We start from the raw sequence: 115,343 nt of genomic DNA on the forward strand, positions 1-115,343 counted from the left end.
TGTGAAAAGTGAAGCTAGCTTCACTTTTCACATACCAAATCATTATAAATTCATACTGGATAAACCAATGTATTGGGCCTTATCAAATTACACAGACTTCTTGACGGAACCAATATATCGAACACAACTTGAAATATATCAACGATTTTTTCAATATATCGACGATTCGACATAGGATATCGACTTACCGACACAAAACGACAATATTAAGAAGCACGGTTATTGTTCGGGAAATTATTATTGGAACATAGCATATAGAATGTACATACTAAATAGCACCATTATAAGCTGTAACGCACAAGTTACACAGCCAACGCAACGACAACTCGCTTTACTCATCATCATGTATTTGCTCATACTAGAAGTAGATAGGTGAGAAACATAGTATGATTTTTAGTGAACGCTTAAAAGAAGAACGAGAAAAATGAAAGAAATCCCCTACACTAGCTGTTCTTTTCACTTAAATTGTGTACTATAAAGGATAGGACGACATAAAGAAGGGGACATATAGAATGGAATTTCATGAACAAAAGATTTTGCCGGCAGTGAGGCAAATTAAAGATTTGGAAAAGCTATTACATAGTTCGTATGAGTATATCGTTATTTTAGATATTCATGTCGGTCAATTGAAGAGTGTTATATCGCTTGCGAAGCAATATTGTAAAAAGGTGTTTTTACATGTGGATTTAATTCATGGTTTGCAGAGTGATGGGCATGCGACGGAATATTTATGTCAGGAGTTTAGACCGTACGGGTTACTTTCAACAAAGGCGAGCGTCATTATGAAGGCGAAGCAAAAAGGTGTTGTGGCAATTCAGCGTATCTTTTTAATCGATTCGAGTGCAATGGAGAAGAGTTGCAATCTTTTAGAAAAGACGAAGCCGGATTATATAGAGGTGCTCCCAGGAGCGTTAACGGACGTGATCGCTGAAGTGAAAGAGCGTACTGGTGTACCGATTTTAGCGGGTGGTTTCATTCGTACTGTTGATGATGTAGAGAGAGCTTTAAATGCTGGTGCGACAGCAATTACGACATCAAAACGCGAACTATGGAAACATTACCAAAAAAAGTGACGAAAATGTGAAATAATTCTGTTGACACCGCTTTCATTAACAGTTAACATTATAGACAAGTTAATAAACGTGACGGAGAAAAGTAGAGATCCACATTTCATTGTTTCTATATAAATTTATATAGAAGCGTGCAAAGCTGTGGGTCTTTTTCTTTTGACAAAAACGAATGGCCATTCATTTTACCTCTATCACATTTGGAAGCGTTTAAATTGATTGTGGAGGGATACTATGTCAGCATTTTTAGGAGAGTTAATAGGGACTGCGTTGTTAATCGTACTTGGTGGCGGCGTTTGTGCTGGTGTAAGTTTAAAGAAGTCGTTTGCGAAAGATTCTGGTTGGATTGTTATTACAATGGGCTGGGGCTTAGCGGTAGCGGTTGCAGCGTATGCGGTTGGATCAATTAGTGGAGCACATTTGAATCCAGCTTTGACGATAGGATTAGCATTTAAGGGAGCGTTCCCATGGAGTGACGTACCTGGTTATATCGCAGCACAAATGATTGGAGCAATTATCGGGGCAGTTATCGTATATTTACATTACTTACCACACTGGAAAGAAACAGAAGATCCAGGAACAAAGTTAGGCGTATTTGCAACAGGTCCAGCAATTCCGAACACATTTGCAAACCTATTAAGTGAAATGATTGGGACATTCGTTTTAGTATTTGGTATATTAGCAATTGGTGCAAATAAATTTGCAGATGGATTAAATCCATTTATCGTAGGTTTCTTAATTGTAAGTATTGGTTTATCATTAGGTGGAACGACAGGATACGCAATCAACCCAGCACGTGATTTAGGTCCGCGTATCGCGCACTTCTTCCTTCCGATTGCAGGAAAAGGTGGTTCAAACTGGAAATATGCATGGATTCCAGTAGTAGGTCCAATTTTAGGTGGATCACTGGCAGGATTATTCCATCAAGTTGTATTTGAAGGAAAACAAAATGCAGCACTTATTTATGTGATTATTGCAACTGTGATTGTACTAGCAATCTCTTATATGACAAGTAAAAAAAGTGGAAGCAATACAAATAGTAGAAAAGTAGCATAAGGGGGAAACCATTATGAAAAAATATATTCTTTCATTAGACCAAGGAACAACTAGCTCACGCGCAATTCTTTTCAATAAAAAAGGTGAAATTGTTCATTCAGCTCAAAAAGAATTTACACAACATTTTCCAAAGCCAGGTTGGGTAGAGCATAACGCGCAAGAAATTTGGGGATCTATTTTAGCAGTTATCGCAACTTGCTTAAGCGAAGCAGATGTAAAACCAGAACAAATCGCTGGTATCGGTATTACGAACCAACGTGAAACAGCGGTTGTATGGGATAAAACAACAGGCAAACCAATTTATAACGCAATCGTATGGCAATCTCGTCAAACAGCTGAAATTTGTGATGAGTTAAAAGAAAAAGGATATAGCGAAATGGTTCGCGAAAAAACAGGTCTTTTAATTGACGCATACTTCTCTGGTACGAAAGTAAAATGGATTTTAGATAACGTTGAAGGTGCAAGAGAGAAAGCAGAAAACGGCGATTTATTATTCGGAACAATTGATACGTGGCTTGTATGGAAACTATCTGGTGGTAAAGCGCACGTAACGGATTACTCAAATGCATCACGTACGTTAATGTTTAACATTCACGACTTACAATGGGATGATGAACTTCTAGACATGTTAACAGTACCAAAGAGCATGCTTCCAGAAGTACGTCCATCATCTGAAGTGTATGGAGAAACAATTGACTATCACTTCTTCGGTCAAAATGTACCGATTGCAGGTGTAGCTGGTGACCAACAAGCGGCATTATTTGGACAAGCTTGTTTCGGTGAAGGTATGGCGAAAAATACTTACGGAACTGGTTGCTTCATGTTAATGAACACTGGTGAAAAAGCAGTAGCTTCTGAGCATGGCCTATTAACAACAATTGCATGGGGAATAGATGGTAAAGTAAACTACGCATTAGAAGGAAGTATTTTCGTAGCAGGTTCTGCAATTCAATGGTTACGTGACGGAATGCGCATGTTTAAAGATGCAAGTGAGAGTGAAGTATATGCGAATCGCGTTGAATCAACTGACGGTGTATACGTTGTACCAGCATTCGTAGGTTTAGGTACACCTTACTGGGATAGTGAAGTACGCGGCGCTATGTTTGGTGTAACGCGCGGTACGACGAAAGAGCACTTCATTCGTGCAACACTAGAATCTTTAGCTTACCAAACAAAAGACGTATTATGCGCAATGGAAGCAGATTCAGGTATTGAACTAAAAACATTACGCGTTGATGGCGGAGCAGTTAAAAATAACTTCTTAATGAAGTTCCAAAGTGATATTTTAGACGTTCCTGTAGAGCGTCCGGTAATCAATGAAACAACAGCTTTAGGTGCAGCGTACTTAGCTGGTCTTGCGGTTGGATATTGGAAAAACCAAGATGAAATTAAAGAACAGTGGCATATGGACAAACGCTTTGAACCAACGATGGAAGCGGAAACAAGCGAAGAGCTATATGCTGGATGGAAAAAAGCAATTGAAGCAACAAAAGCTTTCAAATAATCATAAACAGTGTTATAATGGTGACAAGTTAATAATTCGGTAGGAGATTTGGAGAGACCACAACACGCTATAGAGGCGAAATCTATAGCGGAGTTTGTGGTCTCTTTTTTCGTTATCAAAGGGAGGAATTACCATGAAATTTTCAAGTAAACAACGTAAAGACGTATTAAACGGAGTAAATAAACAAGAATTAGATGTGATCGTAATTGGTGGAGGTATTACTGGTTCTGGTATTGCATTAGATGGAGCAACACGCGGGTTATCAACAATTGTGTTTGAAATGCAGGACTTTGCAGCAGGTACATCAAGTCGTTCAACGAAGCTTGTACACGGTGGTCTACGTTATTTAAAACAACTTGAAGTGAAAATGGTAGCAGAGGTGGGTAAAGAGCGTGCGATCGTATATGAGAACGGTCCCCATGTAACAACACCAGAGTGGATGTTACTTCCGTTCCATACAGGTGGTACGTTCGGATCATTCAGTACATCAATTGGTCTTCGTGTATACGACTTCTTAGCAGGTGTAAAACGAAGCGAGCGCAGAAAAATGTTTAACCGTGAAGAAACGCTGAAGAAAGAGCCTCTTGTAAAACAAGAAGGATTAAAAGGCGGCGGTTACTACGTAGAATATCGCACTGATGATGCGCGTCTTACAATTGAAGTAATGAAAGAAGCAATTGAGCACGGTGCAAAAGCTGTTAACTACGCAAAAGTAGATAGTTTCTTATATAAAGATGGAAAAGTATGTGGTGTACGTGTAATCGATTTACTAGATGGTGAAGTATACGAAGTTTACGGTAAGAAAATTGTAAACGCAGCTGGTCCTTGGGTAGATACACTTCGTGAAAAAGATAACTCGAAAAAAGGAAAAGTACTTCAGTTATCAAAAGGTGTTCACTTAGTAATTGATCAAAAACGTTTCCCATTAGGGCAAGCAATTTACTTCGATACACCAGATAAACGTATGGTATTCGCGATTCCACGCGGCGGGAAAACTTATGTAGGTACAACAGATACGTTCTATGATAAAGACGCAGCTGTACCACAAATGACAACAGAAGATCGCACGTACATCATTAATGCGATTAACTACATGTTCCCAAGCGTAAAAATTACGGAAAAAGACATCGAGTCAAGCTGGGCTGGTGTTCGTCCGTTAATTTACGAAGAAGGTAAGAGTGCATCTGAAATTTCTCGTAAAGACGAAATTTGGACTTCTGAATCTGGTTTAATTACAATCGCAGGTGGTAAATTAACAGGATACCGCAAAATGGCTGAAATGGTAGTAGACTACGTAACGAACTTACTACAAAAAGAAGGCCATAGTGCATATCCGAAGAGCTCAACGAAACATATGCCAATCTCTGGTGGACATGTAGATGGATCTAAAGGATTACCAGCATTTATCGCGAAAAAAGCAGGAGAAGGTACGAAATACGGTTTAACGACAGCACAAGCAGAAGAATTCGCAAAATTCTACGGCTCTAACGTAGACGTACTGTTCGAATTAGCGAAAAAACATAAAGACGAAGCGAAAGAATACAACATGCCGCTAGACGTTCTAATCCCACTTGTATACGCAATGGATTACGAAATGACAGCAAAACCAGTCGACTTCTTCGTACGTCGCAGAGGCGCTGTATTCTTCAACATTCACTGGGTATACGAGTGGAAAGAAGCAGTAATCAACTACATGGCTGCAAAACTAGGCTGGAGCAAAGAAGAGCAAATGAAATACACAGCAGAACTAGAAAAAGCATTAACAGACGCTGTCATTCCTGTAGATCAACAAGAACATGCAGCTGCATTAGCGTAAAATAGAGAAACACCTGAAGAGAACCTCTTCAGGTGTTTTTTTATCTTGACTAAAAATAAATAAAATGTGTTACAATGATGGTAGAGTATATAGTATGAATTTTGCATAAAATAAAGAAGACAGAAGCCTGAGAAACTTCTGCCTTTGTAACCTAACTTGCTATTGTGGTGGTAGTAGGTGCGGTTATAAGAAAATTACATTAACGTTTTAGCCGAGAACCGCCCTTACCTTTTCCACGAAGCAGGGTGGTTCTCGCTTTTTTGTATACAGAAATTAGCCATGGACCGACGTATCTTCTACCGATGACAACGCCAGCTCCGGTTAGGATACCATACATTAATTTCATTACAAACATCGCGATCATATTATCACCTCCCCCTTTTTTCGAAATGGAAGAGATGATTACCACACCTACTAGTTATAGCTTATTAAGTTACATTTTAATTGTATTATGTTTTAAAATAGGGAACAAGACAAATGGATGAAAAGCCCTAGTTTTAAATGGTTGGGTAGTGTGTAAAGCGTGTTTTGTCATATACAACTTATTTGTGACCGCCTACAAGTTAAGGTTTTCATTCAACCTTGTTAAATAAACAAACATAACTAAAAAATAAGGATAATGATAACAACGTTCAGATGAAATAAACAACAGAACTAGAAAAGCAGTAGATCAACAATAGCAAGCAGCTGCGTTATGTATAGAAATTCAAATACTATACTTGTATTTTATAACTCGAAAACCTAATATTTAGTTTATTGAGATAAGTGTAATACAAAAAAATAAGATACCGATATGAGGTGTATCATGAAAAAATTAATTACTTACGACCCTGCAATCCAGATGGCATATCTGTATGTAATTCCATTCACTTCAGAAATTGAGATTGAATCAACTGAAGAATTGGAAGAAAATCCGACATTAAATTTAGATATAGATCAATTCGATCGTATAGTGGGGATAGAGTTTTTTGGAGAAAATGCTCGTAAATTAAAAGAATTAACAAATAAGAGTAAAATATATATAAAGAAAACTTCAAATGATAATACATACATATACTCATTTAGACTTTCTCAGGATACTCATTTGCAAAAAGTGTTATTTCATAATATCGTATTTTATTTTTCGGATAAGAAGTATGAAGAATTTATCGGTTTTGATATTATGAAGCCCTCTTTGTATGGCTATGAGATATTAGATTCTTTAAGTGAGTGTTAGGAAGAAGGGGGACCCATGATTAAATGGGTTCTTTTTTATTTAGCGGTTTTTGAAGAAGAATTTCAAAATGAAAGAGCGCCTTGGGAGAAAGACGCTCTTTAGGTGAATGTAGTGTAATAACTATTCGGTTTATTATATGTAATTTGCTGAGGAAGTGTTTTATAAAAAATGTTATTATCAATTACATTTTTTTATTTAATTTATAAAACTTTTCCATACAGTGCGTCGTCTAATATATGGGAAGGAGGAAATGCTGTGGATGAATTAACGGTAGAAGCGTTTGAAATAGAAGATAAGGAGGACCTTATCGACGAAATCATGAACAAGTATGGACAAGAAGTCTTACAGCTTGTGTATTCATATGTGAATAATAAAGAGGTTGCGGAGGATTTAACGCAAGATATATTTGTGAAATGCTATAAATCTCTTCATACATATAAAGGGAATTCGAACTTAAAAACATGGTTATGGAGAATTGCAATCAATCATTGTAAGGACTATTTAAAAAGTTGGTATAACAAAAAAGTTATCGTGACAGAGTATGACTTTACGTATATGGGGAGTCAAAAAGAAAGTGTGGAACAAACTGTCATTCAAAATGCGGAGGATCGTGAACTGACTTCTGCAGTAATGAATTTACCGATCAAATATCGAGAAGTGATTTATTTATTTTATTATGAGGAATTATCAATTAAAGAGATTGCTACAGTAATAGAAGTAAAGGAAAATACGATAAAAACGAGACTGAAAAAAGCAAAGGAGCTTTTGAAGAAAGGATTGGAGGAATAATCACATGGAAGATCGATTAAAAGGTTTGCGAAAATCAATGGAGAACACAACGTTTAAACATTTGAGTTTTTCTGATCAGCACCAAAAGCGGGTGCGCGAAAAAATCAATCAATCGTCCGAAAAAGAAGAAGATATCCTTTTAGCAGTGTTGCAACTTCTTATGAATGAAAAAACAGGTTATGAATTGATGCAGCTGTTGCGGGGGAGAGGGATTCAAAAATTCGAAGGTGATGAAGGGTCTCTATACACTTTATTACATCGGCTAGAGCAGAATCGCTTTATCCAATCTAGCTGGGACCACGCGGGAGCTAAATATTATCAATTAAATGATAAAGGAAACAAGATGGTACGAAAGGCAGAGAAGAATGCTACGAAGGCACGATTTATATTAAAAGGATTAGTACAGGAGTGAGAACAAATTGAACAAAAAAGGGGAGCATTTTTTAAAAGAGGTTACGAACCATATTAAATCAAAAGAAGCGAAGGACTTGGTGGCAACGGAACTAGACTTTCACTTAAAACAGGCGAAGAATATGTGGATAGAAAAAGGGTTAAGTGAGGAAGTTGCTGAAGATAAGGCCGTTGAACAAATGGGGAGTCCGATTAAACTGGGGCAGGAACTTAACAAACTTCATAAGCCAAAGGTTGATTGGTTTTTAATTGGTTTATTAGTGGCTGCGATGGGGTTAGGGTTTTTGCCGGTTATAGCCTTTGGATACATGAATGATTTACTAATGGATAAGGTGATAGCTGTTGTTCTTGGTATTGCAACAGCGTTAGGGATGATGCTGATTGATTACCGAAAATTAGAAAGACTCGGATGGCTGTTTTATACAATTGGGGTACTGATCTTGTTAATGATATACTGTTTTCCGAACGCTTCGATACTTGGAGAACGGATAATAAAAGTTGGTCCTATTGCAATTGATCGTTTAATGTCAGTACCGTTCTTTTTTCTAGCTTGGGCTTCTTTTTTCAATAAGGGGTACAGTCAGGAAAATGCGGATTTACAACGCTAAGCCCATTTCCCCGACTATTCCCCCAGTTTTAACAACGTTAAGAAAGTTTCAAGGGTCTTAAAGAATCTAACGAGACCATTTTCTCCGAATTAAAATGGTATTCTCCAAGTAAATTAATATGTTCCCAACCTAGAGGTGACATATGGTGCAATAATTCTTCATTAAAACTACCTGACCGTTTTTGATATTCAACTGCCTTTGTTAGATGTAAAGTATTCCAGATACTGATGGCATTGATAATGATGTTTAAGGCACTGGCTCTTTGCAATTGATGCTGTATGGTTCGTTCCCTAAGCTCTCCTTGTTTTCCGAAGAAAATAGCTCTTGCCAGTCCATTCATGGCTTCTCCTTTATTCAATCCTTTTTGTATTTTTCTTCTTAATGATTCATCCGAAATATAATTCAAAATAAAGATCGTTTTTTCTATTCGGCCCATCTCACGTAAGGCTGTAGCCAAGCTGTTTTGTCTTGAATAAGAACCTAATTTCCCCATAATAAGGGATGCTGAAACTGTTCCTTCCCTTATAGAATGAGCTAATCGCAAAACATCCTCATAATTCTCTTTAATGACCTTTGTATTTATTTGTCCACGTAAAATGACTTCTAATTTTGGATACTCACTTGCCTTATCTATTGTAAATAATTTCGAGTCTGATAAATCTCGTATTCTTGGAGCAAATTTAAATCCTAATAAATGGGTCAGTCCGAATATTTGGTCTGTGTAACCAGCCGTGTCTGTATAATGCTCTACTATATTTAGATCCGTCTCATGGTGTAACAAACCATCCAAAACATGAATCGCATCCCTTGAATTAGTATGAATAATCTTTGTGTAATAAGAAGAAAATTGATCACTTGTAAAACGATAGATGGTGGCTCCTTTTCCAGTTCCATAATGTGGGTTTGCATCTGCATGTAGCGATGAAACGCCTATCTGCATTCTCATACCATCGGACGAGGATGTTGTACCGTCTCCCCAATAGGAGGACAATTGCAATTTGTGATGAAAATTTACTAATACGGCTTGGGCTTTATTCATTGCATCTTCATACATGCGCCATTGTGATACATTGGCCAATTGCTTATATGTAAGTCCGGGTGTTGCTTCAGCCATTTTGCTTAAACCAATATTCATTCCCATTCCTAAAAGAGCAGCCATAATCATAATTGTTTCTTCTTTATCCGGTTTTCGATTATTGGAAGCATGAATAAATTGCTCATGAAATCCTGTTATATAAGCAATATCCATCAGTAAATCGGTTAATTTTATTCTTGGTAGCATCTGATACAGGCTTGCACTAAATTTTTTTGCTTCTTCTGGAACATCTTTTTCTAAGCGTTCAATTGACAGCTTTCCTTTTTCAAGAGAAACCCCGTCTAACTTGTTGGAATTGGTAGCTAACCACTTTAACCTTTTGTTAAGGCTGCTGGTTCTCTCCGTCATATAATCCTCGAATGATAAACTAACTGATAATCTTGTATTCTCCTTCGTTTGATTCCATGTATCTTCTGAAAACAAATATTCTTCAAAGTCTCTATATTGTCTGCTGCCAACAATGGAAACATCTCCTGCCCTAACATGCTCCCGAAGTTCTGTTAAAACAGCCATTTCATAGTAATGACGATTGATTGTTGTACCATCATCCTCGTATAAATGCTTTTTCCAACGTTTTGAAATAAAATCCACAGGTGAGTTATCAGGCACTTTTCGCTTTCCGGATTCGTTCATTCCACGGATAATCTCAACAGCTTGTAAAAGTGGCTCATTTGCTTTTGTAGAATGAAATTCCAATACCCTTAATAGCGTTGGCGTATATTTTCTAAGTGAATAAAATCGTTTTTGCAGTAAGTCTAAATAATCATAGTCGTCAGGGCGTGCAAGCTCCTGAGCTTCTTCGACCGAAGAGACAAAAGAATTCCATTCGATAACGGATTCTAAAACCTCAAAAACGTCTAATTTTTCCTTTTTTGCTTTGATTAAAGCTTGTCCGATGTTCGTAAAGTGTATAACTTTCTCATTCAGCTTTTTACCGTTTTGTTTCTGAATTTCCTCTTGAGCCTTACGGCCTTTTGATAACAGACTAAGTATTTGTCTATCATGAATTTCAAAAGCTTTATCCGTTAACTCTTGAGTAAGATGTAATAAATAGACGGTTAATATCGAATATCGCTTATTTTCTTGAAAGTCACGGAATGCATATGGCTCATATCTTGAGCCTAAGCGAGATAGTTGAAACAGGCGATTGCGATGCAAATGACTAATTTGTACCGTTTCTAATTCCATTCCTCGTATGTATTCGAGTCGTTCTATTACTTTTAGAAATGTTTCGGGTGAAGGATGACCCGGCGGTTCCTTTAACCAACCCAATATCGTTTTATTGGATTCGGATGGATGCTGCGAAGTAATGATCTCTTCAAGCTTTCCTTTTTGTTCATTTGTAAGAGATTGACTAACAGTATTAAACAGTTTCTTTTCAGCCATTGCCCTTGCCTCCCACACCATTCTTTCAAGTGTAGTAATAGCAGGCAGTATGATTTTGTTTTTTCTTAGAAAATCTATACATTCATGTAGTAGATGTATGGCATCGCCATTTTCAAAAGCTAATTGATGAAGATGCTTAAATGCTATTCGATATTCTCTTAGAGTAAAAGTTACAAAGTCGTATTCACTTCGAAGTTCTTTCAAATGATCCCAAAGTGTATTTTCTCTTTGAGGATAAAGACTAATCGAAGATGGAGTGGCACCGATTTGTTTCGATATATAATGTATGACTGATTCCGGGATGCTTTTGATATGAGTGTATGGCCAACCGGGATACCGAAGAACAGCTAATTGAACAGCAAACCCTAAACGGTTTTCTTCTCTCCTTCGCTTATTAACTATTTCTAAATCCCGTTTGGAAAAAGTGAAGTAGGTCCCCAATATCCATTCATCTTCAGGGATTTGCATAAAATCCTGCCTCTGTTCCAGTGTAAGCAATTCTCTACCTCTCGCAATTTTCATTCAGTATCATCCCATTTCCATAATTATTCAGTTAATTAGTTCAATTATATATCAATAGAGTGTGCCCTATTGAGAAGAAATTCTTTCCTTGATATTATTAGTCTCAGAGACTCTCAATAACACTTATCAAAAATATATTTGAAATGAGGAGAAAAATGGTCTATGGATACGCTCGTGTAAGTGCACAAGATCAAAATCTAGATACACAGATTGAACAGCTCATGAAATATGGAGTAGATGAAATTATTAAAGAAAAAGTAAGTGGAGTAACAAAACAAAAGCCAGAGTTAGACACTATACTGTCAAAACTAATTACTGGGGATACTTTGGTTGTAACTAGAATGGATCGTTTAGGTCGAAATACCATTCAGCTATTACAATTAGTAGAACAACTTCGGGAAAAGGATGTTCACTTTGCGATTTTAAATTTAGGAATTGATACAAGAACTCCAACGGGCAAGTTCTTCTTAACTGTCATGGCTGCCTTTAGTGAATTAGATCGTGAAATGATTAAAGAAAAACAACATGCGGGAATAAAGCTAGCAAAACAAAAAGGAGTATATAGAGGAAGAGTGAAGAAATACACAGATAAACATCCTGGCATGAACCATGCAATTGAATTACGAAAACATACCAATAAAACAGTAAAGGAAATATGTCAGATTACAGGAGTGAGTCAGGCCGCTCTATATCGTAGATTAAAAGAACTTGAATAAAGTTCTTTTTTATATTTGTAATTAAATCCCAGAGTGGCCCCTCATCTCCCGAATCGTTTCCGTACCCCAATTGTGAAAAAATCAGGAAAATAATACATAAGCGAATAATTTCATGAGAAATGAAGAGAATATGAATGATAAATGAAGGAGGAATGTAACTATGTCATTAACACCTTATGACCCATTTAGACAATTAGTAAATATAAGAAGAGATTTTGACCGTATCTTTTCTGACCTACCGTTTGATTTTAGTGGGGACAAAGAGCACTTTGGAAGTATTAAGGTAGATGTGCATGAAAGTGAAAATGAAGTTGTTGCAACTTGTGATATACCGGGACTTGAGAAAAAAGAAGACGTAAACATTGATATTGAAAATAATGTATTATCGATTAGCGGTTCTATAAACAAAACAAATGAAACAAAAGAAAAAAATATGTATAGAAAAGAACGTTACACAGGTAGTTTTCACCGAGCTATAACACTTCCGAGTCTTGTATCTACCGAGGGAGTATCAGCAACCTATAAAAATGGTGTATTAGAAGTAAAAATGTTAAAGACTACACCAAATAATAAAAAGAAAATTGATGTGGAATTTCATTAAAATGAGCAAATTATATGAAGTTATGAAAGAATTTGATAAGGATTATTTGCAGGAGATATCTAATATGCAACCAGAATTAGTGGATTTGCTTATATTAACTTGTCATTCTTCAAATAATAAGAAGAAAGCTATATTAGATGAACTTGCTCATAACATTAAGTCATCATATATTAAAAACAATATTAACTAATCTTCCGATTAGAACTATCTAAACAAGGGGGTGTCGAATTTGGCATCCCTATTGTTGTAACAAAGTTAAGAGGTAAAAAAAATGCCCTTACTGTATTTTCTTTATTTTTTGTGAGTTTTCACCTAAAGATACATAAGAAACTATGTATAGATTGTTGTAAGAACCAAATCTATTATACTAGAGTAATACAGGGTATCTATTTTGAATAAATTCAAACTTCGTTCAATTAATTACCTCGGTAGATAGTATTTAACATAAGGATAACTTATCCCCCCCATTCCTTGCTTATTATTGCATAGAGGTAATTTCTTTTTCTACTTCTTCTTGAATTACATTGTTGAAAATAAGTATGCAAATAAATGTACTTTAACTAAACTGTTTTAATTCAATAACTACATATAGAAAGCTCAAAAATACATTATTTTACTTATTAAAATGTATTATTGTCTCTTTGTTACTTATCTTTGCCTTATAAAATCAGAAAATGATTAACAGATGTCTTGTTATTAGAGGATGCAATTCACTATAAAATGTGAATGATAACTTCCAGTAATGTGTTTCAGTTATTATAGCAGAAATTGTGTCATTCTACTTGATGTTCACAATTGGCTAAAAGAATGAACCATGCGTTAAACTTCATTGAAAATAAAGAAATAGACTACAAGGGGTCACCATACCCAAAAAAGAAAATTGTACGTTTAGACACAATTTAGACATATTTAAACTGATTCCTGTACGTTAAGGAACCGATTACTTAGTTTACTACTTTTTTTAAAGAATCAAATAGTGAAAATTTCGTGGGAATTTGCTTAACGTAAGTTTTATATCAACTATTACGTTGGGGTACAGCCAAGGTACGAGTATTATCTATACTATGAAAATCAGAAGTATTTAAAGTATTCTAAGAAGAAAAATTGAGTGATAAGATACGTTAAATATTTGATATCTTAACTAAGTAAACAATGTATTTAACGTATTCAAAGTAGTGCAATGAGAAGGTATCGAATAACCTCACTTGGATAAACCGTGTCTCTTAAGAGCTCCTTAAGGCGCGTCCGTTACCTTGAGGGCAACGAACGGTTGTAGACTTCGATGTTGCAAGGATCGTTGTCAAACACATTGTTTACATGTATTTAAATTAAGGTTTTTACTCCTAAGTATAGATAACATGTATATCTCGGCTGTATCCCTTTTTCGCTTGTTCTTGATTGATCAAATAAGTCAAAATATCTTTCTAAATTTTTCACTGATATGCCCCCTATTTTATCTTCTTCAAACTTGCATTCCAATAACTCATTTCTCATACGCCTGTTTCTAAAATAATAATTTAAATTGGGACCTCTCAGAGGTCCCAATTAATTAAAAAGTAATGTCTCCACTTGTTACATCATTTACAATTTTTGTACTAATCCCTCTAACATCTCGAAAACTTCTAAATTATTTTCTTGGTAGTTCAGGGAATAAATAACGTAATATACAGATTGTTAAACGTCTGGATTTGCCTTTATACGGATATATATGCATATACATCGATGGATTAAAGTTTGCCTCAATAATTCCATAAGCATTTTTATTAGCTGCAGGAACTTCTGTATTTTCAATAATCAAATCAATACCACTAATATTAGCTCCAAGTGCCGACACAGCATCTACGGCAATTTTCTTATAATCATCGGGAATTTGATCTGTCACATCAATTGAGTCTCCACCTGTACTGACATTAGAATTTTCTCGCAGGAAAACAATTTCATCACTTGTTGGAATTGAATCTTTTCGATACCCTTGAGCTTTAAGCATTAGGACCTCTAATTCACCTAATTGTATATTTTCTAAAGGTGTTCTATGGTCCATTCCTCTTAATGAATTCAGGTTCTTTTGAGCGACTAACTCTTCAATCGTATGTGAACCGTCTCCTATAACATTGGCAGGAATTCGTAATAAAACGGCAGAAACTTTGTCATCTAGCACAAAAAATCGATATTCTGTTCCATTAATAAATTCTTCTATTAATACTGATGAGTCCTCTTTAAATGCTATTGTGAGTGCTTTTTGATAGTCTTCGTAACTTGCTCCGTCTTCTTTAAAGATAGATATTCCTAAACCATAATTTGTTGTTTTTGGTTTAACGACAAAAGGCTTTCCTGCAAATATATCATAGGAACGTAAAGCTTTTTCTATATCACTAAATTCCTCACCTATTGGTACACGAAATCCATGCTGTTGAAGAATTTTCTTTGTTACTGTTTTATTTTCCATAATTAATGGTGATACATAACTATCTTTACTTGTCATATTCCCATTTTTCACATATTCAACATGATTTCCTAGCTGTAGTTTTAAAAATTGATCTTGTCGATCTAAAACGTCTACTTGTATTCCTTGTTGAATAGCATCAAACATTAAAATTTGTGTAGACAACTCCATGTCAGTAAATCCTGATAGTTGATATGGTTTATCCCATGCTTTTTTATAATTTTCTTTAGCAATACGGTAAGCTACCTGACTTTGACTACTTTTTATAATCTCTTTATAAAGTCTTCCAGCTAAAGTCTTACTTGGATCTGTTAGCATTTCTCTCAAGTTAACAAACAAGGTATTCGAAATCGTTATGTCTAACAGCCCTGTTAAATGTTCCATTTCATCAATAATACGCTCAGCATCTGTCTTAAATTGCGTATGTTCTAACGGATGTTCAAGAGCCACTACATTATTTTGAAAGTCACCGATTTTTACCCATTCATCATTATTATCGTCTTGGTCAATCCATAGTAAATAGATAAGGAAAAGATGTAGAAATTCTGCTTGTTCATGGCTAATTCCATATGTTTCAAAAGGATTTAAATCTAGGTTTCTTAATTCAATATAACGAATACCATGATTTTTTAAATCTGAAACTTGAGGACCGCCCCTTAAACGGACAGAGGCATAAAATTCTTTTTCTTCTAATAAAACCCCTTTATTCACCAGCGAAGAAAGATCAGATATATAGTTCTGTAAACTACTATAGGATACTTGAACATCATTTTCATTACTATAACCATGTTTACTATTTCTAATGCTTCTTACGGCGGCATTTAAAGGATTTATTTCAAAGAAATTCTTTTCACTACTAGGAGAAGCACCAAAGAAATAAGTTATTAACCATCGATAGTGTAAATAATTCCTTGTGACTTTCAGATAAATTTCTGTTTTAAATTGATGATAATCTTTTATTTCTGATTGTAATTCAAATAATGCCTGAATCAAATCATCACTAAATTCAAAATTGTAATGAATACCACTAATCATTTGTTTTCGTCGACCATAAGAATTAGATAAATATCGACGATATAAAACATTTTCATGATTGTTAAGTTTCGCAATAACAATATCTTCTTCTTTTTCGGGCAACTGTGGTGGCATGCTTAATGGCCAAAGCATTTCGTTATCTCCCATAGAACGATAGGCAACATCATGGATAGCTGCTAAGTAATTAAATAAATCTCCTAGTGTCTCGGTAACTGGTGTGATTAATTCCATTTGTGTTTCAGAGAAATCTCGCTGAATATAAGGATGTTCATCTCTTACTGAAATGCTTTTGGGATGTTCCGTTTTAGCTAAACTTCCTGATAGGTCAATTCGTTGACTTTCTTTTTCAACTCCAAAACGTGCTTTTAATAAATATGGTTTAATACGGTCATTGTTTAACATTTTTTTCATTTCCATATAAACTGTACCTCCCATCAACTCAAATATTTGATATAGAAATAGCTAAAATTATAACTACTATTTTTTGAATTTAGCATTTGGATATTAATGGCCAAAGCATTTTATTCTTATCCACGGAAAGAGAAGGGATTTCGCGAATAGCTGCTAAGTAATTAATCATGTCTTCTAATGTTTTAGTATTAGGCTGAATATATGATCTTGTATCTCTTATTGAAACGGGTTTAGACGTTTCAGTTGAACTTTCAAATAAGTCAACTTGTCGATTTTCCTTTTCGATCTCATAACGAGATTTTAATAAGGATGGTTTAACACGGTAATTAAATAACATTTTTTTAATCCACATGAACTCTTCCTCCCAATTTATTTGTTTTTACAAACGATATAATATGACAAAATATAACAATCAAAAGTACCCACATCTCTACATGCGGATACTTTTGTTACTATATTTTGCTGTAAACTTAAATACTTCATATGCCATTGGAAGTGGGTATTGTTGTAAATAAAAATCATCTTAAATACTTCATATGGAAAGAGAAATGCTCATTTAAGAAAGTGGAAATAAAGAAGTAGCTATGATCATAGCCCTCCATTTTTTTATAAGTTACCATTTGACTATTTTTTTGAGCGTTCTCTAAGAAAATATGCTCTTCCAATTGTTTTGGATAAAACTCGTCTTGACTACCTTGCATAATAAGAATAGGTGGAATATTATCTTCTTTAATTAAGTCTGAAGCATCCCATTGTTTCCAAGAATCTTTGTCTTCACCTAAATAAGAGGTGAAAGCATTTATTCCCCATGGAACTTGACTAGGGGTTAAGATTGGAGAAAAAGCAGAAATCGCTTTGAATCTCTTAGCATTTTTCAAACCAATCGCTAAAGCCCCATGTCCTCCCATTGAATGTCCCATTATGCTTTCTTCACCTGAAAAATTAGGTACTATAGTCGAAGCAATGGATGTTAATTCATCTACTATATATGAATACATTTTATAATGCTGCGCCCAAGGCGCCTGGGTAGCATTTAAATAAAAACCTGCCCCTTGTCCAAGGTCCCATGCTGCAACATCTGAAACGTGTTCTCCACGTGGTGAAGTATCTGGCATGATTACTGCAACTTGATGCTTTTCAGCCAAACGTTGAAATCCACTTTTTTGACTAAAATTATCATCTGTACAAGTTAAACCAGATAACCACCATATAAGTGGGATTTTTTTCTTTTCTTTATTTGATGGTAAATAGATACTAAATTTCATATCACATTGCAAGACTTCTGAATAATGGCTATATTTACGTTGCTCTCCTTCGAAAGAACGATGTTGTTCAATACATTTAAGACTCATTATCTCACTCTCCATAAGTTAAAATCGTACGAATGGATTCACCTTTGTGTAGTAAGTCAAATGCCTCATTGATGTTTTTAAATTCTAAATGATGAGTAATAAATGAATCTAAATCAATTTCACCCTTCATATAATCTTCGACCATTTCTGGAAGCTCAGATCTTCCTTTAACTCCACCAAAGGCTGATCCACGCCATACTCGACCCGTTACTAATTGGAATGGACGAGTATGAATCTCTTTACCAGCACCGGCTACACCGATAATAATACTTTCGCCCCAACCTTTATGACATGCTTCAAGAGCGGACTTCATTACTTCAACATTACCAATACATTCGAAACTATAATCCACGCCTCCATCTGTCATTTCGACTATAACTTCTTGAATTGGGCGCTCATAATCTGCAGGATTCACAAAATCAGTCGCTCCCATTTTTTTAGCTAGTTCCCATTTTTTCGGATTTAGGTCAACTGCAATAATTCGGCTTGCTTTCGCTTGAACCAATCCTTGAATAGCTGCTAATCCAATCGCTCCTAAACCAAATACAGCTGTCACAGCTCCTTCTTCAACTTTTGCAGTGTTGTGTACAGCACCAATACCTGTAGTCACACCACATCCTAATAAAGCAACTTTATCTAACGGAGCGTTTTCATCGATTTTCGCTAAGTTAATTTCATTAACAACTGTATATTCACTGAATGTACTAGTTCCCATGTAATGATAAAGGGGCTCTCCATTATAAGAGAAGCGAGTTGTTCCATCAGGCATTAAACCTTTACCTTGTGTTTCTCGTACAGCACTACATAGGTTTGTTTTACCAGAACGACAGAATTTACATTCTCCACATTCAGGTGTATATAGTGGAATAACATGATCCCCAGGTTTTACTGAAGTAACTTCATCACCTACTGAAACGACAACACCAGCACCTTCATGGCCTAATACAGCAGGAAATACTCCTTCTGGGTCGTCACCTGATAATGTAAAAGCATCTGTATGACAGACAGAAGTATATAGTATTTTTACTAATACCTCTTTTGCTTTTGGCTCTTCTACATCGATTTCTACGATTTGAAGTGGCTCCCCTGGCTTAAATGCAACAGCAGCTCTACTTTTCAAATGAATCCCTACTTTCTTTTGTTTATTAATGTTTACACTATTAAGATTACACCTTATAATCTTAATTACAATACTGACATATTTGTCACTATAAACATTTTTAAAGAGAAAGGACTGGAAATTTATGGTTATTCATTATAAGGACAAGGAATTTTTTACTGGAAAAGATTTGGCTTTATCTGTGATTGGCGGTCGTTGGAAAATAGCAATTATATGGTGTTTGTTACAACGTTCCCCATTAAGATTAAGTGAAATACAAAAAAAGCTGCCTGAAGTTAATCAACGTATGTTGATTAGACAGTTGAGAGAATTAGAAGACGATAAAATAATTACTCGATGTGTATACCCCGTAGTGCCTCCTAAGGTTGAGTATGAACTTAGTGAAATTGGTCATCAACTAGAGAATGTTGTAACAGCCATCTGTGATTGGGGAGATGACTTTAGTGATTTTGTAGAAAAAGATTCGGACGAACTTAGTTGAAGAAACAAGTAAATATTGATTCATTAAAAATAGTGCGTAATTGTATGACTTAATCCATAAATTTGCATACAAAAAACCGATAATTTTGCATTGAATGCTGTAAAGTCATACGTAACGACTAGTTAAGATAATTAACGAAAATATACGCTAAGTAAATTTCGACATAAAATGAGCCGAATTTCCTACTCTAAGGAATATTCGGCCCATATGCTTTATTTAGGTTGTAATTTGTTCTCTTCATATTCTTTTAGTATTTTATAAAAAGTATTTTTCTTAAGTCCTAATAGGGGTAGTACCAGCGAAGCTGTCACCGCCCGCAATAAGGAAATGTCAAGATTACAATAAGTTGTTTAAGTTTAATACTTCCAACACGCATACCCCCATCCTGTTTTGGATAGGGCAAAATAAAGTTGTTAAATTTTTTAAAAGGATACCTTAGCAATACAGTCATTTAAAAATATTAATTTTCTTCAATAATCGCCTCATTAGTTTAAGTACAATGCTTCACAAACTTTGTTCTTTTGCATTCTTACAGGAATAAAAAGAACTGCAGATACATGCAGTTCTATCAGAAATTTATTCTATATAGTTCACGCCTTAATTATCCTATAGAGCCGTCTAATGCCCAGCTGGGTTCCCATGCTTTTAACATACTCAGATCCTCTGGCAAGAAGTACAAATAAAATGATAAAGTTTGCTTTATGAATAAGTGTTAAATGTTTTTTTAATATTTAATAATTGTTCTCCCCAAATGCTGGCCATTTTTGATCGATTCAATCTTTTGGGGTAATTCTTCAAGAGAAATCTCACTTATTAGAGTCGTTTGGGAAATATTCCATTTATTCGCTATTTTATCCCAAATATCCCCACGTTTATTGATTGGTACATTTACAGAATCAATTCCTAAAAGGTTGATTCCTCTTAGTATAAACGGCAATACTGTTGATGTTAGTTGGATCCCACCGGCATTCCCACACATACTCATGCTTCCACCATAAGAAATTTGAGGAATCAATACAGAAGCCACGTCCCCACCAACGGTATCTAATACATAATCAAATCTTTGTTTATTTAATGGTTTCTTTAGCTCTCCTAACTCGTTTGCAAAAATAACATTGGTTGCTCCTAAAGATTTTGCCACCTCGGATTGGTGCTCTTTTCGTACTAAAGCAAAAATATTTTTGTATCCGATTTTAGATAAGATTTGTAACGCAATACTACCAACTCCACCAGTTGAGCCAGTAACTAGTATACTTGGATTGTTATTCATGTCCATGCCATTCTCCTCTAGAGCCATGATGGAAAGAGCAGAAGTAAACCCTGCTGTTCCAAAAACCATTGCTTCCTTTAAGGTCAAGTTATTGGGCAAAGGAACAATCCAATCTGCAGGGACTCTAGCATATTCTGCAAAACCTCCAGTATGGCTCATGCCCATAGCAAAACCTGTCACAACAACTTGCTGTCCCTCTATGTAACGATTATCTGTTGTATGAACGATGGTTCCACTTAAATCAATTCCAGGAATCATGGGATAATTTCGAATAACACCTCCATTTTTTTGAACAGCCAGCATATCCTTATAATTGATTGAAGAATATGCCACCTTAATTAAAACTTCTCCATCAGAAAGATTGTCAACACTGACATCTTCCAAACCATAAATTACTTGGTCATGTTTTTCTTTGACTATAATGGCTTTAAATGAATTCATGCTTACCTTCCCCTTCCAGTATTTTTTTGTATTAAAATATTTTTGTAACAAAAATATTTTAATACAAAAACTAACATGATATTATAGATAATGTCAATATGGGGGAGATACTATGGAATTAAAAGAGTGCATAAATTTTTTACTAAGTGTTAGTCAAAATAAAGTGTTTAAATATTTTAGCAAGCTTTTAGAGGAATATGGATTGACACCAGCTCAATATGGTGTGTTGAATTGTTTGTGGAGAGAAGGTCAATTATCTCCTAAACAAATTGGAGAACTTGTATATTTAGAAGCCCCTACAGTCTCTGGGATTTTAGATAAAATGCAAAAAGCTGACTTAATTGAACGTTCAGTAGATCCTAAAAATCGAAGAAATGTTTTAGTAGTGGCTACTCAAAAATCTACCGAAATTAGAGATAAAGTTGAAGCAGCAACAATTAAGTTGAATAATACAGTCCTTCAAAACTTGTCAGATAGCGATAAGGTAGTGCTAAAAAAAGCGTTAGATATAATAATAAAGTCTAATTTTTAATTATTTATATAAATACTGCTATATCAAGGTATATAACATCTAACTCAGTTAAACCCTAATGTTGGGTGAGAAAATTTGTGTCACGTTTTGGATTGGATCTAACCTAATTCTCATAGGTGTTTTAATATTTAACGGAGAAGATAAATAATAGTAGAAAATCCCTTCATTATCGGTTGAAGGGATTTTCTTTTGGCCAATTGAGACTTTATCCTAGTTGAACTAACCCGATTGCGGAATAGAGTAACTGGAGCTTTTAACTTTATTACTTTTTTATAAAGTAGAATTTTTTATGCTATCACCGTAACAAAAACGACCGTTATTGTTACGGTCATTAGTAAGAAACTTTTAGTCTAATTAACTTGCATAATGAGTGTAACAAAAATATGTAACAATATTATTTGTAACAATATCCTCATTTAATTGTTTTTGGTACAATAGTTGGTGAAGGAGATGAGAAATATGAAGTTTGGTTATATGCGTGTTTCTACATTAGATCAAAATTTAGATCGCCAAAAGAAACAGCTTGAAGAATTTGGATGCGACCGTATTTTCTTCGAAAAAATAACCGGTACAAAACGAAACCGGCCGGAATTAAATAGTATGCTGGAATTTCTTCGTCCAGAAGATACAGTCGTTGTAACGGATTTAACTCGATTATCACGTTCTACAAAAGATCTCATTGAAATTACGGAACAAATTTCTCAAAAAGGAGCGCACTTGAAAAGTCTAAAGGAATCATGGCTTGATACAACAACAGCACATGGAAAAATGTTGTTTACTATTTTCGCTGGTATTGCTCAATTTGAACGAGATTTAACTTCTGAACGGACAAAAGAAGGGATTGAGGCTGCAAGGAAACGAGGGAAACATCCTGGAAGACCAAAAACCGATGAGGAAAAGGTTGATTATGCTTTATATCTTATTAATCAAGGTATGAGCCGTACAGATGCCGCTGAGAAAGCTGGTATCTCGAGAATGACTTTGTACCGTAAGATGCAACAGTAAAATACATATAGTTTTGATTTTAGTATAGTAGGAGGAATTACATTGACCTCAATTGAACGTACAGCCTATCCAAGGTTTAAACAAAACTTAACTCGAAAAGAACTGAAAGAGATTTATACCGTCACATATGCGGACAACCAATTTGCCCATAGAGTAGCACGTGGAACTATTCCTGTCTTTAGCCTTTTAGTTATGCTAAAGTCTTTCCAACGACTAGGTTATTTTCCACGTCCAAAAGATATTCCATCTGTGATAATTCATCACATCCGTTCAAGTTTACGTATGTCAAATGAAACCGAACCCAACTTCCGAACAAAGTCCATATATCGACACCAGAAAGCAATTCGTGAGCATTTGCAAGTATTGCCCTTTGGGAAGGATGCTTTACATATTGCTACTAATGCAATATATAAAGCATCTCAAGTGATGGATAACCCCGCTGATCTTATTAATGTTTCTATTGAAGAATTAATTAAGGAACGTTATGAATTACCAGCATTCAGTACACTAGATCGGCTTGCACGTCGAGTGAGAACGCTGGTTAATAATCGTCTTTGTAATACAATTCTCGCGCGTTTGTCTAATATAGAAAAAGATAAACTCGATCAATTACTTCATACGTCAAAAGAAACTCAACATTCTGGTTATAATTATTTTAAAGAAGTTCCCAAAAGCCTTTCTATTACTCATATGAAAGATTTACAAAACAGACTTTCATTTATTACGTCTTTCCTTCCAAACATTCATGATTTATTAGAAGGCATTCCAAATTCTAAATTGTAGCACTTTGCTGCTGAAGCGAATTCTTTAGATGCTTCAGAGATAAAGGACTTCGCTCCTCCCAAAAGATATATGCTGTTGTTATCAACTATTTATCGGTCACAAATTACAACTAGGGATAACCTTGTAGAAATGTTTCTAAAAAGGATGGGAATCATTCATAAAAAAGGAAAAGAAGAACTTTCTCTTTTGAGGGAGCAACATCGTTCCATAAGTGAAAATCTTATTTCTGTACTGAGTGAAGTTTTAGAAACAACAGCTATGCATGATGATAATACACAAATTGGCATCAAAATTACTGAGCTATTTGAAGCTAAAGGTGGTATAGAATTTTTAAAACAGGACTGTACAGCAATATCCTCATACAACGGAAATAATTATCTACCACTTTTAGAAAAATTCTATAAGAATCATAGAAAAACATTATTTCGGCTCATTACATTATTAGAAATTGACTCAACAACTCAAGACGATTTCCTCATAAATGCTCTGAAATTTTTATTAGAGAACGAAAACCGTAAGGTTGAACATCTACCTAGCGATATTGATTTATCATTCGCCAGTGAACAGTGGAAACATACAATTCGCGCTGAAAAAAGCACGAATTTACTTTACCGTAAACGTCTTGAAATCTGTATATTTTCTTATTTAGCCTCTGAATTAAAGACGGGAGACCTTAGTGTAAAAGGTTCTGAGAAATATGCTGATTATAGACAACAATTACTTCCATGGGAAGAATGCCAACCGATGGTTGAAGATTATTGTAATGAACTAGAATTACCTTCCTCACCTACTGATTTTGTTAATCGGTTAAAAAGTTGGCTAACATCCGCTGCAAAAACTGTTGATCGAAACTATCCTAATAATGGACAAGTTATCATAACTGAAGATGGAGAACCAATCCTGAAACGTTTGGTACGAAAAGAGTCTTCCAAGAGTAGTAAAATGTTAGAAAAAGAAATTATACAACGACTACCGGAACGAACGATTCTCGATATACTTTGTAACGTTGAACACTGGACTCATTGTACAAGACATTTCGGCCCATTTTCAGGATCTGAACCTAAATTAGAGCATCCAATTGAACGTTATATTATTACTTCATTTGGATATGGCTGTAATTTAGGGCCAGCCCAAACCGCTAAACATATGAGAAATATAGTAACACCTCATATGATTTCTTTCGTGAATCGTAGACATATCAGTGCCCAAAAATTAGATACCTCAATTCAAGACATTTTAAATCAATACAACCTCTTTAGCCTTCCAAAGCTATGGGGGAGTGGAAAAACAGCCGCCGTTGATGGAACAAAATACGATTTATATGAAGAAAACTTACTGTCAGAATACCACATCAGATATGGGGGCTATGGAGGAATAGCTTATCATCATGTTTCGGATAATTATATTGCGCTATTTAGCCATTTTATCCCCTGTGGGGTTTGGGAAGCTGTTTATATTATTGATGGATTGCTAAAAAACAAGTCAGATATCCAACCCGATACGATTCATGCTGATACACAAGGTCAGTCTACTCCTGTCTTTGCACTTTCTTATCTATTAGGAATCAATTTAATGCCTAGAATTAGGAATTGGAAGGACTTAAAATTTTTTAGACCAAGCAAACATATTCAATATAAACATATAGATCCTTTATTTAGTGATGTAATCGATTGGAAGTTAATTGAGACTCATTGGCAAGATTTATTTCAAGTTGTTTTGTCTATAAAAGTTGGAAAGATACTACCCTCAACTCTTCTCAGAAAACTGAGAAGTAATAGTAAAAAAAATCGACTGTACCAAGCATTTCGAGAGCTAGGCAGAGTCATTCGAACGATATTTCTTCTTAGATATATCTCAGATATGAAATTAAGAGAGCAAATTACAGCTAGTACAAATAAAGTGGAAGCATATAATGGTTTTTCAAAATGGTTATTCTTTGGTGGGGATGGGATTATTACTGAAAATGATCCAGTAGAACAAGAAAAACGTATTAAATATAATGATCTCGTTGCCAATGCAGTCATTTTTCAAAATGTCGTTGATATTACCATGATTTTATGGCAGCTCAAAAGAGAAGGTTATCGATTCTCACGAGAAGATCTGGTGATGTTAAGCCCATATATGACGAAACATATAAAACGTTTTGGCGATTATGTGATTGATTTACAAAACATTCCACAACCAATAGAAGAGAATATACCTGTATAAAAAATAAACGGGTCATAACATGGAAATAAAAACCAGTCTATGACCCATTTTTACACGTATCTCGGCTGAACCCCATATACTGTAACGAAAATATTATATTTTTTACAATGTTTTGTACCTATCATTGTCTTTTGATGAAATTTAGTTTTCGTCAAAAGACAGTTGAAATTTTAAGGGATGATTTAAATATGAATAGATGGCTTGCTTTAGAATTAGAAAAACTTGTAGAAATTAACAAAACTCCTCATTCTGCAAAATGGCAAACTACGCCACCTTTTTGTTTATTTAATTATGATGGAAAATTATTAACCTTAGCAGGTAACACTAAGAAAGGCCAATTTACTACTCCTTTTTTTATAGTCAAAGCAGTAGATACTAAAAAAAATTGTGCCTTGCTGGAATTATTATTTCCATTTCCGATTATAGAAAATAAACACAACCAAAAATTTCCGTTAAATAAATTTTGCTGTGTGAAAAAATTATTCCATACAAAAAGTAAATTATTTGTAAATCTTGCTGACTTTTGTGGTTTGACTTTTGTAGAAATTCCAGTTTTCGATTATTTGACAAAATCAAGAGTGATAAAAGATAGCTTTTGTTTAGCTTTTTGTTTATCACAAAATTGTCCACCTCAAAACATATGGGAAACAAGCAAAAAACATCTAAATAATATTACCACTATAACAAGTTCTTATAACTATGGAACAGATTCAGAATTACAAATGTTTTTATATACTAAAACCAAAACTTATAAAATGTTTATCCCGAAAGGACATTGTCAATCTCTTACTATATCAGATTTGAAATATATTGAAATTCTCACTCCACAAAAATTTGTCGCGGGTACTATACAAATACAACTTAATTATTGTTATAAGGAAAAATACTATTTCTAAAAACATAACAATTACAAATTATTGTAATTGTTATGTTTTTTATTTTATCCATGTCCACAATCTAAAAAAGGACATACACTATTAATAAATTAATTGGACTATTCATTAAAAAGGAGCGTTTATAAATTGGCAAATAGACTAAATTTCACTGGACCACTTGGATGTTGTGGTATTAGTGGGAAAACAGGCCCCACTGGAGTAACGGGTTCCACTGGACCAACAGGTCCTACTGGAGCAACAGGTCCTACCGGAGCAACAGGTCCTACCGGAGCAACAGGCCCTACTGGAGTAACAGGCCCTACTGGAGCAACAGGTCCTACCGGAGTAACAGGCCCTACTGGAGCAACAGGTCCTACCGGAGTAACAGGCCCTACTGGAGCGACAGGTCCTACCGGAGTAACAGGTCCTACCGGAGCAACAGGTCCTACTGGAGCAACAGGTCCTACCGGAGTAACAGGCCCTACTGGAGCAACAGGTCCTACCGGAGCAACAGGCCCTACTGGAGCAACAGGCCCTACTGGAGCAACAGGTCCTACCGGAGTAACAGGCCCTACTGGAGCAACAGGCCCTACCGGAGCAACAGGTCCTACCGGAGCAACAGGTTCCACTGGACCAACAGTAACCACTAACTCCATGTTTGCCTCTAATACAATTGGTAGCGTTATTAATGTCGCTTTAGGTAGCGCTACGAGTATTCCTCTTCCTAATAATCAAAACTTAGATGGTTTTACAGTCAATGGTACAAATACCACTTTTACAGTGCCTCAATCAGGGAGATATTATATTACTTATCAAATTAATACTACAGCTGCAGTAGGTATTGGTGCTGGTTCAAGAATTTTATTAAACAATACTACTCCTATTCCTGCTTCTATATTAAGACCAGCTCTAAGTGTATCCGCTTTTAACAATGATGTTATAGTTAATTTAAATGCTGGAGATACAATCCAATTACAATTATTTAGTAGTATTCTTTTAGTTGCTACACTTCTGTCGATTGGAGGATCGGTTGGAGCTGCCTTAACAATCATTAGGGTTTCGTAATATGTATCTCTAACAAAACTTCTTTTAAACCGTAAATTTAATTGTCCAAACAAAATAGAAAAATCAAACATATAATAGTGTATCTTGTTCATAAATTTAGGAGGGGTTCATGTTGGCGCAAATAGGAAATTGCTGCACTGAACAATTATGCTGTGTAAATGATGCTGTATGTTGCACTATTATTTTAGATGATACTGGCGGTACCGCTTTACCTATTTGGGATGATGCTACTACTTTTGTAATAAATGGGACAATTATGGTGGAAAATAACGGAACAGTTGGAGTTGGACCAACAGCTGCTCTCACTGTAAACGGAACAGCTGTTGGAGGATTTGTAGTTGCACCAGGTGAATGTAGATCCATTACGATGAATGATATAAATTCCATTGCAATTGTGGGAGCCGGAACAGGTACATCTAGTGTTAAAATTTCTTTCTCGATAAATTATAAATTCTAATATAATGAGAGATAAAAGATGATACATGTTAGTCATGACTAACATGTATCATCTTTTAATTTTCGTGACTTTTAACAAATTAGGTCTTGATAACGAATGGTAGATATTCCAGAAGAATATTTACAACATATATCTCCACTCGGCTGGGAACATATTACTTTGACAGGTGATTATGTGTGGAACCTAAATCAAAAAACGAATTTTAATAATTTAAGGCCATTACGAGACAAAAAACCTATAAAAAAGCAGTAAATTGATAAACCGGTTCCTTAACGTACAGGGGACCGGTTAAAATGTGTCCAAATTGTGTCCAAACGTACATTTTTCTTTTTTTGATATGGTGACCCCTACAAAGAAACTGCAAAAGTAGCTAAATTTTCCGAGTTTCACTTTTCAAGAATGTTCTCTTCAATCTCAGATGTATCGCTCTCAAAATATATTAGACGTAGACGGTTAACACTCGCAGCATTTGAAATTCAAAAAAGTGAAATTCGGATCATCGATGTGGCAGTTAAATATGGTTATGTTTCTTCTGATACTTTCTCACGTGCTTTTCAAAAAATGCATGGAGTAACCCCTTCCAATGCTCATAATAGAGGGGTACAGTTAAAAGCCTTTCCCAGAATATCCTTTCAAATTACTATTAAAGGAGATACCGAGATGGATTACAGAATTGAAAACCTTGATTTTGAATTAAGAATTGTAGGAAAAAGTAAGCCAGTAAAAACAAGCAGAGCATTTAAAACAATCCCTACGCTTTGGAACACCGCGAAAAAAGATGGATTTATGCAAGAACTAGTAGCTATGTCATGGAAAAATCCAAAATGCACGCTTGAAAGCCTTCTGGGGGTTTGCGGAAAAGAAGCCGCCATAACAGATGAAGAATTTTCCTATTTCATGGGCGTAAGATACGATGGGGAATCCCCTGAAAATATGGAGACGCTTATTATACCCGCAAGTACATGGGCAGTATTTCCGAACATAGTAGATGCATGGAAACGTTTATATACCGAGTGGGTTCCTAACTCCGAGTATGAACTTGCAAATTTACCTTGTATAGAATGTTATTACGGTCCGAAGCATAAACCAAGACACGAACTCTGGGTCCCTGTTATCCCGAAGTAAATTCATATTCAGTAATAGAATGTGTTTATGGGACTCTGCAGACGAAACGCAAATATTATACGCTATCAGAAATATAATTAAAAAGTCAATTCCATACATAAAGAATTGACTTTTGTGAAATTTAGCTAAATCACTCTAATAATGACCTTCTTGGTATTTCAATTTTCCTGAGTTCACTAAATTAACTTGTATGTTGATATGCTCGATACTATCCTTATTTAAAAAAAAATGGCTTTTCTTTTATCTCTTGATTCCATCTCTGAGGGTTCTCCCGATATAATATTTCACCTAACCTATAAACGTCTGAATTTATCTCCACTCCTTTTTCAAAAGTATTAAAAATCTCAGCTCTTATTATTTTTTCAGTGTTAGCAACTAACTTGTTTTCACTAATTTCTTTTAACTTTTCGTTTATTCCGGCTTGTAAGGATACGTTAATGTTATATCTCACTTGTTCGTTAGTAATAACTGGAGTTATCCTCACCTTTGGTTTTTCTAATACTATAGAAACAACCGGTTGATCATCCTCAACTATCCATAAAGGAGATCGAACAGTTTTTTCATCTATCCATCTTAGACCGTTTAAATCAGATTCAGAAAGCCATCCCTGTAGATGGTTATTTCTTATAAAGACAGCACCGTCATTTCTTAACAATGGTGCTTTTTTATCTTCCTCTTTCCAATTTTCAGTGGATATTTTTATTGAAGGAATGAAAGCTGTTTGCCCAACAGGATTGCTATCTCGAATAAATTGGAAAAATTGAATGGGTTGTATGTAGGATCTTTGCTTATATCCTTCACTTGGTTCATGAAGTATCGTCGAGAGTCCAGATAAAGTGAAAAATGATTTTGTTTTAAGTACATCTTCAATGGATTCATTTGTAGCATAAAATAGGATATTATATCGAATTTCCCTATATCGATTTATAAAATCAATCGAGGATTTGATATCTTGCTCAAGTAATGTATTACTCAAAATCAATGTAGACACATGTCCCCAAAAAAGTCTTTGTTGTGCATCCTTGTATAATTGATTTAACGCTTCTGTCATGGTAATTCCTTCACCTTTCCCAATCCAAACCGGTGGCTGTTTATCAGGTCTGGCGCCTTCTAGTTTAGCCACATTAGAAAAGTCCAGTAATTGAACATATGCTATATATTTTTCATCTTTATAGTCAATTCCAAGTGCTGCAACATAGTAAATATCTTGTATTTCTTTGATATTCCAACATCCCGTTAATACCGAACTAAAGAGAGTTAGTATGCTTATTAAAAAGATCTTACGTAGTTTCAGGATTGTCACTCCCCTTCATCCGTCTTTGTATTATCACGAGTACGGACATAACTTACCCGTTCTCTATAACTTTTCCATGGTAACCGAAACAGTGCCTTGAAAAGATCTGAACTAGACTTTGGAAATACTAAAGCTAAATAAGGGATTCCAAAAGAACGTAACCTTGCCATATAAATAACAATCATAAATCCTCCAATCATAAAACCGTATAAACCCATAACACTTGAACAAAGAAGAACAAATCCTCTGAGAATAGATATTGAACTTGCTAATATTTGGTTCACTAGTGTATACCCTGAGATGGCAGAAAGAGCCGTAATAACGATGACTGAAGGAGAAATAAAACCCGACCGAATTGCAGCGTCTCCAATAATGAGTCCCCCAACGACGGAGAGAGTTTGTCCAAGAGGGGAAGGTAATCTTTGACCAGCTTCACGGAACATTTCAAACAGGAATAAAACAATTATAAGTTCTAATGGTGCAGGAAATGGCAAACCCGATCTTGCAACAGTTACAGTCGCAAGAAGAGGAAAGGGAATCTGATCTTGATGGTATGAAAGCAATGCCATCCAGAACCCGGGTAAGTAGACAGCTAAAAGGAATCCTACCCATCTATAAAATCGAGCTAATGACATGGGTAAATAATTAAAATGTGAATCCTCTGCTGCTTTTATCAAAAAAGTAATGGTTACTGGAGCAATAATGACTAATGGTGAGCCATCTACTACTATGATTATTCTACCTTGTAATAAACATTCAACTGCAAAGTCAGGTCTGGATGTATCAGCAGAAAGTGGGAAAATAGAAAGTGATTGTTTGGACACCATCTCCTGCAATTGAGTTGAACTAATAATTCCATCAATCTCAACATTAGATAATCGTTCCCGAATAGTATCTAGCATCTCCGTATTAACCACATCTTCTAGATATAATAATCCCACCTTAGTTTGAGTTCTTGTTCCTATCGTATAAGTTTGATAAGATAGCGTTGGCGATCTTAGTCTTTTTCGAATTAATGCAATATTTGTTGAGATATCCTCTGTAAAATTATCTCTTGGGCCACGAACAGATACCTCGTAATTGGATTGTTCAGTTGAACGGTTTGGTTTATTGGATGCACTAACAGAAAAAAAAGCACTAAATTCCGGAAAATAAATGACTAAATTACCATCGAAGATCTCTAAAGAGATGGAATTTAACCCTGTTTCCACCTTTAAAGGTGTCCATTCCAGATCATCTTGATTCCATTCCACGCCCTCTTTGAATATTTTATAGTAATTTTTTGTAGTCATTTTTTTTAGTTGTGGAATAATGATTTGATTTATTTGTTTTTTATCAACCAAATTCTCACAATAGATAAATATGGTATTTATTTCTTGTTGTTCATTAGTAAATTTATGGAGTACAACTTTAACATCCTCACTTTTTTGATAAGTTGAACGAATTTTTTCTTCATTTACTTCATCAGTATTCTGAAAGGTAGCATGATAAGAGTTCAGTTCCTTTTGTTTTTTATGTTTATTACATTTCAAGAATTATCTCCCCCTTTCCCTTTTAAAAAGGCTAATAACCCAATGCTTAAAGAAAAGATAATTAAAAATAGAAAAGATAAATAAAAATATATATTTTGCAAAAAGCGAACAAATTGCATATCACTAATAGGTAGAAGCACCATCAACGATGTAATTAATGAGCTAAACCCTATTAATAAATGTCTATTCTTATCGTTCTCAAATGGAAATAGCTGTCCAATTATAAACAAACCTAAACTTATTCTTATAAATCCACCTGACAGCCATTGATAAATAGAAAAAAAATCTACATGTTCAATATATTTACCAATTTTTAATAATCGCCATTCCTCGTATGCCGGATACCTCTGATTAGCAGCCTCTTCTGGACCAAAAATAGCAATTGAACCTAACAAGGGACCTAGGGTTAACCCTATTAAGATAATTCCGAGAAAAAGTAAACTTCGAACCTTAATGTTGGGTTTTAATTTGTGTTGTAAGAAAAGTATAAGTGAAACTTCCATTAGAGAACCTGAACTATAGATTACGCCTTTCAAAACAGGATTCAAACCATGTTCTAATATAGGGAATATTTGAGCGTAATCCTTATGAGGAATATTTAGGCTCATGACAAAAAAACCTAAAGCAACAACAAAAACAAGTAAAAAACCTGAAATAATAGATAGGGTAGCAAAGCTAGATGTCGCAGCAAAAAAACAAATGATTAGAAAAACTATGGCTAAGATGAAAACTGGACTTTGAGGGAAATAGGAAGTAACTGTCCAAACAATCATATCCTTTAAGGTAACTCCAATTAATAAAAGGATAAAAACATAGGCAACCGAAGAAAGACCCCAAGCAACACCTTTACCAACTCGGTCCTTTATCCAAGTAAATAAATGGGAGTAATTTGTTTTTTTAATAATTACTTGTAGAAAAACAAGCCACCCCAAAAATAAAACTCCTGAAATTAGTACAGATATCCAAGAATCCCTCTTTGCTGTGCTTAGTAACATGGGTATCACCATTACATGGTTCATTAATCCTATACTCATCATAGAGAGAACAAATATAGTAGAAAAACTTGCTTTATTTTGATCCATTTTCAACCCTCTTATCCCATTATTGTTTTAACTATCCATCTCGTTTTTCCTTTTTGCTACCATATTTTATATAATTACCTAATATTTGATTTATATCCAGAAAACCAACTAAATAAAGCGTTGTGAAACAGCCACAGAAAATAATAGTAACCTTTAAAAATTCAAAGTATAACCAAAATCAAATTACTAGGTAAGAACAACCGCGTTCTTAACTACTTACGTAAACATACCCCAACATTGTTAGATGCCTTAGAAATCACTTCTATATAAAATCAGGAGAGTCATTGCTTCACGCTATTGTGACCATTAAAGAGATGAACAAAAAATAATAAACGAAGAATTCCAGAAGGCGCACCTTTGAACTTTCTCTCAAATCGCTGGCAAAAGCACGTTTATGATGATAGGAATATAAATCGCCAATTATGCGTTGTCTTTTCTTACCGAGTTAAGAAATCTTGTACGCTCAGGTAACGTTTTTCTCCCGCACATATCACCATGGGATCGGAACGTACTTTCTAGGAGAATATTTATTTATATCTAGATTTTGAAATCCATCCCTACATCCACTTAGGATATAAAAAAATGCCTTAGCCTTTAATATCAGCATTTTGTCGGCTGTACCTCTTTATGGGGTAACGAAAAAAAGAGCCGAATTTCTCAGTTTAGGGATTGGGAAATCAGGCTTTTTATATTGGAAATTCCTTATCGTTGTAAATCCGCATTTTCCTGATGCTACCCCAATAACAATAGATTGAAAGTTAGGTATCTTGTAGTGTTGTATTTATTTTCTTTGTATCTATTCTTAATTGGCGCAGCTTTTTCAGTGATTTTTATTTATATCACGATGGTATTCGTTATGCTTTGGTGGAGTAAGTTAGGGAAGAAAAAGGCATTAATTATTACAATTGTACCAATCTGTTTATTGATTATAGGGGCCTATTTTTCCTGGGCCACAGTAAAAGGAGTTTATTTGGATAGATTTTTAGGGTATTTGAATCCAGAGCGTGATGCACAGGGCGCAGGATTTATGTATATACGTTTAAAAGAGGTAATGTCGTCAGCAGGGTGGTTTGGTACATCTGGAGATACAAAATTCATCCCTGCTCCGGATACTGATTTTGTATTTGCGAGTTTGACTTACTATTATGGGTATTGGCTTGCGTTAATTCTTGTCTTCGTTCTTTCTCTTTTTGTAGCAAGATTAATAGTCATCTCTTATAAAGTAAATGATCGGTACGGTAAATTGCTGCTCGTTGGTGGATTGACTCTTTTTGTATTCCAGTTCATTTATAATGTTGGGATGATACTAGGATTATTGCCGCTTGCTGCTATATCCTTACCTTTTATTAGTTATGGATTAACGCCGACTGTATTTCATGCGCTTATAATGGGGATTGTGCTGAGTGTGTATAGACGTAAGGGGGTTTCATTCAGAATGAGAAAAACACCTTGATACTTATATAAGTTGCATATAAAAGAATGCATTATTATGATCAAGTGCAAACGTAAATAGATAGCAAAAGGGGGGGAAATAACCCTCTTTTCGTGTTTAAATAAGTGCACTTGCTTTTATAGAAGTGCATAATTCAGAACGAGATATCGATTCAGCTAGTTGTTGTAAATAAGTGTATTCTTCTTCATCTTTTTCGGAAGTGTCAGGATCTAATAAAGGTGAGGATAGAAGTACGTCAATCGTAAGAATGTCTGCATCGTGAGAAGTGATGTGATAACCTGCAAAAACAGGTTGTTTTAAGTCTTTTACTTTTTGAATCATCTGATGGAATTTCGTAACACTTATATGGATTTGTGCGAATGGAAAGCATTTTTGGGTAGGATTCCCGATGGTCTTTCTAATTTTATAATCGTATACATAGTAGTACTTTTCTTGCTGCTTGAGTGTTTGCAACTCTTTCGTTAATAAGTGGTATTTGTCTGTAAGTCCAGTTGTAAGTGCATCGTGTTCTTCGCCAACTAATAATGTGAAAGGTCTTGGTGAGGAGATTGCAATGGTGCGGACGTTTAGGTCAGTAAAAGTGTGCTTAGATTGTAAAATGGTATGTAATTTTTCGGTAGGAAACTCACCGTCATAAATAGCAATAAAATAGTGGTTCATCTTTTCGCTCCTTAACTTTTTTCTAAACTGATATATTCTACTTTAAAGGTGTAAGTCCTGCATAAAAAAGAAAACACCTTGATTGTTATCAAGGTGTTGTAATAAGCTCAAAACTCTCCGAATCAGCCTCAAGAATAAAAGGACTAACCTCGCCAACGCTATAAAGGTGCAATTCATGCATTGCGCGCGTACAAGCAGTGTAGAATAATCTACGAACGCTCTCATCGCTGTATACATCTTTAGAAGCATTGTAAATGATAACAGCATCAAATTCGATACCTTTCGCTAAGTAAGCAGGGATCACGACGATGCCTTGCTCATACTCGGCTGAGTTACTCTTCACGAGTTTAATATTCTCGATATGATTAAGTGCTTCGTAAGCAGCGGCACTTTCAGCTGCAGATTTACATATAATTGCGATCGTATTGTGCTGCTCTGTTTGTAGTTCAGCAACTTTGGCAGTAATATGTTCGTGCAGTTCGCTCTCATTTAATACTTTCGTCACTGTAGGTTTCTCTCCGTCACGTTCAAAGGCGTGAATGTTCTTGCCTTCCGGTACGAGAGCACGTGTAAATTCAATAATTGGTTTTGTTGAGCGATAGCTACGAGTTAAGTTAATGCCGTTTGTTTCGTCTGGCCCGTATAAATTCGTAAGTGTATCGAAATTCACGGTTTCACTCGCATGAGCAAAGATCGCTTGGTTAAAGTCTCCGAGTACCGTCATTCTTGCAGCAGGGAAGAGACGTTTTAAAAACTCGAACTGAAACGGCGAATAATCTTGCGCTTCGTCTACGAGTACGTGTTTAATTGATCTATTCGTTTGGAAGCCTTCAATTAATTCTTTTAAAAGTAAAAATGGAGTCGCATCCTCGTAATATAGCTTTCCTTCATCTAACATATTCACCGTTAATGAGCAAATGTCATCCCAGTTTTTCGGTTTTTCTCCCGTAACCCATGATGCATCTGTGAATAGCTGTTTATATATGCCTGTGAAATTGATAAAGCGCAATGTTTGAACACCTTTGCGAAGTGGTTTTAATTTTTTACGGACAATCATACGTCCAAGTACTTTAGCTTCTTTCTCAAAATCGTTAAAGGAGTTGTCGTCAAACTCACCTTTTTTCTGTAAATATTTATAAGCCTTTTGATATTCATCTTTACTAAGTAGTTCAATTTCTTCTTCTACCCAAGGCTTTTTCAGTTCTGCTTTTTCAAGTGCATCTATTTGCTTATTTAGCCAATCCGTTAACTTCTCAATACGGCTATGGAAGCGGAGGGAGGAGTCGGTATTGTAAAACTGCTCTGTAATTTCTTTAGCAGAGACAATTAACTTTCCTCTAAATTTCATTCCTCTAAATAGCATGCCTGATGATTCAAGAGATTGTCTGTACGCTCTAATCATCTTGAAAAATTGAGTAGATGCTTTAAATCGAATGCTCGCATTTCTCGTTTTATAGATAGGGCTATTCGTTTCAGTTAACATATATTCTAATTGTTCATAAGGATCTTCAATATCAAATGACTTGCTTAGTCTATGGTTTAAATATTCTTGGAACGTCACTTGCTGCATATTTTCTTCACCGAGTTCAGGTAGTACGTTAGAAACGTAGCTATTGAACATAGAGTTAGGGGAGAAGAGAATAATTTGATCCGCTTTTAACCATTCGCGATATTTATATAATAAGTAGGCGATTCGTTGCAGGGCAGCTGACGTTTTACCGCTACCAGCAGCTCCTTGCACGATAAGGAGTCGGCCTTCATCGTGACGAATAATTTCATTTTGCTCGCGCTGAATCGTAGCGACGATACTTTGCATATGTTTGTTTGTACCTTTTCCGAGCGCTTGTTGCAAGATTTCATCGCCAATTGTAAGGCTCGTATCGAACATAGAATCAATCTCGCCATTTTGAATAATGTATTGTAATTTTTTCTCCACATTACCGTGAATTATGCCTCCTGGTGTACTGTATTCAGCTGGTCCTGGTGGATAATCGTAGTACACACTTGAAATGGGTGCGCGCCAGTCATATATAAGAAAGTTTTCTCCGCTTGCATCAGTAAGCGTGGCTACACCGATATAAATTTGCTCCGCAGCAGATTCTCCTTCTTCTTTAAAATCAATTCGTCCAAAATAAGGTGCTTTATGCATGCGTCTTAATGCGGCAAGTCGATTAAAGGTGTGCTTATGAGTAATTTGTGTAACAGCTAGTGACTGAGCTTGTTGCCTTAAGTTGATAACTGTTTCAAGATAATCATCAAAAGTATCAGTATTCACTTTCACATCATCCCAAAAGTGTTTACGAATATTGATTACTTCTGCCCGGCGTCTGCCAGTTTCGTTTTCCAGTTTATCAATTTGCTCCGTAATCGTTTCTATTACGGTATCCAATCGTTTTTGCTCTAAATCAAGTTTTTTGTTCATACGGTAAGCACTCCTTTAAAAGTGAAAAATAGGGGTTGACTGAAGATGTATTTTGGTGTAAAATTAAGATACGGATAAATACGTACCTTCAATTTCGGAAAACGTGTTTCTGTACTAATTTAACATAGTTTTTTAATTTAATCAATGATAATAAGATAGACCTTGGTTCCGTGCGTGATGGAATCAAGGTTTTTTTGTGTTTCTTGAAGAGAGGGGCGCAATCATTGTCAGTTTTTGTCGGTAAGTCGATATATTTCGAGAATCGCCGATATAATTGGGGTTGCGCTGATATAATTGAAAAATCGCCGATATAATTAGAGTTGCGCTGATATAATTAAAAAATCGCTGATATAATTTCACTTGCCGAATCTGAACGTAGACCTAAAGTATCGAGAAGAGGGCAAACAAAAAAGCTCGGGCTAATCCCGAGCTTTTCATTATTTCTTTTCGTCTTTCTTAGCGTCAGCTTTTTTCTCTTCGAAAAGATCTTTTAAATCTTTATCGTCAACTTTTACGTCAGCTTTTTTGATTTCTTTCATCATAAGGTCGTTCATGAATTCGCCATCTTGTGCTTTCTTTTGAACGATTTCTTTTTTGATGTCAGCTTTAGATTGTTCGAATGATTTTTCTGGCTCTTTAATGTCTGTTACTTTAATGATATGGTAACCGAATTGTGATTTCACAGGTTCGCTTACTTCATCTTTTTTCAGTTTATAAGCAGCCTCTTCGAATTCTTTAACCATTTTGCCAGGTCCGAAGAATCCTAAGTCGCCACCTTTTTCTTTTGAACCAGTATCTTCAGAGTATTGTTTTGCTAACTCTTCGAAAGATTTACCTTGTCCAAGTTCTTCTTTTACCTTTTTCGCAGTTGCTTCATCTTTTACAAGAATGTGGCTTGCTTTAATTTCAGGCTTGTAGTTATCTTTTAATTCTTTATCAGTGATTGTTTTCTCGATAGCTTTTTCTTGCGCTAATTGAGCACGCACACCAGTTTTTAACGTTTCTTCTTTAATACCTTGTTGTTTTAATAGTGTATCGAATTGATCACCGTATTGTTTTTTCATTTCATCGAACTTTTTGTCTACTTCTTTGTCTTCAACTTTGTAGTTTTTAATAAGTACTTTTTCCATAACCATGTTATTTAGTACTTGTTTACCAGCTTGTGTCTTCATTTGCTCGTAGAATTCTTCTTTTGTAATGTCACCAGCTTTAGATGTAACGATTTTGTCTGATGATGATGTTCCACATGCTGATAATGCGATTACACTTGTTGCGGCTAAGGCAAGCATAGCTTTCTTCATTCGATAAACACTCCTACTATTATGTATTTTTAATTTATCCTATACCAATGAATTTTAGTTCATCAGAGCCCGGTTAAGTCTCACTGATACTTTTGCTTTTTATGTTGGTAAAGCGCGCTTAACAGGGCTTACCGTGGCTTAAGGATAAAGTTAAGATGCGTGTCATTTATTTCATAGTATAAGCAATATGTACAAAATTTAATATATCATATTTCGACGTGTTTTCATATTGATAAAGAAAAATTAACCAGTACGTGTCAGATTTTGAAGGTGTTCCATATTGGGCGTATGCCGCATATACAGAAAAGAGGAGGGGATGGGGATGAATTCTCAACTTATTTTATTACTTGTACTGTTTATTTTATTGGTTATAGTAGGTATAATTTGCTTATAGAGGAAAAAAGTGAGGAAGGGGCTTTCCTTCCTCACTTTCCATGAAATATAATTTCTATATAACTAGAAATTAATAAAATTGTTATACATACATTAATAACCCGAAAGACACCGGGTTGGCGGCTCGCAGATATTTGTTTTCGTTCACACAGTGTATGTGTCATGAAATTCGTGTAAAATATAACAAGAAGTGCGAATGCGACAAAAACAACTGTTATAAGTGTCATGAGGCGAGACCTCCTTTTGGCTAAAATACATATACTTTATATATTGTATCATACGATATTTTGTTCGTGTTATAAAATTCAGAAATAGAAGACTTTGTGTTAGAAAGTGAGGGAGAAAATGGACGTTGTTAGAAGATTAGAACAAGCTGAATACTATGTAGACCTACTATTTAAAATGATTGATGAAGAAAAGTGTCCATTTTATTCTTTGATCATAAAGAAAAAAGCTCGTAAAAAAGATATTGAACGTATACTAAATCTTTGTGAAATACTGAACGAGCAATATGTAGTGGAGAAAGCAGAAGGGCTTCTTTTGTTCGATGCGCTGTTGGATCAATTTGAAAAAGCGCTTCCACATCAGCTCGAAGTACACGAAACTGCGGAAGCGCTAGCAAAACAAGGTTTATTCAAACCGCTTATGAATGAATTCTTAAGCATGATTGCGAAAAAGTAAATAGATTACTTCTTAACTAACTTTTGATCGGATTCTGTAAAGTTCTCTTCAATATCTTCTAATGATTTCTCAAAAATATCGATGAAGTCTTGTCCGTAAATGTTACGCAAGATAGCAATCAGTTCGATATTTTCTGGGAACTTCCCATAAAAATTACGAAGTGCAAGAGCCCCATTAAACACTGAATTATTTTCAGGGTCATACTCCTCCATTAAGCGAAGTAGTAATTCTTCCCCTTTGTCTGTAATTTCGATGTACGTATTTCGTTTATCATCTTCTTTTTTCGAGAATACAAGATAGCCGCGTTCTTCTAACTTTTTCGAGAAGTTAAACGCCGTTGATACGTGCATAACTCCAAACTTAGCAATCTCAGAAATAGAAGCCCCTTTTAAATGATAAGCGATTGTTAAAATATGATGCTCATTAATGTTTAAATCATAAGGTTTAATCCACATCTGCCAATCTTTCTCTACACATTTCCATAACGCTTTCGATAATTGAGCAATGCGTTGGCTGAAAATCATCGCTTCTTTTACCGAGTAATCTTTTTCTCCACTTTTCATATACTCACCCACTTTAACATTCTTTTTCATTACTATCTATTATGCCAGTAAAATAAAAATTAATAAAGTCTTTTTGTGAGAATTGTGAAAATTTTTTAAAAAAATGACATTCTATACAAATCATGCATAACTATGGAAGCGGTTTATGAGTCATGAATACATGTGTTGTCCATACATGTTAAGTGATAACATATATTGTAAATGCATAAAAACACGGCATATCTATGTGATATGCCGTATTAAGGTCAATTTATATAAAAAATATTTGTTATATGCAAAAAACTAAGCAGGAATTTGTTTACGCTTTTTCTGGAACAGCTTCTTGTAGTTTCTCAATTGATTTTTGAATGTCCAAAATCTCTTGCTCAATATGTCGTTTGTTTTGAGAAATATCTTGCTTCCAGTTAGAAAGTGTATCGTGCATGTCGTCTTTTAATTCTTGGAACACTTCTTTACCTTCTGAAGCAGTTTCAACGATTTGACGTTTTAATAATTTTGTATCAGCTGTAATATCAGCTAAAGTCTTTTTAATATCATTTCCTTTTTCTTTTAACTTACCGCGCATGTCTTTGCCAGAAGAAGGAGTTGAGAAAAGAACAGCTAGTCCAGCAACTGCTCCGCCGCAAATGACACCTGTAATAAAGGATTTAGCTTTTGACATAAAAGGAGACCTCCTTATTTTTTGTTCGTATTCATGATGTGAAAAAATATGCATATCTTTAAGACAAGGGAAAAGTGTATAGTCCCTGGCATCTTGAGTGAAGAAACAAGCCGTGCCATATTTAATCACTTTAGGAAAGTGGCTTGTTATGTATGACTACTTATTATAGTGTCATTATTTCACGCTATTTGCAATTGTACTTGCGATGTTTTGTAAATTTTCCATTGTGTATTCATTTTGATGTGATTTCCAAACAGCACCGAAACCATCGTTTTCACCGTAGCGTGGAATTAAATGAAGGTGGAAGTGGAACACAGTTTGTCCAGCTTTTTCACCGTTATTGTTAAGTAGGTTAAAGCCAACTGGATTAAACTCTGCTTTAATCGCATTTGCGATTTTTGGAACGACAGAAAAAATGTGTGATGCGATTTCTGGCGTTAACGCAAAAATGTCTTGTTTGTGAACTTTTGGAATAACAAGAGTATGTCCTTTTGTTACTTGACTAATATCTAAAAATGCAAGCACATGTTCATCTTCGTATACTTTTGAGCAAGGGATTTGCCCGTCAATGATTTTGCAAAAAATACAATTATCCGCTGTATGATTCATTGATCTCATCCTTTCAAATATCCTTAGCCGTATTTTACCATAATTACATAAGAGAACAAACACGAAAAACAGGAAGCTGACTCAGCTTCCTGTTTTCTGAAGAGGGATTGAAAAAGCATTATCGTAATTTACGTTTCGCAGACACCTCATTTATTTTAAGAAATGCACGGTAAATCGGCTAAAGTTTCTGCCGTAGACACCCCATTTTCAAGTGAAATGAATTGCAATCTTTTTAAATGAAATTGTTTACTTTTTAAAACAGTATATGCTCTTTCGGAGACACCCCGTTTCGAAAATAAAACAAATGATCTGGTTATGTGTAAATTTCTTTGTCCAACATGGACACCCCATTTCATGATGACTTCACTATGTTGTTGTACTCATCAATAGGTGGTCGCTTTTTCAATGTGTTCCTTCTTCAATAATTATGATGTCCGCTTTCGTAATAATATATGCGAACAAATTTAAATTTTTTTTGAACACATCGATACTATGTAGTACAGCGTAATTTTTGGTAAGATAAATATAGAACGAATATAAATGAAGAAAGTGGTGTCGTATGAGCGAGTTATTGCGTGTAGAAAATGTTACAGGAGGATATACGAAACGACCTGTATTAAAAGATGTTTCGTTCTCTGTTAATAAAGGCGAACTTGTCGGCTTAATCGGTTTAAATGGAGCGGGTAAAAGTACGACGATTAAACATATTATCGGTTTAATGGAACCGAAAAAAGGAACTGTCACAATTAATGGGAAAACAATTCGTGATGATATGACAGCGTACCGTTCTAGTTTTTCGTTCATCCCAGAAACACCAGTATTATATGATGAGCTAACGCTAGAAGAACATTTGAAGTTAACAGCGATGGCTTACGGTGTTGATGAAAAACAATATGAAGAACGTGTAGGACAATTATTACAAGAATTTCGTATGAAAAATCGTTTGAAGTGGTTTCCGTCTCATTTCTCAAAAGGGATGAAACAAAAAGTAATGATTATGAGTGCATTTTTAGTGGAGCCATCTCTTTACATTGTGGACGAACCGTTCGTTGGGCTTGATCCGTTAGCAATCCAATCACTCCTTCAAATGATGGATCAAATGAAAAAGAGCGGTGCAGGTATTTTAATGAGTACACATATTTTAGCGACGGCAGAGCGTTATTGTGATTCATTCATTATTCTGCATCAAGGCGAAGTAAGAGCGAAGGGAACATTATCTGAGCTGCAATCACAGTTTCATATGCCGGGTGCAACGTTAGATGATATTTATATTGCATTAACGAAGGAAGAAGATTATGAATAGCACAGCGTTATGGAAAGAACGATTTCGTCACTTTCTAAAAGAGGTTCGTACATATAGTAAATACGTATTTAACGATCATTTAAAATTTATTTTCGTATTCATCATCGGCGCAGGAGCGTACTATTACCAGCAGTGGTTACAAACGTTAACCCCTTCGTTTCCGGCTGCGCTCGTTATGGCAGTGTTGCTTGGACTCGTATTAACGGCCGGATCGATACAAACGTTATTAAAAGAAGCGGATCTCGTTTACTTGCTGCCAGTTGAACAAAAATTAAAACCATACTTTACAAAGTCGTTTCTTTTTACGTTTATGATTCAGTTATACATAATCGCAATCGTAGCGGCAGCGCTTGCTCCGTTATACTTCCAGCAAATGAAGCAAACAGGAGCGGCTTACATATGGATTGTACTCGCGTTTATCATCGTAAAAGCGTGGAACTTATTCGTAGCGTGGGAAAAGTCATTTTTAACAGACCAAAATATACAAAGAGCTGATTGGTTCATTCGTTTCATTTTAAACGGCTTATTTGTTTATTTCCTTGTAGAGCGTACTTCCGTTATGTTTATTGGTGGAATCGTCCTTCTCATGGTGTTATACCTTGCGATACTGCATCAAATGGTGAAGGGGAAACCACTAAACTGGGAGTATTTAATTTCTGAAGAAGGTAAGAAGATGATGCTGTTGTACCGCATCGCGAATATGTTCGTTGATGTACCAGCATTAAAAGAGAGAGTAGCACGTAGAAAATGGCTTGATTTCATTCTGGCGATGATTGGTGAAAAGCGTACCTATTTATACTTATATACGAGAACGTTTCTACGATCTGGTAACTATTTCGGTTTATATGTGCGTTTGCTTGCACTTGGAGGAGTTATTTTGTACTTCATTCCGTTTTTATATGGACGATTTATCGTAAGCCTTATTTTCCTATACTTAATCGGTTATCAGCTCTTAACTTTATGGAAGCATCACCGCATGAAAATTTGGCTTGATTTGTATCCGGTTGGGGGAGAAGAGAAGAAGAAAGACTTTCTTACTTTATTAAATGCAATTCTTCTTACTGGCAGCGTTGTATTTACAGTTATATTTGCCCTTGCGACGAAAGATTTCATGATGACGGGAATTTTACTAGTCGTAAGCATAGTATTTAGTATCGGTTTCGTTTATCAATACGGGGCGAAACGTATTGAGCGTTTAAATTGAAGGGAATGAACCTATGATTACATATGAAGAGAAGGTTATAATAGAAGTAGAGCAGTGGAAAGCTACATTCATGAAAGATTCTTCTATGATGACACGGTTCTCAAAGAAAGTGCAGACGAAAGTACAACAGCTTATTCCGGCGAAAGTACAAAAAGTATTAACAGAAACGATTCGGATGATGGTGCAAACAATTAGTGCCGGATCAAACTTTATAAAGCCGAAATTAAAAGAGACGAACTGGTCGTTGCAAAGACGAGATGATGAAGTACGTAAAAAAATGGATGAGTATAAAAAAATAGCAGCGGCAGAAGGAGCGGGGACGGGAGCAGGCGGTATTCTCCTTGGCCTTGCTGACTTTCCGCTTTTACTCGGCATTAAAATTAAATTTTTATTTGATGCAGCAACGTTGTACGGGTTTGATACGAGTAACAAAGAAGAGCGCCTTTTTATCCTTCACGTTTTCCAACTTGCCTTTTCAAGTGACGACCACCGAAAAGAAATATGGAAAGCAATCGAAACGTGGGACACAGAAAAAGAAAATCATATGGACTGGGAAAAGTTCCAAACAGAGTACCGAGACTATATCGATTTAGCGAAAATGCTTCAGCTCGTACCAATAATCGGTGCCCCAGTCGGCGCATATGCGAACTATCAACTACTACAAAGGCTTGGCGAAGTGACGATGAATTGTTATCGTATGCGATTGTTGAATAGGGATTAAAAAGAAAGCATCCTAAATTTTGATTTAGGATGCTTTTTTGTTTTCATGATTAATGCTTGAAAAGAAGAAGGTATAATTCAGATTGTCTTTTCAGCGTTTTAGGCTGAAATTAGTGGTTAAGTAATTATTACTCTAGCCGATCTAATCCCCATCCAACAATTGAATAATTTTGACGTTTACTAATTGAAACAAAGAATTTTCTGTTTTTCTGGTCTTTTACATGACCAGAAACTCGAATCATACCACCACTAACGGCAGGCCTGATATCAACTTTAGTCACTATAACATCTATATTTTCTCTTGTTTTTATATGTTGTATTGCAACTTCAGCAGCTTTTTCTTTAGTTATATTTCTATCGTAAATAAAGGATGTAGTACAGCCTATAGCTAAAAATATAATTGCTAAAATGATTAAAAATATAATGTTCTTCTTTTTTAAATTATCCATATTTCCCCTCATAGAATAAGGGAATGCAGATCAGATCAGCATACAAGCATTCCCTTGCTATAATTATGTTATTTTATGTATTTAATTGTTAGGATTTTATTATAAGTTACAATTAGCTTATTTTTCTCATTAAATTTATCCCCAATATGAGACTGTATAATTTTGGATTTTATTTATTACAACATAATGTTTCTTTTGTTTATTATTTTTATCATAGCCGCTAACTCTAATAGAACCTGCGAGTTCTAATTGGTAAATTTTAACTTCTGTTACTACAAAATCTATATTTTTCCTTTTTTTCATGTGTTGTATAGCAACTTCAGCAGCTTTTTCTTTTTCTACATTTCTATCATGCATAACTTTTAGTGTACATCCTATAGTTAAAGTTATAATTGTGATCATGATTAAAATTATGATGTTTTTCTTTTTTAATTCCCTCATACAATCCCTCCTGGAATTAACTTGTAATTAATACTATCAATTATTTTTAAGAAGAGGGAAATATAAGTAATGGGGTTAGTGGTGAATTTCTTGTTCGTTTATCAAGAATAAGTTTGGAATTATAAAGAAACTTGGGAAGCTATTGAAATAACTAGTTCTGTATCATTACATAATTTTGTAAATAGTTGCATCAAAATAAATTGTTATTGTCTTTCGTAGTTTGCTTTATGATGCGGACACATTTGATGTAATAGGTGCCCTTACGTTTTTTAATAGTTTGTATGTTTCTCGACTGTACTTAAGTGTTTTTGATGGTATGGATTTATTTAGGCGTTCATTATAATCTTGTCTCGCCCCAAATTCGTCTGGAGCATAGAAGTTAGGTGGGGACGAACAAAACCCCCACTGAATAAAGTTTCACTTTATTCGTCGCCCCAATATTCGACTTTATAGTTTTGGGACTTGTTTATTACAACGTAAAGTTTTTTTTGGTTATTGTTTTTATCATACCCTCTAACTCTAATAAAGCCCGCAAGTTCTAATTGCTGAATTTTTACATCGGTTACCACAAAATCTATTTTTTTTTCTTTTTTCATAGTTTTTATTGCAACTTCAGCAGCTCTTTCTTTAGTTATATTTCTATTGTGAATAAAGGATGTAGTACAGCCTATGGCTAAAACTATAATTGCTAAAATAATTAAAATTATAATATTCTTTTTTTTGGAATTACTCATATTTTTCCTCCTTGAATTGTTTATAATTTACTTATACTATAAATCTTTTTTGAGGAGATGGAAACTATGGGTAGTTCTGTTAGTGATCAAGTACTTTCTCGTTTATCAGGTGAGAGTTATGATGATACGGTTTCCGTTGAAGTAAAAGTTGGGAATCATTTAGAAACTTGGGAACGTATTAAAATACCTACTTCTGTATCGTTACATAATCCTAATAATAGTTTTGATGCAACCATTTATAAAAATGATGAAACGAAACAAATCGTTATTGCTTATCGTGGTTCTTGGGAAGCGCCTGATTTTTATGATGCGGATTTATTTGATGTTATGGGGGGACGTGTTAGAAAAAATCAAGATAGTTTAGATAATTTAAATAAAATTGATACTTCATCACTGCCTTTAACTGAGCAATTTAATTTTGCCACAGCTAAAGAAAGGGCTAAAAAAGCAGTAGAAGAAAGTCAATTTACGAATGCGGATGACTTAGCAAAAGACGTGAAAAATTATATAGCAGATCCTAAAAATGATTTAGATGGGTATCGTCTTACATTAACCGGTCATTCTTTAGGTGGTGGTTTAGGTGAATATGCAGGGGTTATGAATGATGTACCAGTTGTAAGTTTTGAAGCACCTAATGTAATAGACTTATTACATAAAGATAAAAAAGAGAAGGCTTTAAGAGGAGATTATAAAAATCTAATCACGACTTATGGAAACCCTAATGATACAGTGTTTACAGGGTTTAGAGGGAATGATAATAAAAATAGAGGCCGTATAGGACATTTGTATTATACAGATAAACCAGATGCGAAAAATGATTCTAAGTTGCACGATGTAAGTGGCTATATTCCATATTCGTCATTTTTGATAAATGGTTATAATGCTGTTCGTTTTTTTATGGGATTTATGGGACCAAGTTTTCATTCCATGAAAAACTTTAGTTATGATAAATATGGTTACTTGAATATGCCAAATATGTATGATGGGGAAACTGGTCAAAGGGTTGTATCTTCACCTCGCGCTGGGGAAATAACTATTCGTTTATCAGTGGAAGAGGTAAAACAAATTGCAAAAGATTTAAAAAGAGAAATTGATGATATTAATCAAAAATTAGTACAAGCGAGTAACAAAATTATTAATATTTTACAGCAATCACCAGCTAGCGTAGAAGGGAATTTAATTAATACAGTTACATATAGCGTATACGGATTCCAAAGGGGATATATGGAGCGTATTCGTTCAGAAGCCGATTTTATTGAACAACGAGCAGATAACTTTAAAAATGTGGATGAACAAAATTAAGTGAGGGATTTTTTGTGAAAAATTATGACGTTATTGCACATGCTGTTGATGTGATAGGCGCAAAAAATGATTTAGAATCATGTATTTCAGATTTGGAGAATCATAGAAAAAACGTGAACTCAATTAAAGTATTATTGACACATAACTGGGAAGGGAATACAGCAAAAGAAATTGAAAGAAGATTAAGTGAAGTGGATAAAGAACTAGTCTATAGAATTGATGAGTTTAGAAAAATACAAGATGATTTAGAGAGATATAGAAAAGCAATGGAAGCTTTCTCAAATCAATTTATGATGATGGGTCCTAAATATTAAATTAAAAGAAGCGCTTATAAAAGTGCTTCTTTTGCTAATAATCAATGGGGAGGAACAAAATCTCCACTGATTAAAGTTTCACTTTATTCGTCGCCCAAATATTCGACTTTATAGTTTTGGGATTGATTTATTACAATGTAATGTTTTTTTTGTTTATTGTTTTTGTCGAATCCTAAGACAGTAATAAAGCCTGCACGTGCTAAGTGTTCGATTTTGACATCGGTTACCACGAAATCAATATTTTCTTCTTTTTTCATGTGCTGTATTGCAACTTCAGCAGCCTTTTCTTTTGCAGCATTTTGGTCATGACTAAACTTTGCTATATAACCTACAATTAAAATCATAATTATTACGGATAATAATATGAAAATATTTTGTTTCTTATTGAGGATCATCTAAATTCCACCCCATGATAGAGTAATTTTGTTTTTTACTTACTGTGACATAAAATTTTCTTTTTTTATCATTTTTCGCATATCCTCTAACTTCAATAAATCCTCCTTGAAAAGCTGGTTTCATATCGACTTTAGTTACTATAACATCTATATTTTCTCTTGTTTTTATATGTTGTATTGCAGCTTCAGCAGCTTTTTCTTTTGTTGTATTTCTATTGTGAATAAAGGATGTAGTACAGCCTATGGCTAAAAATATAATTGCTAAAATGATTAAAATTATAAACCTTTTCTTTTTTGATTTATCCATATGTATCTCCTGAAATTTTTTTATATTATTTTTTATAAAGAAATAATATAAAACAAATCGTTAACTAATCGTGTTTTAGTTCAAAATTTTTCGTGGTTGAAATGGTACTGATATGATAGTTATTAGCGTATTCAACTGAAGCAGTAAATTCTTTCATTTTATCATTAGTCACATAGCCTGATATAGAGATAGTTTGAAAGTCTTTTGGTCCAAATTCATGATCAGTAATTGTTACATCTAAGCCCTCTGTTTTTTTGAAATATTGAATGGTTTCTTCTGTTGCTTTATTAACGATTTGTTGTTCCTCATTCTTTTGATCTATAGTGCATCCTCCTAAAAGGATAAGTGTAAAAATAAAGAATAATCTTATACCGTATTTTTTCATGAATAATCACTCCATAAATGTTGCGTTATATTCCTCTTCACTAAATTTTATATCCACAGAACATTGTGTGGTGGGGGATAAAGAAAGGGCTCTTTAAAAGAGTGCCTTTTCTTTATTATTTTAAATGTAAATTTTCACTTGTAGAGATAGAACCTATTGTATATTCATCTCCACCATATTCTATTGTAATATTAAATGTTTTGCTTTCATCATTTTTTATATAGCCGGAGATAAAGATACCTTGTAAATCACTTGGACCAAATCTATAATCAGTGATTACTACATCTAAGTCTTGTTTTTCTTTGAAGTATTGGATTGTCCTTTCTTCTGCCTGTTCAACTATTTGTTGTTCAGTATTTTTTTGATCTATAGTACATCCCCCTAAAATACTTGAAATAAATATAAAGAATAGAAAAAAACTAATTTTTTTGATTTTAATATCCATATTTATCCTCCATGAATGTTATCTTAATTATAAGAATATATCAAATGTTGTAGGAGAAAAATGTTTTGAGTAACAAAAATGAAATTTTAGATTCTACTTTCTATCAATTAGCAGACACAACGTATAAATCTGATAAAGATATTGAAGAAGAAGTTGTTATTACCAATAAAGAAGGTCGAAGTTTACAAGCATAGGAAAAGGGAGGAACATTCCACGATAAATTGGGATAGACGCAGTAGTCTTTGTACGAGATGTGAATGGGGAAAAGCATGTTATGGTAGATTTCCGAGGAACAGAAGGGGATAAAATTATAGAGAAAAACTCTTTAGGCATTCCGGTGAAGCCAGGGGAAGGTATGAAGGATTTAAAAACAGATACAAATCATTTTGTTAAGAAAAAAATTCATATGCTAAAATATTTTACGTAAAAAAGACACTCTAGTGAGTGTCTAATGATTATTCTTTTAATTTTAGATTTTTAGAGTATGATCTAGAACTTATATTATACTCTCCACCCCCATATTCTACACCTACCCCAAACGTTTTGCTTTTATCTCCTTTAACGTGTCCATCTATAAATACAGTTTGAAAATCATTGGGGGAGAACTCATGTCCTGTAATTACTACATCTAGCTCCTCTCTTTCTTTAAAATATTTAATGGTTACCTCTTCTGCCTTTGCTACTATTTCTTTTTCTTCATTTGTTTTATTATTCATACTGCATCCTCCTAAAAGGATAAGTGTAAGGATAATGAATAATCTTATACCATTTTTTTTCAATCAAAACCCCTCCATTAATGTTATTCTATATTTAGAATATATTAAATTATCTGGGAGTGGGATGTTTTGAAGGAAAATGATAAAGTTTTAGATTCTAGTTATTATTAGCTGTCAAGGTTTGCTTATCGTGGTGATGAAAAAGCATGTTGGGAAGCGATGATACAAAAGGAAAAAATCTTGTTAGAAGATGGTGCAGTAGCTCCTTTCTATCAAACGGGACGCTCATACTTATAACAATTGTCTATTAAAGTGCTTGTGACGAATGATTTTGGGGGAGAATTTAATTTTAAATGGACTGAAGTTAAATAATGAAATGACATTGCTGTATGATGGTAACTAAAAAGAGCCTCTAGTGAGTATCTAATGACCTAGTTTTTTCATTCTAGACTTTCAGAATATGTTCTAGAAGTGACTCTATAATCACTATCTCCATATTCGACATGCAATGTAAATGCTTGAGTTTTATCGTCTTTAACATGTCCTTTTATAAAAACAGTTTGAAAATCACTCGGAGCAAATTCATATCCAGTAATTACTACATCTAGATTTTCTTTTTCCTTAAAATATTTAATGGTTGTTTCATTTGCTTTTTCAACTATTGGTTGTTCAGTATTTTTTTGATCCATAGTACATCCCCCTAAAGTACCTAAAATAAGTATAAATAATAAATGAAAACTAAATTTTTCAATTTTAATATCCATATTTGTGCTCCAATAATGACATCTTGATTATATAAAATATCGTGATAGAAGGAATGTTTTTAGTGAAAAAAGCACTCACTTTTTCTGGTAGCAGGTGTTTTTTAGTTTTTCTTTCTTATAAGGGACACTCCTGAATGAAAGAAACAAACTTAACTAGTTATGTTGAAGTGAAACCGTTAGATTTATTGTTTTAAATCAAAACCTTCAGATGTGGAAATGGAACCGATGTGATAATCATTAGCGTATTCAACATCTGCCGAGAATTTTTTATTTTTATCATCTTTCACATGTCCTGAAACCCAAACACTTTGAAAGTCCTTCGGGGCAAATTGATGTTTAGTAATCACTACGTCTAGATTTTCTTTTTCTTTAAAATACTGAATGGTTGTTTCTGTTGCTTTATTAACTATTTGTTGTTCCTCATTCTTTTGATCTACCGTACATCCACCTAAAAGGATAAGTGTAAAGATAAAGAATAATCTTATAGCATGTTTTTTCACGAATAATCACTCCATTAATAGTGCGTTATATTCCTCTTTACTAAATTTTATATTCACTGAACATTGTGTGGTGAAGCATAAAGAAAAGGCACTCTAAAGTGCCCAGATTATTAGTTTTTAAGCTCTAAATTTTTGGAGTGAGACATAGAGCTTATATGATATTCTCCTCCATCATATTCTTCGTCCATAGAAAAAATCTTATTTTTGTTATCTTTAACATGTCCGTTTATAAAAACTATTTAAAAATCCTTGGGAGCATATAGGAATGATTTAGATGAAAATTATGGGAAGTTAGTATTTTAATTTTAAACTTTTACTTTTAGAAATTGAACCTATCGTGTATTTATCTCCGCTATATTGAATAGTTATATTAAATGTTTTGTCTTTATCATCTTTGACATGCCCAGAGATATAAATGGATTGTAGGTCTTTAGGACCAAACTCATGCCCAGTAATTACTACGTCCAAATCTTGCTTTTCCTTAAAGTATGTAATGGTTGTCGCTTTTGCTTCTTTTACTACTTTTTCTTCATTGTTTTTTTGATCCATAGTACATCCTCCTAAAGTACTTAAAATAAGTATAAATAATAAACAAAAACTAAATTTTTTAATAGTAATATCCATATTTATCCTCCATAAATGTTATCTTAATTATAAGAATATATCAAATGTTGTAGGAGGGAAATGTTTTGAGTAATAAAAATGAAGTTTTAGATTCTACTTTCTATCAATTAGCAGACACTGCGTATAAATCTGATAAAGATATTGATGAAGAAGTTGTTATTACCAATAAAGATGGTCGAAGTTTACAAACATGGGAAAAGGGAGAAACATTCCACGACAAACAAACCGGAATGGACGCAGTAGTCTTTGAACGAGATGTGGATGGGAAAAAGCAAGTTATGGTATCTTTCCGAGGAACAGAAGGAGATAAAATTATAGAGAAAAACTCTTTAGGTCTTCCGATGAAGCCAGGGGAAGGTATGAAGGATTTAAAAACGGATACGAATCATTTTGTATTACGAGAAGGTGTTCATGAACCAGCAGCACCTCCAGTAGCAGGGACTGAGAATGAAGGTTCAAAGAAATATTGGAATGAAGAGAATCAGCGCTGGGAAACACATAATCAATTCGAACAAGCTGAAAGGGTCATGAAACAAGTAACGGATACATACAAGGACAGGGATGATGTAGAGATATATACGACGGGTCATTCGTTAGGGGGAGCTTTAGCGGAATATGCAGCGGCATCTAATGATAATGTAAGATGTATGTCATGGAATGCACCGAGTGCAAAACATTTGTTACCGCCTGATTTACAAGAAAGAGCTAATAATGGAGAATTTAAAGGTAGAATTGTCTCGATTGTTCACGGATCAGATTCAATCGGTTATGGTCCTTTTGGTCCATATGATGGTCATATAGGTTCAACTTATGCTGTTACACCACCTGTTACGAAAGAAGACCTTTCTAAATTACCATTGGAACAAAGAATATTGTTTGAAGCTAATCGCTTTTTGGACTCCGTAAAAGATAAACCTGGATTTCATTATCAAAATAATAAGTATTTCAAGATGGGGAAAGATGGGAATTTGTCGAGTTCATATCTTTTGAATTTAGATACAGGGGAAAGAGTATATGATTCACCTGGTAAGTTATTAGGCGGGGGAGAAATTCGTGTAGTTGTAGAGAATCTAGAACAAGCCGTAAGAGATATGAAGCGAAACGCACAAGAATTTCAAGATAGAGTACCAAGGTTAATTTCTAATATGATGACATTATTAGAAACGGCTGAAAGTAGACGGGTAGAGGCTAAAGTAAATAATATACGTGCACATGTAGAGCATTTAAGTTTTTGGTACATACGAACAGCAACGGAAATTTCAGATTTTATTGAGAAGAAAGCCGATGATTATAAGAAGACGGATCAACAATATTAAGGGAGAAGATTAAGATGCCGAGAATCTACTTAAATGAAGAAGCATTGAACCAAGCTTTACAACAATTTGACCAGATGATTCAAGACTTAAACCATAATAAAAGGGTTGTAAGTAATGTACATAATTTACTCTTATCAAGCTGGTCTCAACTTGGAGTAGGGAAAAAAGCCATTAGCGATTTAGAATCTTTCAAAAAAGATATTGAAAGAAGAATGGAAGAATTAGAGTCTGATAAAAGAGAGTTAAAGGGTGCGATTGATTTATTAAAAGCGTTAGATCAAAGTTATGATTACATGGGGCCTAAATATTAGATTACAACAAGCACTGACAACGGTGCTTGTTGTAGTTTAATTGGATGAAAGATTACTGTAGTAATTATGGAGGAATATGATTCTGATTCATAAAGTAAATGGAGAAAGTAATATGTAGTTTTAAATCAAACTTGCAAACGATAATTTTTTATTTTACAATTTATTTACCGACCGGTAAGTAAAAATAAGTGAGGTACAGTATGACAAAGAATTTACAAACATCGCAAAACATTGTAGAGGCGTCATTTAAACTTATGGCAGAGCACGGTATTGAGAAAATGAGTCTTTCCATGATTGCGAAAGAGGTAGGTATTTCAAAACCGGCTATTTATTATCATTTTTCTTCTAAAGAAGCGTTAGTGGACTTTTTATTTGAAGAAATTTTTTCTGGGTATCATTTCGTGAGTTATTTTGATAAAGAGCAATATACGAAAGAAAATTTTGCAGAAAAGTTAATTTCAGATGGTTTACATATGCTTTCTGAGTATGAAGGACAAGAAGGAATATTACGCGTTATAAATGAATTCATCGTAACTGCATCGCGAAATGAAAAATATCAGAAACGCTTATTTGAAATACAAGAAGAGTTTTTAAATGGTTTCCATGATTTATTGAAGAAAGGTGTGGGACTTGACGTTGTGTCACAACAGGCAACGGAAGAAAATGCTCATACGTTAGCACTCGTGATCGATAATATGAGCAACTACATGCTCATGGGATTCCAGTTAAAGTATAAAGAAATTTGGATTCGGAATGTGAAAAACGTCATGAAGGAGGAGTAAAGATGAAAATGCAAAAAAACTGGTGGCTCGGTTTTCTTGGGTTTATTGGGGTGTATAAAATTCCAGGCATGATAGAAGCTTTTCAAGCGGATGGAAATTGGATGAAGTTAATCGGTTTCATTTGGCTACTTTGGTTCGGATATTTTATTCCTGAGAAGAAAGAAGATTAAATTTCAATTTTCTGTAAGGTTACGTAAAATATAGATTGAGACTATTTATATATTAGATTACTAGATTTGGAGTGGTTACATGGAGCCATTGAAAAATGAAATTCACCCTGACATGGTCAAGGTGTGGAAAATTCGGGCTTTAATTGAAGAAGGAATAGGTATACTCGTCATGTTAGCGTACCTTTTCCTCATGATAAAGTTTGATTGGTGGGCGTGGATTTTGTATGTGATGATTGGACTAACAGTTGTGTTCGCGCCATTTTCGTACTTCTTATTCCCGAAACTACGTCAGCGTTATTACAGCTACCAACTAAATGAAGAAGAACTTGAAATTCAACACGGTCTTTTCGTCGTAAAGCGCGTATTAGTACCGATGATTCGTGTACAGCACGTGACGATTGAACAAGGGCCGATTATGAGAAAATACGGTTTAGCAGAATTACAAATTTCAACAGCAGCAACTTCTCACAGCATCCCAGGCTTAACGATGTATGAAGCGGAAATGTTGAAAACGAAAATCGCAGAATTAGCGAAAGTGAGTGATGAGGATGTATAAGAGGCAGCATCCGATCACGATGTTATTAGAATTAAAAATAACAGACTTTATCCCACTCTTTATTTTCATGTTTAGTTTAAACGGAAAATTTCCGTTTTGGTATTTAATTCCCGCTGCATTCGGTTTATTCACCGTTTTTTCAGCGTTTGAAAAATGGTATTACACAACGTATTGGGTTGAAAATAACGTATTACATGTGAAACAAGGTCTCTTCGTGAAGAAGGAGAGCTACTTAAATAAAGAACGTGTTCAAACGATTAATACAAGTTCTAACGTGTTATATCAAATGCTTGGCTTAAAGAAAATCCAAATTGAAACAGCTGGCGGGGGCGATGATGCGGAGGTTAGCTTAGCCGGTATTACAGTAGAAGAGGCAACTGAGCTTATTGCTTTGCTAAATGAGCCAACTCCAGAAGTGAAAGCAGAAGGAACGCTAGACGAAAAAGCGGAACATGCAATAGAAAAAGAAATCGTTACAGAAGAAAAACAAACGACAGAATATAAATTGACTTGGAAAGAAATTTTACTAGCCTCTGTTACATCGGGTCAGTTTGGGCTATTATTCTCGTTAATCTTTTTCGTGTATCACCAAGTAGATGAGTATATTCCGAAATGGATAGAGAATAGCGTAAAGTCGTATGTAATGAAACATGATATATATGGCTGGATTTTCATGGTAGCTATTTTGCTTGTCCTTTCGTGGATTATATCTACAATCGGGTATGCGCTAAAACATGGAGATTTCACAGTAAATCGAAGAAATGACGAAGTCCGCATTTCACAAGGATTACTTGAGAAAAAAGAACTTGTCCTAAAGTTACATCGTATTCAAGGGATTACGATAAAAGAAAGTATTTTACGTCAGCCATTCGGTTATTGTGCTGTGCAAGTAGAAGTGATTCAAAGTAAGGGAACGGGTGACGAAAAAGAAAAAGTTACACTCCACCCAATCATTCGAAAAGATCGAGTACAACAGTTACTCGCGCATTTACAATTACCATACGAACTTCATACAAATATTATTTCATTACCAAAAACAGCATTACGTCGCTATCTCATTGATAGCTTCATCTTCTTCGCAATGATAGCTATCCCGCTTATTGGAATAAGTATATACTTTGAAAAGCACTTCATCATGTGGGCACTCATTCCGCTTGCGATCCTCATCTTTACACTTGGATACGCAACATTTAAAACAAATGGTTACGGTGTAAACGGAGAGCAAATTACGCTTGTATATCGCAGCGTTGGCAAATATACAGGACTTGTTAGAAGAAGACACGTCCAATCAATGGAGAAGACGCAATCCTATTTCCAGCGCCGCGCGGATTTATGTACGTATAAGTTCTCTAACGCATCATCGAATTATAAATTAGAGCATACGAGAGTAGAAGATGCGGAGAGAATGCAGGATTGGTATAAGAAGAGAATAATTGAGAATTAAGTGGAATGGCTCGTCTTTTGCGGAAGGCGGGCTGTTTTTTATGTGAAAATAATGAATAATATATTTTGACGATATAGCTGATTCCTTTTATAAACAGTATAGTTTCTAGGGAGCTAACATAGGATTTGAATTGATTTAAAGATGATGGAACAAAATAAGGTGAAACTTTAATCAGTGTGGGTTTTCTTCATCCGCACTGATTATTAGTTGAATTAATCGGACTTTAATGGGCAGTTGATCCCCACCTAAATTCTTTGCTCTCGCTGAATTTTGAGATGGGGGTCTTACTGCCCATTAAAATGGGATAAAACGAATTGAGCAAAAAAACTTGCAAAACTAAAAGAGGAGTTGTATATTAATTGATGCATCAAATATTGATATATCAATTAATGTTTTAATAAGTAAGAAGGAGGAATTTTCGAAAACGTGTTATTCAGACGATGTCGGATTTTTATATAAGCTATAAGATTAAAGCGAAGATAGAGGGGGCACAACACTGTGGAAATAATCGCAGCTATTTTAGTCGGGATCGTAGCATTAGAACATTTATTTATCATGATCCTCGAAATGTTTTTTATGAATTCAAAAGTGGCAAAACGTGCTTTTCAATTACCGGAGCATTTAGAAGGAGATCGAAACGTAGCCATTATGTTTGCAAACCAAGGTTTATATAATGGGTTTTTAGCCGTTGGTCTCATTTGGGGACTTATACTTGGTTTCAATTCAATTGGTTATATGGTTCAATTATTCTTTGTAATATGTGTGGTAGTAGCAGCTCTGTTCGGTGGTTTCACATCTAATAAATCAATTATTGTGAAACAAGGGCTTCCAGCTATATTAGCGTTGATTGCCCTTTTAATTGTGATATAGAACTAAAGCGTTTGTATAAAAGAACTCATTTTTGAAAAATACGTTATTCTTTCTTCCTATAGGCTCATAGGAAAGAATAGCGTATTTTTTTTTTTTTAAGGGGGTATATCCTTCAATTTAATCAAAAATGTAAATTCTTTTTTTAGCGCGATTGTTATGAAAATACGTATTACATTAAGGATTAGAACCGGATTAACGCTTTAAAACATAGAAGGTGGGGAAAATAATGTAAAAAAAACTATTGTATGTTTAAAAATCATGTGTTACATTTGTGTTACAAAATAGTTACAAACTGTAACTTATGTTGCGGTTTGTTTTCTTTTGTTTTTCGGTATGTTACAAATCGGAGTACGTATCGAATCGTCAGAAGATATATAAAGTTCAAAAAGTTTTTCTGTGTGTATAAGAGTGTGTGTAGTAAAGAGCCTGGTGAGAACTTTGCGCACATTATTAAAATTCCTTTCTGTCTTTAAAAGAAGAAAACCAACTACCAACTATTTAGGAGTTTTAAGTAATGATAGTAAATGAAATGTACTTCCTTTCCCGCACACAAAGTACATATTTACGCTCAGTCTAATTACTACACAGACTTTTATACATATAAAACTATTGTTTTAGGGGATATATAGGAGGAGAAAAAATGAAAAAGTTATTAATGGTAATTGGACTTACATTTTTAATGTTAGCTGGATGTAGTAATGGGAATTTTGACAAAGCAATGGATGAAGGAAAGACCGCGTTAACGAATAAAGAGTATAAAAATGCCTTATCATCATTTGAAAAAGCTCTAGATGAGAAGAAAGATGATTCAGATGCAAAGATGCTTGTAGAACAAACGAAAGTAATGATTGAAGCTGTGAAGTTAAAAGAAGAAACAAAGGTAGAAGAATCAATCAAGTCATTTGAAAAAGTAGAGAACATGAAGAATGGAAATAGTACGTTAGTAAAACAAGCGAAGGAAGAACGAACAGCATTATTAGCTATCGTCGAACAAAAAAAGAAGTATAGCGAGCAACTGGTGAAAAGTGAAGAGTTAATAAATAAGAAAAATTACGCAGAAGCGAAAGATATATTAAATAAGCTAGTTTCAGAAACAAAAGATAACAAAAATCTTGAAGAATATAATAAAAAAGCTTCAGGATTAATTACTAAAATTGGTGAAGCAGAAAAGAATGCAACGGTAGCGAAGGCAGAAAAAACTAATGTAGCAACAAATCAAAAGGTAACAACAGAGAAGCCTCAAAAGGTAGAGACAGAAAAGAACCAAAAGGTAACGACAGAGAAGCCTCAAAAGGTAGAAGTAGAAAAGAACCAAAAGGAAACAGCAGAGAAGCCTCAAAAAGTAGAAACAGAAAAGAACCAGAAGGTAACGACAGAGAAGAACCAAAAGGTAGAGACAGGAAAGACTCAAGATGCATTTACTTTTGAGAAAGCGAAAGAATATATTAAAAATGAATATAAAGAAGACTATGATTATACGCTAGAAAATACGCAAGTAGAGAATGGAAAGAAATATTATCAAATTAGAGTGCGTACGACATATAAAATAGAAGGCGCAGCTGGATCAGGATTTACGGGCGTATTTAAAGTATTTGAAGATGGTACGATTGTTGAAGTGCACTAAATTGATGAGATGATCTTTATATTTCTAGTAAGAATCAAGTATATTTTATGAGTGAAAATTGTTATTTAAGTATGTGCAGTAAGCTGTATCATAAATAATGACAGACGAATGTGAAAAACATTTTGGTAGTTATAATGATTTGTAAATACAATAGATAAGAAAAGAAGCCTAATGATTAATCTGTACTCTTTGTAAAGAACATTTTGAAAAAGGTTATGCAACATAAAGAGGATGATTTCTGTATTCGACAGAGGTCATCTTTTTTTAGTTCCATTGAAATCTATAATGATTGTAATACGTCATGTAAGATGTTTAATTGGAAGAATTGTCCATCCTACAGAGAGGCCAAAACTTGTAATTCTATTTTAATTTAGATTCTATCAATAAAAGGCTTGGAGAGATTGTAAATTTATATAATGTTATAAAATAATGTTATGATTGTTAAGTTGGAAGAAATATTTATAATAGTGGGGGAGAGAAAGTATGAAGACTAGAATTTTAGGGATTATATGTTCATGTTTTATTTTATTAGCTGGATGTGGAGATAAGACAGCTAACAAGGCAATAGAACAAGGGAAATTGGCACTAGCTAATAAGGAGTATGACAAGGCTTTAGCATCATTTAGTTTAGCATTAGATGAAAAAAGTGACGAAGCAAAGGTTTTACATACACAAACGAAAAAATGGATGGATGCAATGAAGGCAAAGGATGAGCAGAACTGGGATGAAGCGAATAAGCTTTTTGGAGAGGTAGTGGAAACTAAAGGTGGTATAAGCTCCCTTAAAGAAGATGCAAAAAAAATGAAAGGCGAGCTAAAGTCTAATAAGGAGACTTTGGATACGTACAATAACAAATTATCTCAAGCGCAAGAACTAATAAATAATAAATCTTTAGATGAGGCTAAGCAACTATTGAGTACTGTTCAGCAAGAAACCGCAACAAATGAGAAATTAAAAGAGCATAATCAAAAAGTCACGCAATTAATGGCGACAGTGGATATGGAACTTACAAAAATAGAGGATGAAAAGAAACAAAAAGAAGTTAAAGAAAAAAAACAGGCTGAAGAGAAAAAGCGTGCTGAAGAGAAAAAGCAAGTTGATATAAAAAGTGATGAGGAAGCAATACCATATGTACGGAAAGCATTAGAGAAATATTTAGCAGGTAATCCATTAAGTAAAGCAGATATAAGAATTATGCCAGATTCAGGTATGAATACAGAACAAGGTTACGGTGGTGGAATATATGAGAACAAGGAAACTCATATAACACATATTGTAGATTATCATGTCAAATTTAATGGTTCTGTTACTTTAATGACAACAACTGGAGAAACGTATCAATATTAGTTAAAACTCCAACTATCATAGGAGTGACTAATATGCGTAATGTTAAATTAATAGCTGTTAAAATTGGTCTTTCAATTCTAGCAGCTATTTTTATTTGAAGATATTTTGAGGATACCTTTTTAGCATAAAAAAAAGCATCTAGCAAAAGTACTAGATGCAAATAAAAACACAAGGGAAGACAAAATTCTTCCCTTTTCCCGTAAGTAATTATATCAAAAAATTTATAAAAAACTAGCTTTATTTTTAATATAATTGATGTGTGAAGCTATGAAAGTATAAGATTACACTATTTTTGCAGTGTTTTGTTGAAAAAGGAGCCACGTATATGATTAATTTTAAACCAGAAAATTTGAACCAACTATTAAAATTGATGTTAATTAGTGCAAATAAGTCTTATGATGCGATTAAAAATTATGAATTTACGGGAGAAGCGGTAGTATTCCGTGTAGACTTCGAATATATTGATGTTTCTTTAATGATTGTAGATATGTTAGGGAGATCAGCTTCTAAATTTAACATTTTGCCATTTGCTAAGCCAGATACGAATGAGATAGATTACATTCAGTTTCAAGTGTATTCCATTAATGAAGGGAATTTTAAAGAAGTTCTCGATACGATGTAAAAAAACTATAATTTTACAAAAATGTATATACCAACTAATATATAAGTAATACATTCATATAATTGGAGTGATGAGATGCAGCCGTTAGAAAGGGAGATTCATTCTAATATGCTGAAAGTGTGGCGAATTCATGCTTTAATTGGGGCGGCAGTTATACTAGCAGTCGTAATTGCGTATTTCTTTTTTATGATCAATTTTAATTGGTGGGGTTGGTTGTTTGGCTTGTTAGTCACAGGAGCTATTCTATTTATTCCGCTCGATTATTTTGTATTTCCAAATTTACGTCAGCGCTATTATAGTTACAGATTAAATGAAGAAGAGATTGAGATTCAAAAGGGAATGTTCGTTGTAAAACGTGTGCTTATTCCGATGATTCGTGTGCAGCACGTAACGATTGAACAGGGCCCGATTATGAGAAAGTACAATTTAGCAGAATTACATATTTCAACAGCAGCAACTTCTCATAGTATTCCAGGCTTAACGAAAGAAGAAGCAGAGCAGCTGAAAAGACAAATTGGAGAACTTGCGAAAGTGAGTGATGAGGATGTATAAGAGGCAACATCCGATCACGATCTTATTAGGTATTCGAATTGCGGGTTTATTGCCTTTTATTTTTCTTGTTTTATTTAAATCAGATGGTCAAGTAAAACCTTGGTATTTCTTTCATCTCGTTCTTTTAGCCATATTATTTATTATGGCAATTTTCTCAGCGATAAAATGGTATTTTAAAGTGTACTGGGTTGAAAATAATATTTTACATATAAAGCACGGTGTGTTCGTTAAGAAAGAAAGTTATTTAAATAAAGAACGTGTGCAAAATATTAGTACATCTTCTAACATCATTTATCAAGTGCTCGGACTGACGAAATTAAATATTGAAGTAGCCGGCGGCGGTACTGAGCCAGAAGTAATGTTAGCGGGGATTAGAGAAGATGAAGCGAAGGAACTGATTTCTTTATTACATAAAGAGAGAAGCATTGTGAGTGAAGAACCGCCTGCGGAAGAAGGAAGTAAGACGGTTTATCAGTTAACAGCGAAAGAAATTTTAGCAGCATCTATTACATCTGGTAGATTCGGATTAGTGTTTTCTATGTTAGTCATCCTTTACACAGAGTTTAATCAATTTCTACCAGAATGGCTTATCAATAAAGTAGAAGCGTATGTGATGGATAACGGTGTATATGAATTAATCGTTATGGCGGCGATTTTAATGGCAGTGTCGTGGGTCATTTCAACAGCAGGCTATGCGTTAAAATATGCGAACTTTAAAATTGAGCGAAACGGAAATGAAGTTCGCATCGTGCAAGGATTATTTGATAAGAAAGAGTTCGTTTTAAAATTACATCGCATTCAAGCGATTACGGTGAAAGAGGGAATTCTCCGCCACCCTTTCGGTTATTGTTCTGTTGAAGTAGAAGTTATTCAAAGTATAGAAGCGGCTGGAAATGAAGTAATGCTACATCCCTTTATGAAAAAGAAAGGTGTCCAGCAGTTACTTACGTATTTGCAGTTACCGTATGAAATGGAAGAGGAAATCGTTCATTTACCGAAGGCTGCATTACGTCGTTACATCATAATGGGCTGGATTACAAGTGCAGTGCTTGCTGTGCCGATCGCCGGCGCGAGTATATACTTTAAGCAAAATATTGCGTTATTCACCTTGATACCACTATTTATCATATTTACGTTACTTTCATACGCCCGGTATAAAAGTGGCGGATATATGATACGAGGCGATCAGTTAATCATGGTGCACAGAGGTCTTGCGAAATATACAGGAATCATGAGAAGAAGGCATGTTCAAGCAGTAGGATACAATCAATCGTATTTTCAAAAGAAAGACGAGTTATGTACAGCTGTCGTATCAGTAGCGGGGCATGTATATAAAGTGAAGCATATGCAAAAAGAAGATGCGCTTCGTATATATAATTGGTATAAAGAAAAAGGCAACACCGGTGCGTAACGGTGTTGCCTTTTTTTGTGTCGTGATTTGTCGATAAGTCGATATATCTGAAAAATCGCTGATATAATTTGAGTTGCGCCGATATATTTCAAAAATCGCTGATATATTTCGAGTTGCGCCGATATATCCGGAAAATCGCTGATATTAATTTCATGTACCGACAACCGCGAACTCCAAACTCCAAAACTTAAACTAACACATCAAAAGTAGTCACAAATGACGGACGAGAGAAAATACTCTTTTGCTGTTCTGCATGTGGATGCGCTGGAGCTTGTCCTTCTGCTTGTGCGGGGCGTTTTTTATGAGCGTTTTCGAATGAACGTGATTCTGTCCAGTCTTTAAAGTTTTGCTCTGTTTCCCACATCGTTAAGATGACATATGTATCGTTACTTAATGGGCGTAGAACGCGGATCGCTTGGAATCCTGGTTCGTTTTCAATAAGACCTGCGCGGTTTTTAAAACGGTTTTCAAATACTGGGCGACCTTCATCTGTTACAGAAATGTTGTTACAAACGATGTAGCCAGGTTGTCCTTTAAATTCACCAACAGCGTCTAGTACATCATACCTAAGAGATCCTTCTACAGATTCTTCTGTATTTTCTTTATAAAACATATTTTTTTCATCATTTTTTGCAGTGAAATGTGCTTGTTCTAGAGGTGTTTCGTATGAAATAATAGCCTTCATTTTAATGCCCCCTTAATCGTTTGTTTCTATTATATCAACTCTCTTAAAAAACTTCGAAGATTATATACATAAAGATACTTCTTTTTCAAATAATAAATGTACCATCATTTGGAAAGAAGGCCGGTGTATGAAGAAAGTAAAGTGGACTTTATTAGGTGGGTTAGCAACGCTACTATTAGCGATTGTTCTTTATAAACTTATTGTGTTAGCTGGTGGCTATATGATGGATGAAAAGCAGCTCGTTTTCCACTCTTCATCACGTATCGTTGACCAGAAAGGGAAAGAAATTACGAAATTATATGTAGAAAATAGAGATCTCGTACCAATCGAACAAATTCCAAAATACGTGCAGCAGGCGTTTGTTGCGGTAGAGGATTCTCGTTTTTATGAGCATCAAGGAATTGATTACCCGTCTATATTCCGTGCTCTTTATAAAGATACGTTAGCTGGAGATAAGGTTGAAGGCGGTAGTACGATTACGCAGCAACTTGCTAAAAACGTCTTTTTAACTCGTGAAAAAACAGTTGCGCGCAAGTTGAAGGAAGTCGCAATTTCTCTTCAATTAGAGCAAAAATATACGAAGCAACAAATTCTTGAAATGTATATGAATCATATTTATTTTGGCCATGGAGCTTACGGTATTCAAGCTGCAGCAAAGTTGTATTTTAATAAAAATGTAGAAGATTTAACAGTAGAAGAAGGAGCAATGCTTGCAGGTCTTCCGAAGTCGCCAAACGGTTATTCACCTTATTTTTCTCCAGAGAAGAGTAAGGAGCGTCGGGATCTCGTATTGTCACTTATGCATAAACAAGGCTATTTGACTGCCGAAGAAAGCGTACGTTATCAAGGAAAGACAATCGCTCTCTATAAAAACTTAGATGAGAATGAGCTCGCATATATGCCGTATATTGATATGGTCATAGATGAAGCAGCACGTTTATACGGATTGTCTCATCAAGAAGTACTTCGCGGAGGGTATACGTTTGTTGTACCGATGGATGAAAAGATTCAAAAGGTAGCATATAACCAGTTTCAAGATGCAAGGAATTTCCCTGGGAAAGAAGAGGGAGCGCAAGGTGCTTTTTTATTAATGGATAATCGTACAGGCGGCATTAAAGCGGCGATTGGCGGAAGAAAGTACGTTCCGAGAGGGTTCAATCGTGTTTTTGCAAAAAGACAGCCCGGTTCTGTGCTAAAACCACTTATCGTTTATGCGCCAGCACTCGAAACGAAAAAGTATAATCCGTATTCTTTATTAAAGAATGAAAGACATTCTTTTGAAGGGTATGAACCTCGAAATTATAACCATGAGTATTCGAAAGAAATGACGATGTACGATGCGATTGTAGAGTCAGCAAATGTACCGGCAGTTTCTTTATTAAATGAGTTAGGGGTAGAAGAAGGAAAGCAATATTTAGAGAAAGGAAATGTTCAGATTGCTGATGCAGGCTTAAGTACAGCGCTTGGCGGATTGAAAAATGGTGTTTCAACATTTGATCTTGTGAAAATGTATCGTGCGTTTTTAGCAAATGGCGCTATTATTGAGCCGCACGTGATTGACAAAGTGTTAAATAGACACGGCGCAGTTATTGGAGAATCGCCAAAAGTAGAAACGAAAATTTTCTCGAAACAAACGGCATGGTATATGACGAAAATGTTAGAAGGAGTTGTAAAGGAAGGGACAGCGAAAGCCGGTGTATATAACGGAGCGTTAGCTGGGAAAACAGGTACAACTTCCTTACCAAATGACGATAATGGGGCGAGGGATATGTGGTTCGTTGGCTATACGCCAAATCTAGTAGGCGCTGTTTGGATTGGTTATGACCGCATAGATAAAGAGCATCAGTTGCAAGGAGAAAGTGCATCAGCAACAAAATTGTTTAAGAAAATTTTAACGAAAGCAAATGTAGAACAGAAAGAGCAGTTTAGGAAACCAGAAGGTGTGGAAACAATCGGTGCTCCAATTCGGCTGCGCAAGATTGAAGATGTGAAAATGAAATTAGCATTTAGCCCTTTCGGTTTATTTAAAGCGAAATTAAGCTGGACACCACTTCCAGATGAAAGAATTATGTATCGTATTTATAGAGTGGAAAACGGAATCCATACGCATGTAGGTACTGTAAATGGTGCCGGGGAATATGAGGAAAAGTTCGTTAACATCTTTTCAAAACCGAGTTTTTACGTTGTACCATATAACACACAAACGAATCGCGAAGGAGAAAAGTCAAAAGTAGCTAAACCATAGTTTTTCTCTGTGTTATAATAAGAATGTTGTGAAAATAGTAAGCGTTTTTAAGAATGTTTGTGTCAATTTAATGAACAACGTACATAATATTATGCATTTTGTTTTTACAAGCTGTATAGTAAAAAAAGATAAATATCGAACGTATTCGAAGCATTGTGGTAAGGAAGGGAGCTAGGGTCTTGGTAAGAACTATAAATGAGACATTTTTAAAAGCATGTAGGGGGGAACGTACTGATTATGTACCAGCATGGTATATGCGTCAAGCAGGTCGTTCGCAGCCGGAATATAGAAAGATAAAAGAAAAGTATTCTTTATTTGAAATTACACATAATCCAGAGTTATGTGCTTACGTTACAAAACTGCCAGTTGATCAATATAACGTAGACGCAGCAATTCTTTATAAAGATATTATGTCACCACTACCTGCAATTGGCGTGGATGTAGAAATTAAATCAGGTATTGGCCCAGTTATTGATAATCCAATCCGTTCTTTACAAGACGTAGAAAAACTAGGGGAAATCAATCCAGAAGATGACGTACCGTACATATTAGATACAATTCGTTTATTAACGACAGAAATGTTAGACGTACCGTTAATCGGTTTTTCAGGAGCTCCATTTACATTAGCGAGCTATATGATTGAAGGCGGTCCATCTCGTAACTACCATAATACGAAAGCTTTCATGTATGCAGAGCCGAAAGCTTGGTTCGCTTTAATGGATAAGCTAGCCGATATGGTTATTACATATTTAAAAGCGCAAATTAACGCAGGAGCAAAAGCAGTTCAAATTTTCGATTCTTGGGTTGGAACAGTAAATGTAGCAGATTACCGCGTATTTATTAAACCAGCAATGGAGCGTATTTTTGCAGAAGTTCGTACGATGGGTGTACCGATGATTATGCACGGCGTAGGAGCTGCACACTTAGTAAATGAATGGCACGACTTACCGCTTGATGTAGTAGGATTAGATTGGCGCTTACCGATCGAAGAGGCACGCACGCGTGGTGTTCATAAGGCGGTCCAAGGTAATATGGATCCTTCATTCTTACTTGCACCATGGTCTGTTATTGAAGAACATGTAAAAGGTATTTTAGATCAAGGGATGAAACAGCCGGGTTATATCTTTAACTTAGGTCACGGTGTATTCCCAGAAGTAAATCCAGATACATTAAAACGTTTAACTACATTTATTCATGAATACTCTAAAGGGCAGTTAGCGAAGTAAAGGAGCATTGCTGTATGAAAAAGAAAATTGGTTTGCTTGTAATGGCATACGGAACGCCATATAAAGAAGAAGATATTGAACGTTACTATACACATATTCGCAGAGGAAGAAAGCCAAGTCCTGAAATGCTAGAAGATTTAACAGAGCGTTACCGTGCAATTGGTGGTATTTCTCCTTTAGCTACTATTACATTAGAGCAAGCTAAAAAGTTAGAGAAGCGTTTAAATGAAGTACAAGATGAAGTCGAGTACCATATGTATCTTGGCTTAAAACATATTGAACCGTTCATTGAAGATGCGGTGAAAGATATGCATAACGACGGTATACAAGATGCAATCGCACTTGTTCTTGCGCCGCACTATTCTACGTTTAGCGTAAAATCATACGTTGGACGAGCACAAGAAGAAGCTGAGAAACTTGGAAACTTAACAATTCATGGCATCGATAGCTGGTATAAAGAACCGAAATTTATCCAGTACTGGGTTGATGCAGTGAAAGGTATATATAACGGTATGTCAGACGCAGAACGCGAAAAAGCAGTATTAATCGTATCAGCTCATAGCTTACCAGAGAAAATTATCGCAATGGGCGATCCATATCCAGATCAATTAAATGAAACAGCTGACTATATTGCAAGAGGCGCTGAAGTAGCAAACTATGCAGTAGGCTGGCAAAGTGCAGGAAACACACCAGATCCTTGGATTGGTCCAGATGTACAAGATTTAACGAGAGAACTAAATGAAAAGCACGGTTATACTTCATTCGTATATGCACCAGTTGGATTTGTTGCGGAACATTTAGAAGTTTTATATGACAACGACTTTGAGTGTAAAGTGGTAACAGATGAAATTGGCGCGAAATATTATCGTCCAGAAATGCCAAACGCATCGGACGCATTTATTGATTGCTTAACAGATGTTGTAGTAAAGAAAAAAGAATCTGTATTGTAAAAAGAAAGGGGGAGCATGCTTGAGGAAGAATGTTGTAATCATCGGCGGTGGCATCACAGGATTAACAACAATGTATCACTTACAAAAAGATATTCGTGACAAGAACTTGCCGATTGATACATTACTGATAGAAGCATCGGGTAAACTTGGCGGGAAAATTCAAACCGTTCGAAAAGATGGATTTACAATTGAACGCGGACCGGATTCTTTCTTAGCACGAAAAGAAAGTGCAGCTAGATTAGCGAAAGAATTAGGTCTTGGCGATGAACTTGTAAATAATCAGGCCGGTCAATCATTTATCCTCGTAAACAATCGGTTACATAAAATGCCGAGCGGATCAATGATGGGAATTCCAACGCAAATTACGCCGTTTCTATTCTCTGGGCTGTTCTCCCCAATTGGTAAACTAAGAGCTGGTTTTGATCTATTCATGCCAAGATCAAAGCCAGTATCTGACCAATCACTCGGGCATTTTTTCAGACATCGCCTCGGAAATGAAGTGGTTGAAAATTTAATAGAACCGTTACTATCGGGTATTTATGCAGGGGATATTGATGAAATGAGCTTAATGTCAACATTCCCGCAAATGTATCAAATTGAGCAGAAACATCGCAGTATTTCACTCGGTATGCGTACGCTCGCTCCGAAAGAAGAGAAAGCTGAACCGAAAAAAGGAATCTTCCAAACAGTGAAAACAGGTTTAGAATCTATCGTAGAATCTCTCGAAGCAAAGATGCATGAAGGTACGATAATAAAGGGAACTCGCATTGAAAAAGTTGCAAAACAGGGTGATGGCTATACGATTACTCTTAGTAACGGAAAAGAAATAGAAGCGGACGCGGTCGTAGTGGCAAGTTCACATAAAGTATTGCCATCTATGTTTGCACAGTACAAGCAGTTTCGTTTCTTCCGCAATATTCCGTCCACATCAGTTGCGAATGTAGCAATGGCTTTCCCGAAATCAGCCATTCAGCGAGATATTGATGGTACAGGATTTGTTGTCTCTCGAAATAGTGATTACACAATTACAGCATGTACGTGGACGCATAAAAAGTGGCCACATACAACGCCAGAAGGAAAAACGCTTCTTCGATGTTACGTTGGACGACCTGGTGATGAAGCGGTTGTAGAGCAAACAGAAGAGGAACTCGTTCAGCTCGTACTAGAAGACTTACGAAAGACGATGCATATTACAGAGAATCCAGAGTTTACAGTCGTAAGCCGCTGGAAAGAAGCAATGCCCCAATATACAGTAGGCCATAACGAGCGAATGAAGAAACTCACAACATTTATGGAGAAAGAGTTGCCAGGTATATACTTGGCAGGTAGTTCTTACGCTGGTTCTGGTCTGCCGGACTGTATTGATCAAGGTGAGAAAGCAGCAAAGCGTGTACTCTCTCATTTGGAGAAAGTAATGAATACGGAATTAATCGCACAATAAAGAGAAACGCCTTCAATCATATTGAAGGCGTTTTGTTACTTATTCACCAATAAACATATATAAGTTATTTGGCTTTATAACGGCATCTCCTGCATAAATAACCCATTCTGTTAAGTCATCAAAATCTAAATGATAACTATTTCCTTCACTCATATCTTCTATAAAATATGGTTCATTAATGAGTATTCCTTGAATAAAGTCTTCTGTAATATGTTGCATTTCAAACCACATATGCTCGCTTTTACCCTCTTCATAGGAAACGCCAAACTTAGCGAGAAAACGAAACTCCTCATTTGATTGTTCAATTTGAAAAATGTTGCTGAAATACCCGAAAGTATTTTTTGCATTGTAAGCCATACGAGCCGTTTCACTATTTGTTTTATAGAACATGAGCCCTGTAGCTTCCTCGTGTTCTTTGAAAAAGCTTTCGATACATTCTTCTGAAGTATCAAATTTGAACAAGAGAACAGATGGCGATTGATGGTATTCATCTCGGTCATCCATCCCGCCTAAGAATGTGTTTTGTGCATCAATTGGCTGTAGCTTCACTTCTTCATCCTCAATTGAAGATAATTGATCCATCCTCGTTTTATGCCCAATATAAGATAAACCTTTTTCCCACGGCACAGCTACGGTATGTATAGAACCTTGCTGACTATGTGCGATAACGATAGGCTCATTCATAGGGACTTGTCCATTTTCAACGGCATTATTCGCAAATGTTTGAAAGAGGTCACCAATGCCATAGTAGGAAGAAATGCGATTTGGAATAATTAATTCTATTTCTGTTACGCCCGCTCTTAAAAGGCCGTGTGTATGAAACCAATATTGCGTAGGTTCACCTTCTTTATCGTCTTCATAAACAGAATGAATAACGTACAAGTCAGGAATGTCAGGTAATAATTCATTTTCAACGTGATATTCAATATAGCTTCTAGATATTACCTTCATTGCTGCACTTGAATCGATTACAAATAACAAATCTGGGGCGAGGTTCCATAAAAACTGTAACTGCTGGAAAAAGCAGTCCAGTACATCGCCTACAAATAGCGTACGGGTGAAAATTTCAGTACCGAAAGCCGCATCTTCAAAATTACGATCTACGATTGTAGAATCTTGTCTATTGTACATTTTATATTCTTCTGGGTCATTTGCCTCATCGATATGCAGTTCATACGGTATGACTTTATCGTCCATATGTAACTCCACGATAAGGCTTGTCTCATCACTATAAACAATTTTTAACTCATCAACTTTAGTAGCGATAGTTTCTAGCTGCTGTTTTAATTGCTCAATTGTAATTCTAGTCGGTATAACAGCAATCATATCTGAAAAATGACGTTCTAATGTTCCATTCATAGCTGCGCGGTATGTTTCTGTTTGCACTTCCATCCAATCACTCCTATTCAAATGAATTCATTTTCCATGCCAATAAAATTTCGATATTTTCTGTTTTTTGCTCTTTCATATTATAAAACGCATTCGTAGAAAGTGTAAAATTATTATTTTGTATGATAGTTTGAAAACGAGTAAATCAGATTAATTTTTTGTAAAACTTGTCGAAATACCATTCTATATAACGAATCATTTGTTATGATAGAAATGCTGAGAAAATATGAAATAGAGAGAGGAAAATGGCTGTGAAGAAATTGTTAAGTATCTTTTTATCATTCTTGCTATTGCTTTCATTTACTGGAACTTTAGCAAAGGCAGAAGAAACTACTTCTATGTCAGTAGAAAAAGCAATTCAAGTATTTAAGCAGCAAGGGAAAACAAAGGGGGTAGTGGGAGGATATATTGTCGGATATACGCAAAGTCCTTCTAAATACACGAAAGATCCAGCAAAGTTTGATGATACAAACGTAGCGATTGCGGATTCGCCAAATGAAACGAATCCAGACAAAATCATGCCTGTTCAGTTGCCAAAAGGCGATGTGAGGGCAGCAGTGAATGTAAAAGATCATCCTGAAAATATCGGAAAGAAAGTTAGTTTAACAGGGACGCTTGAATTATATTTTAGTAGCCCAGGTTTAAAATCAGTAACAGCTCATAAGTTTCAAGGAGAAGGACAAAACCGTGTTAGCGATGTAGTAGCTTCACCTAGTGGCGGAGAAGTTGCGAAAGGAACAGCGATAACGTTAACAACGAATACAGAAGGAGCAACAATCTATTACACGTTAGATGGTTCTAACCCTACAAATAAAAGTGTTCGTTATAATGGACAAATTATAGTGAATGAAAATAGTGTAGTGAAAGCAATTGCTGAAAAAGAAGGGCTTACTTCTTCAGCAGTTTCAACATTTTCATTTATTATCGTAAACAATGAGCCAGTTCGTATTCATGATATTCAAGGAAAATCACATATTTCTCCTTACAACGGGAAGAAAGTATACAATGTGGAAGGCGTTGTAACAGCACTTGATAAAAATGGTTTTTATATAGAAGATAATCAGCCAGATAATGATCCAGCTACTTCAGAAGGTATGTACGTATACAAAAAAGATGCAAATGTAGCAGTAGGAGATCTTATTCAAGTTGATGGAGTAGTAGAAGAATATGTTGGACCTGGATATGCAGAAAGGTTTGAAACAGACTTAACGACGACGGAAATTAAGGCGAGCCGCGTTGCTGTAATCGCAAACGATCAACCATTACCAGCACCGATTGTACTTGGAGAAAACGGTGTGAAAATCCCTGATCAAATTATCGATAATGATGCATTCGGTTTATTTGATCCAAATGAAGATGCAATCGATTTTTATGAAAGCATAGAAGGTATGCGTGTTACGATGCCAACGCCAAAAATTATTGCACCTCAGAAAAACGGAAATTTATATGTAACAGTAGAAAATGGCGGGAATAAAGTCGTAACGAAATATGGTACACCTGTATTAGATGAAAATCAATTAAACCCAGAGCGTCTTTCTGTAAAAGTACCTCGTGATTATGTAGCGAAAGTAGGAGATACTTTCACTGGAAATATAACAGGGGTAGTCGGATATGATTACGGTGCGTTCCGTATTTCACCAATAACGGAATTACCAACTGTAGTGGACGGTGGATTTAAGCAAGTAGGCGCAAATATTCAGCCTCGTCTTGATAAGTTAACAGTTGCTACATATAACATTGAAAACTTCTCGGCGAATAAAAAAGAAACAACAGATGAAAAAGTAAAGGCGTTAGCATATTCTATTAAATACAATTTAAAAATGCCAGATATTATCGGTGTAGAGGAAATGCAAGATAACAATGGATCAATTAATGACGGTACAACAGATGCTTCTTTAAGCGCAAAACGTATCATTGATGCAGTTTTAGAAATTCGCGGGCCAAAGTATGAGTATGTAGAAATTGCTCCACATAATAATCTAGACGGAGGAGCACCAGGAGCGAATATTCGCGTCGGTTTCTTCTACAATCCATCACGCGTGAAATTAGCAGCAGTACCGAAGTTACTTGATAAAAATGTCGTTCGCATTGGGGACGAAAACCCATTATTTGAAAGTACACGTAAACCGCTTGCGGCAGAATTTACGTTCCAAGGACAAAACGTTGTCGTCGTTGCAAATCACTTAAACTCAAAAATAGGAGATGCAACGCCATTTGGAAAAGTGCAGCCGCTCATATTAAAGAGTGAAGAAAAACGAGTTCAATTGGCACAAGAAGTAAATCAATTCGTACAAGGTATTCAGAAAAAGAATACGAATGCACCAGTTGTTGTGTTAGGGGATATGAACGATTTTGAGTTTGCTAAACCACTAAAAGCACTAGAAGGAACAAACTTAAAGAATATGTTAAACACAGTGCCGAAAGAGAACCGTTACACGTACATTCATGAAGGAAATGCGCAAGTGTTAGATCATATTTTAGTAACAAACAACATCGCACCACACACAATTGTAGATCCAGTACATTTAAACTCAAACATTATGAAAGAACATGGACGTGTAAGTGACCACGACCCAGTACTTGCTCAAATCGATTTGAAGAAAGCTTCTTAAATCGTTGTAAAAAACGCTTAGAAATATACTAAGCGTTTTTTACATTATTAGGGATTTTTATGGTAAAATAGATTGAATATTCACTTTTTAATACTAGGAGGTGTAGACATATGGTAGCCCAACTAAACGGGAAATTCATGAATCAACTAGCGATTTTTTTAAGCATACTTATAATAATTAAGTTTCTAGCTGATGTAACAGGACTTACGCAATCGTTAGGTATGTATTATTCAGGCATGTTAAGCAATAACATCGCTTATACAGCATTCGGTCTATCAGTGATTTTTACTATATTGGGTATTAAAAAGGAATTAAGTAAATATGCAATTATTTCACTATGCTTGGCGATAGGAATTCAAATTATATATGCAGTAGTTTTTGTAGTTTTATGGATGTTGGCAGGGACACCGTAAATTTTATAAATAGAAAAGCCTGTATTTACTAAAGGTTTTTCTATTTTTTATTAATTAAAATTATAAGCAAGCCATTTTTATAAAATTCATGGCAAAGCCAATCGAATATTTCGTCTTTAGGGAGGCGACGATGCAAGTACAAACAAATGGAAAATTAATAAATCAGCTTGCGATTTTTTTTAGTACAATCGTCATGCTTCAATTTGTAGCGGAGGTAATAGGACTTACGCAAAATTTAGATATTACATATAACTTAATACATACAGCGGCATCTTATATAACATTTAGTTTGGCAGTTATTTTTACTTTAATTGGCGCAAGAAGAGAATTAAGTAAATATGCAATTATTTCATTATGTTTAGTGGTAGGTATTAAAGCGATTTATTTTGTAGCGGTCGTTATTTTATGGGGATTGGCTGGTATGCCGTAAAGGGGAGGGTGATGATATGAATAGTGAAAATATACGATTGATACATGTAAATGATAATAAGAGCGTAATTCCCTAAGCTAACTTAGGGAATTACGCTCTTATTCGTTCAATGATTTAGTCTGAAATTACTTGAAACGCTTTTCTACATCGATCTCTTTTTTGCAATCTTCTTTTATATTTTTTTCTATCACGTTTTACTCCTTGTATATACATAAGTAAGCTAACGAAAAAGAAGAAAGCACATTGCATCATTAAAATATATGGTGACATGCCTTGCAATGGTTGCTTTGGGTCATATAAATGAATAGGTGCCCCACCTATTGTAGGGAATATTGTATTTAGTAGGACGTAAGGAATGGAGGCCACTGCAAATGGAAAGAGAATTGCCATATAGTCCTTTTGTGACCATACAGATGCAGCAAGTCCTAAAAGGGCCATTAAACCTGCAAATAAAAAATTAATTCCGATATATACAGTAATGTAAGTGAGAGGCGAATCTAAATATAGGTTTGCGAACATTCCATCATCATTGATGATACCTGAACCAGCCGTAGGTGTTCCGTCTGGAATGGTTAATTTGCAAAATAATAACGATAACATGAATGGAAGCGTATAAAGAAATCCTCCGCAAAAAAACGTAACGATATATTTCGCTACTGAATAAGGAAAGATAGAAATCCCCTTACTCACAAACGGTTTAAAACCATCTGACTTATCGGAATTGTAACTTGTACTAAAGGGGAAACTCGCAATAACGGGCATTAATAATAAATAAACATCCATTTCATTGTCGCGAAACCCAATCCATTTTAAATCTGTTGATATAGGACCATTCGCTGCGTCTCCTAAATAACGAATGACATAATAATAGTGATAAATGCAAATAAGAACAAATCCACTAAGCATCATAATTAAAGAAATACGACTACAAAAAGCTTGCTTTATATTTAAACGAAGCGCACGCATCATGACTGAAAAAGCCTCCACTGTTTTAATAAACTTGTCTATTTTCTATATTACTATTAAATGTAAAGATTTTCTTGTTTTTTTATCCTTTTTGGCAAGAAGGCTTCATTTGATTTGTGCTATGGGTGAAATCCAAAAATTCAGGTGGAGATGAATTGCCGGCAGCAGGTAGGCGAAACAATTTTGTTTCTTTTGTCTTACGATATAATCTGCCCTAGATAGGGAGGGAATATATCGTAGGACAACGAAATTGAATAATGATAATCATAATCATTTGGCTGCTTGAACCAAAAGGAATTATGATGAAGAACATGTTCGCATTTTGTTCCCAATATTGATTTGTCAAAAATAATTTTAATGAATGCTCTAAGAAAAGTGGTGAAAACAATGGCTAGAAAGAAAGCGGTAAAAGTATTACGGAAACAAAAGAAGAGAGAAAATATGCAACGCTTCACGCAGAAACAGAATATCGGACGAGCTTGCCTCACAGCTAAAGAATTTCGTTTACTTCAGCGCATGTCACATAGTTCAAAAGCGTTGCGAAATGTTGGATTGTACACGATGAAACAAAGTTACTTGAACAATAAAAAGGTGGCTACTGTCAAAGAAGTAGACACTGCCATGCAGGATGATATGAACTACTCGGGCATGCAATCGAACTCTGTTCAAGCGATTCGTAGAGCCTTATTTACAGAAGTGAAGAGCTTTTTTAAAGCATTGGAACAGTGGAAGAAAACTCCTGAGAAGTTCACAGGTCGTCCGAAGTTTCCAAATTATTCTCGTTCCACTGACAAACGAATTATTGAAATCTATCAAGTTCCAAAAGTGGATGAGAACGGGTATTGGATGATTCCGATGAATGTTGCATTTAGAAAAAAATTCGGTTCCATTAAAATATGCATGCCTAAAAACTTAAGAAATAAAAAAATCTCCTACATTGAGATTGTACCGAAGCAAAAAGGTCGGTTCTTTGAGGTGCATTATACATATGAAATGCACATTTCTCAAATGAAGAAACTATCCACGACTACGAGTAACGCTTTGAGTTGCGATTTAGGTGTAGATAGATTAGTGAGTTGCGCAACGAATACAGGTGATACGTTCTTAATTGATGGAAAAAAATTAAAATCTATTAACCAATACTTCAACAAAACGATACGTAATCTCCAGCAGAAAAATATAGAAAATGGGCTTTCGAAACGCGTTGTAACGAATCAAATGGCTGCACTTTGGCATAAACGAGAAAGGCAAATAAATGGTTACATTTCACAAACAGTAGGTCTGTTGTTCAAAAAAGTGAAAGCATACAATATAGATACGATTGTCGTAGGATATAACGCTGGTTGGAAACAAAAATCTGATATGGGAAAAAAGAATAATCAAAAGTTTGTTCAAATCCCCTTTTATAAACTGATGGCAGCGATTGAGAATAAATGTATAAAAGAAGGTATCCTATTTTTAAAACAAGAAGAAAGCTATACTTCAAAAGCTAGTTTTCTGGATAAAGATCCGGTTCCAGTTTGGTCTAAGGGCGATAAGACTCATTATCTTTTTAGTGGAAAACGAATCACTCGTGGTCTGTACCAAAGTAAAATAGGAACATGTATCCATGCTGATATTAATGGTGCGCTGAATACATTGCAAAAATCCAGAGTTGTAGAATTGGATGACAATCTTAAAGTGAAAACGCCGATTCTATTAGAAGTGCAAAAACGTAAGGCTGTTGCCTCGTGCATAGCTTAGTGGGTGCGTCAACCATCCATGTGTACCCGACTTGTCGGGGCTTGTAGCACACGCCAGATTCACCTGAGTGGTGGCTTCTTCTGCAAGGAAGAATTGCTCTTTTTCGAAAGGGTGGTGCAAGTGGGAAAACAATCGTTCGTTGCCAGTACCGACCAAAAACTTACTTGGGGTGTTACCATAAGGTGGCATGAATGCTAGAGCGTCAAACTGTCTAGCGATAGACGAAAAGACCTAGTGTTTGAACTCAAGCCCCCACTGAAACGCTTTATCTCAGTGGGGGTAGTTGACTTGATTATTTGAAAAAAAGGGAAATTTGTTGTTTGTAAGTAAGGTTTAGCTGTATATCTCAAGAACACCTTTTCCTTTTCTCTTTTCTTCTGATAAACTATGGACAGTATGATATAACTTGACTGGAATTTTTTATACTGGAAATAATAAAAAAGAGAACTTGTATACAATGTAAGCGTGTGGTAATATCAAAGATGTACTGATTGACTATATTATCCAATTGGTCATTTTTGGAGGTGAAGATGTGGCGATAGATCGAAAACGTTCTATTATTGAGGCTGCAACAAAGTCTTTTTCAGCATTCGGTTATAAAGCAACAACGATGGATCAAGTAGCGAAGTTAGCGAATGTAGGAAAAGGAACGATTTATACTTTTTTCAAAAATAAAGAAGAGCTATTTGGCGAGATTATTTCTAATTTAATTACAGAAATGAAGCAAGTTGCAGAAAATGCAATTCGTTCAGATGTTTCATTTTTTGAAAATGTACATAGAGCATTATATAGCATATTAGAATTCAGAAAAGAACATCAGCTCATGATTAAGTTAATTCAAGAAGAGCGCGATATGGGAACGAAAGAAGTACAAGAAGTGATGCAACAAGTAGATGTGGAAATCGTTTCTGTCATTCAATCGTATTTAAAGATTGCGATTGATAAAGGTGAAATTAGCAAATGTGATCCAGAAATTACAGCATTTATTATGCTTCGCTTATACGTATCGCTTATTTTTGATTGGGAAAAAAATCATGAACCGCTAGAAAAAGAAAAAATTGCAGAATTATTTGAACTTTATTTATTAAAAGGATTGTCAAACTAAGATAATCCTTTTATTATTATAAAAAGTGACCAATCGAACGAAATGGTCATACATTTGATTTAGGAGGGATAATAGAAATATTCACTTCATATTAAGAAACAGTTGCATAGTATAAATTCGGAGATAAGGCATATGTATGAATCAGTATAGCCTTTTTGTTTGGGTAAAAATGACCGATTGAACAATTTGGTCATTTTAAAAAGGGGGAGAAATGATGAAAGGAAATCAGTTACTTCGTAAAGAGTTCACACAAATTATAAAAAGTAAAAAAATATTAATTCCAATTATCGCGGTTCTATTCGTACCAATTTTATATGCAGGTATGTTTTTATGGGCCTTTTGGGATCCATATAAACAGTTAGATGATTTGCCAGTGGCGGTAGTCAATTTAGATAAAGGTGCAGTATTTGATGGGAAACCAATTGAGGTCGGAAAAGGGCTTGTTGATAATTTAAAAGATAATACCAGTTTTAAATGGGAGTTTGTAAGTGAAAAAGAAGCGAAAAAAGGAATGGAAGGCAGAAAGTATTACATGTTAGTACGCATTCCAGATGACTTCTCAAGTAACGCTACAACATTATTAAAAGATGAACCAAAACCATTAAACTTAGAATATATTCCAAACGAAAGCTTAAACTTCTTATCTTCACAAATTGGCGGAACAGCCATTGAAAAAATTAAAGGTGAAGTATCAAGTACGTTAACGAAAACATATGCAGAGAAAATGTTTGATTCTATTCAAGATGTCTCAAAAGGATTAGCAGATGGGGCGGAAGGGGCAAGCAAACTACACGACGGATCAAGTGAGCTGCATGATGGTTCAAGTAAAGTAACGGATGGCCTTCATACACTTCAAGGGAAGTCTGGAGAGATGAAGGATGGAGTTCAGAAATTAGCAGATGGATCTAATAAATTAGTAGATGGGTCAGGAAAAGTAACAAATGGTTTAAATACGCTAAATAGCAAGACAGGTGAAATGCAGATAGGTATCGGGAAATTAGTAGACGGATCGGGAAAAGTAACAGATGGTTTACATGTATTAAATAGCAATGCAGGTATCGGAAAATTAATAGACGGGTCTGGAAAAGTAACGAACGGTTTAAATACGTTAAATAGTAAAACCGGTGAGATGCAGACAGGTATCGGAAAATTAATAGATGGCTCTGGAAAAGTAACAGACGGTTTAAATACGTTAAATAGCAAAACAGGTGAAATGCAAAAAGGAATTGATGAATTGCATGATGGATCTGAGAAAGTGACCGGGGGTTTGAACAAATTAGTAAGTAAATCCGGTGAATTAAAAATAGGAACAACTGACCTATCAAATGGTATGGAAGCACTTGTTGAAGGGCAAAGACAATTAGAAAAATGGTCTCAAGAGATTCAAAAGGGATTGCAAGATTTAAGTAGTAACGTACAAAAATCTACTGCAACTTTAGAGGAAATGCAGTCAAAAGACCCTGCTATATTGAGTACAGTAAATGAGAAAATAGATGGAGCTGGGGCGAATGTAAATCAGTTAAATGAACTTACACAATCAACAGCAAGAGATGCAAAAAATGCAGCGCAAGATGTAGCGGATTTACAAAAGCAAATTGAAAGTTTACCAAAAGAATATCAAGAGCAGTTACAACCATTCATAACAAATGCGGTAAAAAGTACAGCGACAGTTCAGCAAAAAGCTGCCGGAGTAGCAGGCGGAACAAATAAATTAAATGAAGAAGTAAAACAATTAAAAGGTGAAATAAATCAAAAAACAGGTAATGGACAAAGCAAATTACCGAATCCAGCAGAATTACAATCTTTAACTGTTGGTATTGAGCGATTATCCAGTGCACAAACAGGGTTTGTTGAAAAATTCCAAGGGTTTGGTGTGAAATTAAATAATGCTAAAGAAGGGGCAAATACATTAAAAAACGAATCAGGTCACTTAATTGATGCGATAAATCAATTAGCAGATGGCTCGGATAAAGTAACGGGTGGATTAGGTGCATTATCTGCAGGAGCAAATCAAATGGCAGGTGGTGTAAATCAGTTAGCAAATGGCTCAAGCCAAGTAACAGGCGGTTTAGGAACATTATCTGCAGGGGCAAATCAAATGGCAGGTGGTGTAAATCAATTAGCAACTGGCTCAAGCCAAGTAACAGGTGGTTTAGGAACATTATCTGTAGGAGTATCCAAATTAGCAGATGGCTCAAAGCAAGTAACAGGAGGTTTAGGATCATTATCTGTAGGAGTAAACCAAATGGCAGGTGGAGTAACCCAATTAGCAGATGGCTCTGGTCAAGTAACAACTGGCATAGGTACGCTAAATGGTGGTCTAAATAAAATGTCAACTGGCTCAACCCAGCTAAACGACGGCGTAAATAAACTAGCAGACGGATCAGGAAAAGTAACGGATGGCCTTGTAAAAGTAAACGACGGTTCAGGTGAACTTGCTGAGAAACTTGGCGAAGGAGCAGAGAAAACTGGTGAAGTAAAAGGAACAGATAAAACGTATGATATGTTTGCAAGTCCTGTAAAAGTGAAGACGGAGAAAATGGCGGAAGTTCCTAACTACGGAACTGGATTTACACCGTACTTCTTATCACTTGGTTTATTCGTTGGAGCATTATTATTATCTATCGTATATCCATTACGTGATACAGTGGGCGTTCCAAAATCAGGATTTAGTTGGTTTATTAGTAAGTTCGGCGTATTACTATCAGTCGGTATTATTCAAGCAGTAGTAGCTGATGTCATATTACTGTTTGGATTAGGTGTAGAAGTACAAAGTATTCCTTATTTCATACTTTTTAGCATCGTTACAAGTTTAGCGTTTATCGCATTAATTCAATGTTTAGTAACAGTATTTGGTGATGCAGGGCGTTTCATCGCCATCATCACATTAATTATTCAGCTTACAACAAGTGCTGGAACATTCCCACTAGAATTGATTCCGAAGTTTTTACAACCATTTAATGCATGGTTACCGATGACATACTCTGTATCTGGATTGAAGGCAGTCGTATCAAGCGGAGACTTTGACTTCATGTGGCAAAACGTAGGAGTACTCATGATTTTCATCGTTGTGTTATCACTTGGAACAATTGCCTCCTTAACTTGGATGCACAAACGACAATTTAGAAATATTGCGGAAAATCAATCGATTGAAGCGTAGAAAAAAGCACCTTTTCGGTGCTTTTTTATTGTAATGCAGGGCATTTTTTTGTAGTTCGGCTATGAATCAAAAACGAAAGAAAAGGATTTACAACAATTTATAGAGAAAATTAGATATAGAGGAGTTGATATGATGAAAGGAAATCGTACTTACTATTTTATCTTAAATCCGCTAATCATCTTTCTTGTTTACGCCCTTTCACCTATCTTGTTTCATAAAGAAAAATATATAAATATGAAAGATGCACTAGGAATACTTGTAGTTTACTATGTGCTTATTAGTGGGTATTACTTTATGGATGTTGTAAGTGAAAGAATGAAGAAGAATAGTAAAGACAAACAATAAAGTCTTATTGTATAAAAATCAATGGAGGACAATAAAATGACTGACAGTGAAATGAAATTTAGGGATGCGACCATTCGTAACTTTTTTGATAAAGAGGACCGTTTAAAATCGATTCCAGGTCAAAAGAAGAAAAAACTAGTATTGTTAGAGTATTTAATTAGCAAGTTAAATGCGGAGAATCAGTATATGGAAAAAGAAATCAATGCATTCATCAAACAATATCATGACGATTTTTGTACGATTAGACGCGAGTTTATTGTGCACGGGTTTATGGACAGAGAGGATAATATGTACCGTATAAATGGGAGAGAAGTTTGGACGAAGTGGGAGGAGTTAAAATAATGAATCAGAAGGGGAATCCTTACGTTATCTATTTTTCTTTGTAGCTTTTAGAAAAAGGTATGAGGTGATTCAGTGATACGCTTAGCAAAAGAGATTGATGCGGAATCAATTATAGATATTAGAAAAGAAATTATATTATCGAAAACTACTACAAAGTTTTTTATAGTATCTCCAAATAAATTACCAAATGATATTGATGCAGAAAAAGAAAAGATACGGAAAAGCAATGAAAAGGGTAATCTTTACATAGTTTATGAAGTAGATAAAAAAGTGGTTGGCTTTTTAATTTTCAATCGATATGAACTAGACCGCTTACGACATGCAGGCACAATGGGAATGGGGATTAAGGAGGCGTACTGTAATCAAGGCATTGGTACAGAACTAATTGAATTCCTTATTAGCTGGGCTAAAAGGCAGGAAGGTTTAGAGAAAGTTTGTTTAGGTGTAGTTTCTATTAATGACAGGGCGATTAAGGTGTATAAACGTATGGGATTTGTAGAAGAAGGAAGACAAAGGAATCAAATTAAATATGAAGATGGATCTTATGGAGATGATGTATTGATGGGGTTTTATATTGAGTGAAATTTAATAAAGGATATATTAATATGAAATCCAGCACCAATATATTATTTAATCTTGATGTTCTACAGGAAATCTTATATAGGATTATGGTCAATAGTAGCTAGGATAAGTATTACTTCTAGATGTTGTTTTATCAATTAGGTATGGTGCAGGGGATTATTTTTAATTTTGGTTATTATAGGGTACAGCAACCAGTCTGAATTGCACCATTTACTCAAGAAAAAATGCAGACTAGTTGCGTATGCCATTTATTGAATCATCTAGTAAAAGTCGAGTGAACCCTTTTAAAGAGTGGAAGAGGTACTACTTAGAAAATAAAGGTATAGAACAGATCTAGTAGGTACAGTTAATAGCGAGGAAATTAAAAGTAGTTTAGGAGTTTTCCCCTATTTTTTATAGGGTAATTATAAATAGAAAATATCATAATTTTTTTCAGGATTGTCGTCATCAATAACATTATACTTCCATCTAGGATCATTCTTATCAATACAAGTCACTTCATGGCTGTTTTTTTTACAATGATTTTTGTGTTTTTTGTTATTACAACAACGGAATGATTTTGTTTTTTTCTTTATCATATTTAATGTGGTCCCCTTTCTTTTTTAGTAGAACTAGTATTAGTTTTGTACTATTACAATGGTACTTTGTCTAGCAATATCACATTGTTCTGTTGCAATTTGAGTATTATTAGTTACAACGGGATACATTATGTTATTGGGATCCGCACTATGTCCGGGGGATTCGAATGTTACATCGCCTGTTATCGGATCAAATTCTCTATATGGACCTGTTGGATCACTATTATCAAAAATTTGATTATTGTTATTGTTAGGATCAGTTATAATGCGAGTTAGTAAATTATGCCCAGCTTCGTGTGCAAATACATTCGTTTGAAAACCACCATCTGTAATGACTATTTCTCCAATGATTTGATAATCATTCGGACTATTATAACGCAATAATTGAGGTCCACCATAACCAATAACATTTAATAAGTTACCATTGTTATCACGATCTGCAAAATGATCTCCACTTAGATAAACGATATATATTCCAATAGCACCGTTTCTCCTACTTCTCACCTGGTTGATTAAAGTGCGTGTAGAGGTGTTTGGTCCAAGTGCCGTTTCACTTAACATATCACTTGCATTAATGGTAATATGGTTTGCATTAAATGTTCCTGCTGCTACAAAGTTTATACAATTCTCCCCATTAATCCTCCAGATTTCATTAGCTCTATTGACGTCATCATTTAATCTAGTACGACGTTGCTCTCGGTTATTACTGGACGCAGATCCTAAGGTGAAAATACCATAAACATTAACTGTATAAGTTGTCATTTTTTTATGAACTCCTTTTCATTTCTAGCATATAAATCAGTTCAATTGGATTATTTTGTACTTTCTATATAAATATTCAAAAGACAAGTTTATGCTTGTCCTATTGCCTATAAACATAAAGAAATGTTCCAAATTTACATAGCGCTAATATTAATTAAACGGTATAAATTAGAAATCTTTTTTTAGAAGTATGATAGAAATTTGTTTTTGAGGTAAGTGAGGGCATGACGTGTGGTCAAACAAGAGTATGTAAGTTTAATTTTGAGTGAGAGAAAGGGGGAGTAATTTTTATTTATTGTGAAATTCTCAAAGTAGTATATATTCCTGTAAATAACAGACTTTTCCCTATGTATAATATTAATATAGTAAAATCATAACAACCCATATTGCAGTTTCCAATAATATACTATATAATCAATTTAAGAAAACGTTTTCATGCAAAGGGGGAGAATTTCGTGTCGACTATAGAGGACGTGGCGAAATTAGCGGGGTTATCAAGGACAACGGTTTCTAGGGTGATTAATAATCATCCATATGTTTCAGATGAGAAGAAAAAAAGGGTTCAATTAGCAATGAAGCATTTAGGCTTCGTTCCTAATTCTGCGGCGAGAAGGCTTCGTAAACAAAAGACGGAAACAATTGCGGTGCTAGTTCCAAGGATTACAAATCCTTTCTTCAGTAGATTTATCGAAGCAATCGAGATTGCTGCTTCTGAACATAAATATAAACTGATTATTTGTCAAACAAGATATTTACCGGAAAAAGAGATGGAGTATTTACAATTATTATCTACGAAACAAGTAGATGGGATTATTCTATGTTCACTAGAAAATCCGTGGGAAGATGTAGAACCATACTTACAACACGGTCCAATCGTGTTATGTAATGAATATATTGAGGAAGCAAATATTCCAACAGTGAAGTTTGATCATGCGCAAGGAGCATACATAGCTGCTAAGCATGTGTTAGAACAAGGATATCGTAATCTTATTTTTTGCCGTGGTAACGAAACCAAAGTGGTTAGCCAACAGCGAAAAATGGGCTTTTTACGTGCCATAACGGAGAAGAGCCGCCAAGTAGAAGCGATTGATTTTCTTGAAAACGCTTTCTCTTGGGAAGATGGAAAACGAATATTCCATGAAGTATTAAAGGACAAAAAAAATCCTACCGCGATTTTGGCAGGAGGCGATGAGGTAGCAGCTGGAATTATTTCAGAGGCGAAACGCCATGACTGGAGCATTCCAGATGATCTCGCTGTTATCGGTTTTGATAATCAAATTTTATCACAGATTACAGAGCCAGGTATTACGACAATTGAACAGCCAATCGATGAGATGGCCCGAAAAGTTGTCGACCTGATGATGGATAAAATCCATACGAAAAATTATCGAAAAAAAGAATTGTATGAGTTTGAACTGGAGCTCTTGGTGAAAGGTTCAACGATGAAGGATACGATGTTATTAGCCTAGTAGACTATGTCTGCTAGGTTTTTTTCTGTTCACAAACTACTATTCTTCGTGAACGCAGTCATCACATTTGTTATGGTATGCTTCGTGTTGCTCATCAATTTCTTTCCCGCAGTGCGCACAAGTTTTCGTCGGTAAATTTCTGAAAAACTCCATTGGTTGATCGATCATGTCAATCCCTCCATTTCCATTTCTTACTATCATTGTATTAGTACAAAAAACAAAAGTCAATAACTGTTTTATAACAAAATTGAAAATTAATGAAAAAGTTTAGGAAATGGATTATAGTTAACAATGTAGAATGTAAGTGAAACATGCATTTCTACTCGGTTTTAGAAAGGATGGATACATATGAAAATGACTGTTGTCGGCTTTTGGGGCGGCTTTCCAGAAGCGGGAGAAGCAACGTCGGGGTATTTGTTTGAACACGATGGTTTTCGTTTACTTGTAGACTGTGGTAGTGGTGTACTAGCACAGCTTCAAAAATATATAACACCATCTCATATAGATGCAGTTGTACTTTCGCACTATCATCACGATCATGTTGCAGACATTGGGGTATTGCAATATGCAAGATTAATTACAAGTGCGACAAAAGGGCAACTACCGGAATTACCAATATACGGTCATACGTTTGACGAGAGTGGATTTCATTCTTTAACGCATGAACCGCATACGAAAGGAATCCCGTACAATCCAGAAGAAACACTTCAAATTGGACCGTTCTCGATTTCATTCTTAAAAACTGTTCATCCTGTTACATGCTTTGCGATGCGTATTACAGCAGGTAATGACGCTGTAGTATATAGCGCTGATTCCAGTTATATTCCTGAATTTATTCCATTCACAAAAGATGCTGATCTTTTCATTTGTGAGTGTAATATGTATGCACATCAAGAGGCTGCAAAAGCAGGGCATATGAATAGTACAGAAGTAGCAAGTATTGCGAAAGATGCGAATGTAAAAGAACTTTTATTAACGCACTTACCGCATACAGGCACCCCATCTGATTTAGTAACAGAAGCAAAACAAATTTTCAGTGGCCATATTACGCTAGCGCATAGTGGCTACGTATGGAACTCATGAGGTGATACGATGTTATTTATTGATAATAAAGGAATTACAGATCCTAGAATAAACTTAGCAATTGAAGAATATTGTGTGAAGAATTTAGATATTAACGAAACGTATTTACTGTTCTACATTAACGAACCTTCTATTATTATTGGTAAAAACCAAAACACAGTAGAAGAAATTAATGCAGATTACGTAAAAGAAAAAGGGATTCATGTCGTTCGTCGTCTATCAGGCGGAGGCGCAGTATATCATGATTTAGGAAACTTAAACTTCAGCTTTATTACGAAAGATGATGGAGACAGTTTCAGCAACTTCAAAAAATTCACAGAGCCTGTAACGAAAGCGCTTGGTAAATTAGGCGTAAATGCGGAACTAAGTGGTCGTAACGACATTTTAGCTGAAGGTAGAAAAATTTCAGGTAACGCGCAGTTCTCAACGAAAGGTCGTATGTTCAGTCACGGTACGTTACTATTTGACTCTGAAATCGATCACGTCGTATCAGCGTTAAAAGTAAAAATGGATAAGATTCAATCAAAAGGTATTAAATCAATCCGTAGCCGCGTTGCGAACATTACAGAATTCTTAAACGAAAAAATGACGACAGAAGAGTTTAGACAACTTCTTCTAGAAACAATTTTCGAAGAGGAAACAGAAATTCCGACGTACGAATTAACAGAACATGATTGGAAAGAGATCCATAAACTATCTGAAGAACGTTACCAAAATTGGGACTGGAACTACGGAAAATCTCCGAAGTTCAACTTACAACATTCACACCGATTCCCAGTTGGACAAGTTGATGTTCGCCTGGAAGTGAAAAAAGGAACAGTAACAGAATGCAAAATTTACGGTGACTTCTTCGGTTCATTAGATGTGCACGATATTGAAGAACGTCTAACAGGCGTACAATTTGATAAAGATGCATTCACTACAGCTTTAGAAGGCGTAGATATTAAACGCTACTTCGGTAATATTACAACAGAAGATTTCTTACATTTATTCTTCTAAAAATGAGAGAGGTTGTCATAAAAGGCAGCCTCTTTTTTTGGCGTAGATTGTCGCGTTTTGTCGGTAAGTCGATATATTCGGAAAATCGCTGATATATTTCGAGTTACGGTCGATATATTTGGAAAATCGCTGATATAAATTGAGTTGCGCTGATATATCTGAAAAATCGCCGATATAATTTCATTCACCATAAAATCACAAGACATTTGCCCCTCGTTAAGGCATATATATATTCAAAAGGAGGCGGATTGAAATGAAGAGGGTAATATACGTTGTATTACTACTCAGCTTCGTCATCGGAATGACAGCCTGTAACGATGAAATGTCCTCAAGTCGCATACTTTTATCGATTGGAAAGCCAGCGAAAGATAATGTTATATATTTTACGCATACAGATAACAGACGAAAGATACAGGAAATACAAGACATGTTTCAAAATAAGAAGTGGAAAAGAAATGAAACATTCAGCACTGTTAATAAGACACCAGATGTCGTTTTTTCAATAGATGAAGACAATACAGGGTTACCGACATTATATGTTACGGTGTATTTTCATGAAGATGGAGCGGACGCGATTAACTTGTTTGGAGAGCATACGACGTTAAATAAAGAGGAACTTACTAAACTTAGAGAAAAGATGAGTGCATATTATCCTAAAATGATTTTTGGTCTAGTTTTATAAATTACTTGTAAATAAAATTCCCTTATCCTTCCAAAGTAAATGAAGAGGAGGTGATCTGTTTATATGCAGTTAATGGAATAACACTTGCCACTTTAATTTTCTTTTAATATAATTAATTTAGAATTTTTAAATATTCTAAATTTTATAAAGGTGGGGTTTGTGTGAATCTCGTTCAATCTTTGGCTGAAACGGCGAAAAAGAAGGGGGATAAACCGGCTTATATATTTATGGATCAGTCGGTCTCGTATGACCAATTAAACAAAATGGTCACAAGGTTTTCTAGCAATTTAGCAGCGATGGGCATTGGAAAAGGGGACAATGTCGCATTAGTTGTTGGAAACTCACCACATTTTTTGGTCGGTTTATACGGAACAATGAAAGCTGGAGCAACTGTTATTCCAGTTAATCCAATTTATACAGCAGACGAAATGCATTACATTTTACAAAATGGAGATGTAAAAACAATCATCGTACTCGACGTCCTTCTACCTGTTATACAATCTCTTACAACAAGACTTCCTTCACTTGAAAACATCATCATATGCGAAACCTCATCAGATTTTAACCATACAGAAACTGAAAAAATGAAAACGTTTACTAGAATGATAGGGGCTGGAGATGTAACTTACGAAGGCCCAGAGTTAGATGAAGAAGATGTAGCGGTTATTCTGTACACTTCAGGCACGACTGGAAAACCGAAAGGCGCTATGTTAACGCATAAAAATTTATATAGTAATGCGAGTGATGTGGCGTCGTATTTACAATATACGGCTGATGATCGCGTCGTTGCGGCACTGCCAATGTTCCACGTATTCTGTTTAACAGTGGCGGTCAATGCACCGATTGTGAACGGGGCAACGATTTTGATGTTACCGAAATTTAGCCCGAAAGAAGTATTCCGTATTTGCCGCACGTACGAACCGACGATTTTTGCCGGTGTACCGACAATGTATAATTATTTATATTTATTCGAAGAAGCAAGCGCAGAAGATGTGAAGACGCTTCGCCTTTGCATTTCAGGTGGTGCATCCATGCCTGTTGCTCTTCTGCAAAACTTTGAAAAACGTTTTGGTGTTATCGTTTCAGAAGGATACGGTTTATCAGAAGCATCACCAGTGACTTGTTTTAACCCACTCGATCGTCCGCGTAAACCAGGATCAATCGGTACAAATATTTGGCATGTAGAAAATAAAATTGTAAATGAACTTGGGGAAGAAGTACCTGTTGGTGCAGTTGGGGAATTAATTGTGCGCGGACCTAACGTTATGAAAGGATACTATAACGCACCAGAAGATACAGCAGCGACATTGAAAGACGGCTGGTTGTATACAGGAGACTTAGCGAAAATGGATGAAGAAGGTTACTTCTATATCGTTGACCGTAAAAAGGATATCGTCTTAGTTGGCGGTTATAACGTATACCCTCGTGAAGTAGAGGAAGTATTGTACATGCACGAATCAGTGGCGGAAGTGGTCGTAATCGGTGTTCCTGATGAAAACTTAGGAGAAGCAGTGAGAGCGTACGTCGTTCTGAAACAAACGAACGTAACAGAAGAAGAACTGATGCATTACTGTGCGTTACATTTAGCAAAATATAAAGTACCAAAGAGTATTGAATTTTTAACAGAACTGCCGAAGAATACGACAGGTAAGTTGCTGAGAAGAGCTTTAAGAGAAAAAGCGATGCAAGTTTAAATATAGGGGCAACCATCTTTATGAAGATGGTTGCCTTTCTATTTTTTAGCATTGGTTAAGCAATGGTGCCATATATTTAAACCGTAATATGACTAATAAGGAGGAGATATAAGTGGAACAGAAGGAATTACGTTTACGGCGAGTGCAGTATCTTATTTGTGACATTATGGATGAAATGAATGCTGAAAGTGAGAAGAAAAACTTAGAGGTTTTGCAGCAAGTCATTGATCATCTTTCAGGAGCGATAGGTGATTTAGTGGATCCATCGAGCACGTATTCTATCGATTATTTGGAAAGGAAAGTTCATACAGCGCATTATTTACTTTTTAAAAATGAGCGGAAAGCGTACTTATGTAGGAAATAATAGTATTATTTTTATTTGACATTGATAATCATTATCAATATGATGGTTATGTTGGGCATAATCATATAAAGAGAGAGGTCATGTTGATAATGATTAAGAAAAAATATGTTAATGCGTTCGTTATAGCAGCAACTTTAGCAGTTCCATTCAGTGGTATTATGGCACCGATTGCGAAAGCAGAAGCGGCAGTAGAAATGAAAGCAGCTAGCAAACTAGCAGATGGCACATATGACGTTATTTTAAAGACTTATAAAGATCAAACGAATGACACATCAGTTGCATCTACATATTTAAAAAATCCAAAAGTAACGATTCAAGGTGATAAAAAAATCGTTACGTTAACAGTTCAAGATAGTAGCTATTTTCAGTATCTTAGAGTAGAAAATCCAAATAAAATAGGGACATTCCATGATGTAAAAGTAATTTCCGAAGATAAAGCAAATAACGGTACGAAAGTTGTTCAATTTGAAATTGATGAGTTTTCGAAAAAATATAATATGCAAATGCATATATTAATTCCAGCAATTAAATATGATCATACATATCAAGTACAGTTTGAAATCGATGCGAGTGCAATTGAACAGAAGCCTAAATTCTCTGATGTACCAGCTTGGGCACAAGAATCAGTTCAATATTTAGTAGATAAAGAAGCAGTGCACGGTAAGCCAGATGGTACATTTGCTCCGGCTGAAAATATCGATCGTGGCTCAGCTGCGAAAATATTAGCAACTGTTTTAGGTTTAGAAATTAAGAAAGATGCAAAGCCATCATTCCCTGATGCGCAAAATCACTGGGCTACACCATACATCGCAGCAGTTGAAAAAGCAGGTATTGTAAAAGGTGATGAGAAGGGGAACTTTAATCCAAGCGGGTTAATTAACCGTGCATCAATGGCTTCTATGTTAGTAAATGCATATAAATTAGAAAGAAATGAAAATATAAAACTACCAAAAGAATTTGCTGACTTAAAAAATCATTGGGGTGCAAAGTATGCCAATATTTTAATTCAAGAAAATATTTCAGTTGGAACAGATAATGGCTGGGCTCCAGATAAAGCGGTAAGCCGTGCGGAAGCAGCACAATTTATTGCGAAGGCGGATAAGTTGAAGAAATAAATGAAATAGAGTGAGAAAATAAAGGCGCACAACGGTCACTTTTGTGAATGGGTTGTGTGCCTTTTTGTTGTGAGATTCATTAATGGGATAGAGGTAGATAAAGTATTGCCTCTTTGGATAAGGGGCCAGATAAACTTCATTTCAATCTAAAATATAATAAATATTATATTATAATATGAGGTTAATAATCTGTGAATAAGAATTATAAAATTGTTGTTAAAATGTCGGATTTTGTGCACAAAATCTTCAAAACTTTAAAACGATATTTACTTTACTCTTTCATTTGTTTACATTGTGATATGTAACATTATATATGTTAAAAACATTTCAGCGAGGTGAGTTTATGGGAGCAAAGAAATGGTATAGGTATTTAATCCAACTTATCGTAGTTGCATTAATTGTTACCTCCATACCACTCAATGGATTGGCGGAAACGGCACCACCGTTTACACCATCTCCAAATTCAGAACAAAGTCCAGAAGTGGAAAAGAAAGAAGAAAAGGAATTACCAGATCCACATCCAGATCAATTAAAGAAGGATAAGACTAAGGCACAGGCGAGTCCGACTGAGATTGTAGAAGAAAGAACGGAAACAGAGAAAGTTTTCGATAATAATGATGGTACGTATACGAAAAAGGTATATACGGAACCGATTCATATTGAAAAGAATGGAAAGTTAGAAGAGGTTTCACCGAAATTAGTAGAAGCACCTAACGCAAAGATTGTAACGGAAAATACAACATTAGAACCAGAGTTCGAGAAAACAACACAAGATGGAAAGTACGTTCAATTTAAAGTAAAAGATCATACCATTCAGTACAAATTAATGAGTGCAAATGGTGAAAAAGGTGAAGTGAAGCCATCACCAGTAACTGCAACACATGAAAAGAATACAGTATGGTATAAAGGGATTTTTCCAAATATTGATTTAAAGAGTACAACGTTTAACGAAAATGTAAAAGAAGATTTTGTATTACGTGAATATACAGGACATCATATTTTTACGTTTGCATTAGAAACAGATTTAACACCGAGCTTACAGGAAGATGGTTCTATCGACTTCCAAAATGAGAAAAAAGAAAAAGTATTCACATTACCGAAACCGTATATGAATGATTCAAATGTGGATCAACAATCAGGTGAGGCTGTAACGTCAGATGCGGTTCGTTACACTATTGAGAAGAAAGATGAAAAGACATATACATTAACTGTTACTGCAGACCCGCAGTGGTTACAAGCACCAGAGCGAAAATATCCAGTATATGTAGATCCTTCTGTTGAACTAGGTAACTTTGAAAATGCATACGCTGCAAGTGCCTATCCAACTGTCAATTATTCAGGAGGAAAACTTTGGGATTCAGGTCAAAATGCTTACACGTTAAAAGTTGGGTATTATGATGGCTCATCTGGAACAAACTTTGCATTTGTTAAACCGAATGTTTCAGATTTAAAAGGTGCAAAGATTGAAGGTGCAACATTCCATGCCTATACAGTTTGGCATTATTATGCGAATCAACCAAATGGTGTTTGGTTAGATGAAGTGACAGGTAGTTGGAATGTTGGCGGAGTGAACTGGAATAATAAACCGAACTCTGCAAATATTGCGCATGCCGATGTAACAAGAGGACAATGGGCAAAATTTAACGTAACAAATACAGTAAAAGCATGGGTGGAAGGCACAAAGCAAAATAACGGCTTTAAGCTACATACAAACGGAAATGGACAAAACCATTGGAAAAAGTTTATTGCAGCTGAAAACGGAGGAAATGCACCGTACTTAGAAGTAAAATATTCTTACGCAAAACCAAATATACCGAGAGTACAAGCTTACTCAAATGGGAGCGGGAGTGGTTCAGGTCACTTCAATCTACAATGGGATCCGGTCCCAGGGGCAACCGAGTATAAAGTAGCTATTTTTAACGGATATGACTATGAATATATTTCAGTTGGGAATGTGACAAGCTGGACGACGAAAGACAAAAAAATATTCCCGACGCCAGAAGAGATTGCACAAGGACGATACTGGATACATGATGACGGAAAAGGGGCAGAAGCACCTACTAACCCAGGACAAATATATAAAAATGCTTATCAAGCAGGCGGTCCGTACGGAGATTATAGTGGAAGAAGTAGCTACTGGTTTCGTATTGTAGCAGAGTATCCATTTGGTGAAAGTCCGCTTTCGGATGGAGTCGTTCCATTTATTCCGTTAGAGCAAGTGAAAAAGCCAGATGGTTCAGCTTATATTAATGCGACAGATAAGGAAACGGGATATGTCACATTAAAGTGGGATGCGGTCCCAGCGGCATCCGGCTATAAAGTTTGGGTATATAACGGAAAAGATTATGAAGCGTTCGATGTAGGAGATAAGACTAACTGGACAACACAAAACGAGAAAATTTGGCCAACGAAAGATGAAATTGCAAAAGGCCAATATTTACTTCATCATGATAAAAAAGGTGCAGAATTAGCAGTTGATCCATCACCTGTGTATAAGAATTCTGGCGGAATTTATGCTGGCTTTAAAAATTATTGGTTCCGTGTAACAGCGTATAGTAAAGTAGGGCATGCTGAAAGTGAAATTTCGCATGAATTTGTACCTAAATTTGCTCAAGATTTTGGGTTTATAGGGATGTTTGATTACTGGGCATCAGTTCCGGTACTAAATGGTAAAGTAAATGCTACAAATGGTAACTTTATCATGAGTGAAAAAGATATTACGTTATCAGGGCGCGGACCGGATGTATCAGTGGAAAGAACGTATAATAGCCAAAGTAAAAAAGTAGGTTTATTTGGTACAGGTTGGTCTAGTGGATTAGAAGAAAGAATTTTGGCTGAAGGAAATGGAAACTTACTATTAATTTCTGCCGATGGCGCAAATATTACTTTTACTAGAACGGGAGATAATACGTATCAAGCCCCTACTGGTATATATTTAGAAATTAAACAAGTATCAGGCGGATATGAAATAAAAGATAAAGACCAAACGGTTACTTTCTATAAATCTGGAGATGCACAAGGTCGTATCCAGTATACAAAAGATAAATACGGAAATACGACGACATATGAGTATGATGGTGAATCACGTTTATCAAAAGTGAAAAATGCTTCTGGCAAAGAGTTAGTCGTACAATATGATGGAAATAATAAAAAAGCAGCAAGAGTAATCGGTCCAGATAACAAGACCCTTACATTTAATTATAATGGCGATTTACTCGTTTCTTCTACAACACCAGAAGGAAAAGTATATAAATACGGATATGATAATGGAGTACTAACATCTATCTATGACCCGCAACATACAGATGCCAAACCATATAAAACATCGTATGCATATGAGAATGATAGATTAGTAAAAGTGACGGATCCATTAGGGAAAGCTACGACATTAGCATATAATACAGGTTCGAAGGAAGTTACGTTAACGAATCCTAAAGGACGTAAGACCGTTTATACGTATAACGATGCTGGAAATCCAGTGAAAACAGTTGAAGATGTGGGACGTCTAAATTTAACGACATCGTATGAATATAATGCAAACAATTTAGTAAAAACAATCACTCCTAAAAATCAAACAGAAACAGCGACCTATGATGGTAATGGGAATGTAACTTCTGTTACTGATGAAATGGGAACAGAAAAGTTTGAGTACAATAAAGACAACGGGCTTATAAAAGCGACAGATAACGAAAATCGTGAAACAACAGTTGCTTATAAAGCAGCGAATACAGAAGTGTCTGAAACTGACCAAGCCGCAAATACATCATCTTTCATGCAGTATGATCAGTTTGGAAATCCAATTGCAACAACTAGAGAGCTAGGAACAGGAGAAAACCTGATTCAAAATCCAAGCTTTGAAATGAATGGTACGGAAAAATGGGTACCAGTAAATGTGAATAATTCCGGATCTATTACAAAAGATGCAACACCGGCACCAGGTGGCCTTGGAGGAGAGTCATCACTTAAGATTACAACGAAAGCAACGAATAATGATTGGGGCTATACTGCTGCAATTCAAGAAGTAACGTTAGAGCCAAATACAACGTATACGTTAAGCGGTATGATGAAGACGGATTTAGCCAATGGTGCTGCTTTCTTCAATGTACAGTTATTAAATGAAAACGGTGCTGGTGTAGATGGTGGATGGCATGATACTCGTCACAATAAAGTTCAAGGAACGAGGGATTGGGTTAATCGTCAAGTTACTTTTAAAACAACAGAACAAACGAGAAAAGTAAAAATCTATTTACAAGTAGAAAATGGCGGTTCTGCTACAAGTGGTTCAGTCTGGTTTGATAAGATTCAACTAGAAAAAGGTGAAGTTTCTTCTAGTTTTAACCCAATTGAAAATAGTAGTTTAGAGAATATGACGGAAAAAGGTTGTATTCCAGGATGGATTCGAGGAGATGGAACAAGCTGTGATCCAAAAGATGTTTCTCAGCAAGAGAGCTTTACGGGACATTCATCTATTGTATTAGAGCGTAGCCAATATGGTGGTTCAGATGTAGGATATGGCAAGCATATCACTATAAATCAGAAAAAAGCAGAACCAATTACGTTAACAGGAATGTCTAAATCTCAAAATGTAGAAAATACCGCACCAGATAAGCTCTCAAGAGATTACTCTATTTGGGCAGATGTGTATTATCAAGATGGTACTGGTGCGAACTATCAAGCGAAATTCCCAAGTGGTACAAATGATTGGAACCGTAGTGCGGTTGTCATCCCTGCCACGAAGCCAATTAAACGTATGGAAATCTACCTTCTATTTAGAAGAGAGAATAAAGGAAAAGTTTGGTTTGATAATATTCGTTTACTAGAAGGAAACGCTCTTATTAAAAACGAGTATGACAACGACGGAAATGTTGTTGCGACGTATGATGAAGAAGGCCAGAAGAATACATTCACATATGATGCATCAGGAAATAAAAAGAGCGAAACAGATGAAAAAGGAAATACAAAACTATATGATTACAATAAAGATAATCTATTAACAAAAGTTACATTGAAAAATGGTACTTCTGTAAATTATCGTTATGATCATAATGGAAACACAACAGAGAAATCTGTCATGTTTGGTGGGAAAACGCAAACACACAAATATGAATATGATGTAGATAATAAAAATACAGTATATATCGATGCGTTAAACCGTCGTATTGAAAATACGTACGATGAAAATGCAAACAAGATTAAAACAAAAATGCCAAACGGCTCTATTCTAGAATCTGTATATGATACAGCAGATCGTGTCGTTGGTGAAAAGCGCAACGGAAAAGATTCATTTACATTCGAACGTGATCCAAATGGACAAGTTACGAAAGTGAAAGACCATGTCAATGGTGTAGAACGCACGAAAACATACGATAAGGCTGACCGTGTCACAAGTGCAACGGATAGCCGAGGCGGAAAAATTGACTGGGCGTATCATGACAAAGCAAACAGTAAGACAGAAAAACTAAAAGAACAAACAGTAACGCAAGGTGGATACACAAATAAAGTATCGTATGACTACAACACGTTAGATCAAAACATTCGTGTGACAGACGGCTCGCAAACGTATCGATTTGATTATGACGATCAAGGAAATGTTCGTACGTATACAGCTGGTAATGGTTCAGGTTCTACCTTTAACTATGACCATGCGAACAAAATTAAAGACCTAGTAGTAGGTACATCAAACAGTATTCTACTTTCTGAACGATATGAATATGACCAAGCAGGTAACCGTACGAAAATTAAACATGAAGGTGCGGGCGGAAAAGTAACAGAAACAAACTTTGTATATGACCCGATTAACCAATTATTAAATGAAGCACTACCAAACGGAACAACTAAATCATACACATATGATGGATTTGGTAACCGTACAAGTGTGAAAGTTGTAGAGAATGGAAAAGAAACAAAATCTATAGCGGCAACGTTTAATGACGGAAATCAGCTTGTAAAATTCGGAAACGAATCGTTAACGTATGATGCGAATGGAAATCGTACATCAGATGGAAAGTACAAGTATACATGGAATGAAGACGACCAACTTGTAGCAATTACAAAACAAGGTGAAAGCAATGCATTTGCGACTTATAAATATGATGAGGATAATCGTCGTATTGAAAAGAGTGTAAATGGCCAAGTAACACGTTATTTCTATGATGGAGACAGCATTAATCCATTATATGAGACAGACGCTAGTGGAAATGTTCTTCGCCAATATGTATACTCAACAAGTGGCACACGCCTAGCGATGAAATCAAAAGGACAAACGTTATACTACCACTATAACCCTCGTGGTGACGTAGTTGCGATGACGAATCAGGATAAAGAAGTTGTAGCAACGTATGAATATGATTCATGGGGTAACGTATTAAAGAGCGATACGAAAGGTATCGCAGCAGACAATCCATTTGGATATGCGGGATACATGTATGATAAAGAGATTGGTGTGTATTATCTGATTGCGCGTTATTATAATCCAGAGCATGGTGTGTTCTTATCGGTAGATCCAGATCCGGGTGATGAAGATGATCCGGTTACGATGAATGGATACACTTATGTGGACAATAATCCTGTAATGAAAGTTGATCCTGATGGTCATGTAGCTTGGTTTGCAATTAATGCAGGATTTGCAATGCATGATGGATATAAGGCATATAAATCAGGTTCAAATTGGAAAGGAATTGTGGCCGCAGGTGCCATTGGATTTGTTGGCGGTGGAAGAGTTAAAGCAGCTAAAAAAGCTGTTGGTTTTGTAAATGATCGTGCCGTAAGAGGATATACTAAGCAGATTTTTGAAAAAAGAAGAGCTATCACTCCAAGTAATATTAATCAGCAAAAACGGAAATTTTTAGGTGATAATCATGTGAAAATAAGTGCTGGAAAATGGAGAAGTGCAGATGGTACTAGACAGTTTAGGGCAAAGAAAAATGATATAACAGGTCAACATGGTTTTCCTCATGTACATTTTGAATTTTTAAAGAAAAATGGAGTTGTTAAGAAAAATGTACATGTTAGATATAGTTCAAAGAAAGGGAAAAAGAAATGATAATATTAGAAGTGCAAACATATACAAAAGAAAACTTACAAGAGTATATTGAATTATTCGATGATGAAGAGCTAGAATTAAGCTTAGTCGGTGAAATATCTGATTTGGTATTAAAATTTGATATAGAGGGGGCTCGAAATATATTACATGCTTTAAAAAGCAGTCCAATCCAAAAAGGGATAGAAATAATTTTGGATGAATCAGTAAATTTCAAAGAAACATGTCATGTGAAAAAAGTAAAAATTAACTTTACTAATATATCAGAATTTGAATTATCAAATGTTGTTGAAGATAGTTTATTTTATAAAGATGGTATAGTATTTTTAAGTTTTTATCATGAGGCGATAGATGCTACTATATTTAAATTGGAAGAATGTATTGAAAAACATGTATTTTCTCCTGCTGAGATTATTGATCTTTATTATGAAAATCGAGAAATAACTTTGTATGGCGAATTTGTACATGCAGGTGAAAGATAATAAAAATTAATACAGCTTTTTCATGAAAAAATTTTATAAATTAAATATAATTTGTAGATACGGTGCAGCTCAAAATTTAAACAGGTAGTTTAATTTTGGGCTGCATTTTTTATTTTAAATGCCTTAGCACTTCAAAGGCAGTAAACATATTAAAAGTGTTAAAGCATATCCTAAATATGCTGGAAATCCTAATAATATCAGGTTTGTCACACGTAAAGAACATTTAAGTCTTCATGGTGGAAAAAGTAGGTGAGTCACTAGTTGGCCTATGGGTATAAAAGTTTATCGTTTTGAAGGAGATATGGATAAAAGGAGTTTGAAGTATGCAAAATATAATTATAAAAAAACTGGAACCCGTATATGGAAAGGATAAAAAAACTGTAAGAACTGGAACTAGGGTGTTTGGAAATATAGATAAAGTTAATTGGATGAATGTGGTGAACTCGCCCCTTAGTAAAGAAGAAATTCAAGTATTTGAAGATGAGATGGAAACTGTATTTCCAGAACCATATAAATATCTACTATCTCTTATGAACGGAAGCTTTTTGGCAAATTTAGTTCGTATAGAAGGGCAGCCGAAAATTGGTGGTCTTTCTGATGAGGAAGAATATTTTCAACCGTTTGATTTGTATAGCTTTCAACAACTATATGCGTCTAAAAAATTCCTGATTCATATTTTGTCTTTGCAGATTCAATGGATTTGGGCACAATATATGCTATTAGCGAAGAGAATAGAGTATTAGAATTACATTTAAGAAGTAAGAAAGTTTTAAGAGATCTAGGAACCATGGAAGAATGGTTAGATTTATTATTAGAAGAGGCAATACGAATATAAGTAAATTTAATGAACGAATAAGGTGGTACAATTAAAACGAAATTCAGCTGGAGAAAAGAGTTTAGGTTTGAAGAAAATTAATTTGTAAAATTTTAGTGTAAAGTAATAATCAGTGGGGATTTTCTTCACTGATTATTACTTTAAGTTATTAGTAGAATGAGAAAGGATGTTTTTCTTGGAGTATCATAATAAAATAAAACAGCTTTTAGAGTGTGTAAATTGTTTAGAAGATAATGAAATTGAGTTAGATTGCGACGGAGAAGAAATTACAATAGAGTTATTTAATAGCGAAGAAATAGAAGAAGGACAGATTGGGTTCCGTATTACCAATGGTGGGGAAAGTTTAATAAGTGATGAAGAAGGATCTTGGCAAGAAGGTTGGATTGTAATTGGCTTAGATTCATATATAGGAGATCCTATTTTTGTAGATACTAAAGATATAGAGTGTGCGGTGTACACTGCTGAACATGGAGAGGGAATGTGGACTCCCGTGCTTGTAGCAGACAGTATAGAAAAGGTAATTCAAGTGGTTAAGGAGAAAAAAATTGCTGAAGAAGGTGATTCAAAAGGTCATTAAAAATGCTCTTTTGGAGACACCTTCTTTCTTTATATAGACAGATGGCTCGCAAACGTATCGCTTTGATTATGACGATCAAGGAAATGTTCGTACGTATACAGCTGGTAATGGTTCAGGTTCTACCTTCAACTATGACCATGCAAATAAACTTAAAGATTTAGTAGTAGGTACATCAAATAGTATTCTACTTTCTGAACGCTATGAATATGATCAATCAGGTACCCGTACGAAAATTAAACATGAAGGTGCGGGCGGAAAAGTAACAGAAACAAATTTTGTATACGCCCCGATTAACCAATTATTAAATGAAGCACTACCAAACGGAACAAGTAAATCTTACACATACGATGGATTTGGAAACCGTACGAGTGTGAAAGTTGTAGAGAATGGAAAAGAAACAAAATCTATAGCGGCAACATTCTAATAAGTTTTACTTCATATATGTCGCTCTTGGGTTACAAAATTAATATAGTGATATTCGTTTTTTTAGGAATTAGTTTGTTTTTAGCTGGTATTTTTGAAAAAGAAAAGTAAAGTCGATTCGGTGTATTTCAAAATCTAAACAAATAGTTTGATTTTGGGATACACTTTTTAATTTTGAATAACTTATTACTTCTATAATCTGATTTTTTATTGTATGTTGCTATAAACAGGCTCTTATATATTTACATAAGAACCCGTTTGCATGTGTATCACTGTTTTATGTACAATAAAAGAAAAGCATCTTATGAGATGGGGAGAGGAAAACCCATGTCCAATCAACAATTAGTAAATTTACGAATTGATTTCGCTTTTAAACAATTATTTGGTACAAGTGGAAATGAAGACATTCTAATTGCTTTTTTAAACGCAATGTTACGAGATTCTTTAAAATCGCCAATTGTTGCGTTACAATTAGAAGATCCACATTTGCATCGAGAACATGAAGAAGATAAATTATCGATATTAGATATTTTAGTTACATTAGATACAGGTACGAAAGTAAATATTGAAATTCAGTTGAATAATGCTCACAACATGATTAAGCGCAGTTTGTATTACTGGGGAAGGTTATACACATCCCAACTTCAAAAGGGAATGCCGTATAGTTCTCTTCGGAAAACCATCACGATTAATTTGTTGAATTTCGTTATGTTTCTTGAATATGAAGCATTCCATACAATAGGAATCCTATGGAATCAACAGCAACAGAAAGTATTGAGTGATGATATTGAAGTTCATATTGTAGAGCTTCCAAAACTTATGCAACAGTGGCGGAATGAACAAGTAAATCCCTGGGAGGATTCATTTGTTCGTTGGTTATTATTACTCCCAGCGAATGAAGATGAACAATTAACCCAAACATTGGAGGATATTGCAATGAACCAAGATCCGATTTTACAAAAAGCAATGAATAAATGGGAACGTATGAGTCAAGATTCTTCTTTTCGACAAGCGTATGAAGCAAGGGAAAAAGCTCTGATGGATGAGGCAGCAAAGTATGCACATGCCCGTAAGGAAGGGATTGAAGAGGGGAAAATACAACTCATTCGTGGTATGAGTAAAAATGGAATGTTGATAGAAGATATTGCAAAGTTTACAAATTTACGCATAGAAGAAATACGAAACATTTTACAAGTCTAAAAGAGTTATGAAAATAAGGGATGTAAAAGTGTTGATTTAACGACATTTTTACATCCCTCTTTACGAAAGTGAAAGATCTTGTCAATGGTGTAGAACGCACGAAGACATTAGCATTTGAAAAACGACACATGAAACAAACATCTCAAGAACCAATAGAACAACTCAATACTTCTAATTTTACACAACAATTCCCCGCTAATTCATTTACACTCTATGATGACAAATAGCATTGGAGCAATATATTCCTATAGGTGGGTGTAAAACATATTTTTTAGTAAAAAGGGATATTTATATGAAGAAAAAACTAGAGATATTGAAAAAAAAACTAAAAGAATTTTAACCTGGGACAGCAGAGGAAATGAATGGTGAAAATTAAATGAAAAATAATTTGTAGAAAGAAGAGCTGATATCGGCTTTTCTTTTTTATAAATATCTTATATAGCTGATTGTTATGCAATAAATGTGCTAGATGGAGACGTTTGGCTCTATTATTCAGAATTTCCTTTAGTTCAAATGAAAGATAAAAAATTTCATATGTCTTGGAATGAAATAAATGTAATTAAGGAAATACGGTCGGAAAGTTTTGCGGTTGCTCAGGACAAAGTAGTATTTATTACGCAAGATAAAAAGTTGGTTGTTTATGATTTAAATAATAATCATGTGCATGATGTGAATCTTCGTAATGAACTAGGAGAACCGATTCAATTTGTTGCTTATTATAGCCGCGGATCTGTTATGTATTTTCAGATGGATGATAGGCTGTATTATGTTGATACAATTAATATGTGAGGTGGTAAATATAAAAAGTGCACCCAACAATCTGGGTGCATTTTTTCATAACCGTTATATATTCCTCTTCATCAATTCCCCAACTTGCGTCGCAACGTACTCAACATCATTATCAATCTCATCCAATACGTAAGATTCCAAAATGCCCATGACAGCTGTTCCTAAAAACTTTAAGACGATGTGTGTATCAATGTTTTTATTTACGGATGTATTTGTGTTTAATTTTTTTTCTAGTTCCCCCATGATGAACGTTAGGAACTTTTTCTGGAATGATAATGTGCTGTTGCTTCTAAATAACGATGCGAAAAATGATTTGCGTTCTTTGAAGTATTCAAACCATATGACAGCTCCTTCTATATAGCCTTTTGTTTTGAATTGCACCTCTAATTGTTAGGTTTGCATCTAGCAGTTAGAGGTTTTTATTGTGAAGATTGCTGTGCTTATTATTTACGTTATAAGTGCATAACAAGATATAATAGAAGAAATGAATAAGGAGGCTAGTTGTGAAGAATCTTCGTTATCTCAATATATTTACGATATTAATTATATACACACTACTTATGTTTTACATTGGCTGGAACGGCTGGGTTTGGCTTCATGCGGTATTTGGCTGGGAGTCTTGGGGATATTACGCTTTCATAGTTGGCTTCATTTCGTATGCGTACATTCTCGTGCAAGTGTTTAAGTTTTTGCCTTTCCTACGAACGATAGGTTCAATTTGGTTTGCGGTTATACAATACGCGCTTATGTTATTGCCGTTAGCAAATATTACAGTCTTTCTTTTACAGTTTTCAGTAGAGAAAGAAGCGGCAATTATTTGGACAGGAGCGGCTGTATTAGCTGCATTTATTTTTATCTTTGCGTACGGAGTATTCAACGCATATAGCCCAGTAGTTAGAAAGTACGAGGTGCACATCCCGAAAAAAGTAGAGGGACGTAAAAGTTTACGCATTGCGATGGCTTCTGATATGCATTTCGGTAAATTATCTGGCGTTTCGCATTTGAAAAGGCTTGTTCGTCATGTAAATGAAATGGAGCCTGATATTATTTTACTGCCAGGTGATATTATCGATGATCATCCAGGTGTGTTCATTCAAAAAAATATGGGACATATTATGAAACAAATGACAGCTCCACTAGGCGTATATGGTGTGTTAGGAAATCACGAATATTACGGACGAGCAGTTCCAGAATTTTTACAAGAGATGGATAAGATCGATATTCGTATTTTGTTAGATGAAGTGATTACCATTGAAGATGCCTTTTATCTCGTTGGAAGAAGAGATAAAACAGAACGAGACCGCCAAAGTTTTGAAAATCTTATGAGTACGGTAGATAAAACGATGCCAGTTATCGCAATGGATCACCAACCCTTTGAGTTAAAACAAGCAGCGGATGCTGGCGTAGATTTACTATTATCCGGTCACACGCACCGCGGACAAATGGCACCAAACCATATTGTAACGAGAAGAATGTACGAACTAGACTGGGGATACGTACAAAAAGGTGCATTCCACGCAATTGTTTCTTCTGGTTTCGGATTTTGGGGACCACCGCTTAGACTTGGAAGTAGGTCGGAGATTGTGCGGGTGGAGGTTACGTTTGAATAAATTTATGTAATAGAGAGCTAATGGCTCTCTATTTTTACAAATAAAAAAAGGCTCCATATAAGGAGCACTCAATAAAAATAAATGAATTAAAACAAATAACAGACATGTATAATATACAATATTTATAATTTAATATCGATATATTTAGATTTAAAATATTAATTAGTTTCGATTTTATAAAAGAGGTATGATTATAAGAGACGGCTGAGATAAAGGGGGATTACAATTGATCATATCAGATGTACTATACGGAGAACTTGAAGTGGATCAAGTGTTAGAAGAATTAATTTTAAGTAAGTCTGTGCAAAGGCTGAAAGGCATTCATCAAGCTGGCGCAAGCTATTTAATAAATGAGAAATGGAATGTAACGCGCTTTGATCATTCAGTTGGCGTTATGTTGTTAGTGAAGAAACTCGGTGGTTCAGTAGAAGAACAAATTGCAGGTTTACTGCATGACGTATCACATACTGCTTTTTCTCATGTGATTGATTACGTTTTTGATAATAGAAATGAAAGTTATCATGAAGAGATATTTAGTTCTGTTGTGAAAAACTCAGAAATTCCAGCGATTCTTGCGAAGTATGGTTATAACTATGAAGATATTTTGTTAGATGATTCGAAATGGACGTTACTCGAGAGGTCAGCACCAGAATTATGCGCAGACAGAGTGGATTATACATTACGAGATATGTATACATATGGGTATGTTTCTTTAGAAGAAGTTCACAGTTTTTTAGAAGATGTCATCGCTGTAGATGGGAAAATGGTTGTTCAAAGTGTCGAAATGGCAGAATGGTTTACAGAAACGTATTACAAAGAAGTAATTGATTTCTTTATGAAACCAATGAATATTTACGGAAACGATATGTTAGCGAAAACGTTAAAGTTAGCTCTTCATAAAAAGGTTATTCATGCAGATGATTTCCTTCTTGAAGATGATGAGCTTATTTTGAAATTGCAGCAATGTAATGATCCAGAAGTACATGTTTTATTAAGCAAGGTCCATCCGAATGTAAAAGTAAAAGAAGATAAAAACGATTATGATTTGTATCAGAAAAATAAAGTACGTCTTATTGATCCGCCGTTACTTCGTGCAGGTGAAGTTATTTACTCGTCTGTTGTTTCAAAAAACATAAGGAAGATGAGTGAGGTCGCTTATGAAAAAGCGGTGAGAGGGATGTATGTGAAAGTGATTTCGGATTAAAAAGTAGAGCATCTAGGAGTGATGCTCTACTTTTTCACATCACTGATCAAACCAATTCCAAACCTCAATATCTCCAAGAGTCGCATAACGCACATTCGGTGAGTTTTGTAATTTTAATAACTCTTTCGACGGTCCGGTAATGACCATGCCGTATACTTTCACACCGTTATCTTTTACATACTCATAGCGCTTATCTAAATTCAGCTCTTTTTCAGGAGTCCGAGTAGCTTCACTCACAGTTTTTTTATGTTCAGAAAGAATGCGCATCATTTCGATTACTTGATCTTCTTTCGTCTTCGGTTGTTCGGCTTCACTATCAGGAAGATCTAAATGTTCTCGAAATCCGATAACCTCTCCGCTATGCAAGATAAAATCTTCTTCATCTATTCTTTCTTGTCCTGAGTCTAAAGCGTACCATATAGGAGTTGGCGGCATTTCTTGTGCTTCAAATGCGCTATATAGAATGGATTCGACTTCTTGTAAAGTGTAAACTTTATCGAAAGATATCGCTAATTCTGCAACGGTACCCTCATGTATCTTTCCAAGTGTATCCCAAACTTTTTTAGATGATTCTTTCAAAGAAGCTTCTTCCTTGATTTTTGGATGAACAAAGGAAAGTTTTTTGGAATAGGGTTTGTTTTCCCATGATTTATTTTTGACAGTTACAGATGATAAGAAACTACGCGTTGCTACTGTCCCAATTGGAAATTCTTTTTTGCCGACCGTTTTAAATAAATTCATTTCAGTTTCTGTACGGAAAAAGGGTTTAACCTTCGTACTACCTCCAGCGGAACGACTATTTGGAATGGTTGCTTCTAGTGCGAGTGCTGGAATTTCATCTACTTCAGTTAATTTTTTCATATTATAGAAGTAAAAAGCAGATGAAAAATGACCAACAAAATAGATTGCAATACAAACGGCAAGGAAAAAACTAACGGTTTGCCAACGCTGTTTCCATTTTATTTTCCAAAACGGGACTTTCAAATTTTGTGGTGGTAGTCTTTTCTTTATCGGTTCACTCTTCGCAAGCAATTCATCCAAATATACTTCACACTCTTCGCAAGTCTCGATATGACTTTCTAACTCTTCTTGTTCATCCTGCGTAAGCGTTCCGTTTTCATACTTCTCCCATAGTTTTTTAAATTCTATACAACCCATCCATATCACTCCTTTATGCTTTTCGTTTCTTTTCGTCCTCGGTGTAATTCAATTTTCACCTTCGCTAGTGAGAGACCAGTCATTTCTGCTATTTCTTTATATGAGAATCCGTAGTAATCTCGTAGTAACAGGACATTTCGTCTTTCAAGGGGAAGAGAAGATAAATTGTCTAACCAACTAGCAATCTCATGTTTTACAAAATAAGAGTGCTCTGTACTTGGTACGTTCGGTAAATGGAATTCTGTAATTGTCGTCGTTTTATATCTTTTTTCTTTTCGATACCAATCGATAAAGGCGTTGTAGGCAATTGTAAATAACCACGGCCTAATTTCTTCTCCTTTATAATAGTCAATATGGACGAGCATTCGGTAAAAGGTTTCTTGCATGAGATCTTCCGCATAGTGGGAATCTCCGGTAAGGGAGAGAAGATAGCGAAATAAATCGTGCATATGCTCGGAGTAAATGTCTTCTAATGATTGTTTGCGTTTCACTACATTTCCCTCCCTTCATACATAACAACGAAATACATATAAAAAAGTTACAATTTTTTATGGAATTATAGTAAAAAACGTCAAGAAGTGGATAGGATTCTCTTTTATCATAATACATATAAGGCGGGTGAACAGAGATGGAAAGCTATGAAACACAAATTCAAAGGTCCATTGATTATATTGAGGAAGATGTAATGGAAAAACAGACGCTGCGTAATTTAGCACGTATTGCAGGTTTTTCTGAGTCGCATTTTCATCGTGTATTTCAGGCATTAGTAGGTGATACAGTAATGGAGTATGTTCGAAAGAGGAGGTTAGCCCGGGCAGCTTATCAACTTTCTCATACGGATGAAAAAATTATTGATATCGCATTTGAGCATGGCTTTCAATCTCATGAAACGTTCACGAGAGCCTTTAAAAAATTATTTCAAATGACACCGAGTGAATATCGAAAACAAGAAATTGAAACGCCAATGTATTACAGCGTGAATGTAAAGCAAAGAAAATTAAATCCGTATTTAGGAGGCATACAAATGGAATATCGTATTGTAAATAAACCAGAATTTTTAGTGGCAGGTTATGAACTGAAGACGACAAGTAAAGAAGGGAAAAACCATCAAGACATCCCAGCATTTTGGCAAGAATATTTACAAAAAGATCTTGGAACGACAATTCCGAATCGTAAAGATACGAGCCAATGGGTAGAGCTTGGATTATGTACTGATTTTAATTTAGAAACAGGGGACTTCACTTATATTATCGGAATGGAAGTTACAGACTTTGAAAATGTACCAAATGAAATTGCAAAGCGTACGTTCCCAGCAGCGACATATGCTGTGTTTACAACGCCGAAAGTTCCTCATGAAGAAATGGTATCGTCTATTCACCAAACGTGGAATGCTGTTTTCTCAGAATGGTTCCCGCATTCAGGCTATGAACATTGCGGCGTTACAGAGTTTGAATTATACGATGAGCGTTGTCACGAAGATAAAAGTGAGTTCGCTCAAGTAGAGCTTTGGATACCGGTGAAGAAGAAATAATAGAAAGAAAAGCGAGCCACTGAGTGGTTCGCTTTTATCATATAGGTTGCGGTATATGCCGATTTTTGTCGGTAAGTCGATATATCTTGAAAATCGCTGATATATTTTGAGTTGCGCTGATATATTTGAAAAATCGCTGATATAATTCGAGTTGCGCCGATATATTCAGAAAATCGCCGATATAATTTCAATTACCGACTCCCAAGAAAAAAGAAAAGACGCCACATAGCGCCTTTTCTACGAACGAAACGGAAACACAAGTATAATTGTCGTTCCTTTTCCAAGTTCGCTATCGATAGAAATCGTTCCGTTATGAGCATGAACGAGCTGCTTTGTAATAGCGAGGCCAAGTCCCGTTCCGATGTTGCTTTCTTCCGTATTTGTTCCTCTGTAATATCGCTCAAATAGAAGTTCTTTCGTTTTATCATCCATTCCTTTTCCATTATCTGAAATAGATAGTGTAAATGAAGTAGCGTTTTGCGAAAGTTTTACGATGACATTAGTCGTTTCATTATTATGTTTTACAGCGTTTACGAGTAAGTTTTCGATAATACGCTGGAACCATTTTTCTTCAATGAAATATTGAATTTTATTTGAGCTTGGTACGAATTCAATATTTTGATTTTGAAGTGTCGGATTATTAATGAATTGTAATAATACTTTTTGAACGAATTGATTCATTTCAATGTTTACGTGCTGCGCAGGAAGACTGTTATTTTTTAATTGATACGTTAAGCTTAAGTCATCGATTAATGTCGTCATATATTGCGATTTCTCTTTCATAACGCTGCCGAATTGTTGAATGTCACGATCAGTCCAGTTGTACTGCTTTGATTCTAGTAATAATGCGTAGCCATATATAGAGCTAAGTGGTGTTTTTAAGTCATGGGTGAGACCGGTAATCCATTCTTCACGAGTTTGCTGCAGTACTTGCCTCATCGCATCATTTTTTTTGAGTGTAATAGAAAGGTGCTCTAGTGAATTTGTAACATCGCTAAATAAGCGGAATGACCATTTTTCTTTACCAGATTTCCTGAACCTAATAGGTTTTCCTTTTTTACTAACAGGCTCTTCGTACTTTCCACCAGCTATATTTTTAAGCCAGCGCATCGCATGTAATAACGGTTTTCCAAATTTATTACCGTACCAAATAGAAAGAATGACTAAATAAACAAATACGATAAGAAGGATTAATCCGCATCCGATTAGAAACTTTTTAGCAAATACATCGTCTATTTCATCATCTGGGTAGTAGTACTCATTTTTGGCAGTTACAACGAGAAGATGATTGCTATTTGTGTCATAAAAGCTAGACGTGTTTTCCTTATGATTCCACGGCTCTTTTTCGCTAAGAGCGGCTTGTATAACAGAAAATGTTTTTTTCTTTCCGTTTGGATAGGAGAATACTTCTTCGCCAACGCTATTAAAAACTTGAAGTGTTGCTTTTTCTTTAGAAAGTAACTGTTTTTCTTCTTCTGTTAATGTGAACGAATCTGTAGATACAGAAGGGTGCGTTTTCTGGATTGTTTTTAGTAATGCATTGCTTTTTAACATACCACCGTAAATAACAAGTACGTTTTTTTCTTCTAATTCAATTTCCCAATATGTAAATGTATAAGGACTTTCTATGTGATTCTGTATATACGAGAATAAAGATGCTTTCGTATAAGATGTCGGTACGTCACTAGGTGTATTAAAGTGATAGAGAACTTTTCCGTTTTCCTCTACAACTTGAATCCAATCATTTTTCTCTTTAATTAAGTCTTTTACTTCAGCTTTCACCGAAATATCGCCATCTTCTGAAGAAATGTATCTTGCAATCATAAAATTTTCAGCATCTGGAATGTTCGGTTCGTATGAAGTACTCGTAACAAGAAAAATTAAATACGTGAATGCAGCTACTACAGCAATCAGTAATGTAACTAAAACAAATACGTGTTGCATGATAAACTGGATAATAAGTCGTTTATTAAAGTTCATATCGTCACCCTACTTTGTAATGAACTTATAGCCAAGCCCGCGAACGGTTTTTATATATTCTGGTTTACTTGGGTCTTGTTCGATTTTTTCACGTAGTTTTCGAATGTGGACCATAACGGTATTGTCATCGCCATTGTAGGCAGGTGCTCCCCAAACTTTCTCGTATATTTCTTCTTTTGAAAATACGTAGTTCGGATTCTCGCAAAAGAAGAGTAATAGCTGAAATAGCTGGGCGGAACATTCGACAACACGCCCATTTACTGTAAGCTCTGCGGAATATCGATCAATTTCAAATCTGCCAAATGAACTAGAGTGTGCTTTTTGTTCGTGTGGCATGACTTGCTTCATATGTCTTCGGAGTTGTGCTTTCATACGAGCTACCACTTCAAGTGGGTTAAATGGCTTCGTAATATAATCATCTGCACCGTGTGAAAATCCAGATATTTTATCTAAATCAGATGTTTTAGCTGTGAGGAAGAAGATAGGGCAATCTGTTTTTTGGCGAATGATTGGACAAATATCAAAACCAGATTGTCCAGGAAGCATGACATCTAAAATAATTAAATCGTAATCGTTTTGCTGAGTAAGAAATAAAGCCATTTCAGCGGATGTTGCAGTTGTAATATGAGAAAAACCTTCTTTTTCAAGAATGGTAGTTAATAATTGTAAAATTGCTGTTTCATCATCAACGAGCAAAATATTTGCTTCATACATAAAAAATCCCTCCTAATTTCCTCGAATATCATATCATCTTTCGGTAACTTATGGAATTTTTAAGGAAATTTTAAGGTTTTCTTTCTCAAAAAATTAAGAATCAAATGATATGATAAAAGTAACATAGGGGAGGAGATGAGTGTGAATCCGTTTCAAACGATGCGAGCTAGATATTTTTTAATTGTATTTGCACTATTAACTGTAGTTGCAAGAGCCAGTAATGAATTGATAGAAAATACATTTCATATGCAAAATTCTACTTTTATAAATATTCTTATATTCTATATCCTGCCGATTACTTGGATTTATTTTGATTATAAAAAACACCGTGTTGCATTTTCATTATTTATTAATAGAAATGAAACATTTAACCTGGTGCAAGTTTTATACATTACGATCATGTTATGCGTGTTTAGTTATGGATATCTTATTTTGTACATGTATAGCTTTGCATGGATTACACCGACATTTATTATGAACGCATTACGCGAACCGATTATGGATAGCACTGGAGGATATGTTTATCAAGTTATTATGGTCGTATTCATCGCACCAATTATTGGGGAATTTGTTTTTCGCGGATTTTTACTGCAACGCTTCGCAGCAAAATGGGGAACGAGTATAGCAATCATTGTTGTAGCAATATTGTTTGCATTGTTACATGTTGATTTCCTAGGTGCAATTGTATTTAGCGTTGTACTATCAATCGTATATATTCGTACGAATAGTTTACTCATGCCAATCGCTATTCACATGTTAAACAATGCATTTGTAATCGGTGCTTCTTTTTTAATAAATAAAGAAGAGATAATGAGTTTTGCAGATTTCTCAAATTATACGACGTTCTTTCCAGGACTTATTATTTTTATAACAGGATTAAACTTAGTACTCATCTTTTTATTTGTTAACCGCAAATATTGGAGTAAAGAAATGCCCGCTATATATGTAGAGCAGGAAAAAAGCTTTTCAGACGTAGTGGGGAGTAAATGAGATGAAGAAGACGATTGAAAAAATATTGAAAGACATTATAGATGCTACGTCTCTTACAGATATGTGTGATAAAAGCGTTTGTCATTGGGTGCAACCTGTAGTAGATACGATTGTGTTTCCAGAGTATTACTTATTTTCTAGTACTCATGTAAAAGAAAATATTATTTCTCTTCTTATTGTGTTAGGGGTTTTACTACTATTTGGTTTAATTGTAGAAGAAATGATGAAGCGCATCTTCAAAAAAAATGAAGAGAAGTATATGTGGGTTCATAAAGTATTCGAGAAAGTAATAGTGGCTTTCCTTTTGTTTTACCCCACTTTAATGGGCAGTAAGATCCCCAACTCAAAATGCAGCGAAAGCAAAGAATTTAGGTGGGGGATCAACTGCCCATAAAAGTCCGATTGGTTCAACTAATAATCAGTGGGGGATGAAGAAAACCCCCACTGATTAAAGTTTCACTTTATAGTATGAAAACAATCATTTACTTTATAGCTTTGAAACATCATTCATTCTAAATTTGAAAGGGATGTATAAAATTATATGAATGAAACGATATCATCAAATAAGTTTTTTTATTTGATTTTGCTTAGTATAGTGCTGATCACGACAGTCAATGTTATTCTTCGCTGGGAGGAAGCTTATTTCTTTATATATTTAGCACTCCATTTGTTAGGAATATTATGTATAAGCGGCGGAATAGTTGCTGAAAAAAAGAGTGAAGAAAGCGTTAATTATATGTGTGTGACCGGTCTTATTTTACTTTTAGCAGTGCAAGGTATTATGAAATATAGTTCTTTTTCTTTACAAGATTTTAGTTTATTAGTGGATGTACTTCCTTAAGGAGGCAAGTTATGTTATCTAAGAAGCAAATAGGATATGTACTAGTTTTAATTGGATTTTTTACGCTTATTGTAACGACGTTATTTTTTCAGGACTATGAATATATACGCTATATAAAAGGCGTTGGTTTAATATGCTGGGTTGTAAGTACGTTTCTTATCCCAGAGTATGAACCGAAGAAAGTGTCTAAAGGTAGGTAAAACTCTTCTTTATGTAGAAGAGTTTTTTTATGTAAATAGAGGGTTCTTGAGCAATTTGCATAATAAGCTTGTTCTAATTTAGCATGTACGAACTTACAATAATAATAGACAGGCAGCATAGAGGAGGGAATAGCGTGAGGAAGGTTATTGGGTGGTCGCTTTTTTTGTACGTTGTATTTGCGTTATTTATATATTGGTATTTATTTGGATGGAATCATGAACTGGTTCCGGACATGTATAAAGGAACGAGTGCAGATCCAGAAACGTTTATGAATGCAAGAGAGCTTACGCTAAGCCAAGATTATTCGCGCGTGAAAAATTTATTGTATTTTTTAGCGACGCCTCTTGAATGGATTATTTTATTATTTGTACTTGTGCTCGGTATTTCAAAAAAGTTTGAGAAATGGTCGAAGGAAACGACGAAAATAAGTGTCCTGCAAGTTGCGATTTATTTCTTTTATTTATCATTACTTACAACAGTTCTTGCCCTGCCAATGCAATGGATTAGCCGAAAAGTTTCTGTTGATTACGGTATTTCAACGCAAAGTACACAAAGCTGGATAAAAGATCATGTTATCGGTTTTTGGGAAAGTTATGCAACTATGTTAATTGTAGTTACGGTTCTTCTATGGCTTATTCGCAAATTCCCGAAGAGATGGTGGTTAGCAGGGTGGGCACTCTCTGTTCCGTTTACAATCTTTTTAACATTCATACAGCCTGTCGTGATTGATCCACTTTATAACGACTTTTCTACGCTGAAAAATAAAGAATTAGAAACGAAAATTTTAGCGATAGCAGACAAAGCGGACATTCCTGCTAAACACGTGTATGAAGTAAATATGTCAGAGAAAACGAATGCGTTAAATGCATATGTAACAGGAATTGGCCCTAACGCTCGTATTGTAATGTGGGATACAACGCTTAAGCAATTAAAAGATAAAGAGATTTTATTTATAATGGCCCATGAAATGGGGCATTATGTTATGAAACATATATATTGGGGCGTTGCCAGTTATGTGTTGCTATCGTTTATAGGAATGTACCTCATTAGTCGTATTATAAATATGTGTATTCGAAAATGGGGGGATACGCTGCAAATTTCAAAAGCAGCATGTTTCTCAATTTTACCGTTATTTTTCTTAATTTCTTCTGTACTCTCTTTTGTATCACAGCCAGCAACAAACTATGTTTCTCGTATAGAAGAACGAGCGGCAGATCAATACGCTCTAGACATGACGAAGGACGGAAAATCTGGTGTAAAGACGTTTCAATATTTATCAAAAACGAGCTTAAGCCAAGTAAATCCGCCTGCGTTAGTAAAGTTTTTCTTATATACACACCCACCAATTTTTGAAAGAATTCATGCGTTTGAACAATATGAAAAAGAAAAGAAGCAGTAGTGTACTGCTTCTTTTCTTTTGGGTTATTCGAATTTTGGAAAATTATAGTGTATAATATATGGAATATTCAGTGAAATGTTTAGGAGGTTAATATTTTGTTTCATTCAAAATCAATGCCGGCTATAAAAATGATCCTTTCGATGTCTATTTTCGGATCAATTGGATTTTTTTCTGTTCAAACAGGTTTACCGTCTTTTGAATTAGTATTCGTTCGTTGCATTTGTGCGACTCTATTTTTAGCATTATGTTGGCTCGTAACAGGACAATATAAAAGTGAGCAATGGAATAAAAAAGAAGTCATGCAAATATTAGCATGCGGTGTATTTCTCGTTTTTAACTG

Annotated in this window: 107 protein-coding genes and 11 pseudogenes (1 of these 118 running past the window's edge); 78 read left to right on the plus strand and 40 right to left on the minus strand. The window is 35.1% G+C overall.

Going from position 1 to position 115,343, the window contains the following annotated elements; all coding sequences use genetic code 11:
• Positions 1 to 512: 512 nt before the first annotated feature.
• From glpP to glpD, 4 genes are all read left to right on the plus strand, one after another.
• On the plus strand, positions 513 to 1,073 hold the full coding sequence (glpP, locus tag ACTFSI_RS05265) for a glycerol uptake operon antiterminator GlpP (protein WP_000394287.1): 561 nt from the start codon (positions 513 to 515) through the stop codon (positions 1,071 to 1,073).
• A 228-nt stretch (positions 1,074 to 1,301) separates the two neighbouring features.
• A complete protein-coding gene (gene glpF / locus ACTFSI_RS05270; RefSeq protein ID WP_001272193.1) occupies positions 1,302 to 2,123 on the plus strand; it encodes a glycerol uptake facilitator protein GlpF in 822 nt (273 codons plus the stop codon).
• A 13-nt stretch (positions 2,124 to 2,136) separates the two neighbouring features.
• Positions 2,137 to 3,627, plus strand: a complete 1,491-nt coding sequence (glpK, locus tag ACTFSI_RS05275) for a glycerol kinase GlpK (protein ID WP_000759991.1) — start codon at positions 2,137 to 2,139, stop codon at positions 3,625 to 3,627.
• 133 nt (positions 3,628 to 3,760) lie between these two features.
• The gene (glpD, locus tag ACTFSI_RS05280; RefSeq protein WP_044792646.1) at positions 3,761 to 5,443 is read left to right on the plus strand and encodes an aerobic glycerol-3-phosphate dehydrogenase; all 1,683 of its coding nucleotides are present in this window, start codon (positions 3,761 to 3,763) and stop codon (positions 5,441 to 5,443) included.
• Between the two features lie 199 nt (positions 5,444 to 5,642).
• Here the strand turns inward: glpD and ACTFSI_RS05285 are convergent, their stop codons facing one another.
• Positions 5,643 to 5,807: a hypothetical protein gene (locus ACTFSI_RS05285; RefSeq protein ID WP_000561155.1), complete on the minus strand. Its 165-nt coding sequence runs from the start codon at positions 5,805 to 5,807 to the stop codon at positions 5,643 to 5,645.
• A gap of 441 nt (positions 5,808 to 6,248) precedes the next feature.
• Between ACTFSI_RS05285 and ACTFSI_RS05290 the strand changes: the two genes are divergently transcribed.
• From ACTFSI_RS05290 to ACTFSI_RS05305, 4 genes and pseudogenes are all read left to right on the plus strand, one after another.
• Positions 6,249 to 6,659 (plus strand): DUF2283 domain-containing protein, encoded by a 411-nt coding sequence (locus tag ACTFSI_RS05290; RefSeq protein WP_070805415.1) that lies wholly within the window; start codon positions 6,249 to 6,251, stop codon positions 6,657 to 6,659.
• A 255-nt stretch (positions 6,660 to 6,914) separates the two neighbouring features.
• Entirely contained in the window at positions 6,915 to 7,448 is a 534-nt protein-coding gene (locus tag ACTFSI_RS05295) for a sigma-70 family RNA polymerase sigma factor (RefSeq protein WP_138322366.1), read from the plus strand.
• A gap of 4 nt (positions 7,449 to 7,452) precedes the next feature.
• On the plus strand, positions 7,453 to 7,860 hold the full coding sequence (locus tag ACTFSI_RS05300; RefSeq protein ID WP_042874536.1) for a PadR family transcriptional regulator: 408 nt from the start codon (positions 7,453 to 7,455) through the stop codon (positions 7,858 to 7,860).
• 7 nt (positions 7,861 to 7,867) lie between these two features.
• Positions 7,868 to 8,428, plus strand: a pseudogene (locus ACTFSI_RS05305) (permease prefix domain 1-containing protein); the annotation flags it as partial.
• A 76-nt stretch (positions 8,429 to 8,504) separates the two neighbouring features.
• Here ACTFSI_RS05305 and ACTFSI_RS05310 read toward each other — a convergent pair.
• Entirely contained in the window at positions 8,505 to 11,471 is a 2,967-nt protein-coding gene (locus ACTFSI_RS05310) for a Tn3 family transposase (protein ID WP_440045258.1), read from the minus strand.
• 155 nt (positions 11,472 to 11,626) lie between these two features.
• Here ACTFSI_RS05310 and ACTFSI_RS05315 point away from each other — a divergent pair, with 155 nt between their 5' ends.
• From ACTFSI_RS05315 to ACTFSI_RS05325, 3 genes are all read left to right on the plus strand, one after another.
• Positions 11,627 to 12,187, plus strand: coding sequence for a recombinase family protein (locus tag ACTFSI_RS05315; RefSeq protein WP_000262479.1), 561 nt, complete (start codon positions 11,627 to 11,629; stop codon positions 12,185 to 12,187).
• 160 nt (positions 12,188 to 12,347) lie between these two features.
• On the plus strand, positions 12,348 to 12,788 hold the full coding sequence (locus tag ACTFSI_RS05320) for an Hsp20/alpha crystallin family protein (protein ID WP_000060050.1): 441 nt from the start codon (positions 12,348 to 12,350) through the stop codon (positions 12,786 to 12,788).
• Positions 12,789 to 12,852: 64 nt separating this feature from the next.
• Complete coding sequence (locus ACTFSI_RS05325) at positions 12,853 to 12,978, plus strand: hypothetical protein (protein ID WP_255256528.1); 126 nt, start codon at positions 12,853 to 12,855, stop codon at positions 12,976 to 12,978.
• 1,437 nt (positions 12,979 to 14,415) lie between these two features.
• Here the strand turns inward: ACTFSI_RS05325 and gshAB are convergent.
• The 4 genes from gshAB to ACTFSI_RS05345 all read right to left on the minus strand — a co-directional run bounded on the left by gshAB (position 14,416) and on the right by ACTFSI_RS05345 (position 19,149).
• Positions 14,416 to 16,683 carry a bifunctional glutamate--cysteine ligase GshA/glutathione synthetase GshB gene (gene gshAB / locus ACTFSI_RS05330; RefSeq protein WP_061681022.1) on the minus strand — a complete coding sequence of 756 codons (2,268 nt, stop codon included), beginning with the start codon at positions 16,681 to 16,683 and terminating at the stop codon, positions 14,416 to 14,418.
• 73 nt (positions 16,684 to 16,756) lie between these two features.
• On the minus strand, positions 16,757 to 17,029 hold the full coding sequence (locus tag ACTFSI_RS05335; protein ID WP_000264855.1) for a hypothetical protein: 273 nt from the start codon (positions 17,027 to 17,029) through the stop codon (positions 16,757 to 16,759).
• A 166-nt stretch (positions 17,030 to 17,195) separates the two neighbouring features.
• Positions 17,196 to 18,029, minus strand: coding sequence for an S-formylglutathione hydrolase (gene fghA, locus ACTFSI_RS05340; protein ID WP_061681024.1), 834 nt, complete (start codon positions 18,027 to 18,029; stop codon positions 17,196 to 17,198).
• A gap of 4 nt (positions 18,030 to 18,033) precedes the next feature.
• On the minus strand, positions 18,034 to 19,149 hold the full coding sequence (locus ACTFSI_RS05345; protein ID WP_047957158.1) for an S-(hydroxymethyl)glutathione dehydrogenase/class III alcohol dehydrogenase: 1,116 nt from the start codon (positions 19,147 to 19,149) through the stop codon (positions 18,034 to 18,036).
• 124 nt (positions 19,150 to 19,273) lie between these two features.
• On the opposite strand from ACTFSI_RS05345, the gene ACTFSI_RS05350 reads away from it, so the two are divergent.
• Entirely contained in the window at positions 19,274 to 19,630 is a 357-nt protein-coding gene (locus tag ACTFSI_RS05350; protein ID WP_000234699.1) for a winged helix-turn-helix transcriptional regulator, read from the plus strand.
• Positions 19,631 to 20,354: 724 nt separating this feature from the next.
• Here the strand turns inward: ACTFSI_RS05350 and ACTFSI_RS05355 are convergent.
• On the minus strand, positions 20,355 to 21,341 hold the full coding sequence (locus ACTFSI_RS05355) for a YhdH/YhfP family quinone oxidoreductase (protein ID WP_047957157.1): 987 nt from the start codon (positions 21,339 to 21,341) through the stop codon (positions 20,355 to 20,357).
• Positions 21,342 to 21,453: 112 nt separating this feature from the next.
• Between ACTFSI_RS05355 and ACTFSI_RS05360 the strand changes: the two genes are divergently transcribed.
• From ACTFSI_RS05360 to ACTFSI_RS05390, 7 genes and pseudogenes are all read left to right on the plus strand, one after another.
• Positions 21,454 to 21,873, plus strand: coding sequence for a MarR family winged helix-turn-helix transcriptional regulator (locus ACTFSI_RS05360; protein WP_047957156.1), 420 nt, complete (start codon positions 21,454 to 21,456; stop codon positions 21,871 to 21,873).
• Between the two features lie 459 nt (positions 21,874 to 22,332).
• Complete coding sequence (locus tag ACTFSI_RS05365; RefSeq protein ID WP_000668450.1) at positions 22,333 to 22,878, plus strand: recombinase family protein; 546 nt, start codon at positions 22,333 to 22,335, stop codon at positions 22,876 to 22,878.
• Between the two features lie 42 nt (positions 22,879 to 22,920).
• Positions 22,921 to 25,869: pseudogene (locus ACTFSI_RS05370) on the plus strand (Tn3 family transposase).
• A 188-nt stretch (positions 25,870 to 26,057) separates the two neighbouring features.
• The gene (locus ACTFSI_RS05375) at positions 26,058 to 26,765 is read left to right on the plus strand and encodes a CotZ-related putative spore coat protein (RefSeq protein ID WP_001082942.1); all 708 of its coding nucleotides are present in this window, start codon (positions 26,058 to 26,060) and stop codon (positions 26,763 to 26,765) included.
• Positions 26,766 to 26,891: 126 nt separating this feature from the next.
• Positions 26,892 to 27,809 (plus strand): BclA C-terminal domain-containing protein, encoded by a 918-nt coding sequence (locus tag ACTFSI_RS05380; protein ID WP_438881741.1) that lies wholly within the window; start codon positions 26,892 to 26,894, stop codon positions 27,807 to 27,809.
• 112 nt (positions 27,810 to 27,921) lie between these two features.
• On the plus strand, positions 27,922 to 28,266 hold the full coding sequence (locus ACTFSI_RS05385) for a DUF3992 domain-containing protein (protein WP_017562367.1): 345 nt from the start codon (positions 27,922 to 27,924) through the stop codon (positions 28,264 to 28,266).
• 348 nt (positions 28,267 to 28,614) lie between these two features.
• Positions 28,615 to 29,391 (plus strand): annotated as a pseudogene (locus tag ACTFSI_RS05390) (AraC family transcriptional regulator); the annotation flags it as partial.
• 214 nt (positions 29,392 to 29,605) lie between these two features.
• Here the strand turns inward: ACTFSI_RS05390 and ACTFSI_RS05395 are convergent.
• The 3 genes from ACTFSI_RS05395 to ACTFSI_RS05405 are packed head-to-tail and all read right to left on the minus strand — an operon-like array spanning position 29,606 to position 33,299.
• Positions 29,606 to 30,694 carry a Ger(x)C family spore germination protein gene (locus ACTFSI_RS05395; protein WP_440045259.1) on the minus strand — a complete coding sequence of 363 codons (1,089 nt, stop codon included), beginning with the start codon at positions 30,692 to 30,694 and terminating at the stop codon, positions 29,606 to 29,608.
• Complete coding sequence (locus tag ACTFSI_RS05400; protein WP_061681027.1) at positions 30,691 to 32,217, minus strand: spore germination protein; 1,527 nt, start codon at positions 32,215 to 32,217, stop codon at positions 30,691 to 30,693. Before ACTFSI_RS05400 ends, ACTFSI_RS05395 begins: the two co-directional genes overlap by 4 nt.
• Entirely contained in the window at positions 32,214 to 33,299 is a 1,086-nt protein-coding gene (locus ACTFSI_RS05405; protein ID WP_000372605.1) for an endospore germination permease, read from the minus strand. Before ACTFSI_RS05405 ends, ACTFSI_RS05400 begins: the two co-directional genes overlap by 4 nt.
• Positions 33,300 to 33,515: 216 nt before the next feature.
• Here ACTFSI_RS05405 and ACTFSI_RS05410 point away from each other — a divergent pair.
• Positions 33,516 to 33,774, plus strand: a pseudogene (locus ACTFSI_RS05410) (hypothetical protein); the annotation flags it as partial.
• Between the two features lie 264 nt (positions 33,775 to 34,038).
• Positions 34,039 to 34,752: pseudogene (locus ACTFSI_RS05415) on the plus strand (FtsW/RodA/SpoVE family cell cycle protein); the annotation flags it as partial.
• 96 nt (positions 34,753 to 34,848) lie between these two features.
• Here the strand turns inward: ACTFSI_RS05415 and ACTFSI_RS05420 are convergent.
• From ACTFSI_RS05420 to ACTFSI_RS05435, 4 genes are all read right to left on the minus strand, one after another.
• Entirely contained in the window at positions 34,849 to 35,412 is a 564-nt protein-coding gene (locus ACTFSI_RS05420) for a hypothetical protein (protein WP_138322364.1), read from the minus strand.
• Positions 35,413 to 35,500: 88 nt separating this feature from the next.
• Complete coding sequence (helD, locus tag ACTFSI_RS05425; protein WP_440045260.1) at positions 35,501 to 37,834, minus strand: RNA polymerase recycling motor HelD; 2,334 nt, start codon at positions 37,832 to 37,834, stop codon at positions 35,501 to 35,503.
• 437 nt (positions 37,835 to 38,271) lie between these two features.
• The gene (gene prsA / locus ACTFSI_RS05430; RefSeq protein WP_138322362.1) at positions 38,272 to 39,135 is read right to left on the minus strand and encodes a peptidylprolyl isomerase PrsA; all 864 of its coding nucleotides are present in this window, start codon (positions 39,133 to 39,135) and stop codon (positions 38,272 to 38,274) included.
• 425 nt (positions 39,136 to 39,560) lie between these two features.
• Positions 39,561 to 39,755, minus strand: a complete 195-nt coding sequence (locus tag ACTFSI_RS05435; protein WP_000172692.1) for a hypothetical protein — start codon at positions 39,753 to 39,755, stop codon at positions 39,561 to 39,563.
• 118 nt (positions 39,756 to 39,873) lie between these two features.
• Between ACTFSI_RS05435 and ACTFSI_RS05440 the strand changes: the two genes are divergently transcribed.
• Positions 39,874 to 40,209 (plus strand): DUF1878 family protein, encoded by a 336-nt coding sequence (locus ACTFSI_RS05440; RefSeq protein ID WP_000383651.1) that lies wholly within the window; start codon positions 39,874 to 39,876, stop codon positions 40,207 to 40,209.
• Between the two features lie 5 nt (positions 40,210 to 40,214).
• On the opposite strand, the gene ACTFSI_RS05445 is transcribed toward ACTFSI_RS05440, so the two are convergent.
• The 3 genes from ACTFSI_RS05445 to ACTFSI_RS05455 form a co-directional block, all read right to left on the minus strand.
• Positions 40,215 to 40,772, minus strand: coding sequence for an HTH-type transcriptional regulator Hpr (locus ACTFSI_RS05445; protein ID WP_000834918.1), 558 nt, complete (start codon positions 40,770 to 40,772; stop codon positions 40,215 to 40,217).
• Between the two features lie 298 nt (positions 40,773 to 41,070).
• Complete coding sequence (locus ACTFSI_RS05450) at positions 41,071 to 41,433, minus strand: YtxH domain-containing protein (protein ID WP_000030301.1); 363 nt, start codon at positions 41,431 to 41,433, stop codon at positions 41,071 to 41,073.
• A 174-nt stretch (positions 41,434 to 41,607) separates the two neighbouring features.
• Positions 41,608 to 42,042 carry an HIT family protein gene (locus ACTFSI_RS05455; protein WP_001016840.1) on the minus strand — a complete coding sequence of 145 codons (435 nt, stop codon included), beginning with the start codon at positions 42,040 to 42,042 and terminating at the stop codon, positions 41,608 to 41,610.
• Between the two features lie 559 nt (positions 42,043 to 42,601).
• Here ACTFSI_RS05455 and ecsA point away from each other — a divergent pair.
• From ecsA to ecsC, 3 genes are read left to right on the plus strand one after another with little or no spacing between them, the layout of a single operon-like run.
• Positions 42,602 to 43,345, plus strand: coding sequence for an ABC transporter ATP-binding protein EcsA (ecsA, locus tag ACTFSI_RS05460; RefSeq protein ID WP_001292602.1), 744 nt, complete (start codon positions 42,602 to 42,604; stop codon positions 43,343 to 43,345).
• Positions 43,338 to 44,549 (plus strand): ABC transporter permease EcsB, encoded by a 1,212-nt coding sequence (ecsB, locus tag ACTFSI_RS05465; protein ID WP_138322361.1) that lies wholly within the window; start codon positions 43,338 to 43,340, stop codon positions 44,547 to 44,549. The genes ecsA and ecsB overlap by 8 nt, the downstream gene beginning before the upstream one ends.
• Positions 44,550 to 44,562: 13 nt before the next feature.
• Complete coding sequence (gene ecsC, locus ACTFSI_RS05470) at positions 44,563 to 45,270, plus strand: ecs operon protein EcsC (RefSeq protein WP_139895640.1); 708 nt, start codon at positions 44,563 to 44,565, stop codon at positions 45,268 to 45,270.
• Between the two features lie 127 nt (positions 45,271 to 45,397).
• Here the strand turns inward: ecsC and ACTFSI_RS05475 are convergent, their stop codons facing one another.
• From ACTFSI_RS05475 to ACTFSI_RS05485, 3 genes are all read right to left on the minus strand, one after another.
• The gene (locus ACTFSI_RS05475) at positions 45,398 to 45,718 is read right to left on the minus strand and encodes a hypothetical protein (RefSeq protein WP_138322359.1); all 321 of its coding nucleotides are present in this window, start codon (positions 45,716 to 45,718) and stop codon (positions 45,398 to 45,400) included.
• Positions 45,719 to 45,853: 135 nt separating this feature from the next.
• Complete coding sequence (locus tag ACTFSI_RS05480; RefSeq protein WP_138322358.1) at positions 45,854 to 46,159, minus strand: hypothetical protein; 306 nt, start codon at positions 46,157 to 46,159, stop codon at positions 45,854 to 45,856.
• A 422-nt stretch (positions 46,160 to 46,581) separates the two neighbouring features.
• Positions 46,582 to 46,893 carry a hypothetical protein gene (locus tag ACTFSI_RS05485; protein WP_000071631.1) on the minus strand — a complete coding sequence of 104 codons (312 nt, stop codon included), beginning with the start codon at positions 46,891 to 46,893 and terminating at the stop codon, positions 46,582 to 46,584.
• A gap of 66 nt (positions 46,894 to 46,959) precedes the next feature.
• Between ACTFSI_RS05485 and ACTFSI_RS05490 the strand changes: the two genes are divergently transcribed.
• Both ACTFSI_RS05490 and ACTFSI_RS05495 read left to right on the plus strand, forming a co-directional pair.
• Positions 46,960 to 48,195, plus strand: coding sequence for a hypothetical protein (locus ACTFSI_RS05490; RefSeq protein WP_044792653.1), 1,236 nt, complete (start codon positions 46,960 to 46,962; stop codon positions 48,193 to 48,195).
• A 14-nt stretch (positions 48,196 to 48,209) separates the two neighbouring features.
• The gene (locus tag ACTFSI_RS05495) at positions 48,210 to 48,509 is read left to right on the plus strand and encodes a hypothetical protein (RefSeq protein WP_000800686.1); all 300 of its coding nucleotides are present in this window, start codon (positions 48,210 to 48,212) and stop codon (positions 48,507 to 48,509) included.
• An 83-nt stretch (positions 48,510 to 48,592) separates the two neighbouring features.
• Here ACTFSI_RS05495 and ACTFSI_RS05500 read toward each other — a convergent pair whose 3' ends face one another.
• The 4 genes from ACTFSI_RS05500 to ACTFSI_RS05515 all read right to left on the minus strand — a co-directional run bounded on the left by ACTFSI_RS05500 (position 48,593) and on the right by ACTFSI_RS05515 (position 50,041).
• Positions 48,593 to 48,904, minus strand: a complete 312-nt coding sequence (locus tag ACTFSI_RS05500; protein WP_440045261.1) for a hypothetical protein — start codon at positions 48,902 to 48,904, stop codon at positions 48,593 to 48,595.
• Positions 48,891 to 49,211, minus strand: a complete 321-nt coding sequence (locus ACTFSI_RS05505; protein ID WP_440045262.1) for a hypothetical protein — start codon at positions 49,209 to 49,211, stop codon at positions 48,891 to 48,893. The genes ACTFSI_RS05500 and ACTFSI_RS05505 overlap by 14 nt, the downstream gene beginning before the upstream one ends.
• A 64-nt stretch (positions 49,212 to 49,275) precedes the next feature.
• Positions 49,276 to 49,596 (minus strand): hypothetical protein, encoded by a 321-nt coding sequence (locus ACTFSI_RS05510; RefSeq protein ID WP_000759838.1) that lies wholly within the window; start codon positions 49,594 to 49,596, stop codon positions 49,276 to 49,278.
• A 115-nt stretch (positions 49,597 to 49,711) separates the two neighbouring features.
• Entirely contained in the window at positions 49,712 to 50,041 is a 330-nt protein-coding gene (locus tag ACTFSI_RS05515; RefSeq protein ID WP_070805422.1) for a hypothetical protein, read from the minus strand.
• Positions 50,042 to 50,106: 65 nt separating this feature from the next.
• Here ACTFSI_RS05515 and ACTFSI_RS05520 point away from each other — a divergent pair, with 65 nt between their 5' ends.
• Positions 50,107 to 50,235 carry a hypothetical protein gene (locus ACTFSI_RS05520; protein ID WP_000066505.1) on the plus strand — a complete coding sequence of 43 codons (129 nt, stop codon included), beginning with the start codon at positions 50,107 to 50,109 and terminating at the stop codon, positions 50,233 to 50,235.
• 9 nt (positions 50,236 to 50,244) lie between these two features.
• Positions 50,245 to 50,441, plus strand: a pseudogene (locus ACTFSI_RS05525) (lipase family protein); the annotation flags it as partial.
• 55 nt (positions 50,442 to 50,496) lie between these two features.
• On the opposite strand, the gene ACTFSI_RS05530 reads toward ACTFSI_RS05525, so the two are convergent.
• Entirely contained in the window at positions 50,497 to 50,820 is a 324-nt protein-coding gene (locus ACTFSI_RS05530; RefSeq protein ID WP_071729444.1) for a hypothetical protein, read from the minus strand.
• 129 nt (positions 50,821 to 50,949) lie between these two features.
• On the opposite strand from ACTFSI_RS05530, the pseudogene ACTFSI_RS05535 reads away from it, so the two are divergent.
• Positions 50,950 to 51,129, plus strand: a pseudogene (locus ACTFSI_RS05535) (peptide ABC transporter substrate-binding protein); the annotation flags it as partial.
• Positions 51,130 to 51,197: 68 nt separating this feature from the next.
• Here the strand turns inward: ACTFSI_RS05535 and ACTFSI_RS05540 are convergent.
• From ACTFSI_RS05540 to ACTFSI_RS05550, 3 genes are all read right to left on the minus strand, one after another.
• Positions 51,198 to 51,521 (minus strand): hypothetical protein, encoded by a 324-nt coding sequence (locus ACTFSI_RS05540; RefSeq protein WP_014481601.1) that lies wholly within the window; start codon positions 51,519 to 51,521, stop codon positions 51,198 to 51,200.
• A gap of 182 nt (positions 51,522 to 51,703) precedes the next feature.
• A complete protein-coding gene (locus tag ACTFSI_RS05545) occupies positions 51,704 to 52,021 on the minus strand; it encodes a hypothetical protein (protein WP_000716031.1) in 318 nt (105 codons plus the stop codon).
• Between the two features lie 291 nt (positions 52,022 to 52,312).
• Complete coding sequence (locus ACTFSI_RS05550) at positions 52,313 to 52,570, minus strand: hypothetical protein (protein ID WP_000372301.1); 258 nt, start codon at positions 52,568 to 52,570, stop codon at positions 52,313 to 52,315.
• 140 nt (positions 52,571 to 52,710) lie between these two features.
• On the opposite strand from ACTFSI_RS05550, the gene ACTFSI_RS05555 reads away from it, so the two are divergent.
• The 8 genes from ACTFSI_RS05555 to ACTFSI_RS05590 all read left to right on the plus strand — a co-directional run bounded on the left by ACTFSI_RS05555 (position 52,711) and on the right by ACTFSI_RS05590 (position 59,718).
• Positions 52,711 to 53,961, plus strand: coding sequence for a lipase family protein (locus ACTFSI_RS05555; protein WP_277616988.1), 1,251 nt, complete (start codon positions 52,711 to 52,713; stop codon positions 53,959 to 53,961).
• Between the two features lie 14 nt (positions 53,962 to 53,975).
• Positions 53,976 to 54,272, plus strand: a complete 297-nt coding sequence (locus ACTFSI_RS05560) for a hypothetical protein (RefSeq protein WP_001137436.1) — start codon at positions 53,976 to 53,978, stop codon at positions 54,270 to 54,272.
• A 200-nt stretch (positions 54,273 to 54,472) separates the two neighbouring features.
• The gene (locus ACTFSI_RS05565) at positions 54,473 to 55,054 is read left to right on the plus strand and encodes a TetR/AcrR family transcriptional regulator (protein ID WP_138322348.1); all 582 of its coding nucleotides are present in this window, start codon (positions 54,473 to 54,475) and stop codon (positions 55,052 to 55,054) included.
• A gap of 2 nt (positions 55,055 to 55,056) precedes the next feature.
• Positions 55,057 to 55,224, plus strand: coding sequence for a hypothetical protein (locus tag ACTFSI_RS05570; protein ID WP_000783813.1), 168 nt, complete (start codon positions 55,057 to 55,059; stop codon positions 55,222 to 55,224).
• A 79-nt stretch (positions 55,225 to 55,303) separates the two neighbouring features.
• On the plus strand, positions 55,304 to 55,780 hold the full coding sequence (locus ACTFSI_RS05575; protein ID WP_138322347.1) for a PH domain-containing protein: 477 nt from the start codon (positions 55,304 to 55,306) through the stop codon (positions 55,778 to 55,780).
• Positions 55,773 to 57,224 carry a PH domain-containing protein gene (locus ACTFSI_RS05580; protein ID WP_138322346.1) on the plus strand — a complete coding sequence of 484 codons (1,452 nt, stop codon included), beginning with the start codon at positions 55,773 to 55,775 and terminating at the stop codon, positions 57,222 to 57,224. The genes ACTFSI_RS05575 and ACTFSI_RS05580 overlap by 8 nt, the downstream gene beginning before the upstream one ends.
• 498 nt (positions 57,225 to 57,722) lie before the next feature.
• Positions 57,723 to 58,094 (plus strand): DUF1304 domain-containing protein, encoded by a 372-nt coding sequence (locus ACTFSI_RS05585; RefSeq protein ID WP_138322345.1) that lies wholly within the window; start codon positions 57,723 to 57,725, stop codon positions 58,092 to 58,094.
• Positions 58,095 to 58,734: 640 nt separating this feature from the next.
• Positions 58,735 to 59,718 (plus strand): hypothetical protein, encoded by a 984-nt coding sequence (locus ACTFSI_RS05590; RefSeq protein WP_138322344.1) that lies wholly within the window; start codon positions 58,735 to 58,737, stop codon positions 59,716 to 59,718.
• Positions 59,719 to 59,931: 213 nt separating this feature from the next.
• Here the strand turns inward: ACTFSI_RS05590 and ACTFSI_RS05595 are convergent.
• Positions 59,932 to 60,024: pseudogene (locus tag ACTFSI_RS05595) on the minus strand (IS3 family transposase); the annotation flags it as partial.
• A 177-nt stretch (positions 60,025 to 60,201) separates the two neighbouring features.
• Between ACTFSI_RS05595 and ACTFSI_RS05600 the strand changes: the two are divergent.
• The 4 genes from ACTFSI_RS05600 to ACTFSI_RS05615 all read left to right on the plus strand — a co-directional run bounded on the left by ACTFSI_RS05600 (position 60,202) and on the right by ACTFSI_RS05615 (position 63,650).
• Positions 60,202 to 61,065, plus strand: coding sequence for a hypothetical protein (locus tag ACTFSI_RS05600; protein ID WP_138322343.1), 864 nt, complete (start codon positions 60,202 to 60,204; stop codon positions 61,063 to 61,065).
• Between the two features lie 325 nt (positions 61,066 to 61,390).
• The gene (locus ACTFSI_RS05605; RefSeq protein ID WP_440045264.1) at positions 61,391 to 61,687 is read left to right on the plus strand and encodes a protoporphyrinogen oxidase; all 297 of its coding nucleotides are present in this window, start codon (positions 61,391 to 61,393) and stop codon (positions 61,685 to 61,687) included.
• 75 nt (positions 61,688 to 61,762) lie between these two features.
• Positions 61,763 to 62,239 (plus strand): PH domain-containing protein, encoded by a 477-nt coding sequence (locus ACTFSI_RS05610; protein WP_001182705.1) that lies wholly within the window; start codon positions 61,763 to 61,765, stop codon positions 62,237 to 62,239.
• Positions 62,232 to 63,650: a PH domain-containing protein gene (locus ACTFSI_RS05615; RefSeq protein ID WP_044792660.1), complete on the plus strand. Its 1,419-nt coding sequence runs from the start codon at positions 62,232 to 62,234 to the stop codon at positions 63,648 to 63,650. The genes ACTFSI_RS05610 and ACTFSI_RS05615 overlap by 8 nt, the downstream gene beginning before the upstream one ends.
• A 187-nt stretch (positions 63,651 to 63,837) precedes the next feature.
• On the opposite strand, the gene hmoB is transcribed toward ACTFSI_RS05615, so the two are convergent.
• Positions 63,838 to 64,335 (minus strand): heme-degrading monooxygenase HmoB, encoded by a 498-nt coding sequence (hmoB, locus tag ACTFSI_RS05620; RefSeq protein WP_000644069.1) that lies wholly within the window; start codon positions 64,333 to 64,335, stop codon positions 63,838 to 63,840.
• Positions 64,336 to 64,462: 127 nt separating this feature from the next.
• On the opposite strand from hmoB, the gene ACTFSI_RS05625 reads away from it, so the two are divergent.
• From ACTFSI_RS05625 to hemY, 4 genes are all read left to right on the plus strand, one after another.
• Complete coding sequence (locus ACTFSI_RS05625; protein WP_138322340.1) at positions 64,463 to 66,580, plus strand: transglycosylase domain-containing protein; 2,118 nt, start codon at positions 64,463 to 64,465, stop codon at positions 66,578 to 66,580.
• Between the two features lie 179 nt (positions 66,581 to 66,759).
• Complete coding sequence (gene hemE, locus ACTFSI_RS05630) at positions 66,760 to 67,806, plus strand: uroporphyrinogen decarboxylase (RefSeq protein ID WP_098270132.1); 1,047 nt, start codon at positions 66,760 to 66,762, stop codon at positions 67,804 to 67,806.
• A 14-nt stretch (positions 67,807 to 67,820) separates the two neighbouring features.
• Positions 67,821 to 68,756, plus strand: coding sequence for a ferrochelatase (gene hemH, locus ACTFSI_RS05635; protein ID WP_000726777.1), 936 nt, complete (start codon positions 67,821 to 67,823; stop codon positions 68,754 to 68,756).
• A 19-nt stretch (positions 68,757 to 68,775) separates the two neighbouring features.
• Entirely contained in the window at positions 68,776 to 70,197 is a 1,422-nt protein-coding gene (hemY, locus tag ACTFSI_RS05640; protein ID WP_440045265.1) for a protoporphyrinogen oxidase, read from the plus strand.
• Positions 70,198 to 70,236: 39 nt separating this feature from the next.
• Here the strand turns inward: hemY and ACTFSI_RS05645 are convergent, their stop codons facing one another.
• Positions 70,237 to 71,589 carry a DUF4026 domain-containing protein gene (locus ACTFSI_RS05645; RefSeq protein ID WP_044792662.1) on the minus strand — a complete coding sequence of 451 codons (1,353 nt, stop codon included), beginning with the start codon at positions 71,587 to 71,589 and terminating at the stop codon, positions 70,237 to 70,239.
• A 242-nt stretch (positions 71,590 to 71,831) separates the two neighbouring features.
• Here ACTFSI_RS05645 and ACTFSI_RS05650 point away from each other — a divergent pair, with 242 nt between their 5' ends.
• From ACTFSI_RS05650 to ACTFSI_RS05660, 3 genes are all read left to right on the plus strand, one after another.
• Positions 71,832 to 74,198, plus strand: coding sequence for a DUF6359 domain-containing protein (locus ACTFSI_RS05650; RefSeq protein WP_138322338.1), 2,367 nt, complete (start codon positions 71,832 to 71,834; stop codon positions 74,196 to 74,198).
• A gap of 110 nt (positions 74,199 to 74,308) precedes the next feature.
• The gene (locus ACTFSI_RS05655) at positions 74,309 to 74,611 is read left to right on the plus strand and encodes a hypothetical protein (RefSeq protein ID WP_138322337.1); all 303 of its coding nucleotides are present in this window, start codon (positions 74,309 to 74,311) and stop codon (positions 74,609 to 74,611) included.
• A 130-nt stretch (positions 74,612 to 74,741) separates the two neighbouring features.
• Positions 74,742 to 75,041 carry a hypothetical protein gene (locus tag ACTFSI_RS05660; protein ID WP_265153347.1) on the plus strand — a complete coding sequence of 100 codons (300 nt, stop codon included), beginning with the start codon at positions 74,742 to 74,744 and terminating at the stop codon, positions 75,039 to 75,041.
• 114 nt (positions 75,042 to 75,155) lie between these two features.
• On the opposite strand, the gene ACTFSI_RS05665 is transcribed toward ACTFSI_RS05660, so the two are convergent.
• Complete coding sequence (locus tag ACTFSI_RS05665; RefSeq protein WP_000984173.1) at positions 75,156 to 76,010, minus strand: hypothetical protein; 855 nt, start codon at positions 76,008 to 76,010, stop codon at positions 75,156 to 75,158.
• Between the two features lie 384 nt (positions 76,011 to 76,394).
• Here ACTFSI_RS05665 and ACTFSI_RS05670 point away from each other — a divergent pair, with 384 nt between their 5' ends.
• The 6 genes from ACTFSI_RS05670 to ACTFSI_RS05695 all read left to right on the plus strand — a co-directional run bounded on the left by ACTFSI_RS05670 (position 76,395) and on the right by ACTFSI_RS05695 (position 83,284).
• The gene (locus ACTFSI_RS05670) at positions 76,395 to 77,750 is read left to right on the plus strand and encodes an RNA-guided endonuclease TnpB family protein (protein WP_139895634.1); all 1,356 of its coding nucleotides are present in this window, start codon (positions 76,395 to 76,397) and stop codon (positions 77,748 to 77,750) included.
• Positions 77,751 to 78,282: 532 nt separating this feature from the next.
• Positions 78,283 to 78,855 (plus strand): TetR/AcrR family transcriptional regulator, encoded by a 573-nt coding sequence (locus ACTFSI_RS05675; RefSeq protein WP_000963375.1) that lies wholly within the window; start codon positions 78,283 to 78,285, stop codon positions 78,853 to 78,855.
• 214 nt (positions 78,856 to 79,069) lie between these two features.
• Positions 79,070 to 82,015: a YhgE/Pip domain-containing protein gene (locus ACTFSI_RS05680; protein WP_138322334.1), complete on the plus strand. Its 2,946-nt coding sequence runs from the start codon at positions 79,070 to 79,072 to the stop codon at positions 82,013 to 82,015.
• A gap of 129 nt (positions 82,016 to 82,144) precedes the next feature.
• The gene (locus ACTFSI_RS05685) at positions 82,145 to 82,360 is read left to right on the plus strand and encodes a hypothetical protein (protein ID WP_070805444.1); all 216 of its coding nucleotides are present in this window, start codon (positions 82,145 to 82,147) and stop codon (positions 82,358 to 82,360) included.
• A 36-nt stretch (positions 82,361 to 82,396) separates the two neighbouring features.
• On the plus strand, positions 82,397 to 82,702 hold the full coding sequence (locus tag ACTFSI_RS05690) for a DUF2087 domain-containing protein (protein WP_138322333.1): 306 nt from the start codon (positions 82,397 to 82,399) through the stop codon (positions 82,700 to 82,702).
• A gap of 72 nt (positions 82,703 to 82,774) precedes the next feature.
• Positions 82,775 to 83,284, plus strand: coding sequence for an N-acetyltransferase family protein (locus tag ACTFSI_RS05695; RefSeq protein ID WP_440045266.1), 510 nt, complete (start codon positions 82,775 to 82,777; stop codon positions 83,282 to 83,284).
• Positions 83,285 to 83,688: 404 nt separating this feature from the next.
• On the opposite strand, the gene ACTFSI_RS05700 is transcribed toward ACTFSI_RS05695, so the two are convergent.
• Complete coding sequence (locus tag ACTFSI_RS05700; protein WP_167495105.1) at positions 83,689 to 83,862, minus strand: hypothetical protein; 174 nt, start codon at positions 83,860 to 83,862, stop codon at positions 83,689 to 83,691.
• Positions 83,863 to 83,901: 39 nt separating this feature from the next.
• Positions 83,902 to 84,624 carry a hypothetical protein gene (locus ACTFSI_RS05705; RefSeq protein WP_000214840.1) on the minus strand — a complete coding sequence of 241 codons (723 nt, stop codon included), beginning with the start codon at positions 84,622 to 84,624 and terminating at the stop codon, positions 83,902 to 83,904.
• Between the two features lie 455 nt (positions 84,625 to 85,079).
• Between ACTFSI_RS05705 and ACTFSI_RS05710 the strand changes: the two genes are divergently transcribed.
• Positions 85,080 to 86,093, plus strand: a complete 1,014-nt coding sequence (locus tag ACTFSI_RS05710; RefSeq protein WP_000103718.1) for a LacI family DNA-binding transcriptional regulator — start codon at positions 85,080 to 85,082, stop codon at positions 86,091 to 86,093.
• Between the two features lie 39 nt (positions 86,094 to 86,132).
• On the opposite strand, the gene yhfH is transcribed toward ACTFSI_RS05710, so the two are convergent.
• The gene (yhfH, locus tag ACTFSI_RS05715; protein ID WP_000567010.1) at positions 86,133 to 86,261 is read right to left on the minus strand and encodes a protein YhfH; all 129 of its coding nucleotides are present in this window, start codon (positions 86,259 to 86,261) and stop codon (positions 86,133 to 86,135) included.
• A 180-nt stretch (positions 86,262 to 86,441) separates the two neighbouring features.
• Here yhfH and ACTFSI_RS05720 point away from each other — a divergent pair, with 180 nt between their 5' ends.
• The 13 genes and pseudogenes from ACTFSI_RS05720 to ACTFSI_RS05780 all read left to right on the plus strand — a co-directional run.
• Entirely contained in the window at positions 86,442 to 87,176 is a 735-nt protein-coding gene (locus tag ACTFSI_RS05720; RefSeq protein ID WP_138322331.1) for an MBL fold metallo-hydrolase, read from the plus strand.
• A gap of 9 nt (positions 87,177 to 87,185) precedes the next feature.
• Positions 87,186 to 88,175 carry a lipoate--protein ligase gene (locus ACTFSI_RS05725; protein ID WP_138322330.1) on the plus strand — a complete coding sequence of 330 codons (990 nt, stop codon included), beginning with the start codon at positions 87,186 to 87,188 and terminating at the stop codon, positions 88,173 to 88,175.
• Positions 88,176 to 88,428: 253 nt separating this feature from the next.
• The gene (locus ACTFSI_RS05730) at positions 88,429 to 88,857 is read left to right on the plus strand and encodes a hypothetical protein (RefSeq protein ID WP_440045267.1); all 429 of its coding nucleotides are present in this window, start codon (positions 88,429 to 88,431) and stop codon (positions 88,855 to 88,857) included.
• A gap of 161 nt (positions 88,858 to 89,018) precedes the next feature.
• Positions 89,019 to 90,551 carry a fatty acid--CoA ligase family protein gene (locus ACTFSI_RS05735; protein ID WP_138322328.1) on the plus strand — a complete coding sequence of 511 codons (1,533 nt, stop codon included), beginning with the start codon at positions 89,019 to 89,021 and terminating at the stop codon, positions 90,549 to 90,551.
• 112 nt (positions 90,552 to 90,663) lie between these two features.
• Complete coding sequence (locus tag ACTFSI_RS05740) at positions 90,664 to 90,915, plus strand: hypothetical protein (RefSeq protein WP_139896054.1); 252 nt, start codon at positions 90,664 to 90,666, stop codon at positions 90,913 to 90,915.
• A gap of 89 nt (positions 90,916 to 91,004) precedes the next feature.
• Positions 91,005 to 92,030: an S-layer homology domain-containing protein gene (locus tag ACTFSI_RS05745; protein ID WP_138322617.1), complete on the plus strand. Its 1,026-nt coding sequence runs from the start codon at positions 91,005 to 91,007 to the stop codon at positions 92,028 to 92,030.
• Between the two features lie 343 nt (positions 92,031 to 92,373).
• Complete coding sequence (locus ACTFSI_RS05750; RefSeq protein WP_440045269.1) at positions 92,374 to 99,072, plus strand: DNRLRE domain-containing protein; 6,699 nt, start codon at positions 92,374 to 92,376, stop codon at positions 99,070 to 99,072.
• Positions 99,069 to 99,551 carry a hypothetical protein gene (locus ACTFSI_RS05755; protein WP_101168250.1) on the plus strand — a complete coding sequence of 161 codons (483 nt, stop codon included), beginning with the start codon at positions 99,069 to 99,071 and terminating at the stop codon, positions 99,549 to 99,551. The genes ACTFSI_RS05750 and ACTFSI_RS05755 overlap by 4 nt, the downstream gene beginning before the upstream one ends.
• 323 nt (positions 99,552 to 99,874) lie before the next feature.
• Positions 99,875 to 100,386: pseudogene (locus tag ACTFSI_RS05760) on the plus strand (SMI1/KNR4 family protein).
• A gap of 166 nt (positions 100,387 to 100,552) precedes the next feature.
• Entirely contained in the window at positions 100,553 to 100,963 is a 411-nt protein-coding gene (locus ACTFSI_RS05765; RefSeq protein WP_396021602.1) for a hypothetical protein, read from the plus strand.
• A gap of 37 nt (positions 100,964 to 101,000) precedes the next feature.
• A pseudogene (locus ACTFSI_RS05770) lies at positions 101,001 to 101,384 on the plus strand (hypothetical protein); the annotation flags it as partial.
• Positions 101,385 to 101,713: 329 nt separating this feature from the next.
• On the plus strand, positions 101,714 to 102,586 hold the full coding sequence (locus tag ACTFSI_RS05775; protein WP_429690287.1) for an Rpn family recombination-promoting nuclease/putative transposase: 873 nt from the start codon (positions 101,714 to 101,716) through the stop codon (positions 102,584 to 102,586).
• Positions 102,587 to 103,024: 438 nt separating this feature from the next.
• Positions 103,025 to 103,375, plus strand: a pseudogene (locus tag ACTFSI_RS05780) (hypothetical protein); the annotation flags it as partial.
• Between the two features lie 54 nt (positions 103,376 to 103,429).
• Here ACTFSI_RS05780 and ACTFSI_RS05785 read toward each other — a convergent pair.
• Positions 103,430 to 103,756 (minus strand): TetR-like C-terminal domain-containing protein, encoded by a 327-nt coding sequence (locus ACTFSI_RS05785; RefSeq protein ID WP_265153352.1) that lies wholly within the window; start codon positions 103,754 to 103,756, stop codon positions 103,430 to 103,432.
• Positions 103,757 to 103,878: 122 nt separating this feature from the next.
• Between ACTFSI_RS05785 and ACTFSI_RS05790 the strand changes: the two genes are divergently transcribed.
• Complete coding sequence (locus ACTFSI_RS05790) at positions 103,879 to 104,985, plus strand: metallophosphoesterase (RefSeq protein ID WP_070805454.1); 1,107 nt, start codon at positions 103,879 to 103,881, stop codon at positions 104,983 to 104,985.
• 226 nt (positions 104,986 to 105,211) lie between these two features.
• Positions 105,212 to 106,189 carry an HD domain-containing protein gene (locus ACTFSI_RS05795; RefSeq protein ID WP_044792683.1) on the plus strand — a complete coding sequence of 326 codons (978 nt, stop codon included), beginning with the start codon at positions 105,212 to 105,214 and terminating at the stop codon, positions 106,187 to 106,189.
• 39 nt (positions 106,190 to 106,228) lie between these two features.
• Here the strand turns inward: ACTFSI_RS05795 and ACTFSI_RS05800 are convergent, their stop codons facing one another.
• Both ACTFSI_RS05800 and ACTFSI_RS05805 read right to left on the minus strand, forming a co-directional pair.
• Positions 106,229 to 107,347, minus strand: a complete 1,119-nt coding sequence (locus tag ACTFSI_RS05800; protein ID WP_197225358.1) for an anti-sigma factor — start codon at positions 107,345 to 107,347, stop codon at positions 106,229 to 106,231.
• A gap of 5 nt (positions 107,348 to 107,352) precedes the next feature.
• The gene (locus ACTFSI_RS05805; protein WP_000823976.1) at positions 107,353 to 107,838 is read right to left on the minus strand and encodes an RNA polymerase sigma factor; all 486 of its coding nucleotides are present in this window, start codon (positions 107,836 to 107,838) and stop codon (positions 107,353 to 107,355) included.
• A 137-nt stretch (positions 107,839 to 107,975) separates the two neighbouring features.
• Here ACTFSI_RS05805 and ACTFSI_RS05810 point away from each other — a divergent pair, with 137 nt between their 5' ends.
• Complete coding sequence (locus ACTFSI_RS05810; RefSeq protein ID WP_061659211.1) at positions 107,976 to 108,878, plus strand: AraC family transcriptional regulator; 903 nt, start codon at positions 107,976 to 107,978, stop codon at positions 108,876 to 108,878.
• A gap of 237 nt (positions 108,879 to 109,115) precedes the next feature.
• On the opposite strand, the gene ACTFSI_RS05815 is transcribed toward ACTFSI_RS05810, so the two are convergent.
• Both ACTFSI_RS05815 and ACTFSI_RS05820 read right to left on the minus strand, forming a co-directional pair.
• Entirely contained in the window at positions 109,116 to 110,858 is a 1,743-nt protein-coding gene (locus ACTFSI_RS05815) for a sensor histidine kinase (RefSeq protein ID WP_001010469.1), read from the minus strand.
• Between the two features lie 9 nt (positions 110,859 to 110,867).
• Entirely contained in the window at positions 110,868 to 111,572 is a 705-nt protein-coding gene (locus ACTFSI_RS05820) for a response regulator transcription factor (protein ID WP_440045272.1), read from the minus strand.
• Between the two features lie 135 nt (positions 111,573 to 111,707).
• Between ACTFSI_RS05820 and ACTFSI_RS05825 the strand changes: the two genes are divergently transcribed.
• From ACTFSI_RS05825 to ACTFSI_RS05850, 6 genes are all read left to right on the plus strand, one after another.
• On the plus strand, positions 111,708 to 112,562 hold the full coding sequence (locus ACTFSI_RS05825; RefSeq protein WP_440045273.1) for a lysostaphin resistance A-like protein: 855 nt from the start codon (positions 111,708 to 111,710) through the stop codon (positions 112,560 to 112,562).
• Between the two features lies 1 nt (position 112,563).
• On the plus strand, positions 112,564 to 112,956 hold the full coding sequence (locus tag ACTFSI_RS05830) for a hypothetical protein (protein WP_440045274.1): 393 nt from the start codon (positions 112,564 to 112,566) through the stop codon (positions 112,954 to 112,956).
• A 147-nt stretch (positions 112,957 to 113,103) separates the two neighbouring features.
• Entirely contained in the window at positions 113,104 to 113,403 is a 300-nt protein-coding gene (locus ACTFSI_RS05835; protein ID WP_440045275.1) for a hypothetical protein, read from the plus strand.
• An 11-nt stretch (positions 113,404 to 113,414) separates the two neighbouring features.
• The gene (locus ACTFSI_RS05840; protein ID WP_044792689.1) at positions 113,415 to 113,603 is read left to right on the plus strand and encodes a hypothetical protein; all 189 of its coding nucleotides are present in this window, start codon (positions 113,415 to 113,417) and stop codon (positions 113,601 to 113,603) included.
• Between the two features lie 134 nt (positions 113,604 to 113,737).
• The gene (locus tag ACTFSI_RS05845; RefSeq protein ID WP_440045277.1) at positions 113,738 to 115,003 is read left to right on the plus strand and encodes a M48 family metallopeptidase; all 1,266 of its coding nucleotides are present in this window, start codon (positions 113,738 to 113,740) and stop codon (positions 115,001 to 115,003) included.
• 95 nt (positions 115,004 to 115,098) lie between these two features.
• On the plus strand, positions 115,099 to 115,343 hold the 5' end (the start) of the coding sequence (locus ACTFSI_RS05850) for a DMT family transporter (RefSeq protein ID WP_440045278.1). It continues 658 nt past the right edge of the window; only the first 245 of its 903 coding nucleotides appear in the window; the start codon lies at positions 115,099 to 115,101; the stop codon falls past the right edge of the window.

The sequence above is a fragment of the Bacillus cereus group sp. MYBK101-2 genome, assembly GCF_051918845.1.
GTDB lineage: Bacteria > Bacillota > Bacilli > Bacillales > Bacillaceae_G > Bacillus_A > Bacillus_A paranthracis.

Coding starts and splice junctions, on each gene's coding strand:
- ACTFSI_RS05550 (WP_000372301.1), bottom strand. CDS start 52,570: ATGGATCAAAAAAACAATGAAGAAAAAGTAGTAAAAGAAGCAAAAGCG.
- ACTFSI_RS05450 (WP_000030301.1), bottom strand. CDS start 41,433: ATGTCAAAAGCTAAATCCTTTATTACAGGTGTCATTTGCGGCGGAGCA.
- ACTFSI_RS05610 (WP_001182705.1), top strand. CDS start 61,763: ATGCAGCCGTTAGAAAGGGAGATTCATTCTAATATGCTGAAAGTGTGG.
- ACTFSI_RS05350 (WP_000234699.1), top strand. CDS start 19,274: ATGGTTATTCATTATAAGGACAAGGAATTTTTTACTGGAAAAGATTTG.
- ACTFSI_RS05375 (WP_001082942.1), top strand. CDS start 26,058: ATGAATAGATGGCTTGCTTTAGAATTAGAAAAACTTGTAGAAATTAAC.
- ACTFSI_RS05570 (WP_000783813.1), top strand. CDS start 55,057: ATGAAAATGCAAAAAAACTGGTGGCTCGGTTTTCTTGGGTTTATTGGG.
- prsA (WP_138322362.1), bottom strand. CDS start 39,135: ATGAAGAAAGCTATGCTTGCCTTAGCCGCAACAAGTGTAATCGCATTA.
- ACTFSI_RS05655 (WP_138322337.1), top strand. CDS start 74,309: ATGGTAGCCCAACTAAACGGGAAATTCATGAATCAACTAGCGATTTTT.
- ACTFSI_RS05300 (WP_042874536.1), top strand. CDS start 7,453: ATGGAAGATCGATTAAAAGGTTTGCGAAAATCAATGGAGAACACAACG.
- ACTFSI_RS05800 (WP_197225358.1), bottom strand. CDS start 107,347: ATGGGTTGTATAGAATTTAAAAAACTATGGGAGAAGTATGAAAACGGA.
- ACTFSI_RS05355 (WP_047957157.1), bottom strand. CDS start 21,341: ATGAATTCATTTAAAGCCATTATAGTCAAAGAAAAACATGACCAAGTA.
- ACTFSI_RS05445 (WP_000834918.1), bottom strand. CDS start 40,772: ATGAAAAGTGGAGAAAAAGATTACTCGGTAAAAGAAGCGATGATTTTC.
- ACTFSI_RS05820 (WP_440045272.1), bottom strand. CDS start 111,572: ATGTATGAAGCAAATATTTTGCTCGTTGATGATGAAACAGCAATTTTA.
- ACTFSI_RS05490 (WP_044792653.1), top strand. CDS start 46,960: ATGGGTAGTTCTGTTAGTGATCAAGTACTTTCTCGTTTATCAGGTGAG.
- ACTFSI_RS05475 (WP_138322359.1), bottom strand. CDS start 45,718: ATGGATAATTTAAAAAAGAAGAACATTATATTTTTAATCATTTTAGCA.
- glpK (WP_000759991.1), top strand. CDS start 2,137: ATGAAAAAATATATTCTTTCATTAGACCAAGGAACAACTAGCTCACGC.
- ACTFSI_RS05285 (WP_000561155.1), bottom strand. CDS start 5,807: ATGATCGCGATGTTTGTAATGAAATTAATGTATGGTATCCTAACCGGA.
- ACTFSI_RS05625 (WP_138322340.1), top strand. CDS start 64,463: ATGAAGAAAGTAAAGTGGACTTTATTAGGTGGGTTAGCAACGCTACTA.
- ACTFSI_RS05500 (WP_440045261.1), bottom strand. CDS start 48,904: ATGATCCTCAATAAGAAACAAAATATTTTCATATTATTATCCGTAATA.
- ACTFSI_RS05455 (WP_001016840.1), bottom strand. CDS start 42,042: ATGAATCATACAGCGGATAATTGTATTTTTTGCAAAATCATTGACGGG.
- ACTFSI_RS05485 (WP_000071631.1), bottom strand. CDS start 46,893: ATGAGTAATTCCAAAAAAAAGAATATTATAATTTTAATTATTTTAGCA.
- ACTFSI_RS05810 (WP_061659211.1), top strand. CDS start 107,976: ATGGAAAGCTATGAAACACAAATTCAAAGGTCCATTGATTATATTGAG.
- glpP (WP_000394287.1), top strand. CDS start 513: ATGGAATTTCATGAACAAAAGATTTTGCCGGCAGTGAGGCAAATTAAA.
- ACTFSI_RS05730 (WP_440045267.1), top strand. CDS start 88,429: ATGAAGAGGGTAATATACGTTGTATTACTACTCAGCTTCGTCATCGGA.
- ACTFSI_RS05575 (WP_138322347.1), top strand. CDS start 55,304: ATGGAGCCATTGAAAAATGAAATTCACCCTGACATGGTCAAGGTGTGG.
- ACTFSI_RS05660 (WP_265153347.1), top strand. CDS start 74,742: ATGCAAGTACAAACAAATGGAAAATTAATAAATCAGCTTGCGATTTTT.
- ACTFSI_RS05310 (WP_440045258.1), bottom strand. CDS start 11,471: ATGAAAATTGCGAGAGGTAGAGAATTGCTTACACTGGAACAGAGGCAG.
- ACTFSI_RS05765 (WP_396021602.1), top strand. CDS start 100,553: ATGTTTTTCTTGGAGTATCATAATAAAATAAAACAGCTTTTAGAGTGT.
- ACTFSI_RS05725 (WP_138322330.1), top strand. CDS start 87,186: ATGTTATTTATTGATAATAAAGGAATTACAGATCCTAGAATAAACTTA.
- ACTFSI_RS05825 (WP_440045273.1), top strand. CDS start 111,708: ATGAGTGTGAATCCGTTTCAAACGATGCGAGCTAGATATTTTTTAATT.
- ACTFSI_RS05590 (WP_138322344.1), top strand. CDS start 58,735: ATGAAAAAGTTATTAATGGTAATTGGACTTACATTTTTAATGTTAGCT.
- ACTFSI_RS05705 (WP_000214840.1), bottom strand. CDS start 84,624: ATGACAACTTATACAGTTAATGTTTATGGTATTTTCACCTTAGGATCT.
- ACTFSI_RS05745 (WP_138322617.1), top strand. CDS start 91,005: ATGATTAAGAAAAAATATGTTAATGCGTTCGTTATAGCAGCAACTTTA.
- ACTFSI_RS05360 (WP_047957156.1), top strand. CDS start 21,454: ATGGAATTAAAAGAGTGCATAAATTTTTTACTAAGTGTTAGTCAAAAT.
- ACTFSI_RS05840 (WP_044792689.1), top strand. CDS start 113,415: ATGTTATCTAAGAAGCAAATAGGATATGTACTAGTTTTAATTGGATTT.
- ACTFSI_RS05835 (WP_440045275.1), top strand. CDS start 113,104: ATGAATGAAACGATATCATCAAATAAGTTTTTTTATTTGATTTTGCTT.
- ACTFSI_RS05580 (WP_138322346.1), top strand. CDS start 55,773: ATGTATAAGAGGCAGCATCCGATCACGATGTTATTAGAATTAAAAATA.
- ACTFSI_RS05685 (WP_070805444.1), top strand. CDS start 82,145: ATGATGAAAGGAAATCGTACTTACTATTTTATCTTAAATCCGCTAATC.
- glpD (WP_044792646.1), top strand. CDS start 3,761: ATGAAATTTTCAAGTAAACAACGTAAAGACGTATTAAACGGAGTAAAT.
- ACTFSI_RS05480 (WP_138322358.1), bottom strand. CDS start 46,159: ATGAGGGAATTAAAAAAGAAAAACATCATAATTTTAATCATGATCACA.
- ACTFSI_RS05405 (WP_000372605.1), bottom strand. CDS start 33,299: ATGGATCAAAATAAAGCAAGTTTTTCTACTATATTTGTTCTCTCTATG.
- yhfH (WP_000567010.1), bottom strand. CDS start 86,261: ATGATCGATCAACCAATGGAGTTTTTCAGAAATTTACCGACGAAAACT.
- ACTFSI_RS05830 (WP_440045274.1), top strand. CDS start 112,564: ATGAAGAAGACGATTGAAAAAATATTGAAAGACATTATAGATGCTACG.
- ACTFSI_RS05665 (WP_000984173.1), bottom strand. CDS start 76,010: ATGATGCGTGCGCTTCGTTTAAATATAAAGCAAGCTTTTTGTAGTCGT.
- ACTFSI_RS05700 (WP_167495105.1), bottom strand. CDS start 83,862: ATGATAAAGAAAAAAACAAAATCATTCCGTTGTTGTAATAACAAAAAA.
- ACTFSI_RS05515 (WP_070805422.1), bottom strand. CDS start 50,041: ATGGATATTAAAATCAAAAAAATTAGTTTTTTTCTATTCTTTATATTT.
- ACTFSI_RS05750 (WP_440045269.1), top strand. CDS start 92,374: ATGGGAGCAAAGAAATGGTATAGGTATTTAATCCAACTTATCGTAGTT.
- ACTFSI_RS05325 (WP_255256528.1), top strand. CDS start 12,853: ATGCAACCAGAATTAGTGGATTTGCTTATATTAACTTGTCATTCTTCA.
- glpF (WP_001272193.1), top strand. CDS start 1,302: ATGTCAGCATTTTTAGGAGAGTTAATAGGGACTGCGTTGTTAATCGTA.
- ACTFSI_RS05315 (WP_000262479.1), top strand. CDS start 11,627: ATGGTCTATGGATACGCTCGTGTAAGTGCACAAGATCAAAATCTAGAT.
- ACTFSI_RS05645 (WP_044792662.1), bottom strand. CDS start 71,589: ATGGAAGTGCAAACAGAAACATACCGCGCAGCTATGAATGGAACATTA.
- ACTFSI_RS05650 (WP_138322338.1), top strand. CDS start 71,832: ATGGCTGTGAAGAAATTGTTAAGTATCTTTTTATCATTCTTGCTATTG.
- ACTFSI_RS05440 (WP_000383651.1), top strand. CDS start 39,874: ATGGACGTTGTTAGAAGATTAGAACAAGCTGAATACTATGTAGACCTA.
- ACTFSI_RS05775 (WP_429690287.1), top strand. CDS start 101,714: ATGTCCAATCAACAATTAGTAAATTTACGAATTGATTTCGCTTTTAAA.
- ACTFSI_RS05540 (WP_014481601.1), bottom strand. CDS start 51,521: ATGGATATTAAAATTGAAAAATTTAGTTTTCATTTATTATTTATACTT.
- ACTFSI_RS05290 (WP_070805415.1), top strand. CDS start 6,249: ATGAAAAAATTAATTACTTACGACCCTGCAATCCAGATGGCATATCTG.
- ACTFSI_RS05335 (WP_000264855.1), bottom strand. CDS start 17,029: ATGTGGATTAAAAAAATGTTATTTAATTACCGTGTTAAACCATCCTTA.
- ACTFSI_RS05365 (WP_000668450.1), top strand. CDS start 22,333: ATGAAGTTTGGTTATATGCGTGTTTCTACATTAGATCAAAATTTAGAT.
- ACTFSI_RS05755 (WP_101168250.1), top strand. CDS start 99,069: ATGATAATATTAGAAGTGCAAACATATACAAAAGAAAACTTACAAGAG.
- ACTFSI_RS05435 (WP_000172692.1), bottom strand. CDS start 39,755: ATGACACTTATAACAGTTGTTTTTGTCGCATTCGCACTTCTTGTTATA.
- gshAB (WP_061681022.1), bottom strand. CDS start 16,683: ATGGAAATGAAAAAAATGTTAAACAATGACCGTATTAAACCATATTTA.
- ACTFSI_RS05420 (WP_138322364.1), bottom strand. CDS start 35,412: ATGAACCACTATTTTATTGCTATTTATGACGGTGAGTTTCCTACCGAA.
- hemH (WP_000726777.1), top strand. CDS start 67,821: ATGAAAAAGAAAATTGGTTTGCTTGTAATGGCATACGGAACGCCATAT.
- ecsC (WP_139895640.1), top strand. CDS start 44,563: ATGATTACATATGAAGAGAAGGTTATAATAGAAGTAGAGCAGTGGAAA.
- ACTFSI_RS05815 (WP_001010469.1), bottom strand. CDS start 110,858: ATGAACTTTAATAAACGACTTATTATCCAGTTTATCATGCAACACGTA.
- ACTFSI_RS05560 (WP_001137436.1), top strand. CDS start 53,976: ATGCCGAGAATCTACTTAAATGAAGAAGCATTGAACCAAGCTTTACAA.
- ACTFSI_RS05680 (WP_138322334.1), top strand. CDS start 79,070: ATGAAAGGAAATCAGTTACTTCGTAAAGAGTTCACACAAATTATAAAA.
- ecsA (WP_001292602.1), top strand. CDS start 42,602: ATGAGCGAGTTATTGCGTGTAGAAAATGTTACAGGAGGATATACGAAA.
- fghA (WP_061681024.1), bottom strand. CDS start 18,029: ATGAGTCTTAAATGTATTGAACAACATCGTTCTTTCGAAGGAGAGCAA.
- hmoB (WP_000644069.1), bottom strand. CDS start 64,335: ATGAAGGCTATTATTTCATACGAAACACCTCTAGAACAAGCACATTTC.
- ACTFSI_RS05670 (WP_139895634.1), top strand. CDS start 76,395: ATGGCTAGAAAGAAAGCGGTAAAAGTATTACGGAAACAAAAGAAGAGA.
- ACTFSI_RS05720 (WP_138322331.1), top strand. CDS start 86,442: ATGAAAATGACTGTTGTCGGCTTTTGGGGCGGCTTTCCAGAAGCGGGA.
- ACTFSI_RS05565 (WP_138322348.1), top strand. CDS start 54,473: ATGACAAAGAATTTACAAACATCGCAAAACATTGTAGAGGCGTCATTT.
- ACTFSI_RS05510 (WP_000759838.1), bottom strand. CDS start 49,596: ATGAAAAAATACGGTATAAGATTATTCTTTATTTTTACACTTATCCTT.
- ACTFSI_RS05505 (WP_440045262.1), bottom strand. CDS start 49,211: ATGGATAAATCAAAAAAGAAAAGGTTTATAATTTTAATCATTTTAGCA.
- ACTFSI_RS05615 (WP_044792660.1), top strand. CDS start 62,232: ATGTATAAGAGGCAACATCCGATCACGATCTTATTAGGTATTCGAATT.
- ACTFSI_RS05605 (WP_440045264.1), top strand. CDS start 61,391: ATGATTAATTTTAAACCAGAAAATTTGAACCAACTATTAAAATTGATG.
- ACTFSI_RS05600 (WP_138322343.1), top strand. CDS start 60,202: ATGAAGACTAGAATTTTAGGGATTATATGTTCATGTTTTATTTTATTA.
- ecsB (WP_138322361.1), top strand. CDS start 43,338: ATGAATAGCACAGCGTTATGGAAAGAACGATTTCGTCACTTTCTAAAA.
- ACTFSI_RS05690 (WP_138322333.1), top strand. CDS start 82,397: ATGACTGACAGTGAAATGAAATTTAGGGATGCGACCATTCGTAACTTT.
- ACTFSI_RS05320 (WP_000060050.1), top strand. CDS start 12,348: ATGTCATTAACACCTTATGACCCATTTAGACAATTAGTAAATATAAGA.
- helD (WP_440045260.1), bottom strand. CDS start 37,834: ATGAACAAAAAACTTGATTTAGAGCAAAAACGATTGGATACCGTAATA.